The sequence below is a fragment of the Pseudomonas sp. PAMC 26793 genome (genome assembly GCF_000313235.1).
GTDB lineage: Bacteria > Pseudomonadota > Gammaproteobacteria > Pseudomonadales > Pseudomonadaceae > Aquipseudomonas > Aquipseudomonas yamanorum.
Map to the genome: position 1 here is coordinate 1 of NZ_AMXG01000055.1, position 111,801 is coordinate 111,801.

General features: G+C 60.0%; 111 protein-coding genes, 1 tRNA gene and 2 pseudogenes (1 of these 114 only partly in view). 68 read left to right on the forward strand and 46 right to left on the reverse strand.

Going from position 1 to position 111,801, the window contains the following annotated elements:
• Positions 1 to 405: 405 nt before the first annotated feature.
• Positions 406 to 1,176: a MipA/OmpV family protein gene (locus D109_RS0129570; protein WP_017480101.1), complete on the reverse strand. Its 771-nt coding sequence runs from the start codon at positions 1,174 to 1,176 to the stop codon at positions 406 to 408.
• 229 nt (positions 1,177 to 1,405) lie between these two features.
• Between D109_RS0129570 and D109_RS0129575 the strand changes: the two genes are divergently transcribed.
• Genes D109_RS0129575 through D109_RS0129600 form a run of 6 tightly spaced genes read left to right on the forward strand, consistent with a single transcriptional unit; the run spans position 1,406 to position 8,666 of the window.
• On the forward strand, positions 1,406 to 2,110 hold the full coding sequence (locus tag D109_RS0129575) for an MtnX-like HAD-IB family phosphatase (protein WP_026078301.1): 705 nt from the start codon (positions 1,406 to 1,408) through the stop codon (positions 2,108 to 2,110).
• Positions 2,103 to 3,497, forward strand: coding sequence for an aspartate aminotransferase family protein (locus D109_RS0129580; protein ID WP_003216473.1), 1,395 nt, complete (start codon positions 2,103 to 2,105; stop codon positions 3,495 to 3,497). Before D109_RS0129575 ends, D109_RS0129580 begins: the two co-directional genes overlap by 8 nt.
• On the forward strand, positions 3,494 to 4,360 hold the full coding sequence (locus D109_RS0129585) for a carboxylesterase (RefSeq protein WP_017480103.1): 867 nt from the start codon (positions 3,494 to 3,496) through the stop codon (positions 4,358 to 4,360). Before D109_RS0129580 ends, D109_RS0129585 begins: the two co-directional genes overlap by 4 nt.
• Before the next feature lie 16 nt (positions 4,361 to 4,376).
• On the forward strand, positions 4,377 to 5,501 hold the full coding sequence (locus tag D109_RS0129590) for a GNAT family N-acetyltransferase (protein WP_017480104.1): 1,125 nt from the start codon (positions 4,377 to 4,379) through the stop codon (positions 5,499 to 5,501).
• Positions 5,501 to 7,279 carry a HAMP domain-containing sensor histidine kinase gene (locus D109_RS0129595; protein WP_017480105.1) on the forward strand — a complete coding sequence of 593 codons (1,779 nt, stop codon included), beginning with the start codon at positions 5,501 to 5,503 and terminating at the stop codon, positions 7,277 to 7,279. Before D109_RS0129590 ends, D109_RS0129595 begins: the two co-directional genes overlap by 1 nt.
• Positions 7,269 to 8,666, forward strand: coding sequence for a sigma-54 dependent transcriptional regulator (locus D109_RS0129600; protein WP_017480106.1), 1,398 nt, complete (start codon positions 7,269 to 7,271; stop codon positions 8,664 to 8,666). Before D109_RS0129595 ends, D109_RS0129600 begins: the two co-directional genes overlap by 11 nt.
• 144 nt (positions 8,667 to 8,810) lie before the next feature.
• On the opposite strand, the gene D109_RS0129605 is transcribed toward D109_RS0129600, so the two are convergent.
• The 8 genes from D109_RS0129605 to D109_RS0129645 all read right to left on the reverse strand — a co-directional run bounded on the left by D109_RS0129605 (position 8,811) and on the right by D109_RS0129645 (position 18,490).
• Entirely contained in the window at positions 8,811 to 9,140 is a 330-nt protein-coding gene (locus D109_RS0129605) for a GlpM family protein (RefSeq protein ID WP_177325549.1), read from the reverse strand.
• Between the two features lie 18 nt (positions 9,141 to 9,158).
• Complete coding sequence (locus D109_RS0129610) at positions 9,159 to 10,499, reverse strand: sigma-54 dependent transcriptional regulator (RefSeq protein WP_017480108.1); 1,341 nt, start codon at positions 10,497 to 10,499, stop codon at positions 9,159 to 9,161.
• Complete coding sequence (locus D109_RS0129615; RefSeq protein WP_017480109.1) at positions 10,496 to 12,397, reverse strand: sensor histidine kinase; 1,902 nt, start codon at positions 12,395 to 12,397, stop codon at positions 10,496 to 10,498. The genes D109_RS0129610 and D109_RS0129615 overlap by 4 nt, the downstream gene beginning before the upstream one ends.
• A 161-nt stretch (positions 12,398 to 12,558) precedes the next feature.
• A complete protein-coding gene (locus D109_RS0129625) occupies positions 12,559 to 13,293 on the reverse strand; it encodes an amino acid ABC transporter ATP-binding protein (RefSeq protein ID WP_003231449.1) in 735 nt (244 codons plus the stop codon).
• Positions 13,290 to 13,961, reverse strand: coding sequence for an amino acid ABC transporter permease (locus tag D109_RS0129630; protein WP_017480111.1), 672 nt, complete (start codon positions 13,959 to 13,961; stop codon positions 13,290 to 13,292). The genes D109_RS0129625 and D109_RS0129630 overlap by 4 nt, the downstream gene beginning before the upstream one ends.
• Positions 13,961 to 14,707, reverse strand: coding sequence for an amino acid ABC transporter permease (locus tag D109_RS0129635; RefSeq protein ID WP_017480112.1), 747 nt, complete (start codon positions 14,705 to 14,707; stop codon positions 13,961 to 13,963). Before D109_RS0129635 ends, D109_RS0129630 begins: the two co-directional genes overlap by 1 nt.
• 195 nt (positions 14,708 to 14,902) lie before the next feature.
• On the reverse strand, positions 14,903 to 15,829 hold the full coding sequence (locus D109_RS0129640; protein WP_017480113.1) for a glutamate/aspartate ABC transporter substrate-binding protein: 927 nt from the start codon (positions 15,827 to 15,829) through the stop codon (positions 14,903 to 14,905).
• Between the two features lie 336 nt (positions 15,830 to 16,165).
• Entirely contained in the window at positions 16,166 to 18,490 is a 2,325-nt protein-coding gene (locus D109_RS0129645; RefSeq protein ID WP_017480114.1) for a TonB-dependent siderophore receptor, read from the reverse strand.
• 125 nt (positions 18,491 to 18,615) lie between these two features.
• Between D109_RS0129645 and D109_RS0129650 the strand changes: the two genes are divergently transcribed.
• Complete coding sequence (locus tag D109_RS0129650) at positions 18,616 to 19,338, forward strand: tetratricopeptide repeat protein (RefSeq protein ID WP_017480115.1); 723 nt, start codon at positions 18,616 to 18,618, stop codon at positions 19,336 to 19,338.
• 49 nt (positions 19,339 to 19,387) lie between these two features.
• Here the strand turns inward: D109_RS0129650 and glpD are convergent, their stop codons facing one another.
• The 4 genes from glpD to D109_RS0129670 form a co-directional block, all read right to left on the reverse strand.
• Positions 19,388 to 20,926, reverse strand: coding sequence for a glycerol-3-phosphate dehydrogenase (gene glpD / locus D109_RS0129655; protein ID WP_017480116.1), 1,539 nt, complete (start codon positions 20,924 to 20,926; stop codon positions 19,388 to 19,390).
• A 173-nt stretch (positions 20,927 to 21,099) separates the two neighbouring features.
• Positions 21,100 to 21,855 carry a DeoR/GlpR family transcriptional regulator gene (locus D109_RS0129660; protein ID WP_003208723.1) on the reverse strand — a complete coding sequence of 252 codons (756 nt, stop codon included), beginning with the start codon at positions 21,853 to 21,855 and terminating at the stop codon, positions 21,100 to 21,102.
• Between the two features lie 94 nt (positions 21,856 to 21,949).
• Positions 21,950 to 23,455, reverse strand: a complete 1,506-nt coding sequence (gene glpK, locus D109_RS0129665; RefSeq protein WP_017480117.1) for a glycerol kinase GlpK — start codon at positions 23,453 to 23,455, stop codon at positions 21,950 to 21,952.
• Positions 23,456 to 23,536: 81 nt separating this feature from the next.
• Positions 23,537 to 24,391 (reverse strand): MIP/aquaporin family protein, encoded by an 855-nt coding sequence (locus D109_RS0129670; protein ID WP_026078302.1) that lies wholly within the window; start codon positions 24,389 to 24,391, stop codon positions 23,537 to 23,539.
• Positions 24,392 to 24,750: 359 nt separating this feature from the next.
• Here D109_RS0129670 and ybaK point away from each other — a divergent pair, with 359 nt between their 5' ends.
• A complete protein-coding gene (gene ybaK, locus D109_RS0129675) occupies positions 24,751 to 25,221 on the forward strand; it encodes a Cys-tRNA(Pro) deacylase (RefSeq protein WP_017480119.1) in 471 nt (156 codons plus the stop codon).
• A 10-nt stretch (positions 25,222 to 25,231) separates the two neighbouring features.
• Here the strand turns inward: ybaK and D109_RS0129680 are convergent, their stop codons facing one another.
• Complete coding sequence (locus D109_RS0129680; RefSeq protein WP_017480120.1) at positions 25,232 to 26,341, reverse strand: ABC transporter ATP-binding protein; 1,110 nt, start codon at positions 26,339 to 26,341, stop codon at positions 25,232 to 25,234.
• The gene (gene argF, locus D109_RS0129685) at positions 26,338 to 27,258 is read right to left on the reverse strand and encodes an ornithine carbamoyltransferase (RefSeq protein ID WP_026078303.1); all 921 of its coding nucleotides are present in this window, start codon (positions 27,256 to 27,258) and stop codon (positions 26,338 to 26,340) included. Before argF ends, D109_RS0129680 begins: the two co-directional genes overlap by 4 nt.
• Positions 27,259 to 27,702: 444 nt before the next feature.
• On the opposite strand from argF, the gene D109_RS0129690 reads away from it, so the two are divergent.
• Positions 27,703 to 29,799 carry a molybdopterin oxidoreductase family protein gene (locus D109_RS0129690; protein ID WP_017480122.1) on the forward strand — a complete coding sequence of 699 codons (2,097 nt, stop codon included), beginning with the start codon at positions 27,703 to 27,705 and terminating at the stop codon, positions 29,797 to 29,799.
• Between the two features lie 99 nt (positions 29,800 to 29,898).
• Entirely contained in the window at positions 29,899 to 30,237 is a 339-nt protein-coding gene (gene grxD / locus D109_RS0129695) for a Grx4 family monothiol glutaredoxin (protein WP_003208710.1), read from the forward strand.
• Between the two features lie 78 nt (positions 30,238 to 30,315).
• Here grxD and bfr read toward each other — a convergent pair whose 3' ends face one another.
• Together bfr and D109_RS0129705 are read right to left on the reverse strand one after the other, a co-directional pair.
• Positions 30,316 to 30,786, reverse strand: a complete 471-nt coding sequence (bfr, locus tag D109_RS0129700; protein WP_017480123.1) for a bacterioferritin — start codon at positions 30,784 to 30,786, stop codon at positions 30,316 to 30,318.
• 200 nt (positions 30,787 to 30,986) lie between these two features.
• Entirely contained in the window at positions 30,987 to 31,205 is a 219-nt protein-coding gene (locus D109_RS0129705) for a bacterioferritin-associated ferredoxin (protein WP_003208706.1), read from the reverse strand.
• A 244-nt stretch (positions 31,206 to 31,449) separates the two neighbouring features.
• On the opposite strand from D109_RS0129705, the gene D109_RS0129710 reads away from it, so the two are divergent.
• Complete coding sequence (locus tag D109_RS0129710; RefSeq protein WP_003172097.1) at positions 31,450 to 32,052, forward strand: peroxiredoxin; 603 nt, start codon at positions 31,450 to 31,452, stop codon at positions 32,050 to 32,052.
• A 65-nt stretch (positions 32,053 to 32,117) separates the two neighbouring features.
• On the opposite strand, the gene rnt is transcribed toward D109_RS0129710, so the two are convergent.
• Together rnt and pyrC are read right to left on the reverse strand one after the other, a co-directional pair.
• Positions 32,118 to 32,795 (reverse strand): ribonuclease T, encoded by a 678-nt coding sequence (gene rnt / locus D109_RS0129715; protein WP_003208704.1) that lies wholly within the window; start codon positions 32,793 to 32,795, stop codon positions 32,118 to 32,120.
• Positions 32,792 to 33,838 carry a dihydroorotase gene (pyrC, locus tag D109_RS0129720; RefSeq protein ID WP_017480124.1) on the reverse strand — a complete coding sequence of 349 codons (1,047 nt, stop codon included), beginning with the start codon at positions 33,836 to 33,838 and terminating at the stop codon, positions 32,792 to 32,794. The genes rnt and pyrC overlap by 4 nt, the downstream gene beginning before the upstream one ends.
• A gap of 156 nt (positions 33,839 to 33,994) precedes the next feature.
• Here pyrC and D109_RS0129725 point away from each other — a divergent pair, with 156 nt between their 5' ends.
• From D109_RS0129725 to D109_RS0129735, 3 genes are all read left to right on the forward strand, one after another.
• Positions 33,995 to 34,903, forward strand: coding sequence for an OmpA family protein (locus D109_RS0129725; protein ID WP_017480125.1), 909 nt, complete (start codon positions 33,995 to 33,997; stop codon positions 34,901 to 34,903).
• A 129-nt stretch (positions 34,904 to 35,032) separates the two neighbouring features.
• Positions 35,033 to 36,250 (forward strand): argininosuccinate synthase, encoded by a 1,218-nt coding sequence (locus D109_RS0129730; protein ID WP_003208700.1) that lies wholly within the window; start codon positions 35,033 to 35,035, stop codon positions 36,248 to 36,250.
• 657 nt (positions 36,251 to 36,907) lie between these two features.
• Positions 36,908 to 37,540 (forward strand): response regulator transcription factor, encoded by a 633-nt coding sequence (locus D109_RS0129735; RefSeq protein WP_017480126.1) that lies wholly within the window; start codon positions 36,908 to 36,910, stop codon positions 37,538 to 37,540.
• Between the two features lie 71 nt (positions 37,541 to 37,611).
• Here the strand turns inward: D109_RS0129735 and D109_RS0129740 are convergent, their stop codons facing one another.
• From D109_RS0129740 to metG, 4 genes and pseudogenes are all read right to left on the reverse strand, one after another.
• Positions 37,612 to 37,797 carry a PA3496 family putative envelope integrity protein gene (locus D109_RS0129740; protein ID WP_017480127.1) on the reverse strand — a complete coding sequence of 62 codons (186 nt, stop codon included), beginning with the start codon at positions 37,795 to 37,797 and terminating at the stop codon, positions 37,612 to 37,614.
• A 107-nt stretch (positions 37,798 to 37,904) separates the two neighbouring features.
• Complete coding sequence (gene nth / locus D109_RS0129745; RefSeq protein ID WP_017480128.1) at positions 37,905 to 38,543, reverse strand: endonuclease III; 639 nt, start codon at positions 38,541 to 38,543, stop codon at positions 37,905 to 37,907.
• Between the two features lie 141 nt (positions 38,544 to 38,684).
• A pseudogene (gene rsxB / locus D109_RS0129755) lies at positions 38,685 to 39,512 on the reverse strand (electron transport complex subunit RsxB); the annotation flags it as partial.
• Positions 39,513 to 39,636: 124 nt separating this feature from the next.
• Positions 39,637 to 41,688 carry a methionine--tRNA ligase gene (gene metG, locus D109_RS0129760; RefSeq protein WP_017480131.1) on the reverse strand — a complete coding sequence of 684 codons (2,052 nt, stop codon included), beginning with the start codon at positions 41,686 to 41,688 and terminating at the stop codon, positions 39,637 to 39,639.
• Positions 41,689 to 41,860: 172 nt separating this feature from the next.
• Here metG and apbC point away from each other — a divergent pair, with 172 nt between their 5' ends.
• On the forward strand, positions 41,861 to 42,955 hold the full coding sequence (gene apbC / locus D109_RS0129765) for an iron-sulfur cluster carrier protein ApbC (protein ID WP_017480132.1): 1,095 nt from the start codon (positions 41,861 to 41,863) through the stop codon (positions 42,953 to 42,955).
• A gap of 496 nt (positions 42,956 to 43,451) precedes the next feature.
• Here the strand turns inward: apbC and fdxA are convergent, their stop codons facing one another.
• Positions 43,452 to 43,775 (reverse strand): ferredoxin FdxA, encoded by a 324-nt coding sequence (fdxA, locus tag D109_RS0129770; protein ID WP_003208688.1) that lies wholly within the window; start codon positions 43,773 to 43,775, stop codon positions 43,452 to 43,454.
• 142 nt (positions 43,776 to 43,917) lie between these two features.
• Positions 43,918 to 46,509 carry a DNA mismatch repair protein MutS gene (gene mutS / locus D109_RS0129775; protein ID WP_026078304.1) on the reverse strand — a complete coding sequence of 864 codons (2,592 nt, stop codon included), beginning with the start codon at positions 46,507 to 46,509 and terminating at the stop codon, positions 43,918 to 43,920.
• Between the two features lie 197 nt (positions 46,510 to 46,706).
• Here mutS and D109_RS0129780 point away from each other — a divergent pair, with 197 nt between their 5' ends.
• The 38 genes from D109_RS0129780 to recX all read left to right on the forward strand — a co-directional run bounded on the left by D109_RS0129780 (position 46,707) and on the right by recX (position 73,748).
• Entirely contained in the window at positions 46,707 to 47,441 is a 735-nt protein-coding gene (locus tag D109_RS0129780) for an XRE family transcriptional regulator (RefSeq protein WP_026078305.1), read from the forward strand.
• Between the two features lie 595 nt (positions 47,442 to 48,036).
• The gene (locus D109_RS0129790; RefSeq protein ID WP_017480135.1) at positions 48,037 to 48,375 is read left to right on the forward strand and encodes a phage holin family protein; all 339 of its coding nucleotides are present in this window, start codon (positions 48,037 to 48,039) and stop codon (positions 48,373 to 48,375) included.
• A gap of 22 nt (positions 48,376 to 48,397) precedes the next feature.
• Positions 48,398 to 48,913: a hypothetical protein gene (locus D109_RS0129795; protein WP_017480136.1), complete on the forward strand. Its 516-nt coding sequence runs from the start codon at positions 48,398 to 48,400 to the stop codon at positions 48,911 to 48,913.
• Between the two features lie 3 nt (positions 48,914 to 48,916).
• A complete protein-coding gene (locus D109_RS0129800) occupies positions 48,917 to 49,525 on the forward strand; it encodes a phage baseplate assembly protein V (RefSeq protein WP_017480137.1) in 609 nt (202 codons plus the stop codon).
• A gap of 12 nt (positions 49,526 to 49,537) precedes the next feature.
• Positions 49,538 to 49,870 (forward strand): phage baseplate protein, encoded by a 333-nt coding sequence (locus D109_RS0129805; RefSeq protein ID WP_017480138.1) that lies wholly within the window; start codon positions 49,538 to 49,540, stop codon positions 49,868 to 49,870.
• Positions 49,867 to 50,862, forward strand: a complete 996-nt coding sequence (locus D109_RS0129810; RefSeq protein WP_017480139.1) for a baseplate J/gp47 family protein — start codon at positions 49,867 to 49,869, stop codon at positions 50,860 to 50,862. Before D109_RS0129805 ends, D109_RS0129810 begins: the two co-directional genes overlap by 4 nt.
• Positions 50,859 to 51,587, forward strand: coding sequence for a phage tail protein I (locus tag D109_RS0129815; RefSeq protein ID WP_017480140.1), 729 nt, complete (start codon positions 50,859 to 50,861; stop codon positions 51,585 to 51,587). The genes D109_RS0129810 and D109_RS0129815 overlap by 4 nt, the downstream gene beginning before the upstream one ends.
• The gene (locus D109_RS0129820; protein ID WP_017480141.1) at positions 51,584 to 52,126 is read left to right on the forward strand and encodes a hypothetical protein; all 543 of its coding nucleotides are present in this window, start codon (positions 51,584 to 51,586) and stop codon (positions 52,124 to 52,126) included. Before D109_RS0129815 ends, D109_RS0129820 begins: the two co-directional genes overlap by 4 nt.
• Before the next feature lie 70 nt (positions 52,127 to 52,196).
• Positions 52,197 to 52,949, forward strand: a complete 753-nt coding sequence (locus D109_RS0129825; protein WP_017480142.1) for a hypothetical protein — start codon at positions 52,197 to 52,199, stop codon at positions 52,947 to 52,949.
• A gap of 9 nt (positions 52,950 to 52,958) precedes the next feature.
• On the forward strand, positions 52,959 to 53,195 hold the full coding sequence (locus tag D109_RS1000000133490) for a tail fiber assembly protein (protein ID WP_026078306.1): 237 nt from the start codon (positions 52,959 to 52,961) through the stop codon (positions 53,193 to 53,195).
• An 85-nt stretch (positions 53,196 to 53,280) separates the two neighbouring features.
• Positions 53,281 to 53,454: a hypothetical protein gene (locus D109_RS1000000134695; RefSeq protein WP_017480144.1), complete on the forward strand. Its 174-nt coding sequence runs from the start codon at positions 53,281 to 53,283 to the stop codon at positions 53,452 to 53,454.
• Between the two features lie 2 nt (positions 53,455 to 53,456).
• Positions 53,457 to 54,623, forward strand: a complete 1,167-nt coding sequence (locus D109_RS0129840) for a tail protein (protein WP_010170109.1) — start codon at positions 53,457 to 53,459, stop codon at positions 54,621 to 54,623.
• Entirely contained in the window at positions 54,623 to 55,129 is a 507-nt protein-coding gene (locus D109_RS0129845; RefSeq protein WP_017480145.1) for a phage major tail tube protein, read from the forward strand. Before D109_RS0129840 ends, D109_RS0129845 begins: the two co-directional genes overlap by 1 nt.
• A 51-nt stretch (positions 55,130 to 55,180) precedes the next feature.
• Positions 55,181 to 55,762 (forward strand): phage tail assembly protein, encoded by a 582-nt coding sequence (locus D109_RS0129850; RefSeq protein WP_017480146.1) that lies wholly within the window; start codon positions 55,181 to 55,183, stop codon positions 55,760 to 55,762.
• Between the two features lie 128 nt (positions 55,763 to 55,890).
• A complete protein-coding gene (locus tag D109_RS0129860; RefSeq protein ID WP_017480148.1) occupies positions 55,891 to 57,318 on the forward strand; it encodes a hypothetical protein in 1,428 nt (475 codons plus the stop codon).
• Entirely contained in the window at positions 57,318 to 57,701 is a 384-nt protein-coding gene (locus D109_RS0129865) for a phage tail protein (protein WP_017480149.1), read from the forward strand. Before D109_RS0129860 ends, D109_RS0129865 begins: the two co-directional genes overlap by 1 nt.
• A complete protein-coding gene (locus D109_RS0129870) occupies positions 57,694 to 57,906 on the forward strand; it encodes a tail protein X (protein ID WP_017480150.1) in 213 nt (70 codons plus the stop codon). Before D109_RS0129865 ends, D109_RS0129870 begins: the two co-directional genes overlap by 8 nt.
• Before the next feature lie 9 nt (positions 57,907 to 57,915).
• Positions 57,916 to 58,926, forward strand: a complete 1,011-nt coding sequence (locus tag D109_RS0129875; protein WP_017480151.1) for a contractile injection system protein, VgrG/Pvc8 family — start codon at positions 57,916 to 57,918, stop codon at positions 58,924 to 58,926.
• Between the two features lie 59 nt (positions 58,927 to 58,985).
• On the forward strand, positions 58,986 to 59,570 hold the full coding sequence (locus D109_RS0129880) for a hypothetical protein (RefSeq protein ID WP_017480152.1): 585 nt from the start codon (positions 58,986 to 58,988) through the stop codon (positions 59,568 to 59,570).
• Positions 59,567 to 59,749 carry a DUF2635 domain-containing protein gene (locus D109_RS0129885; RefSeq protein ID WP_017480153.1) on the forward strand — a complete coding sequence of 61 codons (183 nt, stop codon included), beginning with the start codon at positions 59,567 to 59,569 and terminating at the stop codon, positions 59,747 to 59,749. Before D109_RS0129880 ends, D109_RS0129885 begins: the two co-directional genes overlap by 4 nt.
• Positions 59,749 to 61,245: a phage tail sheath subtilisin-like domain-containing protein gene (locus D109_RS0129890; protein ID WP_017480154.1), complete on the forward strand. Its 1,497-nt coding sequence runs from the start codon at positions 59,749 to 59,751 to the stop codon at positions 61,243 to 61,245. Before D109_RS0129885 ends, D109_RS0129890 begins: the two co-directional genes overlap by 1 nt.
• Positions 61,246 to 61,309: 64 nt before the next feature.
• Positions 61,310 to 61,657: a phage tail tube protein gene (locus D109_RS0129895; protein ID WP_010170089.1), complete on the forward strand. Its 348-nt coding sequence runs from the start codon at positions 61,310 to 61,312 to the stop codon at positions 61,655 to 61,657.
• Positions 61,654 to 61,950 (forward strand): phage tail assembly protein, encoded by a 297-nt coding sequence (locus D109_RS0129900; protein WP_017480155.1) that lies wholly within the window; start codon positions 61,654 to 61,656, stop codon positions 61,948 to 61,950. Before D109_RS0129895 ends, D109_RS0129900 begins: the two co-directional genes overlap by 4 nt.
• 5 nt (positions 61,951 to 61,955) lie before the next feature.
• Positions 61,956 to 62,081 carry a hypothetical protein gene (locus D109_RS1000000135105; protein ID WP_010170085.1) on the forward strand — a complete coding sequence of 42 codons (126 nt, stop codon included), beginning with the start codon at positions 61,956 to 61,958 and terminating at the stop codon, positions 62,079 to 62,081.
• Positions 62,081 to 63,697, forward strand: coding sequence for a hypothetical protein (locus D109_RS0129910; RefSeq protein WP_017480156.1), 1,617 nt, complete (start codon positions 62,081 to 62,083; stop codon positions 63,695 to 63,697). Before D109_RS1000000135105 ends, D109_RS0129910 begins: the two co-directional genes overlap by 1 nt.
• Positions 63,684 to 64,922 carry a DNA circularization protein gene (locus D109_RS0129915; protein WP_017480157.1) on the forward strand — a complete coding sequence of 413 codons (1,239 nt, stop codon included), beginning with the start codon at positions 63,684 to 63,686 and terminating at the stop codon, positions 64,920 to 64,922. The genes D109_RS0129910 and D109_RS0129915 overlap by 14 nt, the downstream gene beginning before the upstream one ends.
• A 3-nt stretch (positions 64,923 to 64,925) precedes the next feature.
• Complete coding sequence (locus tag D109_RS0129920; RefSeq protein ID WP_017480158.1) at positions 64,926 to 65,963, forward strand: phage baseplate assembly protein; 1,038 nt, start codon at positions 64,926 to 64,928, stop codon at positions 65,961 to 65,963.
• 16 nt (positions 65,964 to 65,979) lie between these two features.
• Positions 65,980 to 66,489 (forward strand): phage baseplate assembly protein V, encoded by a 510-nt coding sequence (locus D109_RS0129925; protein WP_017480159.1) that lies wholly within the window; start codon positions 65,980 to 65,982, stop codon positions 66,487 to 66,489.
• Positions 66,489 to 66,887 carry a phage GP46 family protein gene (locus D109_RS0129930; protein WP_010170074.1) on the forward strand — a complete coding sequence of 133 codons (399 nt, stop codon included), beginning with the start codon at positions 66,489 to 66,491 and terminating at the stop codon, positions 66,885 to 66,887. The genes D109_RS0129925 and D109_RS0129930 overlap by 1 nt, the downstream gene beginning before the upstream one ends.
• The gene (locus D109_RS0129935) at positions 66,877 to 67,917 is read left to right on the forward strand and encodes a baseplate J/gp47 family protein (protein WP_017480160.1); all 1,041 of its coding nucleotides are present in this window, start codon (positions 66,877 to 66,879) and stop codon (positions 67,915 to 67,917) included. Before D109_RS0129930 ends, D109_RS0129935 begins: the two co-directional genes overlap by 11 nt.
• Positions 67,905 to 68,504 (forward strand): YmfQ family protein, encoded by a 600-nt coding sequence (locus D109_RS0129940; RefSeq protein WP_017480161.1) that lies wholly within the window; start codon positions 67,905 to 67,907, stop codon positions 68,502 to 68,504. Before D109_RS0129935 ends, D109_RS0129940 begins: the two co-directional genes overlap by 13 nt.
• 11 nt (positions 68,505 to 68,515) lie before the next feature.
• A complete protein-coding gene (locus D109_RS0129945; protein ID WP_026078307.1) occupies positions 68,516 to 69,862 on the forward strand; it encodes a tail fiber protein in 1,347 nt (448 codons plus the stop codon).
• Positions 69,863 to 69,870: 8 nt separating this feature from the next.
• Positions 69,871 to 70,470, forward strand: a complete 600-nt coding sequence (locus D109_RS0129950) for a hypothetical protein (protein ID WP_017480163.1) — start codon at positions 69,871 to 69,873, stop codon at positions 70,468 to 70,470.
• Positions 70,471 to 70,533: 63 nt separating this feature from the next.
• Positions 70,534 to 71,058 (forward strand): glycoside hydrolase family 19 protein, encoded by a 525-nt coding sequence (locus D109_RS0129955; protein WP_371103600.1) that lies wholly within the window; start codon positions 70,534 to 70,536, stop codon positions 71,056 to 71,058.
• Positions 71,046 to 71,558 (forward strand): lysis system i-spanin subunit Rz, encoded by a 513-nt coding sequence (locus D109_RS0129960; RefSeq protein ID WP_017480165.1) that lies wholly within the window; start codon positions 71,046 to 71,048, stop codon positions 71,556 to 71,558. The genes D109_RS0129955 and D109_RS0129960 overlap by 13 nt, the downstream gene beginning before the upstream one ends.
• 71 nt (positions 71,559 to 71,629) lie before the next feature.
• Entirely contained in the window at positions 71,630 to 72,130 is a 501-nt protein-coding gene (locus D109_RS0129965) for a CinA family protein (protein WP_026078309.1), read from the forward strand.
• A gap of 83 nt (positions 72,131 to 72,213) precedes the next feature.
• The gene (gene recA, locus D109_RS0129970) at positions 72,214 to 73,272 is read left to right on the forward strand and encodes a recombinase RecA (RefSeq protein ID WP_003208645.1); all 1,059 of its coding nucleotides are present in this window, start codon (positions 72,214 to 72,216) and stop codon (positions 73,270 to 73,272) included.
• Positions 73,273 to 73,280: 8 nt separating this feature from the next.
• Positions 73,281 to 73,748, forward strand: a complete 468-nt coding sequence (gene recX, locus D109_RS0129975) for a recombination regulator RecX (RefSeq protein WP_026078310.1) — start codon at positions 73,281 to 73,283, stop codon at positions 73,746 to 73,748.
• A 166-nt stretch (positions 73,749 to 73,914) separates the two neighbouring features.
• On the opposite strand, the gene D109_RS0129980 is transcribed toward recX, so the two are convergent.
• Together D109_RS0129980 and D109_RS0129985 are read right to left on the reverse strand one after the other, a co-directional pair.
• A complete protein-coding gene (locus D109_RS0129980) occupies positions 73,915 to 75,024 on the reverse strand; it encodes a TIGR00730 family Rossman fold protein (RefSeq protein ID WP_017480168.1) in 1,110 nt (369 codons plus the stop codon).
• Positions 75,025 to 75,399: 375 nt separating this feature from the next.
• Complete coding sequence (locus D109_RS0129985; RefSeq protein ID WP_017480169.1) at positions 75,400 to 75,840, reverse strand: PA3611 family quorum-sensing-regulated virulence factor; 441 nt, start codon at positions 75,838 to 75,840, stop codon at positions 75,400 to 75,402.
• A 209-nt stretch (positions 75,841 to 76,049) separates the two neighbouring features.
• Between D109_RS0129985 and D109_RS0129990 the strand changes: the two genes are divergently transcribed.
• From D109_RS0129990 to D109_RS0130000, 3 genes are all read left to right on the forward strand, one after another.
• Positions 76,050 to 76,760 (forward strand): tRNA-uridine aminocarboxypropyltransferase, encoded by a 711-nt coding sequence (locus tag D109_RS0129990; RefSeq protein WP_017480170.1) that lies wholly within the window; start codon positions 76,050 to 76,052, stop codon positions 76,758 to 76,760.
• Positions 76,761 to 77,013: 253 nt separating this feature from the next.
• Complete coding sequence (gene erdR / locus D109_RS0129995) at positions 77,014 to 77,664, forward strand: response regulator transcription factor ErdR (protein WP_003208636.1); 651 nt, start codon at positions 77,014 to 77,016, stop codon at positions 77,662 to 77,664.
• Positions 77,665 to 77,739: 75 nt separating this feature from the next.
• On the forward strand, positions 77,740 to 78,102 hold the full coding sequence (locus D109_RS0130000) for a diacylglycerol kinase (RefSeq protein ID WP_003208635.1): 363 nt from the start codon (positions 77,740 to 77,742) through the stop codon (positions 78,100 to 78,102).
• On the opposite strand, the gene D109_RS0130005 is transcribed toward D109_RS0130000, so the two are convergent.
• Positions 78,099 to 79,025, reverse strand: coding sequence for a LysR family transcriptional regulator (locus D109_RS0130005; RefSeq protein WP_003208633.1), 927 nt, complete (start codon positions 79,023 to 79,025; stop codon positions 78,099 to 78,101). The two genes, D109_RS0130000 and D109_RS0130005, sit on opposite strands and share 4 nt — an antisense overlap.
• 124 nt (positions 79,026 to 79,149) lie before the next feature.
• Between D109_RS0130005 and fpr the strand changes: the two genes are divergently transcribed.
• Positions 79,150 to 79,929, forward strand: a complete 780-nt coding sequence (gene fpr / locus D109_RS0130010) for a ferredoxin-NADP reductase (RefSeq protein ID WP_003189055.1) — start codon at positions 79,150 to 79,152, stop codon at positions 79,927 to 79,929.
• 117 nt (positions 79,930 to 80,046) lie between these two features.
• On the opposite strand, the gene tsaA is transcribed toward fpr, so the two are convergent.
• The 5 genes from tsaA to rimO all read right to left on the reverse strand — a co-directional run bounded on the left by tsaA (position 80,047) and on the right by rimO (position 83,985).
• Positions 80,047 to 80,742 (reverse strand): tRNA (N6-threonylcarbamoyladenosine(37)-N6)-methyltransferase TrmO, encoded by a 696-nt coding sequence (tsaA, locus tag D109_RS0130015; RefSeq protein ID WP_017480171.1) that lies wholly within the window; start codon positions 80,740 to 80,742, stop codon positions 80,047 to 80,049.
• Between the two features lie 4 nt (positions 80,743 to 80,746).
• The gene (locus D109_RS0130020; protein ID WP_017480172.1) at positions 80,747 to 81,208 is read right to left on the reverse strand and encodes a DUF1456 family protein; all 462 of its coding nucleotides are present in this window, start codon (positions 81,206 to 81,208) and stop codon (positions 80,747 to 80,749) included.
• 77 nt (positions 81,209 to 81,285) lie between these two features.
• Entirely contained in the window at positions 81,286 to 81,996 is a 711-nt protein-coding gene (locus D109_RS0130025; RefSeq protein WP_003208627.1) for an rRNA pseudouridine synthase, read from the reverse strand.
• A gap of 71 nt (positions 81,997 to 82,067) precedes the next feature.
• Entirely contained in the window at positions 82,068 to 82,541 is a 474-nt protein-coding gene (locus D109_RS0130030) for a GNAT family N-acetyltransferase (RefSeq protein WP_017480173.1), read from the reverse strand.
• Between the two features lie 103 nt (positions 82,542 to 82,644).
• Positions 82,645 to 83,985 (reverse strand): 30S ribosomal protein S12 methylthiotransferase RimO, encoded by a 1,341-nt coding sequence (gene rimO / locus D109_RS0130035; RefSeq protein WP_017480174.1) that lies wholly within the window; start codon positions 83,983 to 83,985, stop codon positions 82,645 to 82,647.
• A 301-nt stretch (positions 83,986 to 84,286) separates the two neighbouring features.
• Here rimO and D109_RS0130040 point away from each other — a divergent pair, with 301 nt between their 5' ends.
• Complete coding sequence (locus D109_RS0130040) at positions 84,287 to 86,188, forward strand: potassium transporter Kup (protein ID WP_017480175.1); 1,902 nt, start codon at positions 84,287 to 84,289, stop codon at positions 86,186 to 86,188.
• A 54-nt stretch (positions 86,189 to 86,242) separates the two neighbouring features.
• Here D109_RS0130040 and D109_RS0130045 read toward each other — a convergent pair whose 3' ends face one another.
• From D109_RS0130045 to D109_RS0130055, 3 genes are all read right to left on the reverse strand, one after another.
• Positions 86,243 to 87,529, reverse strand: coding sequence for a virulence factor family protein (locus D109_RS0130045; RefSeq protein ID WP_017480176.1), 1,287 nt, complete (start codon positions 87,527 to 87,529; stop codon positions 86,243 to 86,245).
• On the reverse strand, positions 87,529 to 90,171 hold the full coding sequence (mprF, locus tag D109_RS0130050) for a bifunctional lysylphosphatidylglycerol flippase/synthetase MprF (RefSeq protein WP_017480177.1): 2,643 nt from the start codon (positions 90,169 to 90,171) through the stop codon (positions 87,529 to 87,531). Before mprF ends, D109_RS0130045 begins: the two co-directional genes overlap by 1 nt.
• Positions 90,172 to 90,451: 280 nt before the next feature.
• Positions 90,452 to 90,528: transfer RNA gene (locus tag D109_RS0130055), tRNA-Met, on the reverse strand.
• 291 nt (positions 90,529 to 90,819) lie between these two features.
• On the opposite strand from D109_RS0130055, the gene dinB reads away from it, so the two are divergent.
• The gene (gene dinB, locus D109_RS0130060) at positions 90,820 to 91,878 is read left to right on the forward strand and encodes a DNA polymerase IV (RefSeq protein WP_017480178.1); all 1,059 of its coding nucleotides are present in this window, start codon (positions 90,820 to 90,822) and stop codon (positions 91,876 to 91,878) included.
• A gap of 115 nt (positions 91,879 to 91,993) precedes the next feature.
• On the opposite strand, the gene D109_RS0130065 is transcribed toward dinB, so the two are convergent.
• From D109_RS0130065 to D109_RS0130080, 4 genes are all read right to left on the reverse strand, one after another.
• Positions 91,994 to 92,947 (reverse strand): hypothetical protein, encoded by a 954-nt coding sequence (locus tag D109_RS0130065; protein ID WP_017480179.1) that lies wholly within the window; start codon positions 92,945 to 92,947, stop codon positions 91,994 to 91,996.
• Positions 92,948 to 92,967: 20 nt separating this feature from the next.
• Positions 92,968 to 94,683, reverse strand: coding sequence for a proline--tRNA ligase (locus D109_RS0130070; RefSeq protein WP_003208614.1), 1,716 nt, complete (start codon positions 94,681 to 94,683; stop codon positions 92,968 to 92,970).
• Between the two features lie 198 nt (positions 94,684 to 94,881).
• Positions 94,882 to 96,414, reverse strand: a complete 1,533-nt coding sequence (locus D109_RS0130075) for an AmpG family muropeptide MFS transporter (RefSeq protein ID WP_017480180.1) — start codon at positions 96,412 to 96,414, stop codon at positions 94,882 to 94,884.
• A gap of 43 nt (positions 96,415 to 96,457) precedes the next feature.
• On the reverse strand, positions 96,458 to 96,820 hold the full coding sequence (locus D109_RS0130080) for an MGMT family protein (RefSeq protein WP_017480181.1): 363 nt from the start codon (positions 96,818 to 96,820) through the stop codon (positions 96,458 to 96,460).
• A gap of 154 nt (positions 96,821 to 96,974) precedes the next feature.
• On the opposite strand from D109_RS0130080, the gene D109_RS0130085 reads away from it, so the two are divergent.
• Positions 96,975 to 97,982 carry a DUF481 domain-containing protein gene (locus D109_RS0130085; protein WP_017480182.1) on the forward strand — a complete coding sequence of 336 codons (1,008 nt, stop codon included), beginning with the start codon at positions 96,975 to 96,977 and terminating at the stop codon, positions 97,980 to 97,982.
• Here D109_RS0130085 and D109_RS0130090 read toward each other — a convergent pair whose 3' ends face one another.
• Positions 97,983 to 98,741: an SDR family oxidoreductase gene (locus tag D109_RS0130090; protein ID WP_017480183.1), complete on the reverse strand. Its 759-nt coding sequence runs from the start codon at positions 98,739 to 98,741 to the stop codon at positions 97,983 to 97,985.
• A gap of 74 nt (positions 98,742 to 98,815) precedes the next feature.
• Between D109_RS0130090 and D109_RS0130095 the strand changes: the two genes are divergently transcribed.
• The 4 genes from D109_RS0130095 to groL all read left to right on the forward strand — a co-directional run bounded on the left by D109_RS0130095 (position 98,816) and on the right by groL (position 102,329).
• A complete protein-coding gene (locus tag D109_RS0130095) occupies positions 98,816 to 99,547 on the forward strand; it encodes a HugZ family protein (RefSeq protein WP_017480184.1) in 732 nt (243 codons plus the stop codon).
• 66 nt (positions 99,548 to 99,613) lie between these two features.
• Positions 99,614 to 100,090: an FxsA family protein gene (locus D109_RS0130100; RefSeq protein ID WP_008433587.1), complete on the forward strand. Its 477-nt coding sequence runs from the start codon at positions 99,614 to 99,616 to the stop codon at positions 100,088 to 100,090.
• 248 nt (positions 100,091 to 100,338) lie between these two features.
• Positions 100,339 to 100,635 (forward strand): co-chaperone GroES, encoded by a 297-nt coding sequence (gene groES, locus D109_RS0130105; protein ID WP_003208599.1) that lies wholly within the window; start codon positions 100,339 to 100,341, stop codon positions 100,633 to 100,635.
• A gap of 50 nt (positions 100,636 to 100,685) precedes the next feature.
• Positions 100,686 to 102,329 carry a chaperonin GroEL gene (gene groL / locus D109_RS0130110; protein ID WP_003208597.1) on the forward strand — a complete coding sequence of 548 codons (1,644 nt, stop codon included), beginning with the start codon at positions 100,686 to 100,688 and terminating at the stop codon, positions 102,327 to 102,329.
• Between the two features lie 131 nt (positions 102,330 to 102,460).
• Here groL and D109_RS0130115 read toward each other — a convergent pair whose 3' ends face one another.
• The 5 genes and pseudogenes from D109_RS0130115 to D109_RS0130135 form a co-directional block, all read right to left on the reverse strand.
• Positions 102,461 to 103,888 carry a glycosyl hydrolase family 8 gene (locus D109_RS0130115; protein WP_026078312.1) on the reverse strand — a complete coding sequence of 476 codons (1,428 nt, stop codon included), beginning with the start codon at positions 103,886 to 103,888 and terminating at the stop codon, positions 102,461 to 102,463.
• An 85-nt stretch (positions 103,889 to 103,973) separates the two neighbouring features.
• On the reverse strand, positions 103,974 to 105,269 hold the full coding sequence (locus D109_RS0130120) for a HAMP domain-containing sensor histidine kinase (protein WP_017480186.1): 1,296 nt from the start codon (positions 105,267 to 105,269) through the stop codon (positions 103,974 to 103,976).
• Positions 105,259 to 105,957: a response regulator transcription factor gene (locus D109_RS0130125; RefSeq protein ID WP_017480187.1), complete on the reverse strand. Its 699-nt coding sequence runs from the start codon at positions 105,955 to 105,957 to the stop codon at positions 105,259 to 105,261. The genes D109_RS0130120 and D109_RS0130125 overlap by 11 nt, the downstream gene beginning before the upstream one ends.
• A 220-nt stretch (positions 105,958 to 106,177) precedes the next feature.
• Positions 106,178 to 106,297 (reverse strand): annotated as a pseudogene (locus tag D109_RS1000000135400) (phosphoesterase); the annotation flags it as partial.
• Positions 106,298 to 106,360: 63 nt separating this feature from the next.
• Positions 106,361 to 108,310, reverse strand: a complete 1,950-nt coding sequence (locus tag D109_RS0130135) for an LTA synthase family protein (RefSeq protein WP_026078313.1) — start codon at positions 108,308 to 108,310, stop codon at positions 106,361 to 106,363.
• 201 nt (positions 108,311 to 108,511) lie between these two features.
• Between D109_RS0130135 and colR the strand changes: the two genes are divergently transcribed.
• From colR to D109_RS0130155, 4 genes are all read left to right on the forward strand, one after another.
• Complete coding sequence (gene colR / locus D109_RS0130140; protein ID WP_017480190.1) at positions 108,512 to 109,195, forward strand: two-component system response regulator ColR; 684 nt, start codon at positions 108,512 to 108,514, stop codon at positions 109,193 to 109,195.
• Positions 109,185 to 110,465 (forward strand): HAMP domain-containing sensor histidine kinase, encoded by a 1,281-nt coding sequence (locus tag D109_RS0130145; protein WP_017480191.1) that lies wholly within the window; start codon positions 109,185 to 109,187, stop codon positions 110,463 to 110,465. Before colR ends, D109_RS0130145 begins: the two co-directional genes overlap by 11 nt.
• Positions 110,466 to 110,653: 188 nt before the next feature.
• On the forward strand, positions 110,654 to 111,334 hold the full coding sequence (locus D109_RS0130150) for a class I SAM-dependent methyltransferase (RefSeq protein ID WP_017480192.1): 681 nt from the start codon (positions 110,654 to 110,656) through the stop codon (positions 111,332 to 111,334).
• A gap of 4 nt (positions 111,335 to 111,338) precedes the next feature.
• On the forward strand, positions 111,339 to 111,801 hold the 5' portion of the coding sequence (locus D109_RS0130155) for a lipopolysaccharide kinase InaA family protein (RefSeq protein ID WP_026078314.1). Its footprint extends 254 nt past the window's final position; 463 of the gene's 717 nt are visible here — the first part of the coding sequence; it begins with the start codon at positions 111,339 to 111,341; the stop codon falls past the right edge of the window.

Genomic DNA, 111,801 nt, shown 5'->3' on the forward strand with positions numbered 1-111,801 from the left:
GTCATCGTTAACGACCTTCGCGAGCAAGCCCGCTCCCACATTTGGACCGTGACCGCTTTAGATTTTGATTTGGCTCTTCAACACTCAAGCCGGCCGGTAGGCCGCTGTGCTCTTGCTGTTGATCTTGATCTTGATCTTAGGCGCCCCGTTAAACCACGCTGGCCGAACGCAGGCTTTGGAGCGTGGGTAACCCGGCAGGACGCCGGGTTAGCCGTCCTGGGCCAAGGATGGCCCATGACGGCGGCCCACGGTTCAAGGCCGGAGTGGGCACACCGAGCCTAGGCGAGGTGCCGAGTGGTGGGGCAAGAGCGTTTTGCTTACTTTTGCGCTTTTCAAAAGTGAGCCGCTGTAAGAGCGGAACCATAAGAGGCCGTTACCGCAGCAACGGATATGCCCCCCCCCAGCTCAATCAAACTTGTAGCTGATAGCCCCCTGCACCTGCCCCTGATTCACATCCCCGGTCTCCTTGACGATACTGCTATTGGCCGCCGACCCCACCAAGTGAATCCAGCTGGCACTGGTCAACAGCGACCACTTCGCATCCAGGGGAAACTCAAAACTCTGGGTCAACGTCAGGTTCTGAAACCCGGCACTGGCGTTATACGGCCGAAACCCCGAAGCCGCAGCCTCATTGGCATCCACCCCAAAAAACGTCTGTGCCTGCCGAGCATCGGCGAAATGCGCCATCAAGCCCGTGCTGCCAATAATCCCGCCACCCAACGGATACCCCAACTCGCCGCCGAGCTTACCCACCACGCCACTTTGATCATGCCCACCGCCCACGGCCTGACCCACCTGTGCATACACCCGCCAGAACTCGGCCGGAGCGTACTGAATGAACCCCCCGACCTCCGCCATATCCGGGACGTCCCGCAAACCCCGCAACGAACCGTTCGCCGTCCGCCCCGGCAAGTAGTTGATATAAGGCCCGGCAGTAAAGCCATGGGTATTGAGGGCGCTCCAGGTCAGCCCATCGTCGCTACCCAGGCTGACACTTCCCCAATCCAGGTCGAAATAAGGAATCGGCTGCGTCTCGTAGCGGCTGCCCGTCGGATCATGGGGTTGATAGCTGACGCCCACGCCCGCTTCACCGGTAATCCCGTCCGCCAGCGCGGCGCTCGAAACACCCCACAGTCCAAATAAACCGGCAAATACAGCAAAAGTAACCCTGAACATGAAGCCATATCCTTTTGTGAACATGCGCGCATGAACGCGCAAACGCCCTGCCTTAGGCAAGCACTCATCTAGGTTGTAGCAAGCTACAAAAATTGTAGCCGGTTTCGACACAACGACACGTCGATACCCGCCAAACCCTTTGAAAACGGGGGATGGTGGCACTTGGCACACTCCATGCTCTATCCCCTGCAAGCGCAACAGCGCGTTCCTACTTAATAGGTAAATGCAGATGATCCAATGGCATATCGTGTGTGACTTCGACGGGACCATCACTCCCACCGACGTCATCGACAACGTCCTCCAACGCTTCGCCGGCCCAGAGTGGGAAACCATCGAGCAGGAATGGCTGGATGGGCACATCGGTTCGCGCGAATGCCTGAGCCGTCAATTGGCGCTGATCAAGGCGACCCCGGCCGAGTTGCTGGCGTATTTCGACAGTGTCGAGATCGACCCGGACTTCCCGGATTTCGTCGACCACGTCATGGGCCTGGGCGCCTCCATTGAAGTGGTCAGCGATGGCATTGAGCAAGGCATCGCGCGGATTCTGTCGCGCAACTACGTGACCTTGTTGCCGATCCTCGCCAACCGCCTGCGCCAGGTCGACCAGAACAGCTGGCGCATCGACTTCCCGTATTCCAGCGACGCCTGCCGCGCCGCTTCCGGCAACTGCAAGTGCAAGTCCACGCCGCGCAACAAGCGCGTGCTGGTGATCGGCGACGGCAAGTCCGACATGTGTGTGGCCTCCACCGCTGACTTCGTCTTCGCCAAGGCCAGCCTGGCCGACTACTGCGAAACCAACAACATCCCTTACGCGCGGTTCGACACCTTCGCCGAACTGCCGGCATTGCTGGCCAAGCTGCCTCAGGGCATCGCCGCCAACGCCAACGCTTTCAGCACCTCTTCCGACAATCAGGAACTCTTCCACCATGTCTGATATCCGCATCGCTACCGCAGAAGACCAGGTTCTTCTGGATAAAGAAGCCAAGTACTGCTCCTACGGCGATACCGTTCACTACATCGACCCGCCACGTATTTTCAGCCGTTGCGAAGGCTCCTACGTGTGGGACACCGAAGACCAGGCTTACCTCGACCTGCAAATGTGGTACTCGGCCGTTAACTTCGGTTACGCCAACCCGCGCCTGAACAACGCGCTGAAACAGCAGATCGACACCCTGCCGCAAATCGCCAGCCAGTACCTGCACAAAGGCAAGATCGAGCTGTCGGAAATGATCGCAGTCGACGCCAAGAAGAAATTCGGCCTCGACGGTCGCGTGCACTTCAACGTGGGCGGTTCGCAGTCCATCGAAGACTCCCTGAAGGTTGTGCGTAACGCCACCAACGGCAAGAGCCTGATGTTCGCCTTCGAAGGCGGCTACCACGGTCGTACCCTCGGCGCTTCGTCGATCACCTCGAGCTACCGCTACCGTCGTCGCTACGGCCACTTCGGCGAGCGCGCCAACTTCATCCCGTTCCCGTACCACTTCCGTGGCCCGAAAGGCATGACCAAGGAAGAGTACGGCAGCCACTGCGTGCAGCAGTTCGCCCGTCTGTTCGAAACTGAATACAACGGCGTGTGGGACCCGAAAGTCGGCCAGAGCGAATACGCGGCCTTCTACGTCGAGCCGATCCAGGGCACCGGCGGCTACGTGATCCCGCCGATGAACTTCTACAGCGAGCTCAAGCAGGTCCTCGACCAGCACGGCATCCTGATGGTCGTCGACGAAATCCAGATGGGCTTCTGGCGTACCGGCAAGCTGTGGTCGATCGAACACTTCGACGTCAAGCCGGACGTGATCGTCTTCGGCAAGGCACTGACCAACGGCCTGAACCCGCTGGGCGGCATCTGGGCCAAGGAAGAGTTGATCAACCCTAAGATCTTCCCGCCAGGCTCCACCCACTCCACCTTCGCGTCCAACCCGTTGGGCACCGCGGTAGGCCTGGAAATGTTCAAGATGACCAGCGAAGTCGACTACGGCGCGATGGTCATGGCCAAGGGCAAATACTTCCTGGCCGGCCTGCAAGAGCTGCAGAAGCGCTTCCCGATCATCGGCGACGTCGATGGCCTGGGCCTGGCCCTGCGCTGCGAAATCTGCGGCCCGGACGGCTTCACTCCGGACAAGGCGACCCTGGACTACATGGTCGAGGAAGGCATGAAGGGCGACATGGTGGTTGACGGTCAGAAACTCGGCCTGATCCTCGACGTGGGCGGCTACTACAAAAACGTGATCACCCTGGCTCCATCGCTGGAAATCAGCTACCCGGAAATCGACCTGGGCCTGAAGCTGCTCGAGCAACTGCTTGTGCGAGCGACCAAACGGTGATTAGCCACGAGATCGACCTCGGTGAAGGTGATGCCGGCTTCGTTCTCGGTAGCGGTCCGGTCGGGATCCTGTTGATCCACGGCCTGACGGGCACCCCGACGGAACTCCGTCGGGTGGCCCAGGGTTTGGCCAAGGCCGGGAACTGCACGGTGTACGTGCCGACCCTGGCCGGGCACTGCGGGGACAACAGCGACCTGCAAGCCACTGGCTGGCAGGACTGGTACGAAGGCGTGCGCAAGACATTCGTCGGTGTGAAACAGCGCCACGAGCAGGTGTTTGTCGGCGGTCTGTCGATGGGCGCGGTGATGTCGATGTACGTGGCGTCGCAGTTCCCGGGCCAGGTCGACGGCTTGCTGATGTACTCCACCACCTTGAAGTACGACGGCTGGAGCATCAACAAACTGGCGTTCCTGACGCCGTTGCTGATGAAGATTCCGTTTGGCGTACACATTTGCAGCTTTGAGGAAAAACCTCCCTACGGCATCAAGAACGAGCGCCTGCGGGCTATCGTCGAGCGGCAGATGAAGGAAGGGGAGAGCAGCCAGGCGGGTCTCTTGACCATGGAAGGCATCACCGTGCGCGAGTTGCACCGGATGAATGCCGTGGTGAAGAAGCTCATGCCGTCGATCAAGACCCCGGCGTTGGTCCTGCATTCCATCGAGGATGACATCACCAGCCGCTGGAACGCCGATTACGTGGAACGCCACCTCGGCGGCCCCGTGACCAAGATCCTGCTGGACAACTGCTACCACATGATCACCGTCGACCTGCAATACCGCCGGGTGATTGAGTTGAGTGCCGAGTTTATCGGGCAACACGCACATGCCATTGAGGCACCTGAAGATTATCGACAGTTGGCTTGAACCCTAAGGATCAGACGTGATTACCGCCCAAGCCTTTTCGACCATTCGGGCCATCGAACGCAGTGCCTGGAACGACTGTTTTCCCGATGCCCTGGAGGATTGGGACTATTACGTGGCCGTGGAAAATGCCGCTATCGATGATTTTCAGTGGCGCTATCTTGCGGTGTTTGACGATGCAACGTTGGTAGCGGTCGCGCCGGCGTTCATCACGCGTTATCGCCTCGACACGACAGTGTCGGGCGTAGGTAAGCGCTTTACCGAGCGCCTGGAGCGACTGTGGCCGGGTGTTTTGAAGTTGGGCCTGTATGCCATCGGTTCGCCGGTGGCAGAACAGTGCAATGCGGGTATCGCCAGCCACGTTCCCGAATCAGGGCGCGAGGCGTTGCTTGCGCAATTGCTCGCTGCCGCGCGCCAGGATGCCGATACATTGGGTGTTGGGCTGGTGGCGGTCAAGGACGCACCGACCAAGGATGAAGCCTGGTCAAACAGTTGCCTTGGCGCGGGCTTCCAGAGCATGCCCAGCCTGCCAACGGCTTTATTGCCGATCCCTTTTGGTTCAGTGGACGCCTACCTGGGTTCCCTGGACAAAGCCACCCGCAAGGACTTGCGCCGCAAACTGCGTGCGCCAAGCCCTCGCGTTGAGTGGCGACGTAATATCGACGACGTACTGCCGCGTATCATGGCGTTGTATGAGGCCACCCTGGAACGCTCCGACCTGCAGTTCGAGCGACTGCCGGCAGGCTATTTCACCGGTATCCTTGAACAGCTGCAAGAACGTGCGGTCTGTGTGCTTTATTGGGTGGACGAGCAACTGGTAGCGTTCAACCTGATCCTGCTCAACCAGGATCGCCTGATTGACAAGTTTTTCGGCGAAGACAGTGATTACAGCCGCGAATACAACCTGGCTGTGCGCAGTTGGCTAACCAATGTCGAGTACTGCATTCGCAACAATATTGCGTTATATGAATGCGGTCAGGCCGGCTATGCCAGCAAGCTGCTGCTGGGCTGCGAGTTCCAGGGCAACAGCATGTTTTTCCGCCACCGTAACTGGCTGGTCAACCGTGCGCTGTTTGTAGCAAAAGTGTTTCTCCGACCGGATCGATCCGACCCTGCCATGGCTGCTGCGATAAGCGAAACCTGATGATCAACAAGACCCGCCCAAAAGCCCGCCCCTTTGCCATTTCGCGTTGGAGCGTCCAGCGCAAGCTGGTGTTGGCGTTCTGGCTGGTCACCGTGATTCCGACGATGATCGCGGCGGAGCTTGCCGCGACGACGTTGTCGCAGATTTTCGACAGCAACGTGCGTATCTGGCTGCAGGAGTCGACCAAGATCGTCAAGGACGAGATCGGCGACATCCTCCACGACAACGCCCGGGTCGCCCAACTGTTCCTGCGCTACACCAAGCCGCCGTCGTCGCGCCAGGCCGCCAAGCACGACAAGCTGACCGCCGACATTGCCGCCGCCACCGACATCGACGTAGTCGCGTTGATCCGCAGCAGTGACCACAAGATCGTGTTCACCACCGCCGCCGACGACATCGTCAAGCAAATCAACCTGGCGAGTAATGCGGTGTTGCAGACAGTCCAGGTGGCGGGTGTGACCACCGGCGTGGTGGTGTCCACCTTTGAGACCAGCGAGGACGGTGTCGACTATCAGCTGCTGGTGGCCACGTACCTGGACAGCAGTTTTCTGACCAGCGTGGCCGATGTGCATTCCCTCGACCTGCGCCTGTACCTGGCCAACCCTAACGGCTTCTCGGAGATTTTCTCCACCCAGCGCTTCGTCGACCATCCCACCAAAATCCCGTCGAAAATCGAAGCCGCATTGCGCAGTACCAAACAGCCCAGCGAACAGTTCACCAGTAACTACAGCGGTTTGTACTGGCCGATCTTCAATGATGCCGGCGAGCTGCAAGGGGTGATCTTCAGTGGCTTGCTGCGGCATACCAGCCTGGTGGGCCTGGTGAACCAGAGCAATCTGTTCGTGTTGATCTTCCTGCTCAGCTCGGCGTTGTCCCTCGGTGCCGGCATGTTGGTGTCCCAGCGCCTGACTCGGCCGTTGCGGGATCTGTCCGAAGGCGTCAGTGCGGTGATCTCGGGCAACTATCAGCACCGTGTGGCAGTCAGCGGCGGCGACGAACTGGCGCAACTGAGCAGCACCTTCAACCACATGACCGAGCGCCTCGGTGAGTTGCATCACCTGGAAGCGCAGCTGCGCCGCCGTGACCGTTTGCATGCCCTGGGTGAAGTGGCCATGGGCCTGGCCCACGAAATTCGCAACCCGCTGGGCATTATCAAGACCGCCACCCAGTTGCTGCACCGCCGCGCCGATTTGCCGGAAACCGACAAGCGCCACCTCGAATACGTGATCAGTGAGGTCAGCCGGATCAACGACCTGATTACCGAATTCCTCGACTTCGCCAAACCCAGCGCGCCGTTGCGCACGGTGCAAGCGGCACGGCCGGTGGTGGAGGAAATCCTCGGCTTTTGCGGGCCAGAGTTGTCGACCCATAACATCGACGCCCATATCGATGACCAGGCCCCCGGCGCGACGATTTACGCCGATGCCAAGCAGCTCAAGCAGGCGTGCCTCAACCTGATTCTCAACGCCATCGATGCCATGCCCGAAGGCGGCCGCCTGACCTTGGGCATCCGCAGTGTGAGTGGCAACACGGTGATCAGCATCGCCGATACCGGCGAGGGCATTCCGTCGGACATGATCGAGCGGATCTTCACGCCATTCGTCACCACCAAGGCCTCGGGCACCGGCTTGGGTCTGGCCAAAGTCTTCTCGATCATGGAAAGTCATGACGGCAGCATCGAATGTGTCAGCGAGAAAGATGCCGGTGCCACCTTCAGCCTGTACATTCCGGCTCAGGGTGCAGACGACGGCGATGATGAGGATGGTGATGACGCATAACGTATTGGTAGTCGATGACGAACCCAAGCTCTGTGACTTGCTCTCGTCGGCCTTGAGCCAGAGCGGGATCCAGGTGTTTACCGCCGGCAACGGCCTGCACGCGCTCAAGGTGCTGGAGCAGGAAGACATCGACCTGGTGATCAGCGACTGGCGCATGCCCGGCATGGACGGGCCGGCGCTGCTGGCGGAAATCAAGGTGCGTTACCCCCACCTGCCGGTGATCGTGATGACCGCCTACAGCACCGTGAAAAACGCGGTGCAGTCGATGCGCAACGGCGCCTACGACTACATCGCCAAGCCGTTCGACATCGACGAGCTGGACATCACCGTGGCCAAGGCCCTGCAGTTTCGCGACATCATGCGCGACAACGCACGCATGCGTGCCGAGCTGGATGAGCAGGCGCAGTTCGACAGCCTGGTGGGCGACAGCCCGGCGTTTCGCCGCGTGCTGCATGCCGTGGACTCGGTGCGCGACAGCAACGCTACGGTGCTGCTGACCGGCGAAAGCGGCACCGGCAAAGAGATGGTCGCCCGTGCCATCCACAAACACGGCAATCGTGCCGACAAGCCGTTTGTGGCGGTCAATTGCGCGGCGATTCCCGAAGGCTTGCTGGAAAGCGAGATGTTCGGCCACCGTAAGGGTGCCTTCACCGGCGCCGTGGCGGACCGGGTCGGGCGCTTCCAGCAGGCGGACAAGGGCACACTGTTTCTGGATGAAGTGGGTGACATGCCGTTGGCGCTGCAGGCGAAAATCCTGCGGGCCTTGCAGGAGCGGGTGATCGAGCCGGTGGGCGACCCGCGGGAGCGCAAGGTGGACGTGCGGGTGATCGCCGCCACCAACAAAAATTTGCTGGATGCGGTGGCGAACAAAGAGTTTCGTGAAGACCTTTACTACCGCCTCAATGTGTTCCCGATTCCGCTGCCGGCCCTGCGTGAGCGAGTGGAAGACATCGCGCCGCTGGCTCGGCACTTTGCCCAGACCTTGAGTGCTACGGCGGGTAAACGCATCACCGGTTTCAGCCCTGAGGCATTGCAGGCCATGGCGGCGTATTCCTGGCCGGGCAATATTCGCGAGCTGCAGAACTGTGTGGAGCGGGCAACCATCGTTGCGGCGACGCCGGTGATCGAGGACATTGATTTGCCGGCGTATCTGTTTGCTTCGAAGCCAGCTGAAGACGGGGTGGGTGCGATCCTCAGCAACGGGTCGGGTGTGCCGCACGACCTGGATGCGGCGCTGGCGGAGGTGGAGAAGGCTTACATCATGGCGGCGTTGCAGGAGAGCAACGGGGTGCAGGCTGCGGCGGCGCAGAAGATCGGGATTTCCGAGCGCAGTTTTTGGTATCGGTTGAAGAAGCTGGGGATTCAGGTGGACAAGATTGTTCGCTGAGAGTGGTGACACAATCTTCAAGGCAACACCGATCAAATGTGGGAGCGGGCTTGCTCGCGAAAGCGGTGGTTCAGTCAGCACATATATTGACTGGCACGCCGTCTTCGCGAGCAAGCCCGCTCCCACATTTTCGACTGAGGTGTGTCAGGCGTGAATTCTGACCCACACACTCACTAACACCGTAGCCGCCATCAACCACGCCACCGCCGCCACCGCCAGCGAAGCTTCCAGGCGCATCCGGTCGACCATCACATACAACGTCGCCAGGTACACAAAGTACGGAATAATCGACCACATCCCGAACACGATGGTGGTCTTCAGATCCTCCACCGAGCGACCCTTGCCGACGATGTAATGCGCAATCAACGCGAACGTGGGAAACAGCGGCACCAACCCGGCGATGTAGTAGTTCTTGGTCTTGGCCAGCGCCGCCAGAATCAACACCACCCCCGCGCCCAATGCCGCCTTCAGCAATAAATCCACAATGCGCTCCTAGTGGCTCAGCCCGTATTTCTTGACCTTGTCGAACAGCGTGGTCTTGGCCATCCCCAGTTCCTGGCTGGCCTGGGTCAGATTGCCACCGCTGCGCTGCAACGCGTCATTGAGCAGGTTGCGCTCGAAGGCTTCCACTGCCTCGGTGAAGGCCAGACCGTGGTTGCCGCTGCTGGCGCCGCTCTTTTTAAAGGCCGGCAAACCCAGGGCAAACCGCTCGGCGACGTTGCGCAGTTCACGCACGTTGCCCGGCCAGTCATGGCTCATCAGGCTGGACAGGGTCTGGTTGTCGAGGTCCGGCGCGGTGCGGTCGAAACGCAACGACGACTGCTGCAGGAAGTGTTCGAACAATTGCAGGATGTCTTCCCGGCGTTCCCGCAAGGGCGGCAGTTCCAGGGTTACCACGTTGAGGCGGTAGTACAGGTCGCTGCGAAACTGGTTGGCGCGGCTCAGGTCGTCGAGGTCGGACTTGGTGGCGGCGATCACACGGCAATCCACGGCCACGCTCTGGTTCGAGCCCAGGCGTTCCAGGGTGCGTTCCTGCAATACCCGCAGCAGTTTGATCTGCAGGTTCATCGGCATGCTTTCCACTTCATCGAGGAACAGCGTGCCCTCGTGGGCGTGTTCGATCTTGCCGATGCGGCGCTTGCCCGCGCCGGTAAACGCGTTGGCTTCGTGGCCGAAGATTTCGCTTTCGAACAGGTTCTCCGGCAGGCCACCGCAGTTCAAGGCAACGAACTGGTGGGAATGACGCCGGCTGAAATCATGCAGGCAACGGGCGACCAGTTCCTTGCCGGTGCCGGTCTCGCCTTCGATCAGCACGTTGGCCGAAGTGTCGGCGACGTTGGCGATCAACTCCCGCAGGTTTTGCATGGCCGGGGAGCGGCCGATGATTCGGCCTTCGAGGGAGTCGCGCTCGGCCAGTTGCCGACGCAGCGACCAGACTTCCCGGGCCAGCCCGCGTTGCTCCAGGGCGCGACGGGCAACGTCCACCAGACGCTCGGGTGAGAAGGGTTTTTCCATGAAGTCATAGGCGCCGTTGCGCATCGCGCCCACGGCCATGGAAATATCGCCATGGCCGGTGATCAGTACCACCGGCAGGCTTTTATCCAAGGCTTTGAGGCGAGTCAGCAGCTCCAGGCCGTCAATGCCCGGCAGGCGAATATCGCTGATGACGATGCCGGCGAAGTTTTCGCCGACACGGGTCAGGGCTTCTTCGGCACTGGCCACGCCCACGCTGGGAATGTCTTCCAGGGCCAGGGCTTGCTGGCAGCCGAGCAGTACATGGGGGTCGTCTTCGACGATCAGGACTGTCAGGTCGGTATTTTTTTCTGCGTTCATTTCGACTCGACTTGTTGAGGGCTCGCCAGCGGCAAACTCAGGACAAAGGCAGTACCACCGCTGGCCGGGTGCTCGACGGCAAGGTTGCCGCCGGTGGCGGCCGCGAGACTGGCCGACAGCGTCAGGCCCAGGCCCAGGCCTTGTTCGCCGGGTTTGGTGGTAAAGAACGGTTCGAACAAATGCTTGCGGGCTTCGGGATCAATACCGTGGCCGTTATCGCGCACCTGCAGGCGGTATTTGCCGTCGACGATGTCGCCTTCCAGCCACAGCTCGGGGGCCGGTTGCGCCTGCATGGCGTCCAGGGCGTTGCCGATCAGGTTGACCAGGATCTGCTCCAGGCGCGTCTGGTCGATCTGCAATTGCGCGCTGGTGAAGTGGCGGTGCACCGTCAGTGGCAAGGTTTCCAGGCGACTGCCGAGGATCTGGAACGTAGCGTCCACCGCCTTGCCCAGGTTGGCTTCGCCCTGATCATCACCGCGCCGGGCAAAGGAGCGCAGGCTGGCGGTGATGCGGCCCATGCGGTCGATCAGTTCGTTGATGGTCTTGAGGTTGGCACTGGCGGTGTCCAGCGCCCCACGCTCAAGGAAACGCACGGTGTTACCCGACAGGGTGCGCAAGGCGGCCAGTGGCTGGTTCAATTCGTGGGCGATGCTGGTGGACATCTGGCCGATGGCCGCGAGTTTGCCGGCCTGCACCAGTTCGTCCTGGGCGCGGCGCAGGGTTTCCTCGGCCTGGCGCCGCTCGCGAATCTGGCTCTTGAGCCGCTCGTTGCTGGCCCGCAGGTCGGTGGTGCGTTCGGCAATCCGTCGCTCCAGCTGGTTATTGGCTTCCTGCAGGGCTTCCCGGGCGGCGAGGCGGGTGGCGATCACCTTGCGGCGCTCGTTCCAGGCAATCAGCAGGAATGCCACCAGTGCAAAGGCCACTGCCACCAGGATTCCCTGGTTGATGGCGGCCCGGCGCAGATCGTTCAGCGGGGTGAGCAGGGTGAAATTCCAGGGGGTGTCGTTCAGTGGACGGGTCTGCGCCAGGTAGCTGACCTCATGCTCGTCTGCCACCACTTCGCTGTTGGCCGGGAAGGTCAATTTCTCGGTGCCTTCATCGAGACGCTCGCGGGCCAGTGGTTCCAGCTCGTTGAGCGTCGCCCAGTAATATTGCAGGCTGTGGGCGAGGCGGTCCTTGGTGTCATCGCTCAGTGGTCGCACGGACTTGAGGCGACGGGCCGGGTCGCTGGAGAGAATGATGATGCCGTTCTCGTCACTGACGAAGGCCTCCAGGCGCGCCCGCTGCCAGCGCTCTTCGAGCGCCTCCAGGCGTACCTTGACCACGGCAACGCCGATGATCTTGCCGTGTTCTTCCAGGCCATGGGCCAGGTAATAGCCGGGTTCGCCGTTGGTGCTGCCGATACCGTAGAACCGGCCGGGTTGGCCGCGCACGGCATTCTGGAAATAGGCACGGAATGACAGGTCTTCACCTTGGTAACTGTCGGCGTCGCGCCAGTTACTGGTTGCCAGCACGCGGCCGGTGGTGTCCATCACGTAAATCGCCCGGCTGCGACTGCGCCGGTTCAGGCCTTCGAGGTAGTCGTTGACGGTTTTGCGGGTTTCTTGATTCGGGTCGGCCAACAGCTTGGAGACGCTGGATTCCAGCTCCAGGAGACTGGGCAGGTAGGTGTATTTGCTGAGCTCGCTCTCGACGGTGCGAGCGTGCAATTCCAGCTGGCGTTCGCCGGTATCGCTGAGGGTGCGGATCCCATAGAACTCACTGATCCAGAAGCCGACGTAACCCAGTCCGATCATCAGGGCGATAATCAGTGGCGGCAGGAACAACTGGCGAATCAGACGAGGCTTCACGGCAAGTGATGGCGGCGCGGCGCGAAAGAGGTTGGGGTCGCATTTCATCACAGATGCCTTGGGTCAGCTATCGCTCACTTGCCAACTGTAGGAGCGAGCTTGCTCGCGAAAAACGCAAGGGCACCGCGCTCATCCAGGATGATCGCGTTATCGTTGACGTCTTTCGCGAGCAAGCTCGCTCCTACAGAAGAGCAGTGAGCTGCGGCTTTTTAGTGCTGCAGGATTTTCTCAAGGAAGTGCTGCGCACGCTCGGAGCGGGCGCTGATGTCGCCGAAGAATTCCTCTTTCGGGCAGTCTTCGATGATCTTGCCGGCGTCCATGAAGATCACCCGGTCGGCTACCTTGCGGGCGAAACCCATTTCGTGGGTCACGCACATCATGGTCATGCCTTCCTGGGCCAGTTGCACCATCACGTCGAGTACTTCGTTGACCATTTCCGGGTCGAGGGCCGAGGTCGGTTCGTCGAACAGCATGACGATCGGGTCCATCGCCAGCGCACGGGCAATCGCCACACGCTGCTGCTGGCCGCCGGAAAGCTGGCCCGGGTGCTTGTGGGCGTGAGCCGACAGGCCGACGCGCTCCAGCAGTTGCAGGCCCTTCTGGGTGGCTTCTTCCTTGCTGCGGCCCAGCACCTTGATCTGCGCGATGGTCAGGTTTTCGGTGATGGTCAGGTGCGGAAACAGCTCGAAGTGCTGGAACACCATGCCGACGCGCGAGCGCAGTTTCGGCAGGTTGGTCTTCGGGTCGGCGATGGAGGTGCCGTCGACGACCACGTCGCCTTTCTGGAACGGCTCCAGGGCGTTGACGCACTTGATCAGGGTGGATTTGCCCGAGCCGGACGGCCCGCACACCACGATCACTTCGCCTTTTTTAACCTCGGTGCTGCAATCGGTCAGCACCTGGAAGTCGCCATACCACTTGTTGATGTTCTTGATAGAGATCATACGGCAAACCTTTTTTGCAGACGCTTGACCAGCAGCGAGGCGGAAAAGCTGATGATGAAGTAGACGACACCGGCGAAGATCAGGAACTCATTGGAGCGGCCGATGATGTCGCCGTTGGAGCGGGCGGAATTGAGGAAATCCACCAGGCCCACGGTGTAGACCAGCGAGGTGTCCTGGAACAGGATGATCGACTGTTGCAGCAGCAACGGGGTCATCTTGCGGAACGCCTGGGGCAGGATGATCAGGCGCATGGTCTGGCCGTAGGTCATGCCCATGGCCTGCGCGGCGGCCATCTGGCCCTTGGGGATCGACTGCACGCCGGCCCGCACGATTTCGCAGAAGTACGCCGCCTCGAACATCATGAAGGCCACGACGCAGGAGGTGAACGCACCGATGGGCGTGTCTTCGCCGGTGATCCAGCGCAGCACGAACGGTACCGCCAGGTAGAACCAGGTGATCACCAACAGCAGCGGGATCGAGCGGAAGTAGTTCACATAGGCGCCGGCCAGGCGCGACAGCAGCTTGTTGGAAGACAAGCGCATCAGCGCGAGGATGGTGCCGATGATGATGCCGCCGACCACGCCCATGACCATCAACTGCAAGGTCATGACCATACCGTTCCACAGGCCCGGGATGGCGGGGATGATGCCACTGAAATCGAAGTCCATTATTTACCCCCCACGGAGATCAGGCCGGGCACGGCGACTTTCTTCTCGACCACGCGCATCAGCAGCATCAGGCTCATGTTCAGGGTGAAGTAGATCAGCGTGGCCAGGGTGAAGGCCTCAAACAGGTTGGCCGAGAACTCGGCGGTCTGTTTGGTTTGCGCCAGCAACTCCATCAGGCCGATCAAGGACGCCACGGAGGAGTTCTTGAAGACGTTGAGGAATTCCGAGGTAAGCGGCGGAATGATGATCCGGTAGGCCTGGGGCAGCAGCACGTTCCAGTAGATCTGCGGCAGCTTGAAGCCCATGGCGCGCGCGGCGGATTCCTGGCCACGTGGCAACGCCTGGATGCCGGTGCGCACTTGCTCGCATACACGGGCGGCGGTGAACAGGCCCAGGCACACGACAACGCTCAGGTAGGCCGAGGTGGTCGGGTTGAGGTCTTGTTTGTACCAGTCTTGCAGGTTCTGCGGCAGCATGTCGGGTATCAGGAAATACCAGATGAACAGCTGAACCAGCAGCGGCACGTTACGAAACAGTTCCACGTAGCAGGTCGCGATGCCCGATACGATGCGGTTTGGCACGGTGCGCATGACGCCGAGTACGGAGCCCAGCAGCAAGGCGATAATCCATGCCACGACGGCGATGGCGATGGTCCAGCCCAATCCGGAGATGTACCAGTCGAGATAAGTCTCGCTGCCAACGCCGGTGGACTTGAAGAATACGCCCCAGTCCCAGTTGTAATTCATTAGGGTCTCCCCTCGAGATCGATCGATGTACAAGCACCCGCTTGGGGAAGATCCTTTCCCGCCCGACGGTGAACGCCAGGCACACGCGATCGGCTCGAAAACCGCCAGGTCGAGTGTTCCAAAATTAAAGCCAGCAGGTAGTAACAGACGCCTGAGGGAGGTTTGGCCCCCTCAGGACATAAGCTTAGTCAGGTATCAGGTTTTTACGTCAGGCGCTGGCTTGTCGCTTGGGTTGGCGATCAGATCCTTCACCTTGTCGCTCATCGGGAAGTTGAGGTTCAGGCCTTTTGGTGGAATCGGGCTCTCGAACCACTTGCTGTAGATCTTGTTGATCTCGCCGGATTTGTACAGGCCGACGATGGCGTCATCCACGGCCTTCTTGAAGGCTGGGTCGTCTTTGCGAACCATGCACGCGTAGGCTTCGAAGGACTGTGGAGTACCGGTGATGACCCAGTCGTCCGGCTTCTTGGCCTTGGCTTCTTCACCGGCCAGCAGGGCGTCATCCATCATGAAGGCGACGGCGCGGCCGCTTTCCAGCATCTGGAAGGATTCGCCGTGGTCCTTGGCGGAGATGACGTTCATGCCCATCTGCTTGTCGGCGTTCATCGCCTTGATGATGCGCTCGGACGTGGTGCCGGCGGTGGTCACGACGTTCTTGCCTTTCAGGTCGGCGAAATCGCTGTAGGACGGCTTGCCATCCTTGTCTTTCTTGACCAGCAGACGGGTACCGATTTCGAAGATATTGACGGTGAAGTCGACCTGCTGGGCGCGTTCGGCGTTGTTGGTGGTGGAGCCGCACTCGATATCCGCGGTGCCGTTCTGGATCAGCGGGATACGGGTTTGCGAGGTGACCAGGTTGTACTTGGTCTTCAGGTCGGGTTTGTTCAGGTCTTTTTTCAGGGCTTCAACGATAGCCAGCTGAATGTCGTGGGAGTAGCCCACGGGTTTGCCCGAACCATCCGCGATATAGGAAAACGGAATGGAGCTGTCGCGGTGAGCGAGAGTGATCGTGCCGGAGTCGTTGATTTTCTTCAGTGTGCCGGTGAGTTCGGCGGCGAAAACTGGAGTGCTGATCAGAGCAGCAGCGATAGCTGCGCCCAAGATATGGGGAACGATGCGCATCAATACTTCCTCGACATTTGTTTTTTTTATGAGACCGGTTGGTACGGCCACGTTTTTATATAAACAGTGCTGCGAATGCCCATGACGGCTCCTGAGGCGCCTCAGGCAATCGCCTACGAGTGTAGAGCATGAGTCGTGCCAGACCAGTAATAAAAGGTTAACTATATGATTTATATCGAGATTAACTTTGTGTGACGAGGTTTTTGCGCTGCTCTGGTCCGGCAAACCGAATCGGTCGGGGTACGGTGTTCGGAAAACCGAATGGCAGGTTGAGCCTGTATCGCCCATGAAAAAGCCCCGGGCGCGTGGCTCCCGGGGCTTTTTGGTGTGGCTCGGTCAGAACGTATAGTCCGCCGAGACAACCGCTGCGCGGCCATCGCCGGGCACCGCCCAACCGTTGTTACGGATGCGGGTCAGGTACTCCTTGTCGAACAGGTTGTTGATGTTCAACTGCAGGTTCAGCTGTTTGTTGACCTTGTAGCCGAGCATCGCACGTTGCACCGCATAGCCGGGCGAAGTCGGTGCCCCGGCGGCGCTGACCAGGTACTGCTTGGTTTGCGCCGTGATGCCGTAGCCCACCTGGAAGTCGTAAGGCAGGTCGTACACTGTCCAGAGGCTGGCCGCATGTTTGGGGGTGAAGGTCAGCGGCTCACCTTTCTGCACGTCGAGGCCGGTGGTCGCCAGGGTGTAATCGCTGGCGCTGCGCAGCACACGGGTGTTCAGGTAGGTGTAGTTGGCGAAGACCTTCCAGCGGTCAGTCAACTGGCCGCTCAGGCCCAGGGCCACACCGTCGGCGCGTGCCTTGCCGTCGAGGGTTTGCGTGCCACTGAGGTTGCTCGGGTCGTTGTCGGCGACTTTGTAGTTTGTACGGTCATTGCGGAAGATCGCGCCCGTCAGCGACAGGGCATTGTCGAGCAGGTCCCATTTGGTGCCAATCTCATAGCTGACGGCGGTTTCCGGGTCGACGTCGCAGTTGTTGGTGGCGATGCTTGAGCTTTTGGCCGGGGTATAGCAACCACCGTTGACGCTGGCTTGGGACGGGGTCTTGCTGTTGCCGTAGGCAATATAGAAGCTGCCGTTTTCCACTGGTTTGTAGACCAGCGCCAGGCGGTAGGACGTCAGGTCATCGGCCTGGCCGTAGCGAGTGCCGGGCGTTTCAACGCCAGTGCTGGAATAGGCATTGGTCACCGAGCTGCCGGCGTTGTGCTCGTAACGCAGGCCGCCGTTGATTTCCCACTGCGGGTTGAGCTTGAGCGTGTCGAAGGCATAGGCGGCGCGGTTGTTCAGCGCGCCGTCAATGTGGGCGGCCCGGGTGAAGTTGACCGGGCCGGTCCATTCGGAGTTCGGATCGCTGTAGCTGACCGGTGGCGGGACGATTGTGCTGCCGTTGCTGTTGGTCAGCCATTTCCCGGTATCTGCCTCGTATTCTTCGCGGCTGATAGCGATACCGGTCACCAGCGTGTGGTCGATGAATCCGGTGCTGAAGTGGCTGGTGACGTCGGTCTGGTTGGTGAACATTTTGTTTTGGGTGTTGCGCTCGTTGCCCAATGAGCCACCGCTTGGCTGGAAGTAGCCCGGTTGCAGGCCCGCGGTGCAAGGGGCGCCTGTGATCTGGGTACCGCTGGCGAGGCAGCCGGTCAGTGCACCCTCGGGGCCCGAGGCACGCAGGTCCTGGCGAACCCGCTCCACGCGGGTGAAGTTGCGCACGGACACTGCATCGTTGAAGTCGTGTTCGAGCTTCAGGCTGAACGAGTCCGAGGTGATTTGTTGGTCATTGATGTTGTGGTAGCCGTAGTAGTCGCTCCAACCCACCCCCGGCATGGGCTTGCCGTTGTAGATGGGGATGCCGTATTGCGGCGTGTTGTTGTCTTTCTGGTGCTCGAAACTGACGGTGACGCGAGTTGGCGTGCCCATGCCAAAGGCGATAGACGGCGCGATGCCCCAGCGTTCGTAATCTTCATAGTCGCGCCCCGGTACATCGTTACCGTGGGCCATCAGGTTCAGGCGGAACGCCGTGGTGTCGTTGAGCGTCTGGTTGGAGTCCAGGGTGGTGCGTTTGTAGTGATCGGTGCCAATGCCTGCGCTGATGGTGGTCTTGTCGCGCAATTCTGGCTGCTTGCTCACCAGGTTGATGGTGCCACCGACTGCACCGGAACCGGAGTACACCGAGCTCGCCCCGCTGACGACTTCGACCTGTTCCAGGTTGAACGGGTCGGTGCGGCTGTATTGCGCGCTGTCACGCACGCCGTCCACGTAGATGTCGCCGCTGGCGGAAAAGCCGCGCAGGTTGATGCTATCGCCATACCCGCTGCCACCTTCGCCGGCCCCGAACGTGATGCCTGGCACGGTGCTGAGCACGTCGCGCAGGGTCAGCAGGTTCTGGTCATGAATGACTTCCTTGGGCACCACCGTGATGGTCTGCGGCGTGTCGCGCAGGGCCTCGGTGTACTTTGGGGATGAAGGAGCCACAGGGTTGTAGACGCTCTGGCTTGGGGCCTGACCTTCGATGCTGGTCGCGCCTAGCTGAATGACGCCTGTGTTGTCATCTGGTGCGGTATCCGCCGCATAACTGAATCCTCCTTGCGCAGCCACTGCCAAACCCACTGCCGACGCGAGCAAATGCCGCGATGAAAGGGGGGCAGAACTGATCCCGGTAGTCATTGAGTTATCTCTTGTTGGTGTTAGTGAGATTCGATCGTAATTGATAAGTGATCTCAAATGTAATACTTTGTAACCAAATAAATCATGAAACTTTTTGCGGTCCTTGATCGCTACTCGGGGCAGTAATGCAGATTGCGCAGCCAGGCAGCGAGCCGTCCGACATCGGTGAAAATCCGCGCGCCTATGTGCGGTGGGTGATGCATGCCGCGCAACTGGGTGATGCCGATGCACAGGCGACCCTGGCCCAGCTGCTGCTTGACGGCCGGGGCGTGCAGAAGGATGAGGCGCTGGCGCTGAGCTGGTTTCGCATTGCCGCACGGCAGCGCCACCCCATGGCGATCAACATGATCGGACGCTGCCTGGAGAATGGCTGGGGGTGCGAAATTGACGTGGTCGATGCGGCGCAGCATTACCGCAAGGCTGCCGATCTGGGGCTGGATTGGGGCTTGTATAACTATGGCCAGTTGCTGACCCGCGGTCGGGATGTAGGGCAGGATCTTGTCGCGGCGTATGAGTTGTTCTGCCAGGCAGCGGCAAAGGGGCACGCCAAGTCGATGAACTTGCTGGGGCGATTCCACCATGAAGGCGTTGTAGTGCCCAAGGATGTTCAGCTGGCGCGGCATTGGTATCAGCGCTCAGCCGAGGCCGGGGATTTCCGTGGGCAATACAACCACGCCGCGGAGCTGGTGCAAGATGGCGACGAGAAGCAGGCCTGCCTATGGCTGGAGCGGGCACTCGCGACGGCTACACCGGGTTTTCTGCAGGCGGCCTATCCGGTGCTGGTGAGCTCTGCCTTCTCCGGTATTCGTGAAATGGGCCTGCGGTATCAGCGCCATCTCCAGGCATGAAAAAAGCCCCTGTACCTTTCGGTGCAGGGGCTTTTTTACAGCGGGTCGATCAAGCGGCTTCGATTTTGCCGCGATTGTGCTCAACCTTGGACAGGTAACGCTGCACGTTTTCCTGTTCCTCTGGCGTAGTGAACAGGCCCAGCTTGCTGCGGCGCCACAGGATGTCCTGGGGCTGCGTGGCCCATTCTTCAGCGCACAGGTAGTCGACTTCGCGGGTGTACAGGCCGCCACCGAGGTGGTCGCCCATGTCCGCCAGCGATTGCACGCCTTCCAGCAGACGCCAGGTGCGGCTGCCGTAAGTGGTGGACCAACGGCGGGCAATCTCGCTTGGCACCCAGTCGTACTTGCTGCGAATCGCATCGGCCAGGGCTTCTGGCGTGCTCATGTTTTCGCCGCCGGGCAGGGTGGCCGTGGCTGTCCAGCTTGGGCGCATCTGCGTGAAGTACGGTGCCAATTGCGCCATGGCCGATTCAGCCAGTTTGCGGTAGGTGGTCAGCTTGCCGCCGAACACCGAGAGCAACGGCGCCTCACCCGAGGTGCCCGACAGCGCCAGGGTGTAGTCGCGGGTCACGGCCGACGGGTTGTCGGATTCATCGTTGCACAGCGGGCGCACGCCGGAATAGGTGTGGACGATGTCATCGCGGCTCAGCTGCTTCTTGAAGTGCGCGTTGACCACGTTGAGCATGTAGTCGGTTTCACCTTCGGTAATCGCCACTTTCGCCGGGTCGCCGGTGTATTCGCGGTCGGTGGTGCCGATGATGGTCAGGTGATTCAGGTACGGAATGGTGAAGACGATGCGCTGGTCTTCGTTCTGCAGGATGTGCGCGTGGGCGCCTTCATACAGCTTCGGCACGATCAGGTGGCTGCCCTGGATCAGGCGGATGCCGTAAGGCGAATCCAGCTTCAAGTCATCCTTGATGAACTTGGCGACCCATGGGCCGGCTGCGTTCACCAGTGCCCGGGCGCGGATCGAGAACAGGCTGCCGTCGGCGCGTTCCATGTTCATTTCCCACAGGCCTTTGCTGCGTTGCGCGCTGACGCAACGGGTCTGAGTATGGATATGTGCACCCTTTTCCCGCGCGGCCATGGCGTTGAGTAATACGAGGCGGGCGTCGTCGACCCAGCAATCGGAGTATTCGAAGCCCTTGGTGATTTCGCTTTTCAGCGGGCTGTCGGGGCCGAACTTGAGGCTCTTGGAGCCTTCGAGTTTTTCCCGCTTGCCCAGGTGGTCATACAGGAACAGGCCGGCACGAATCATCCACGCCGGACGCAGGTGCGGGCGGTGTGGCAATACAAAGCGCATCTGCTTGACGATGTGCGGGGCCTTGGCCAACAGCACCTCACGTTCAGCCAGGGCTTCGCGCACCAGGCGGAATTCGTAGTGCTCGAGGTAACGCAGGCCACCATGGATCAGCTTGCTGCTGGCGGAGGAGGTGTGGCTGGCCAAGTCGTCCTTTTCGCAAAGGAATACCGACAAACCGCGACCGGCTGCGTCTGCTGCAATGCCGACGCCATTGATCCCGCCACCGATAACGGCGACGTCATAGACTTCGGCAAGCGGTGGGGCAGGCAAGGTAGAAGGGTTCATCGGCTGGCCTCGCAATCTTTTTCGTATTGGAATTCGAACATAAATGTTCATTTGCGAAAATGGTAGCGCATAAACGCAGGCACAGCCACCCCGCTTCGATTGAAAATACTGATCGAAGGGCGAAGAAAAGAAAATTTGTGAACATCAGGGGGCAGGACACCCCCTGTATAGGCTTACACCACTTCCAGCCGAATCTTGTGCTGATTCAGCAACTGCACCAGTGCCGGGACCGGCTGCTGATCGGTGACTAAACAATCAATCAAACTGATCGGTCCCAGGCGAATCATGGCGTTGCGCCCGAATTTGCTGGAGTCCGCCGCCAGAATCACCTTGCGCGCATTGGCAATGATCGCCTGGGAAACCCGTACTTCCTGATAATCGAAGTCCAACAGGCTGCCGTCTTCATCGATACCGCTGATGCCCACCAAGGCAAAATCGACCTTGAACTGGTTGATAAAGTCGACACTGGCCTGGCCTACCACGCCGCCGTCACGGCGCACGTTGCCGCCGGTCAGGAGTACGTCGAAGTCGTCTTTGGCACTCAGCATCATGGCGACGTTGAGGTTATTGGTAATGATTTTCAGGTGGCTGTGGTTAAGCAGCGCCCGGGCAATGGATTCGGTGGTGGTACCGATGTTGATAAACAGCGAGGCGTGATCGGGGATTTGCGCGGCGATGGCTTCGCCGATGCGCTGTTTCTCGTCGCGCATCTGGTCGGCACGCATGGCGTACGCAGTGTTTTCAACGCTGGAATCATAGGCTGCGCCGCCGTGGTAGCGGCGCAACAGATTGGCTTCCGCCAGTTGATTGATATCGCGGCGGATGGTTTGCGGGGTGACAACAAAGAGCTGCGCCATTTCCTCGATACTCACATAGCCGCGTTCGCGAACCAGTTCGAGGATTTGTTGCTGGCGGGGAGGCAGATTCATGGTGCGTCCTTTGGGCTGCCGTAAAAAGTGGCCCATGATGACGCAGGAATCTGCTCCCTGCCAGTTACAACCCTATGTGGGTCCAGCGCTTGGCTTATTCAGCGCCTTCGTGGGGTTCCCAATCGCGGGTGCGGCTGACCGCTTTCTGCCAGCCGGCGTAGAGTTTTTCCTTCGTCGCTTCTTCCAGTTGCGGTTCGAATTGGCGCTCGATCACGGCCTTGCCACGCAATTCGTCCAGGCTGCCCCAGAAGCCGCACGCCAGGCCAGCCAGGTAGGCGGCGCCCAATGCGGTGGTTTCGCGCATTTGCGGGCGCTCAACCTGGGTGCCGAGGATGTCGGCCTGGAACTGCATCAGGAAGTTGTTGGCGACTGCACCACCGTCTACCCGCAGGGATTTGAGGCGTTCGCCGGAATCCTGCTGCATCGCGTCGAGTACGTCGCGGGTTTGATAGGCAATCGACTCCAGGGCGGCACGAATGATGTGATCCACACGTACGCCACGGGTCAGGCCGAACAGCGCGCCACGGGCATACGGGTCCCAGTAGGGCGCGCCCAGGCCGGTGAAGGCCGGTACCAGGTACACGCCGTTGCTGTCCTTGACCTTGCCGGCGAAGTATTCGGTATCGGTAGCGTCGGCGATGATCTTCAGCTCGTCACGCAGCCACTGCACCGTGGACCCACCGTTGAATACGGCACCTTCCAGGGCGTAGGCCACTTCGCCACGGGGGCCGCAAGCAATGGTGGTGAGCATGCCGTGCTTGGACTTCACGGCCTTGTCGCCGGTGTTCATCAGCAGGAAGCAGCCGGTGCCGTAGGTGTTTTTCGCCTGGCCCGGTTCTACGCACATTTGGCCGAACAGCGCCGCCTGCTGGTCACCGGCAATACCGCCGATGGCGATACCGCTTTTGGTGCGACCGTAGATTTCCGAGGAGGACTTCACTTCCGGCAGCATTTCCCGCGGCACGTCGAGAATCTCCAGCATCTTCGAATCCCACTCGAGGGTGTGGATGTTGAAGAGCATGGTGCGCGAGGCGTTGGTGTAATCGGTGACGTGGGTTTTGCCGCCGGTAAATTTCCAGATCAGCCAGCTGTCGATGGTGCCGAACAGCAGCTCGCCGTTACGTGCACGTTCGCGGCTGCCTTCGACGTTGTCGAGGATCCACTTGAGCTTGGTGCCGGAGAAGTACGGGTCGGTGACCAGGCCAGTGGTGTCATTGATGTATTGCTCATGGCCGTCGCGCTTGAGCTGCTGGCAGATCTCGGTGCTGCGGCGGCATTGCCAGACGATCGCGTTGTAGATCGGCCGGCCGGTGACTTTGTCCCAGACCACAGTGGTTTCACGCTGGTTGGTGATACCGATGGCCGCGACCTGGTCATGGTGCAGGCCGGCTTGTGCCAGGGCCTCGACCATCACCGCGCTCTGGGTGGCGAAAATTTCCATCGGGTCATGTTCAACCCAGCCGGCTTGCGGGTAATGCTGGGTGAATTCACGCTGGGCGGTGCAGACCACGTTGGCGTCACGATCAAAGATGATCGCCCGGGAACTGGTGGTGCCCTGATCGAGGGCAATGATGTAGTTCTTATTCTGAATGTCGGTCATGTCGATTGCCTTGGACGGAGAATAGGGGAGTCAAGTAAACAGCCTGGACCGCAAAAGGGCAGTGCGGCCCAGGCTATCGCATCAGGAAGTACGGGTTTTGCCGCTGGCGGCCGCTTCGGTTGCATCAGTTGTAGCAGGTGCTGCGGTGGGCAGATGACGGGCAATCAGCCCGCGATACGCGGCAGCACCGAGGCAGGCACCGACAATCGGTGCAAAGATCGGAATCAGGAAGTAAGGAATGTCGCGCCCGCCGGTGAAGGCCATTTCACCCCAACCGGCGAAAAAGGTCATCAGCTTGGGACCGAAGTCACGGGCCGGGTTCATCGCAAAGCCGGTCAGCGGGCCCATGGCGCTGCCGATCACGGCGATCAGCAAACCAATCAGCAGCGGCGCCAATGGGCCACGGGGCAGGCCGTTGTTGTCATCGGTCAGTGCCATGATCACGCCCATCAGGATCGCGGTGATGACCACTTCCACCAGGAACGCCTGGGCTGTGCCCAGCAGCGGATGTGGGTAGGTGGAGAACACTGACGCCAATTCCAGGCTGGCCTGGGTGCCACGAATCATGTGGTGGGTTTGTTCGTAATCGAAAAACAGGTTGCTGTAGAGCGTGTAAACCAACGCTGCCGAGCAGAAGGCGCCGGCGACCTGGGCGATGATGTAGAACGGCAGTTTGCGCTTTTCGAAATCGGCAAAAATGCACAGGGCGATACTGACGGCTGGATTGAGGTGCGCTCCGGAAATACCGGCGCTCAGGTAGATCGCCATGCTGACGCCGATCCCCCAGATGATACTGATTTCCCACAAGCCAAAGCTGGCGCCCGCGACCTTGAGGGCAGCAACACATCCGGTACCGAAGAAGATCAACAACGCAGTGCCCAGGAATTCGGCCATGCATTGGCTTGAGAGTGAAGGCTGTTGAAGAGCAGTTGTCATGGAAAACCTCTGTTTTTGTTGTTGTCTGGCGTTTTGCCGCAACGGCAAGCTGCGATATTCACCGTGGCGAGGATCCCCATCCTCTTCGCGGCTTACTGCTGCGAATCCGTAGCGCTATTCCTACAGTATTCGTAAACGAAAAAATATAGACAAGAATGACGGCTGTCAAAGGTCGAAAGTGAACGATCGGTCATTTTGTAATTATTGGTGTGGTGAATGATCGCGCCGTGGGCGCGGGGAGTTGCAGGAAAGGAGCGCGCGGACTCGTGGCAGAGGGCTTCGGACTAGAGCCTTTTGCTTGATGTTGGCCTAGAATTGGCCATCTGTTTTTTCACCGTTTTGCCAAGCCTGGAGCCCTCATGACGCCCGCATTGGACCTGTTGAAAAAAGTTCGCGCCGAACATCGAATCCACAGTTACGAACATGACCCCAAGGCAGCCTCTTATGGTCTGGAGGCCGCGGAAAAGTTGGGGCTTGATCCCGCACAGGTGTTCAAGACCTTGCTGGCCAGCAGTGAAAAAGCTGAACTGCTGGTGGCCGTTGTGCCGGTCGTCGGAAGTTTGGATTTAAAGGCGTTGGCACACGCGGCGGGGGTGAAAAAGGTCGAGATGGCGGACCCGGCCGCGGCGCAGCGGGCCACCGGTTACTTGCTGGGCGGCATCAGCCCGCTGGGGCAGAAGAAACGCCTGCGCACCTTTGTCGATGTGACGGCGCAGTCGTTTCCGACAATTTTTATCAGTGCGGGAAGAAGGGGGCTTGAGGTGGAGTTGGCAGCAGCGGTGCTGGCCGAGCACACCCAGGCCAAGTTCGCGGAAATTGGCCGGGTGTGATGCGCTGAGGTCAGGTGGCGGTGCTGTAGCGGCGAACGCCTGATTCGACGTAGGGAATGTGCGCCGCTGTGCTGCCCGAGGCCTGGAACAGAACCAGGTGCTCGGCCGCTACGCGAATACCCACATCGGCACCGACCAAGTGATCGGCGTGGCTGGGGAAGATCGATTCCAGCTGCGCACCTGTAGGCAACTGCAGGCGATACAGGGTCGAAGCCCCGAGGAACGTCTTGCCGACAATCCGCGCTTTCAAAGTGCTGTCCGGCGCATAAACGATGTCGTCCGGGCGCAACAACACATCCACCGCGCCGCCGGTGGGCCAGGTATAGGCACGATTCCCGCGCAATTCGCCCAGTTCGGTGGTGACCGATTCCGGCGTGTTCAACTGCCCGCGAATGAAGTAACCCTGGCCAATAAAGCTGGCGACAAAGGGTGTCAGTGGCTCGTGGTACAGGTTGTAGGGCGTATCCCACTGCTCCAGGCGACCTTCCTTGAACACGCCGACATGGTCACTCACCGCGAAGGCTTCTTCCTGGTCATGGGTCACCAGAATTGCACTGGTGCCCCGGGCCTTGAGAATGTCGCGCACTTCATGGCTGAGCTTGCGCCGCAGTTCGCCGTCGAGGTTGGAGAAGGGTTCGTCCAGCAGCAACAGTTGTGGTTCCGGCGCCAAGGCGCGGGCCAGGGCGACGCGCTGTTGCTGGCCGCCGGAAAGCTCATGGGGGAAGCGCTTGCCGAGGTTCTTCAGGTTCACCAGCTCCAGCAATTCGGCGACCACCCGCTCTTTTTGCGGGTGCTTGCGAATACCGAAGGCGATGTTGTCGGCCACGCTGAGGTGTGGAAACAGCGCGTAGTCCTGGAACACCATGCCGATCCGACGTTTCTCCGGGGCCAGTGTGAAACCGGCGCTGGAGATGACTTCGCCCGCCAGGCTGATCTCACCTTCGTGCACCGGCTCAAAGCCGGCAATCGCTCGCAGGGTGGTGGTCTTGCCGCAGCCCGAGGAGCCCAGCAAGCAACCGATGTCACCGGCGTTGAGGTGCAGGTTAAGGTTCTGCACCACCCGTTGGTCCTGATAACCGCATGCCAGATTGCGTAGGTTCAGCAGTAAAGGCTGGCTCATGCAGGGCGGTACGCCGGCGCAACCAAAAACTCCAGCAGGGCTTTTTGCGCGTGCAGGCGGTTTTCTGCCTGGGCCCAGGCCACCGAACGTGGGTCGTCCAGCAGGTCGAGGCTGATTTCTTCGCCACGGTGGGCCGGTAGGCAGTGCATGAACAGCGCGTCCGGCGCGGCCAGGTCGAGCAGTGCGCGGTTGACCTGGAACGGTGCGAACAGCTTGAGGCGCTTGGCGGTTTCTTCTTCCTGGCCCATGGAGGTCCAGACGTCGGTGCTCACCAGGTGCGCGCCGATGACGGCCTCACGCGGGTCGCGGACGATGGTCACGCGGTCGCCGGCCTGGGCCAGGAATTTTGCGTCCGGCTCATAGCCTTCGGGGCAGGCAACGCGCAATTGGAAGTCGAACTGGATCGCCGCCTCTATATAGCTGTTGCACATGTTGTTGCCATCACCGATCCAGGCCGCGGTCTTGCCTTGGATCGAGCCGCGCTGTTCGAGGAAGGTTTGCATGTCGGCCAGCAACTGGCACGGGTGCAGGTCATCGGACAGGCCGTTGATCACGGGCACACGGGAGTTGGCGGCAAATTCGGTCAGGGTGCTGTGGGCGAAGGTACGGATCATCACCGCATCCAGCATGCTCGACATCACGATCGCGCAGTCGCTGATCGGCTCGCCACGGCCCAGTTGAGTATCGCGAGGTGACAGGAAGATAGCCTGGCCGCCGAGCTGAATCATGCCGGCTTCGAAAGACACACGTGTGCGGGTGGACGACTTCTCGAAAATCATCCCGAGCACGCGGTTTTTCAAAGGCTCGAACAGTACGCCGCGGTTACGCAGGTCTTTAAGCTCAATGCCTCGACGGAGCACGCTGACCAGCTCTTCGGGCGTGCAATCCATCAGGGAGAGAAAGTGCCTTGCGCTCATCATTAACTACCTTTTTGCAACAGACCGCAGATACTCAAAGCCTTGTTTATTTTGAAAACGGGCGAGACCTGCGGCGAAAGCCGCACGGGGCGACGAAATAGGGGAAGGCGCGATCTTATAATTAAATGTCGCGTCTTACCAATAGGGCTACAGTTTTTAGGGGAGTTCAAGGACGCGGGGAGGGCGCTTTTGAAGCCTGTTTCCTGACAGCAGCGGGTCATTTGTACACTGGCGCTGCGCCACATTGCAATGCGAGAAGGCGGGCGCAGGCCGGGGCGCGTCGGTTTCAGAGGGCTGCCGGAGGGCGCTGAAACATTTCATGATGTTTCCTCATGACCCGGCCTGATGCCGTTGGATTCACACGACGAACGTTGCTGGCGCTGCTGCCGGCGGCGGGCCATAGTTTTCGTCCGAAGCGCTCAGCCCACAATAAAGAGACTGGCCATGACCAAGACTCTCCACCACCGTGCCTGCCATCTGTGCGAAGCCATCTGCGGCCTGACACTGGAAACTACCCAGGGTGAAGACGGGAGCCTGGCGATCACTTCGATCAAGGGCGACCCGCTGGACACGTTCAGCCGTGGCCATATCTGCCCCAAGGCCGTGGCCCTGCAGGATATCCAGAACGACCCGGACCGCCTGCACCAGCCCATGTTGCGGGTGGGCAGTGAATGGCAGCCAATCCCGTGGGAAGACGCCTTTACGCTTGTAGCCGAGCGCCTGTCGGGCATCCAGGCACGCCACGGGCAGAATGCGGTGGCGGTGTACCAGGGCAATCCGAGCGTGCACAACTATGGCCTGATGACCCACAGCAATTACTTCCTGGGCCAGCTCAAGACCCGCAATCGCTTTTCCGCCACGTCGGTGGATCAATTGCCCCACCACCTGACCAGTCACCTGATGTATGGGCACGGCCTGTTGCTGCCGATCCCGGACATCGACCATACCGACTTCATGCTGATCCTCGGCGGCAACCCGCTGGCGTCCAACGGCAGCATCATGACCGTGCCGGATGTGGAAAAGCGCCTGAAGGCCATCCAGGCCAGGGGCGGCAAAGTCGTGGTGGTTGATCCGCGGCGCAGCGAGACGGCGGCGATTGCCGACCAACATCTGTTTGTGCGCCCGGGCGGCGATGCGGCGTTGTTGTTCGGTTTGCTTAATACGCTGTTTGCCGAGAACCTGATCCGTGACAGTCATCTGCCGGTCGATGGCCTGGATGAAGTGCGCCAGGCCGTGGCGGGGTTCACCGCCGAAGCGATGAGTCGTCAATGCGCGGTGCCCGCCGAGCAGATCCGCCAGTTGGCGCGGGACTTCGCGGCGGCCGACACAGCGGTGTGTTATGGCCGCATGGGCGTGTCGACCCAGGCGTTTGGCACGCTGTGCCATTGGCTGGTGCAGTTGATCAACCTGGTGACGGGCAATCTGGACCGAGTGGGCGGCGCCTTGTGCACCACGCCGGCAGTCGACCTGGTGGCTTCCACCTCCGGCGGGCACTTCAATCGCTGGCAGAGCCGGGTTTCCGGGCGACCGGAGTACGGTGGCGAGCTGCCGGTGTCGGCACTGGCCGAAGAAATGCTCACCGAGGGCGAAGGACAAATCCGTGCGTTGGTGACTGTGGCAGGGAATCCGGTGCTCTCCACGCCTAACGGCCGGCAGTTGGAACAGGCGCTGGATGGCCTGGAGTTCATGGTCAGCATCGACCTGTATATCAACGAAACCACGCGCTATGCCGACCTGATCCTGCCGTCTACCTCGGCACTGGAAAACGATCACTACGACACCACCTTCAATATGTTCGCGGTGCGCAACGTCACCCGCTTCAATCGCGCCATCCTGCCAAAGCCTGACGGCGCGTTGCATGACTGGGAAATCTTCGTCGGCCTGGCCCAGGCTTTTGCCGCGAAGACGGGTAATGCACTCAAACCGACCATGCCGCCGGCGCAGATGATCGATTTCGGGCTGCGCGCCGGACCTTATGGCGATACCTTGTCCATTGCCGCGCTGGCTGATTATCCCCACGGTCTAGACCTTGGGCCGCTGAAGCCCAACCTGGCGGGCCGCATGAAAACCGCCAACGGCCATTTGCAGGCTGCGCCGCCGGTGATCATCGCAGACTTGGCGCGTTTTGCCGCGCAACCAGTGCCTGGGCTGAATGAGTTGTTGCTGATCGGCCGTCGCCATGTGCGCAGCAACAACTCGTGGATGCATAACTACCATCGGTTGGTGAAGGGCAAGCCCCGTCATCAGTTGCTGATGCATCCCGATGACCTGGCCCATCGCAAGTTGAGTGACGGGCAACGGGTGCGGGTCAGTTCTCGGATCGGCATGATCGAAGTCGAGGTATTGGCCAGTCTCGACATGATGCCCGGCGTGGTCAGCCTGCCCCATGGCTGGGGGCACGGTCGCCCGGGCGTACAGATGACCATCGCCAGCGGGCAGCCGGGAGCGAGTGCGAATGACCTGACGGATGAGCGGCAATTGGATGAGCTGTCGGGCAATGCGGCGTTGAACGGCGTGCCGGTGCAGGTCGAGGCGGCGTAAAGATTGTCTGTCGGGGAGTCCGAGCGTCACGCTAGGCTTTGCGTTACAATGCGCCACCGTGCCGACCCATGAGTCGGAAAGTTCCAGCCGAGGTGTTCCATGGATATCATCGAAACGATCAAAGAGCAGATTGCCAACAACACTATTCTGCTTTACATGAAGGGCGCACCTAACGCGCCTCAGTGTGGCTTCTCCGCAAAGGCTTCCCAGGCAATCATGCAATGTGGCGAGAAGTTCGCCTACGTGGATATCCTGCAGAACCCGGAAATCCGCGCCAACCTGCCGAAGTACGCCAACTGGCCAACTTTCCCACAGCTGTGGGTTGCCGGTGAGCTGGTCGGCGGTAGCGACATCATTACCGAAATGGCGGCTGATGGTTCGTTGCAGGCACTGATCAAAGACGCAGCGGCCAAAGCTGCGGCGAAAACCGAAGCCTGATTTTTTCCAGGCTGCGGCAATAAAAAGCCCCGCTTCTCGAAAGAGAGCGGGGCTTTTTAGTGGCCGGTAATTAAAGGGTTATTCACCCATCTGCGATTGCAGGTAATTCTCGATAGTCACTTTGTCGATCAGGCCGATCTGGGTTTCCAGCCAGTCGATGTGTTCTTCCTGGTCTTCAAGGATATCTTCCAGCAGTTCGCGGCTGCCGAAGTCGCTCTTGATTTCGCAATGAGCAATGGCGGCCTTGAGGTCGGTGTGGCTCTTGCGTTCGAAGTTCAGGTCGCAGTTGATCATTTCCTGGGTGTGCTCGCCGATGTTCAGCTTGCCCAGGTCCTGCACGTTCGGCAGGCCTTCCAGGAACAGGATGCGCTTGATCAGCGCATCGGCGTCCTTCATGGCCTTGATGGATTCTTTGTATTCACGCTTGCCCAGCTTTTCCAGGCCCCAATCGTCATACATGCGTGCATGCAGGAAGTACTGATTGATCGCGACCAGTTCATTGGCAAGGATTTTGTTGAGTTGCTGGATGACTGTAATGTCGCCTTTCATGATTGGGGTCCTGCCCTGTATTAGCTGTATATAAGGCGGAGTTTGAGCTGCGCATTTACTACTGTCAAACCTAAGTTATTGAATAATAAATGAAAATTAATCGGAATAAGAATGTTTGTGTTCCGCGTCTTGGCGCTAACTGTTTGAATTCCGGGCATAAAAAAACCGGACACTAAGTCCGGTTCTTTAAAACACACCCATCAGGCGTGTGTAAATTCTGCTGAGTAGGGGATCGCCGCCTGGGCAGTTTGCAGCTGCGTCAGGGTTTCCCGTACCACTTGCTTGGCGAGGCAGGCGCATTTGCCGCATTGGCTGGCGACGCCGGTGGTTTCACGTACTTCCTTGTAGCTGCAGCAACCTTCATAGATTGCTTCGCGGATTTGTCCGTCGGTGACGCCAGTGCAGAGGCAGACATACATAAGGGAGAACCATCGCGGTTTAAGGCTTAAGTGCGACGGATCTTAATGTTAACGAGAATGATTGTCAAAGTAGTTTCTTGCTTGTTTGAAACAGATTGATCGCCCACTGACGAACGGTTTTTTCCTGAGCCGTGTATGATGGCCGGTCTTCACGAAGCGTGATCCCGTCACAGGGCTGTCGTTTACCCACGGCACACTGGAAGGGATCCTTTTACTTCAAGTCACCACCATCAGGAGATACCCAATGAGCGTACTCGTCGGCAAACAAGCCCCGGATTTCGACGTCCCAGCCGTCCTCGGCAATGGCGAAATCGTAGACAGCTTCAAACTGTCTGAAGCCATCAAAGGCAAATACGGCCTGGTGTTCTTCTACCCGCTGGACTTCACCTTCGTCTGCCCTTCGGAGCTGATCGCCCTGGATCACCGCATGGACGATTTCAAGGCCCGTAACGTAGAAGTGGTAGCCGTTTCCATCGACTCCCATTTCACCCACAACGCCTGGCGCAACACCGCCATCAATGATGGCGGCATCGGCAAAGTCAAATACACCATGGCAGCCGACATGAAGCACGACATCGCCAAGGCCTACGACGTTGAGTCCGAAGGCGGCGTGGCTTTCCGTGGCGCGTTCCTGATCGACGACAAGGGCGTTGTGCGCTCGCAGATCATCAACGACCTGCCGCTGGGCCGTAACATGGAAGAGCTGATCCGTCTGGTCGACGCTCTGCAATTCCACGAAGAGCACGGCGAAGTGTGCCCTGCTAACTGGAAAAAAGGCGACAAAGGCATGAACGCTTCGCCAGAAGGCGTTGCGGCTTACCTGACCGAGAACGCTGGCAAGCTGTAAGCCAGATTCGCGGCACAAAAAAACCGGCCTGAGAAGGCCGGTTTTTTTATGCGCGGGATTCGGCTTCAGTCGCCGAAGTCTTCCCAGCCGCCCATCTGTTTCCAGCGGTTGACGATGCCGCAGAACAGCTCGGCGGTCTTCTCGGTGTCATAGCGGGCCGAGTGGGCCTCACGACCGTCGAAGTCGATACCGGCAGCCTGGCAGGCTTTTGCCAGCACAGTCTGGCCATAGGCCAAGCCAGCAAGGGTCGCAGTGTCGAAACTGGAGAACGGGTGAAACGGGTTGCGCTTCATGTCCAGGCGCGCCACGGCGGCGTTGAGGAAGCCCAGGTCGAAGCTGCTGTTGTGACCCACCAGGATCGCGCGTTTGCAGCCATTGGCCTTCAAGGCCTTGCGCACACCACGGAAGATGTCGGTCAACGCTGCTTCTTCACTGACAGCCATGCGCAACGGGTGATCGAGCTTGATCCCGGTGAACTCCAGGGCAGCCGCTTCGATGTTGGCGCCTTCGAACGGCTCGACGCGGAAGAAGTGGGTGTGTTCCGGGAACACAAAACCCTGTTCGTCCATGCCGATGGTCGTAGCGGCGATTTCCAGCAATGCGTCAGTGGCGCAATTGAAACCGCCGGTTTCTACGTCGATGACAACCGGCAGGTAGCCACGGAAACGCTCGGCCATCGGGTGACGGGAACCGCCACCACCGCCGCCGTGTTCCTGGTCGTCGTCGTAATGGTCTTCACTCACGGGTGTTCCTCCAGCAGGCGCCAGCGCAGTGTTTCACCGGCGCGCAGCGGGATAACGGTCAGCTCGCCAAACGGCAGGCTGGTGGGGGCGGTCCAGTCTTCACGGACCAGGGTAATGCGGTCGGTATTCGCCGGCAGGCCATAGAAACGCGGGCCGTTGAGGCTGGCGAACCCTTCAAGCTTGTCCAGGGCGTTACGTTGTTCGAACGCTTCGGCATACAACTCGATCGCCGCATACGCGGTGTAGCAACCGGCACAACCACACGCGGCTTCCTTAGCGTGTTGAGCGTGAGGCGCGGAGTCGGTACCGAGGAAAAACTTCTCGTTGCCACTGGTGGCGGCATCAAGCAGCGCTACCTGGTGAGTGTTGCGCTTGAGAATCGGCAGGCAATAGAAGTGCGGCCGAATCCCGCCCACCAGCATGTGGTTGCGGTTGTACAGCAGGTGATGCGCGGTGATGGTCGCGCCGACGTTGCCCGAAGCCTCGGTGACGAACTGCACGGCGTCGGCGGTGGTGATGTGTTCGAACACGACCTTCAGGGTCGGGAACAACTCGACCACACGACGCATGTGCTCGTCGATGAAGATCTTTTCACGATCGAATACGTCGACATCGCCACGGGTGACTTCACCGTGGATCAGCAACGGCATGCCCACTTCCGCCATGGCTTCGATGGCCGGCAGGATCTTGTCGATACTGGTGACGCCGGAATCGGAGTTGGTGGTCGCTCCGGCCGGGTACAGCTTGGCGGCGTACACGAAACCACTGGCTTTAGCCTGGCGAATTTCTGCGGGCTGGGTGCGGTCGGTCAGGTACAGCACCATCAACGGTTCGAAGCGGCTGCCGGCCGGTCGTGCAGCGAGGATGCGCTGGCGATAGGCATCGGCTTCCGCGGCGTTACGCACCGGAGGTACCAGGTTAGGCATGATGATGGCGCGGCCAAACGTGCGCGCTACATCAGCCACGGTTTGGGGCAACGCAGCACCATCGCGAAGATGAATATGCCAGTCGTCGGGACGCAGCAGGGTCAGGCGGTCGGACATTGGGGATTCCAGGCGGGTCAATCTGGTGGGAATGCTACCGGAAAAGACTCTTGCAGGCACTCGCTATCAAGTTTTGCAGGATACGACCGATATCCCTGGGTATGCCTTAACGATGTATGACGCCTTGATGTGTTGTAGAAACCAGTGGAGCCTCCCGTGCGCCAGCATTATCTAGCCCTGCTCAGTGTGTTCGCCAGCCTGCCCGCGATGGCCCTCACGTTCCAGACACGTCTGGAGAATATTGAGTGGAAAGTGGAGGGCGATAAATTCGAGTGCCGCTTGAGCCAGCCGATCACCGATTTCGGCTCGGGCGAGTTCGTGCGCCGGGCCGGCGAGCAGGCGACGTTTCGTCTGAAAGCCTTTAATGGTTCGTTGGGTGCCGGTTCCGCAACCCTGCTGGCGGCCGCTGCGCCCTGGCAGCCGGGGCGTGGTGATATCAACCTCGGCGCGGTGCGCGTCGGCAATGGTGATGTGTTGTTTAACAGCTCCCAGGCCCAGGCCGGGCGCTTGTTCACCGGCTTGCTCGAAGGTCGTAGCCCGACGGTGCGGCACTATGGGCGCGAAGGTGGATACTCCGAGATTCGCCTGTTGCCGGTGAAGTTCAACAAGGCCTACAACGACTATCAGTTGTGCACCGCCAAATTGCTGCCGATGAATTTCGAGCAGGTCAAACAGACCGAGGTGGGCTTCCCGGGGGGCGGAATCGAACTGGACGCGGCGGCCAAGAAAAAGCTCTCGGTGATTCTCGAGTTCATGAAAGCCGATCCGACGGTTAACCACATCGAGTTGAACGGCCACTCCGACAACAGTGGCAATCGCCTGACCAATCGTGATGTCTCCCGGCGCCGCGCCTTGGCGGTGATGGACTACTTCAAGGCCAATGGCATCGATGAGTCGCAGATCACCCTGCGTTTTCATGGTGAAAGCTACCCGTTGGCGCCGAACACCAACCCGGCCAACCGGGCGAAAAACCGTCGGGTGAATATTCAACTTGAACGGGTGGCAGCCCCCGAAAAACCGGCGCCCCAAGCCAAAGCGCCAGGTAACGCCGCCGCCACCTCATAAGGTGCGGCGTTTCGTCGCTCGCTCGACATAATCTGTCGCTTTATCTTCATTTGCTGTCGCGCCTCTGTAATTTCACGGTTTTGGTCGGTAGAATCGACGCCTTTCCGTACAACCCCGTGGAGTGATGGCATGGCCGACGTAAACAAGGTCGTTCTCGCGTATTCCGGCGGCCTGGACACTTCGGTGATCCTCAAGTGGCTGCAGGATACTTATAACTGTGAAGTGGTGACCTTCACCGCTGACCTGGGTCAGGGCGAAGAGGTCGAACCTGCACGTGCCAAGGCGCAAGCCATGGGCGTGAAAGAGATCTACATTGACGACCTGCGCGAAGAGTTCGTCCGCGATTTCGTTTTCCCGATGTTTCGCGCCAACACCGTCTACGAAGGCGAGTACCTGCTGGGTACTTCCATCGCACGTCCGCTGATCGCCAAGCGCCTGATCGAAATCGCCAACGAAACCGGCGCTGACGCCATTTCCCATGGCGCCACCGGCAAGGGCAACGACCAAGTGCGTTTCGAACTGGGCGCCTATGCCTTGAAGCCTGGCGTAAAAGTGATTGCTCCGTGGCGTGAATGGGACCTGCTGTCCCGTGAAAAGCTGATGGACTACGCTGAAAAGCACGCCATCCCGATCGAGCGTCACGGCAAGAAGAAGTCCCCGTACTCCATGGACGCCAACTTGCTGCACATCTCCTATGAAGGCGGCGTGCTGGAAGATACGTGGACCGAGCACGAAGAAGACATGTGGAAATGGACCGTCTCCCCGGAGAACGCTCCTGACAAGGCCCAGTATCTGGAATTGACCTACCGCAACGGCGACATCGTCGCGCTGGACGGCGTCGAAATGACGCCGGCCACCGTCTTGGCGACCCTGAACCGTATCGGTGGCGAACACGGTATTGGCCGCCTCGACATCGTCGAGAACCGTTACGTGGGCATGAAGTCCCGTGGTTGCTACGAGACCCCGGGCGGCACCATCATGCTGCGCGCTCACCGCGCCATCGAGTCCATCACCCTGGACCGTGAAGTGGCTCACCTCAAAGACGAGCTGATGCCCAAGTACGCCAGCCTGATCTACACCGGCTACTGGTGGAGCCCGGAGCGTCTGATGCTGCAACAGATGATCGACGCTTCCCAGGTCCACGTGAACGGCGTTGTGCGCCTGAAACTGTACAAGGGCAACGTGATCGTCACCGGTCGCAAGTCCGACGAGTCGCTGTTCGATGCCAATATCGCCACCTTCGAAGAAGATGGCGGCGCCTACAACCAGGCAGACGCGGCAGGCTTCATCAAGCTGAACGCATTGCGCATGCGCATTGCGGCCAACAAAGGTCGCAAGTTGTTCTGAGTGTTTTAAGTTGCAATGAAAAATGGCCCCGTTAGGGGCCATTTTTTTTGGGCTGGAAATACACCTGGAATCCTTAGGGTCGATGCAGTGTTTATTGTTCAGTTCAAAAAAGCCATGTGCCTAAGGCGGTGGTGTGGAGTGTTTATGCTTTTACGGGGGCAATGTTTATTAATTTCGCTCGATAAGTGGTGCATTGTTGAAAGTGGGTTTTTTTCTTGTGTGCAGGAACTATGTACTACAGAAATTTCACTCAGAAATGTACCGCGAACATGTCAGATGCTGACATGCCTGTAGGATTTATGGAGCGTTATTAATTATGTCGAATGGAACTTTTAGAAAGTGCCTTTCAGCCCGTGTTCACAGGTCTTCTCATAAGACACAAGGGGCATTTCCTGAAACTTGTGTGCGGCACGTTTACCCCGCCCCCCCGTAATCCTGGGAATTTTCACTCAAAATATGTTTGTACTCGGAAAGTTCTGAAAGCCTCAACAAAACTGCATACCTCCACACTGGCGTTTTTTTGTAGGTTAAATCCTATGTCTTTGTGGGTTGGGTCTCTGCTTGCTGTTGCTTGGGGGGGAGCGCTATGCCAAGCGGGAAACGACTAGGCTATTGTGCTTGCTCTTAATAATTCGAACAGCGAAATTGGACTTGCCCATGAATAAAGTGCTGATCGTGGATGATCATCCCGTCATTCGTCTTGCTGTGCGTATGCTAATGGAACGTCATAGTTATGAGGTCGTTGCCGAGGCCGATAACGGTGTCGATGCCTTGCAACTTGCACGGGAGCATATGCCGGACATAGTCATACTGGATATTGGAATTCCCAAACTCGATGGCCTGGAAGTTATATGCCGGCTGTCATCTACCAAACAGGCCCATCCCTTCAAGGTGCTGGTGCTGACGTCCCAGGCGCCCGGGCATTTCTCCATGCGGTGCATGCAGGCGGGCGCCGCTGGCTACGTGTGCAAACAGCAGGACCTCACCGAGCTATTGAGCGCGGTCAAGGCGGTGCTGTGTGGGTACAGCTACTTCCCCAATCAGGCGCTGAACTCGGTGCGCTCCACAATGGGGAACGCCAGCGAAGCGGACATGGTCGAGCGCTTGTCCGGCCGGGAGATGATGGTGCTGCAGCAACTGGCCCGCGGTAAAACCAACAAGGAGATCGCCGATGGCATGTTCCTGAGCAATAAAACCGTGAGCACTTACAAGACGCGCTTGCTGCTCAAGCTCAACGCACGCTCCCTGGTGGACTTGATCGAGCTGGCCCAGCGCAACGGGTTGGTGTAGGCCGGCCGCACACTTACATGCAGTCAGAAAAAAGCCTCCGTAAGGGAGGCTTCTGTTTTTCGTTGGGTCGATTAGAGATCGAAGTCGTAATCGGCCAACTGTTTTTGCAGGCGCCGCTCTTCCAGAAGATTGTCGATGGTGCGGCGCTTGCTCAAATTGGTCTTGGCCACCTCTACCGGTGTTTCTGCTGCCTCATCGTCGGATTCAGCGCCAACAACGTCGTCTTCTACATCCAGTTGTTCTTTGCCAGTGCTCATAAGGTTAACTCCAGGCTAAGACTGCCGTTGGCGCTCCTTATAACGATAATCTAGAGCCTGGTAAAAAAGATTTTTTCAATCGACTCATCAATAAAAGCAATGATGGCTCAATCGTCGGAAGTCTTTTCCTTGTATTCACACAGGTCTTCGATGCGGCAACTGCCACAGCGCGGCTTGCGAGCTTGGCAGACATAGCGTCCGTGAAGGATCAGCCAGTGATGTGAATCCAGCAGATAGGGCTTGGGCACAAACTTCATCAATTGTTTTTCCACCTCCACCACGTTCTTTCCGCGGGCAATCCCTGTGCGGTTGCTGACCCGAAAGATGTGTGTGTCCACCGCCATGGTCAGTTGGCGAAATGCCGTGTTGAGCACCACGTTGGCGGTTTTGCGACCTACGCCTGGAAGCGCTTCAAGGGCCTCCCGAGTCTGCGGCACTTCGCTGCCGTGCAACTCCACCAGCAGCCGACAGGTCTCGATGACATTCTTCGCCTTGCTGTTGTACAGGCCGATGGTCTTGATGTACTCAGACAACCCTTCAACCCCGAGCGCGTAGATCGCCTCCGGAGTATTGGCTATGGGATACAACTTGGCAGTGGCCTTGTTGACGCCGACGTCTGTGGACTGGGCCGAAAGAATCACGGCGATCAGCAGCTCGAACGGCGAGGAATAGGCCAGTTCGGTTTTCGGTTCCGGGTTGTCTTCGTGAAGCCGGCGGAAAATTTCCAGGCGTTTTGCGGCGTTCATGGGGCGAGCGGTTCCTTGCAGACAGTCAGTGTGGTTACGAAAAGCGGGCCCAATAACCCGAGCAGGATAAACGCGGCGGGCACCAGCAGTACACGCTTCATCACGTGCGGCCGGTGCTCAAGGTGTTCAAGTGCGGGCATCGGACGCCGCCAAGGCCGCAAGCGCCTGCTCGGCTGTTTCGAAATGCTCTTGCAGGACGATCAACTGCGACTGCTGTTCAAAGGTCGGCGGGTGGCCGAAAGCTTTCAGGGATTTGTGCAATTGGGCACGGCTCATGGCCAGATTGATCTTGGCCTTCTTCAAGGCAGCGTCCATCGCGGCGGCTTTTTGTGCGCGAACCCGCTCAATGGCGGCCTGGACCGGGTTCTCCGAGGCTGCAGTCACCGGGGCGGCGCGCTTGGTGCGTGCCAGGCGTTCGGCGAGTTTCTGTTCCTCTTCGCGTTGCAGCCGCGCGTTGCGCTGTTCAAACCGCCGCCTGGCCCGATCGCGCTTGAGGCTGCGTGCCTGGCGCTCGTGATCACTGGAGGCCAGCCCGCCGACAATCGGCACCACCGTGGTCAATGGACGCATTTCGATACAATCAACCGGGCAAGGTGCCACACACAGGTCGCAGCCCGTGCACTCGTCGATAATCACCGTGTGCATCAATTTGGCAGCACCGACGATGGCGTCCACCGGGCAGGCCTGGATGCATTTGGTACAGCCGATGCACTCCGCTTCACGGATAAACGCGATCTGCGCGGGCGCGTCGCCTCGGGATGTGTCCAGTTCCAGCACCGGGAGCTTCAACAGTTGCGCCAGGCCTGCGATGGTTTCCTGGCCGCCCGGAGGGCACTTGTTGATCGCCTCGCCTTGGGCAATGCCTTCTGCGTAGGGCTTGCAGCCAGGATGCCCACATTTGCCACATTGGGTTTGCGGCAGCAGGGCGTCGATACGTTGAATCAGGCTCATGGTTTGATCATTGCGTTGGAACCCGGAAAAGCCACGGCCGGCAACGGGCCGACAGCAAACAGAATCCGATTATCCGGCAAGCGAGGAGGGGGGACCAGCTGAAACCGCCCCATGGCCGAGACCATGAGGCAGTCAGCCGTTGTTACTTGATGCGCTGACCCGGCTTGGCGCCGCTGTCCGGGCTCAACAGGTAGATCTCTTCACCGCCAGGGCCGGCCGCCATCACCATGCCCTCGGAGATACCGAACTTCATTTTCCGTGGCTTGAGGTTGGCGATCATCATGGTCAGGCGACCATCGAGTTTGGACGGATCCGGATAGGCACTCTTGATCCCGGAGAACACGTTGCGTTGCTCGTCACCGATGTCCAGGGTCAGGCGCAGCAGCTTGTCAGCGCCTTCCACGGCTTCGGCCTTGATGATCAGGGCCACCCGCAGGTCCACCGCAGCGAAGGCGTCGAAGTCGATTTCTGGCGACAGTGGATCTTTCGCCAGCTCACCATTGCCCGCAGGTGCCGCATCGCCGGTATCAGTCTTGCTGGCCTCGAGGTCTTCTTTCGAAGCATCGGTCATGGCCTGGACTTTTACCGGATCGATACGGGTCATCAGCGGCTTGAACTCATTCAACTGATGGTTGCTGAGCAAGGTCGCGTGATCGTTCCAGGTCAGCGGCGGCACGTTGAGGAACGCCTCGGCGTCGGCCGCCAGCAGTGGCAGTACCGGCTTGAGGAATATCACCAACTGGCGGAACAGGTTGACGCCCGTGGCGCAGATGGCCTGGACTTCAGCTTGCTTGCCTTCCTGTTTGTTCAGCGACCACGGCGCCTTGTCGGCGATCCAGGCGTTGGCACGGTCGGCCAGGCCCATGATCTCGCGCATGGCGCGGGCAAAGTCGCGGGCTTCATAGGCGTCGGCGATGCTCGGGGCAGCGGCCAGGAACGCGTCGGTCAGCTCCGGCGCGGCGTTTTCCGCCACCAGCACACCGGCGTTGCCCTTGTGGATAAACCCGGCGCAACGGCTGGCGATGTTGACGACTTTGCCCACCAGATCCGAGTTGACCTTCTGTACGAAGTCTTCCAGGTTCAGGTCCAGGTCGTCGACGCCACGGCCCAGTTTGGACGCGTAGTAGTAGCGCAGGTATTCCGGCGACAGGTGGTCCAGGTAGGTGCGCGCCTTGATAAAGGTGCCACGGGACTTGGACATCTTCTGGCCATTGACCGTCAGGTAGCCGTGAACCGCGATGCCGGTCGGCTTGCGGTAGCCCGAACCTTCGAGCATCGCCGGCCAGAACAGTGCGTGGAAGTTGACGATATCCTTGCCGATGAAGTGATACAGCTCGGCAGTGGAGTCCTTGGCCCAGAACGCGTCGAAGTCCAGCTCCGGCGTGCGGTCGCACAGGTTCTTGAAGCTGGCCATGTAGCCAATCGGCGCGTCCAGCCATACGTAGAAGTACTTGCCTGGCTCACCCGGGATTTCAAAACCGAAGTACGGCGCATCGCGGGAGATGTCCCACTGCTGCAGGCCGGCGTCCAGCCATTCGGCGATCTTGTTCGCCACGGCGTCCTGCAGGGTGCCGCTGCGGGTCCAGGTTTGCAGCATCTGCTGAAAATCCGGGAGCTTGAAGAAGAAGTGCTGGGAATCCTTGAGCACCGGGGTAGCGCCAGAGATGGCCGACTTCGGATCCTTCAGGTCGGTAGGCGCATAGGTGGCGCCGCATTTCTCGCAGTTGTCGCCGTACTGATCCTCAGTGCCGCATTTCGGGCAAGTGCCCTTGATGAAGCGGTCGGCCAGGAACATTTTCTTTTCCGGGTCGAAATACTGGGTGATCGAACGCGTGGCAATGTGCCCGGCGTCCTTGAGGCGCAGGTAGATCTGGCTCGACAGCTCGCGGTTTTCTTCGGAGTGGGTCGAGTGGAAGTTATCGAAGTCCACCAGGAACTCGGCAAAGTCGGCGCTGTGTTCAGCCTGGACATTGGCGATCAGTTGTTCCGGGGTGATCCCTTCCTTCTCGGCGCGCAACATGATGGCCGAACCGTGGGCGTCGTCCGCGCAGACATAAATGCATTGATTGCCGCGATGCTTCTGGAAGCGCACCCACATATCGGTCTGGATGTACTCAAGCATATGGCCAAGGTGGATAGAACCATTGGCATAGGGCAGGGCGCTGGTGACGAGGATCTTGCGTGGCTCGGACATGGGGCTCGGCTACTTGATGAAACGGAGGTCGGCCACTATAAAGCGCCGGGAAATTTATTTCACCCCGTGCAGCTGTTTCAGGAGTTTCCCGACGGCCGAAAGCGTGCCGCTAAGACGCTGGAACGGTTAGGATAGCCGCCTGTTTTAGTCAGTCTTTTTTCGGGAGTAGCCCATGAGCGCCGTCAATCGCGCAGCGGTGGAAGCCGTTCTTCGCCAATACACCGACCCCTACCTGAACCAGGACCCGGTCAGCGCCGGGTGCGTACGCGCCATCGACGTGCAGGGTGACAAGGTTTCGGTCCAGCTTGAGCTGGGCTATGCCGCCGGGCTGTTCAAGAGCGGCTGGGCGCAGATGCTGCAAATGGCCATCGAAGGCCTGGACGGCGTCAGCTCGGCCAAAGTCGATATCCAGTGCTTGATCGCCGCGCACAAGGCCCAGGCGCAGATCCCGGGCCTGGCCAACGTCAAGAACGTGGTGGCCGTGGCCTCCGGCAAGGGCGGCGTGGGCAAATCCACCACCGCCGCCAACCTGGCCCTGGCCCTGGCCCGCGAAGGCGCGCGCGTCGGGATTCTCGACGCTGACATCTATGGCCCGAGCCAGGGTGTGATGTTCGGTATCGCGGAAGGCACCCGGCCGAAGATCAAAGATCAGAAATGGTTCGTGCCGATTGAGTCCCATGGCGTGGAAGTGATGTCCATGGCCTTCCTGACCGACGACAACACGCCGATGGTCTGGCGCGGCCCGATGGTTTCCGGCGCGTTGCTGCAACTGGTCACCCAGACCGACTGGGGCAACCTGGACTACCTGGTGATCGATATGCCACCAGGCACCGGTGATATCCAGCTGACCCTGGCGCAGAAAGTGCCGGTGGCCGGCGCGGTGATCGTCACTACGCCGCAGGACCTGGCGCTGCTGGATGCTCGCAAAGGCGTGGAGATGTTCCGCAAGGTCAATATCCCGGTGCTGGGCGTCGTGGAGAACATGGCGGTGCACATCTGCTCCAACTGCGGCCACGCCGAGCATCTGTTCGGTGAAGGCGGCGGCGAGAAGCTGGCGATCCAGTACGGGGTTGAACTGCTGGCGTCGTTGCCGCTGTCCATGGGGATTCGAGAGCAGGCTGACGGTGGCAAGCCGACCGTGGTTGCCGAGCCCGATGGCCAGATTGCCATGGTCTACCAGGAGCTGGCCCGTCACGTAGGGGCGCGGATCGTACTCCAGGAAGCTGAGGCTCAGGCGATGCCGACCATCACTGTCAGCGACGACTGATCCACCTGACGAGAAAGAAGCCTCGACTGTGTCGGGGCTTTTTCTTGCCTGGCGAACACTCAGGGTTCTCTTGTTACCCTTTTACGTAATTGCTGGTGTAAGCATTCGCTTACTTTTTCGTAAGCGTTTGGGTTTTTTCGCCGGTACGGACGTCTTGAATTGATCGCCTATATTTCTATCTGATTGAAATATAACAATTATTTTTTATTGATCGAGCGTACAACCCTGTGGTTTCGCGATTTGGATCCCGTTGAACTTCCCCGGGAACTCTCTAAGATCAGCCCTGTGTCCACGGATTGACACGGTCATCACGGAACGATGACTCAGGGAACCTCGCAGGATGCGATTCATCAGGATGATGAAAAGGAACACAGGGACTAGGGAAAAAATGTGGGCGGGTCATACCGCCCCTTTTTTTTGCCTGTAGAAAAGTGAAACCCGTCCCGCAGAAATGCAAAAAGGCCCGCAAGGGGCCTTTTTGAGGGCATCGAGGCTATCAGCGCTCGAGGTCTGCAATCTTGCCTTTTTTGCCATCCCACTCCGCCGCATCCGGCATCGGGTCTTTGCGCTCAGTGATATTCGGCCAGATTTCCGCCAGCTCAACGTTCAACTGAATAAATTCCTGCATCTCTGCCGGGACTTCGTCCTCGGAGAAAATCGCGACGGCCGGGCATTCTGGCTCACACAGGGCGCAGTCAATGCACTCGTCCGGGTGGATGACCAGGAAGTTCGGGCCTTCGTAAAAGCAGTCCACCGGACACACTTCTACGCAGTCGGTGTACTTGCACTTGATGCAGTTGTCGGTGACGACGAAGGTCATTTCTAATTTTCTCCTCAGGCGGCGGCAGCGAAACCCTTTGTGGCAGGGCTCGCGAGGTTCGGGAGCGATAGTCTGCAGGCCAGGCTAAAAGCCCGCAGCATCCCAAACCGCGCGAGAGTCTACCAGCTTGCACGCGTCTGCGTTATATCCGAGTCTTCAGTGCATATAACATTTCGAGCGCTTTTCGCGGGGTCAAGTCGTCCACGTCAAGCTTAGCCAGTTCATCCAGCACCGGATGAGGCAGGCTGGCGAACATGTCGCTCTGGTGTGGCGCGCTGGGTTTGCTGCTGGCTTTGGCCGGGCTGGCCACGGGAATCTCGTGGGGCAGGGCGGTTTCTTCCAGGCGGCTCAGGTGTTCGCGGGCACGGGTAATCACCTCGGCGGGTACGCCGGCCAGTTGTGCCACGGCCAGCCCGTAACTCTGGCTTGCCGGGCCGGGCAGCACGTGGTGCAGGAACACGATGCGCTCGTTGTGCTCGGTGGCATTGAGGTGCACGTTGGCCACCAGCGGCTCGTTTTCCGGCAACACCGTCAGCTCGAAATAGTGCGTTGCAAATAGCGTATACGCCCGCAGATGCGCCAATCGCTCGGCCGCCGCCCAGGCCAGGGACAGGCCGTCGAAGGTACTGGTGCCGCGGCCCACTTCGTCCATCAGCACCAGGCTGCGTTCGGTGGCGTTGTGCAGGATGTTGGCGGTTTCGCTCATTTCCACCATAAAGGTCGAACGGCCACCGGCCAGGTCATCGCTGGAGCCGATCCGGGTGAAGATGCGGTCCACCAGGGACAGTTCGCAACTGGCCGCCGGCACGAAGCTGCCGATATGGGCCAGCAGTACGATCAATGCGGTCTGACGCATGTAGGTGGATTTACCGCCCATGTTCGGACCAGTGATCACCAGCATGCGGGTGTCGTCGTCCAGCGACAGATCGTTGGCGACGAACGGCGTGGTCAGAACCTGCTCCACCACCGGGTGGCGACCTTGCACGATGCGCATGCACGGCTCGCTGACAAAACGCGGGCAGTTCAGGTCAAGGTTCAGGGCGCGCTCGGCCAGGTTGCTCAGCACGTCCAGCTCGGCCAGGGCGGCGGCGGTGTCCTGGAGTGGTGCCAGCTTGCCGATCAAGTCTTCGAGCAAGGCCTCGTAGAGCATCTTCTCCCGAGCCAGGGCGCGGCTTTTGGCCGATAGTGCCTTGTCTTCGAACTCTTTAAGTTCCGGGGTAATAAAGCGCTCGGCACCCTTGAGGGTCTGGCGCCGCTGGTAATCGATCGGCGCCTGCTCCGCCTGCTTGCTCGGCAACTCGATAAAGTAGCCGTGCACGCGGTTGTAGCCGACTTTCAGGTTGGCCAGGCCGGTGCGGGCTTTTTCGCGGGCTTCCAGATCGATCAGGAACTGCCCGGCGTTCTCGCTCAGGGATTGCAGTTCGTCCAGCTCGGTGTCGTAACCGGTCTTCAAGACGCCACCGTCACGGATGATCGCGGGCGGATTGTCGATGATGGCTTTTTCCAGCAGCGCCGCCAGGTCCGGGTAGGTGCTGGTGGTGACGGCAAGCTGCTGCAGGTGCGGAGCTTCCAGTTCGGTCATCGCTGCTTGCAGTTGCGGCAGGGCGCCGAGGGCATCCCGCAGGCGTGCCAGGTCGCGGGGCCGCGCGTTGCGCAGGCCGATCCGCGCCAGAATCCGCTCGATATCCCCGATTTCCTTGAGCTGCGGTTGCAGCTTTTCAAAGCGGTATTGATCCAGCAGGCACGTAATAGAGGTTTGACGGGCTTGCAGCACCGTCAAGTCCCGCAGCGGACGGTTCAACCAGCGCGTCAGCAAGCGGCTGCCCATGGCGGTCTGGCAACGGTCGACCACCGATTGCAGGGTGTTGTCGCGACCGCCCGCCAGGTTGGTGTCCAGTTCCAGGTTGCGACGGCTGGCGCCATCGAGCACCACGGTGTCGTCCAGACGTTCATGACGCAGGCTGCGCAAATGCGGCAGGGCCGTGCGTTGGGTTTCCTTGGCATAGCTGAGCAGGCAACCGGCGGCGCCGATAGCGAGGGTCAGGGTTTCGCAGCCAAAACCCTTGAGGTCTTGCACGGAGAATTGCTGGCAAAGGCTTTTCAGCGCCGAATCACGCTCGAAATCCCACGGCGCGCGACGCTTGGTCCCGCGGCGACGTTCCGCCGGCAGATCCTTTGGCCAGTCATCCGGAATCATCAGCTCCACCGGGTTGACGCGCTCCAGCTCCGCCAGCAGGTTTTCCCAGCCCTTGATTTCCAACACCGTGAAATTGCCACTGGTGATGTCCAGCACGGCCAGGCCGAACAGCCGCTCATCCCCCAGCACCGCCGCGATCAGGTTGTCGCGACGCTCATCCAGCAGCGCCTCATCACTCACCGTCCCCGGTGTAATGATGCGCACCACCTGGCGTTCCACCGGGCCCTTGCTGGTGGCCGGGTCGCCGATCTGCTCACAGATCACCACCGACTCGCCCAGCTTCACCAGCTTGACCAGGTAACCTTCCAACGAATGATAAGGAATCCCGCACATCGGAATCGCCTGCCCGGCCGACTGCCCGCGCGCGGTCAGGGTGATGTCCAGCAACTTGGCGGCCTTCTTTGCGTCTTCATAGAAGATCTCGTAGAAGTCGCCCATGCGGTAGAACATCAACTGATCAGGGTGCTGGTTTTTCAGGCGCCAGTACTGCTGCATCATCGGGGTGTGGGAGGACAGATCGGAAGTGTTTTTACTCATTGGATAGTTAGCAAATTCGTTGAAAGTGATGGGGCAAAGGGGGCGCTTGGCCCAGCATTTTTGCAATGGGCGCAAGGTTAACACGCGAGGTCGGGGCTTCGCAGTTCACAAACGGTCAGGTAAATCTTGGTAATCAATGCATTAAATATGCAAATTAGCATTTGCCAAGCATCAAAACTGCCTGCACTATCCGCGTTATGCAAAAACGCAACGTTTCTATCGTCTTAAGAGAGCTGCTGGACCGCGACCGGATCTCCCCCACGGAGCTTCACCGGCGTACCGGCGTGCCTCAATCCACGTTGTCCCGGATCCTCAGCGGCAAGATCGTTGATCCGTCGGACAAGCACATCTCACGCATCGCCGATTACTTTCAGGTCAGCACCGATCAGCTGCGCGGGCGCGCAGGGCTGGTGTCGGCGCGGGCGGACGAGCGTGACCCGATGCATTCGGAACTCAAGGACATAAGCCTGTGGGACGACGACACGCCCGTTAATGATGACGAGGTGTCGATCCCCTTTCTGCGCGAGGTTGAATTGGCTGCTGGATCAGGAAGATTCGTCATCGAGGAAAGCGAGAAGGCCAGCCTGCGATTCGGCAAGCGCAGCCTGCGGCATAACGGGGTGCAGTTCGACCAGGCCAAGTGCGTCACGGTGCGTGGCAACAGTATGTTGCCGGTGCTGCGTGACGGCGCGACCGTCGGCGTCAACGCCGGCAAGTGCGGGATTGGTGACATCGTCGACGGCGACCTGTATGCCATCAATCACAATGGCCAACTGCGGGTGAAACAGCTCTACCGCCTGCCTTCGGGGATTCGCCTGCGCAGCTTCAACCGCGATGAACACCCGGATGAGGACTACAGCTTCCAGGACATCCAGGAAGAGCAGATCAGCATCCTCGGTCACGTCTTCTGGTGGGGCATGTACGCCCGCTAACCTTTCTTCGTAAGACAAAGCCCGCCAATGAGCGGGCTTTTTTTCGTCCGTGCAAAACCACCAAACCCTTTGCCCATAAGGCTGCAAATGCATTCGTGCATATGCTCCGCAAAAATAAATGCATTTATGCATTGACTGTATATGCATACATGCATATTCTTCGTCTCAAGCCAGCCAAGAAGGTCTGGTGGAGGCGGCAAGGATGCTGCCAAGGAAGACAAGGACGTTACGCAACACCGGCAAGGACGCCATCGAAGCGATGGCACGGATGCCAGGCAACACCGGCAAGGATGCCGACGCTCTTTAGTTTCAAACCGCTTCAAGAACAGGCAGCGATGAACCGGCCTTAACGGTTCAGAGGGTTGGCAACTGGCCCGGGTGTGCAGCGTAAAGCACCAGAAGCAGTTATCCGGCAGACAGGGATCGTGGTCGGAAAAACATTGAGGAAAGAACCGTACCGCGCCAGTAGCGCCGAAAGTTCGAGGAAATCATTACTGAAAAGCCCGGGCAACCGGGCTTTTTGGAATGCCTACCTATAAATGGAATTACCCAACACCCGGCACTGCGCCGGTAATGCTCAGCCAGGAGGCGTGACATGACAAACGAGCAGCAAGCGTTAGCGGAAATGCCTATCTGGTTGGTGATCGCACTGGCCCTGATCGGCGGTGTCTCCGGAGAAATGTGGCGCGCCGACAAGGAGGGCGCCCGCGGTTGGTCGCTGGTGCGGCGCCTGGCCCTGCGTTCCGGGGCCTGCATGGTGTGCGGGGTATCCGCCCTGATGCTGTGCTACGCCGCCGGGATGTCGATCTGGACGGCCGGCGCCATTGGCTGCCTGACCGCCATGGCCGGTGCCGACGTGGCCATCGGCCTTTATGAACGCTGGGCGGCCAAGCGCATCGGCGTCAACGAAGGCCCAGGCCGGGACCCGCAGTAACCGTTGCAAGGACGCTACGTAAATGACACTCATCGAAAAACCTTCCCAACTGCCCCAGGCCATCAACGAGGCGTTGCGCGTTGCCTTTCCGAATCTGAAGGTCGGCAATCATCAGGACTTCCAGGGCACCTCGGATAACACCGGCGTGTTGATCACGGTCGAAGGCAATGGCCCGGGCATTCGCTCCCGCGAAGGGCGCAAGGCCCACGCCCTGAGGATTTCACTCAAGGCCATGGTAGCTCCGGGTGCCTTGCCCTTTGATGCCTGCGACCTGGCCAGCCAACTGATGGACCTGGTACTGGATAACCGCTGGAACCTGCCGCAGGAGCAGTGCGACCTGCCGAGCAATATCGTCGCTGCGCCCTCAATAGGCACCACCGCAGAAACGGACTACGACACCTGGACCGTCAGCTTCACCCAAACCCTCTATATCGGACCGCCGCTGCTCAACGATCCCACAGGCCAACCGCTGTTCGCCTGCACTTGGGAAGTCTCGAACATCGACGACCCCGACCAATACAAGCCGCTGGCGGAGTAGCCCATGTTCGACGCGCTGTTACGCATGCAACTGGGACCGATCGTCGAACGACTGGCAGAAATGGAGAGCCAGCTCGAAGACCTGTATCGACGCGCCGAAAGTTTTTGCCGCATCGGCGTGTGCCAGGAGGTCGACGCCGCCAGCAATACCTGCAAGGTCAGCCACGGTGAACTGCTCACGCCGGCGATCCGCTTTTTCAACCCCAGCGCCGGTGCGCAGACGGAAACCCGCATCCCGTCAGTGGGCGAACAATGCTTGCTGCTCAACTACGGCGGCGGGGAGGGCGGGGCACAATCGGTGGCGTTATTCGGCTTGAACAGCGACCGTTTTCCGCCGGTCTCAAGCGTTCCGACACTGACCCGGCGCCGCCATCAAGACGGCACACAAAGCGACTACGACGACGCCAGCCACACCTTCAACTGGGTCAACGGCCCGACTACGTTCATCGGTTCCCGTGAGCAGGTAGACGTCAAGGTCGGCACCGCCAGCCTGACGATGAGCGTCGAGGCCATCACGCTGCAAGTTGGCGGTACAAGCCTGTTGCTGGACGCCGGCGGTGCGCACTTCAGCGGCTCGGTGGTGGACCACCAAGGTCGAGTCATCAGCCCCTGATAAGGACATCCCATGATCGGAATCGATAGAAACACCGGGGCGGCGGTCGATGACTGGCTGCAATTCGTCCAGCGCGCCACCCGAGCGCTGACCACTCCCTTGGGCACTCGCCAGAAGCGTCCGCTGTACGGCTCGATGATCCCGCAACTGCTCGGGCAAAACCTCGGCGATGACCTGCTGATTCTCGCCCAGAGCCATGCCGCCCGGGCGTTCTACAACCCGCAGAACGGCATCGCCGACTTCGAACCGCAAGTCATCGTCGCCAACCGCCAGGGCGCCGGCCTGTTGCTGCGCTTCGCCGGCACCTGGAAAAACCGCAAACAAACCTTCGAGGTGGTGACATGAGCATGCTGATACCTGGCCAGAACCAGTTGGCTGAGCCAGCGATCATTGCCGTCGATGAGTTCGAGCCGCTGTTGGCGGAGTTCAAGGCGTTTGTCGTTGATTACGTCGCCACTCGTGCGCCGGAAAATGCGGCCAAGCTGAAGGTCAGCCTGGAGAACGAAAGCGAACTGCTGACGCTGGCATTGGAGGCATTCTGCGTTCGCCTGCAGACCCACGAGCGTAAATACAACGCCCGCATCAAGCAGATGCTGGCGTGGTGGGCCACCGGCAGCAACCTCGACGCACGCCTTGCCGACATGGGCCTGGAGCGTCAGGTGCTCGACCCTGGTGACCCGGCGGCTTTCCCGCCCGTGCCGCCGACGTTGGAGAGCGACGACGACGCCCGGTTGCGTTATTACCTCGCGCCTCACGCTCCGGCGGCGGGTTCGCGGATGCAGTATCGGCGGGAGGTTTTCACCCTCGGTGAACGTCCATCAGTGAAAGTGCAAAGTGCTACGCCGGGGGTGGTGACGGTCACTTATACCTTCGACCCCGACGGTTACGCGGCGCGGGTCAAGGATGGCAACGGCCGTCGCACTGCGCCCGGTGAAGTGATGGTCACAGTCCTGTCCCGAGACGGGGATGGCACACCTTCTGCTGATCTGCTCGACGGTGTACGCCGGCATTTCGCCCGGCCTGATGTGCGACCGGAAACGGATCTCGTCTCGGTGCAGGGCGCACAAATCCTGCGTTACAAAATCCGCGTGGTGGCAAAGATCAACGCCGGCCCGGACTCCGGGCTCACTCAAGTCGCTGCCCAGAAACTGCTGCAAGACTATGCAGAGTCTTGCCATCGCCTGGAAGGGCGGGTGGACCCGAGCTGGATCGACTACGCCATCCACTCGGCGGGCGCTGCGCAACTGCAAATTCTTGAGCCGCTGGAGCCGATCGTCACCACGGCATTCCAGGCCCCGTATTGCACGGGCGTCGAGGTGGAGGTGCGCACGCTATGAACGAGCCAAAAGGCAGCTTGCTGCCCGCCAACAGTTCGCCGTTGGAGAAGGCACTGGACTTGGGTTTTGGACAGTTACTCGACCGAGTCACACCACCCTTTCCCGCCTTGATGAACCCGCTGCAAACGCCGGTTGAGTTCCTTCCCTACCTGGCCGCTGATCGCGGCGTCAGTGAATGGGACGCCGCTGCCAGCGAGTCGGAGAAGCGCCTCACTGTGGCCTTGTCCTGGCAGATCCAACGTCAGGCCGGTACGCCCAAGGCGCTGAGCTATGCGGTCGAATCGCTGGGGTTCACCCCCAATATCAGCGCCTGGTACCAACAGCGGCCAATTGGTCTGCCTTACACCTTTGATGTGCAGGCAATCATCGGTCGCAGTTGGTCCAGTGGCGATCACAACCGTTTGATCCGCCGCATCAACGCGGCCAAGAGCGAGCGGGACCTGGCCACCATCACCATCGTGCACGAGACCTCCCAGGGTTTACGTGTCGCTGCAGCCGCTGATCCAGGGTTGAGCATCGGCGATGAGAGCCAGCCCGGGGCGTTACCCGAGGTGAAGCTGCACGGGGTACTTGCTTGTAGCAGCGTGGCGCACACACCGCTCAGTGATGGCGAGTTGCAGCTGTGCGGCGTACTGCCTGAATTCGGGCTGGCGGCCCGGCTTAACAGTGCCGGGGTAGCCCGGCACTACACCATTAACGACTACGACCTCAGGGCGCAGCCATGACAGATGAAATTACACGCCTGGTGCGCTTCACCTCCAAGGGATTGGATGAAGTGCTGCAGGCAAAGAACCAGGGCTTGAAAGGCGAAATCACCCACATTGGCGCCGGTACTGGCCGCTACAACCCCGACGGCACCGAAGTGGCCCTGCGTGACGAGCGCCAACGGGTCGCCATTGTGGACTACGAGGACTTGGGCGACCGACAACTCAGGATGGCCGCGCTGTTTGATGGCGAGGCTGAGTATGAGATAGGCGAGTTCGGTTTTTACCTCGCCAGTGGAACCTTGTTGGCGGTGTATTCCGTGGCGGGGAAGTTGCTGACGTATAAAGCGGCTGCGGCTCGGGTGCTGCAGAAGTTCACGTTGGATATTTCGCCGTTGCCGGCGGACAGCGTGACGATTGTGGTGGGGAGTGAAAATCTGAATGTGTTGTTGGTCGATGAGCTGGCGACATTGGCCGCTGCCAGTGTCGATAATATGGCCAGGGGGGTCGGGCTCTTGCTTCGTGTGATGCAACTTGAGAGTAAAGATAGCGCTTTTTAGATGTAAGGTTTATTTGGTTTTGACCAGTGAGGTTTTACTAAGTGATCAAAGAAGATAAGGAGATCGTATTTTGAGTACAGAACAGCAACTTGCTGCAGTCGTCAACGCAGCGAATAGTCTTACCAACGTAGTTACTGGCAAGGTCGGGGAAATTGATAAAGCGATTGCAGAAGCTCGGCGCGCCTATGATGCACAATTGCTGGATCTTAAAAGCCGCTTGCCAAGGCTTGCGGTGACTAAAAATTTCAATTTGTATCCCAGTGCTGACGGAAAGTTGATCGATAATTGGGGGATTCATGGGGAGGTTACGTGCAATAAGCTTCGTTCAATCACCACCGTCTCTCAAGCCACTGGCCGTCCGCAGGCTGATGTAGATTTCATGCTTCAAGTTCAAGCAGACGTGCGTGAGCAGTTTCCGGGCTTTGATATCAGGGCCAGTGAATATTGGCGAACTATTGTAAACGTTTGGCAGTTGAAATGGGCAACCGCAGACGTCAGTCCCTGGCTCGCTTTTCCTTATACGGTTGACACGGCGCTTGCTAATGGCACAGGCGCGGTGCCACTAAATTCATATATCACATTGGGCGCTTTTGTCCGTGTCTTGGAGGGGTCAATTTCCGGTGCATGGAGTGTAGGGGCAGAAAAGGGTAAGTGGCGCTGGTGTTCGACGGTTGTCGCCCCCACTGAACTGTTTGGCGCCTATTATCACCTTCATCCAATGCGCACTTCCGCTTCCGGTATTGTCGAAGTGATGTTGGCAGGTGCGTGCACCGGTGTGGTAACCAGTCCCGGCGACTGGGGAACTATGTTGGCTTTGAGCTAAGGAGAAATCATGAAACCAATTTTTGTGCCTGCTGAACTTCATCCTCTTATTAAGTGGCAAGTAATTCGTAGCGCTCGTGATCAGGATCTATCCGCAAGTGATTATGCGGCTATGCCCGACTATCCAATGTTGGATAAAAATAAAGCGACATTCGTGGCCTACCGCCAAGGGCTGCGAGATATTCCTGATCAAGGGAGCGATCCTGATGCCGTCGTATGGCCCCCTAAACCTGAGTTTCTGAAGTAACCCACCGCGAAAGCGGTTTTTTTTCGCCCGCCCAAAGCCCCTCTCGCAGGGGCTTTTTGCGTTTTTCACCCGGAGAATTCCACTCATGTTTAACCGCCAAACCTACACCGTCCTCATTCCATTCCCCACCGGCAACGGCCACTGGTCTACCGCCGGCCAGGAACTGGAACTGCTGGACGTCGAAGCATCCGCCCTGCGCACCGCTGGCCGTCTGGAACTCACCAGCGTCCTCAACTCCACTCCCAAGAAGGCTGAATAACCATGGCTGAGGTTTTGAACTTCGAGCACAACGGCATCACCGTGAATGCCACCGAATCCCCCGAGGCCATGGGTGGCCTGGGCGATAACGTCATCGGCCTGGTGGGCACTGCCCCCAACGCCCACGCGTCGATCCCGAAAAATGCCCCGTTCCGCATCAACAGCTTCACCACCCAGGCGCTGCTGGACCCTACCGGCGCTGAAACCGGCACGCTGTTCCACGCCGTGTACCAGATCCTCAAAGTGGTCAAGGTGCCGGTCTACGTGGTGATCGTCGACGAGGGCACCACCCCGGCCGACACCCTCAATAACGTAATCGGCGGTGAAGAGCCGGTCACCGGCCGCAAACTGGGCCTCGCCGCCCTGGCCAGCGTCCCCGAAGACCTGACCATCATCGGCGCCCCGGGATTCACCGGCACCAAAGCCGTGGCCGGCGAATTCGCCTCCTTCGGCAAACGCATCAAGGCCCGTGTGGTGCTGGATGGCAAGGACGCAACCGTCGCCGACCAGGTGACCTACAGCGGCGAACTGGGCGGTGCCGACCTCGGTTTCGACCGTTGCCTGCTGGTGCACAACATGCCGTCGGTGTACTCCAAGGCCGCGAAGAAAAATGTGTTCCTGGCCCCGTCGTCCCTGGCCATCGCTGCACTGGCCAAGGTCAAGCAGTGGGAAAGCCCGGGCAATCAGGTGACCTTCGCCGAAGACGTTTCCCGCGTGGTTGAGTACAACATCCTGGACACCTCCACCGAAGGCGACCTGCTCAACCGCTACGGCGTGAGCTACTACGCCCGCACCATCCTCGGTGGTTTCTCGCTGCTGGGTAACCGCTCCATCACCGGCAAGTTCATCAGCTACGTGGGTCTGGAAGATGCGATCAGCCGCAAGCTGGTCAAGGCCGGCCAGAAAGCCATGGCCAAGAACCTCACCAAGTCGTTCATGGACCAGGAGGTCAAGCGCATCAACGACTGGCTGCAAACCCTGGTGGCCGACGAAACCATTCCTGGCGGCAGCGTGTACCTGCACCCGGAATTGAACAGTGTCGAGAAGTACAAGAACGGCACCTGGTTCATCGTCATCGACTACGGCCGCTACGCGCCGAACGAACACATGATTTATCAACTCAACGCCCGCGATGAAATCATCGAGCAGTTCCTGGAGGACGTTCTCTAATGTTTACCAACCGAATCAGACAGGCCATGGCGGCCACCCTCCAAGGCCTGCCGTTGTCGGCGACGGTCACCTCGTTCGCACCGCCGAAGATTGAGTTCGATATGGAGCTCATGACCGGCGGGCGCTTCATCGCCGAAGAAATGGCCAAGGGCGCCAAAGCGCTCAACGCCACATTGGAGCTGCAAGGCGCAGGTCCGGAAATCATGCTTGCTCTGGGCGTGCGCCTGGGCGACGACATTTTGCTGAACGTGCGCGAAGCCGGTCAGGACCAGGACGGCAAGACTTACTTCACCTACCACACCATCGGCGGCAAGTTGAAAACGCTGACCGAGACAACGCTGAAGATGGGCGAAAAACCCGCCATCACCCTGGAGTTCTCCTGCCGCACCTACAACCGCCTGGAAAACGGCATCCCGGTAATCGACATCGACGTGCGCACCCAGAAGTTCGTGCTCAACGGCGTCGACATTCTCGGCGATGCCCGCCGCGCGGTACTGATGCCGTAAGCCCCCGGGAGCGGGTTTTCCCGCTCCCATACTTCATCAAGGAATTGATTCATGGCCTGGATGCCTCCGATGCACATCCTGTTGTCGCCGATCACCGCCGATACCGGCGCGACGGTCGAGCAGATTCAACTCAAACCGTTGTTCTACGCCGCGCAAAAAGACGCGCTGGCCCGGGCTGGTGACGATGAGGACGACCAGTTTTTCGAACTGGCGAAACTCGCCACCGGCCTGTCGGAAAAAGAGCTCGACCAGCTCAAACGCCCGGACTACGTGACCATCGCGCAATACGTGCATGACATGTCGACCCGCCCGGCCTCGTTCTTCCTGGACGAGTCCCGCGAGCCTGGCGACTCCAGCATCACCGAACAGGTGAAGCTGCTGCTGCCGCTGAACGCAGCGGGCCGAACCCTGACCGACGTGACCCTGGAAATGCCTGCCCTGCGCGCCACCAAAGTGATGAAAAAACTCACCACGGCCAAGGAGCGCGCCGAGTTCATCACTGCCCATTGTTCGGGGCTGATGATCCCCGACCTGGCGGGCCTGACCGTGCCCGACTGGACCGAACTGCAGGAGCGCATCGACGATTTTTTAAATCAACCGGCGGCCTTCTTTCGGAGCGCGACATCGAAGTAATCCTCGACGTCGTGCCGCTGGTTTACTCGGTGAACGAAGCGGAAATCCTGGACTGGGAAGTCGGAAAAGCATTGCGCCGCTACGACATCGCGATCACTCGCCTTGGCGTCAAACAGGAGTAGAGCGGGATGCAGATTAACTATGCGCTGGCATTTGCCGGGCAAACGTATGACCGAGGGCTTTCGGGGGACTTGTCACCGGCTGCCGAGGATTTGACCGGGCCTTCCTCCCTGGAAGCGGTGCCTGCCGCACTGATGGATCTTAGCTTGGCGCTGGCCAGTGCCAGCCTCGAAATTAACGGCCTGACTCTGGAGCAGGTGCGGCTGCGCGAGACCCTCGAATCGCTCAACAGCACGTTGTTCATTAACGGCCACTCGCTGGAGACCAAGACGGTCGATGTCGCCGCTGGTGCGCCGAAGAACGAGCAAAAGGACCCAGCAACAGCCTCCGATTCCTGGGTGGACAAGGGGCTCAAGGCCGGGGCCGATATCGGGAAGGATTTGGGTTCGAGCCTGTTGGATACGGTCAAGACCCGAGTGATCGGCAATCTGGTCGATGTGACGTTCGGCAAGATTCCCGGAGTAGGGAAACTGTTCAAGGACGGGGGGCTTGATAAAGACAAGGACAAGGGCGGCGACAAGCAATGTTGCCCTGGCACCGCCGGCCCACTTGAAACGGCGGCCGCACAGCTACCCGAAAGCGTTGGAGAGACGGTCCGCAAGAAAGGCAAAGCTCGCACCCCCGGGAATAGGAAGAAGCAGCGCGTCAAGCTTCCCACACCCGGCCAAACGATTCCGCGTGAATCGAAGGCAACCGTCGATAGCAAAGCCGCGGATCTCAAACCTCTTCATCTTCCCGCCTCGGCAAATGCCGCGCCCCAGCTCAATGCGATGGGCCAGCCGCTTGTTCCGCTCTCTGCCAAACAGGCCGCCCAGGCGTCGACCAACCTACCTGGTAATTCGTTTGCCTCCTACGCGGCGCCGTCGGCAAACCGCCGTGTGGCGCGCGGTGCAGGCAAAGGCCTGGCCGCGAGTTTATCGGGAGCGTTTGCCAGACTGGAATCGGTAGGCACTCGCCGCCTCGGCCCGTTGAAGTACGTCGACACCGCCATGGATGTGGTGCAGGGCGTGCGCAATGGCGACGCAAAAGCGGTCGCCTCCGGCCTCAGCACTGCCGGCGGCGCCTGGGCGGGAGCCTCCGCCGGCGCCGCTATCGGCACCCTGATTTTTCCCGGTGTCGGCACTGCTGTCGGCGGCGCCATCGGTGGTTTGCTGGGCAGCGAGGCGGGAACCTGGCTCGGTGACAAGTTGTTCGGCCCAAGTGATCGTCTGCCATCACCCAACACGGTAAGCAAGGAACTCAGTAGCGCCAGCACCGACAACCTGCAGATCACCATCGCGCCAAGCATTCAGATCACCGGTGTAAGTCTTGCCGACGCCCAACCCATCATCGATGGCGTGATTCAGGCGCTGCAATACCAAACCTTACCGATACTGACCGACGCCTTGAGCGTGCGGCGTAACGCATCGCTGACTGATTTAAGGGGATATGCCTGATGCGACAGCAAATGGTACTGGGGGATTTTATTTTCGGGTTGTCGCGCGGGTTTGCCTATTCCGGTCTCAACCGCCTCACGGACGGTGGCTGGGCGAATCTGGAGATTATTGCCAGCAAGCCGCAGTCGCGGCAGAAAGGGCAAAACCTGGAAAAGCTCACGTTCACAGGTAAAGCCGCGTACGCCGTGGGCATGCAACGACTGGACGAGCTGCGCGCCCTGCAGAACGGTCGGGCGCCGCTGCCATTGGTGGACGGTATCGGTCGTAACTGGGGACTGTGGCGCATCACCTCGGTCACGGAAGATCAGTCCTGTGTGATCGATGACGGCACCGCTCTGGTGATCGGCTGGACACTGGTGCTGGAGGAGTTCGTCAATGCGTAGAGTGCGAAGTATTGCCGGTGACTCGGTCAACCTGCTGCTCTACCGCGAGCTTGGCCGCTGCGATGACAAGGCTGAAGAAAACCTCTGGCGCTTGAACCCCGACCTTGCCGAGCAAGGTCCGGTCTTGCCGGCGGGTGTTTGGGTAATCGTGCCCGAAGTGGAGTCGCGACCGGCTGCGGTGCGTCCGGTGTCGGCCTGGGATTAAGGAGGTTTCATGGCAATGGGATTTACCCCGATCGTCGAGTTCTACGGCGCCAACGCAGCCCTGCTCAACGAGCGAATCATGCAGTGGAGCCATACGGATACCACCGGTATTGAATCTGACCAGTTGGAACTCACCCTCAACATCGAAGGCCTGGAAGGCTTGCCGAGCCTGAGCGGGAAGATCGGTTTTCGGGCGGGCTACCTGGAGACGGGGCTGGTGGAAAAGGGCGAGTTTGTGGTTACCCATCTAACGCCGTTCCTGTTTCCCATGCGCCTGGTGGTGGGAGCCACCGCAGCTCCGTTCAGTGTGCAGGATCAAACCGGCTATCGGCAGCGCCGGTCTGCCAGTTACGGGCCGACGACCCTGGGGGCGCTGTTCCGCCAACTGGTGACCCGCCACGGCTTTTCACCCCGTGTTGCACCGAGCCTGGAGGGTATTTTCATTCCCCATATCGATCAGTCCAATGAAAGCGACATGGCCTTTATCACCCGGCTTGCCGGGAAGTACGGTGGGGTCAGCAAGCCCTTCAACGAGCTGTATGTATTGGCTGACAGCGGGCAGGTTAAAACGCTTTCTGGCCAGATGCTGCCGGAGGTAAAACTCTCCGTGACCCAGAACAACCGCCCCGGCGACCAGGCATTTATCAGCGCCAAGTTTGAGGAGAAAGCCCGCGCCAAATACGCAGGTTGCCAAACCAGTTGGTGGGATGCGGCGGCAGGCAAGCTGCGGGTAGTCCAGGTCGGGGTTGCCCCGTTTACCGTCCTGCGCCAGCGCTATCAGAGCGAAAATGAAGCCCGGGTGGTGGCGGAGCGCGAGTTGGGCCGGGCCAGCCTTAAAGGACGAACGCTAACCATTGATTGCCCAGGTAACCCATTGCTGGCGGCCGAAGGCCTTTTGCTGCTGGACGAGACTTGGCCGACGTACATGCAAGGACGGTGGTCGATCAAAACGGTGACGCATACCGGGGTGCCGAAGACGGGCTATCGCAGTTCGATTGTCGCCAGTGGTTTGACGGTCTAGCCGCTCCCCCTTTAACCAAGCCCGCTCCCGAGCGGGTTTTTTATTGCCCGGTGACCCCCATGAAGATCACCCCGTTACTGACTCACCTGCGTGATCACTGCCCCGGTTTCAACCAACAGGTGCACGCGGGTCTCGATCTCGATGCCCTGCAAACCCTGCCCGGTGCACCCGCTGCGGTCGTTACGCCGATCACTGACGCAGCCACCGCGAACAGTTCGCAAAACACCACCCGGCAAACTATCCGCGAGCATTTTGGCGTGGTGCTGGTACTCGACCTGGTGGACGGCCAACAAGCCCTAACCATGGACCAACTCCACGCCCTGCGCGCCGAAGTCTGGCGCGCCCTAGTGGGATTCAAGCCCGAGCGCTTCTACGAGCCCATCCAATACGAAGGCGGCGACTGGCTGCTGCTGACGAACACCCGCGGGCTCTACCGGCTGCGCTTTTTCGCCGAGTTCCAATTGGGACGCAACCTCAGCACACAGCCAGCGGAAACCTGGCTCGAGCTTGAGCTGGACGCTCTGCCGTCCTTCAACGGGGTGACGGTGCGGGTCGATGCCATCGACCCGGCCGACCCCAATCTGCAACGCCCAGGCCCCGACGGGCGCCTGGAAATGACGTTTTCTGCCGAGGTAAAACCATGAGCAAACGCATCACCGTACTGCCGGTTGCCGGCCGTGCCGTACCTGACCCGGAGGCGGGCGATCTGTTGCCGGCCGAAGGCCGCGAAGTCCCGGACAACGCCTGGTGGCGTCGACGTCTGGCCGATGGCGACATCACAACCAAAGCCGTCAAGGCGGCAAAACCACAGGGAGCCAAATAATGGCGATTGGATTCAGTCATATTCCGGCGGACATTCGTGTGCCGCTGTTCTACGCCGAGATGGACAATTCGGCAGCCAATAGTGCGTCGTCTGCCCTGCGCCGGTTGATCGTGGCCCAAGTCAACGACAACGTCACCAGCCCGGAAATCGGCAGCCTGGTGCTGGTGTCGAGCGCGGCCATGGCCAAGCGTATCGGTGGCCAGGGTTCGATGCTGGCGTCGATGTACGAGACGTTCCGCAAGAGTGACCCGGTGGGCGAGATCTGGTGCCTGCCGCTGCACAGCACCGAAGGCAGCGCGGCCAAGGCCGAGCTCAAGCTGACCGGCACCGCCATCCAAGGTGGCATTCTCAACCTGTACGTCGGTGGCACCCGTGTTCAAGCCACCGTGATCAATGGCGCGACCGCTGCCGTTGCCGCCACCGCCCTGGCACTGAAAATCAACGCCAGTGCCGACCTGCCGGTCAGTGCGGTAGCCGCCGATGGCACCGTCACCTTGACCGCCAAATGGACCGGTGACAGTGGCAACGACATCAGCCTGCAACTCAACCGCCTGGGCCAGAGCAACGGTGAACAACTCCCTGACGGCCTGACCGCTGTCCTCGGCAAAATGGCCGCGGGCGCCGGTGTACCGGACCAACTCGCGGCGCTGGCTGCGCTGGGTGACGAGCCGTTCGAGTTCATCTGCATGCCGTGGGCCGACACCACCAGCCTCAACGCCTGGCAAGCGGTGATGGATGACAACAGCGGTCGCTGGTCCTGGGCCAAGCAACTGTTCGGCCACGTGTACACCGCCAAGCGCGGCACCATCGGCACCCTGGTGGCGGCCGGGCAAGGGCGTAACGACCAGCACGTGACCATCCAGGCCATGGAGCCGGGCGTACCACAACCGTTCTGGCTCCAGGCAGCCGCCTTGGCCGCACGCACGGCGGTATTTATCTCCGCCGATGCCAGCCGTCCGACCCAAAGCGGCAGCCTGCCAGGCCTCGACCCGGCGGACGCCAGCGAGCGCTTCACCCTGACCGAGCGCCAATCGCTGCTCAACTACGGCATCGCCACCGCTTACTACGAAGGCGGTTACGTGCGCATTCAGCGGGCGATCACCACCTACCAGAAGAACGCTTTCGGCCAGGCGGACAACTCCTACCTGGACAGCGAAACCCTGCACCAGTCGGCCTTTATCGTGCGCCGTCTGCAAAGCGTGATCACCAGCAAGTACGGGCGCCACAAACTCGCCGCAGACGGCACGCGTTTTGGCGCCGGCCAGCCGATCGTCACCCCGAGCACTATCCGCGGTGAGCTGATCGCCCAGTACGCCAAGCTGGAACTGGAAGGCCATGTGGAAAACGCCGAGCTGTTCGCCGAGCACCTGATCGTCGAGCGCGACAGCCAGGACCCGAGCCGGGTCAACGTGCTGTTCCCGCCGGATTACGTCAACGGGCTGCGGGTGTTTGCGCTGCTCAACCAGTTCCGCTTGCAGTACGACGCGGCGGTATAAGCCCCGCGCTTTTCGCAACTGATTCCAGCCCGCCGAGTGCGGGCTTATTTTTGGGAGAAACATCATGGGTCAACTGATTGCGGGCACCTGCTACGTCAAAGTGGACGGCGCTCAACTGACCATCAACGGCGGCTGCGAAGCACCGTTGATGGCCGTCAAGCGGGAAACCGTGGTGCCGGGTTTCTACAAGGAAACCGACATCACCCCGTCCTTCAAAGTCACCGCGCTGCACACGCCGGACTTTCCATTGAAGCAACTGATCGCCGGCACCGACATGACCGTCACCTGCGAATTCAACAACGGCAAGGTCTATGTGCTGGCCGGTGCCTACCTGGTGGAAGAGCCGGTGGCCAAGGGCGACGACGCCGTGATCGAGCTGAAATTCGAAGGCATCAAGGGGACCTGGCAATGACCGATACGGTGAAGCTGCAAGTGGCCATCGAGGCCCACGGCGAGCCACTGACCGAACTCACCCTGCGCCGCCCGACGGTGCAGGAGGTACGGGCGATCAAGGCGCTGCCGTACAAGATCGACAAGGGCGAAGACGTGAGTCTCGACCTCGACGTGGCCGCCAAGTACATCGCGGTGTGCGCGGGCATTCCGCCGTCGTCGGTCAACCAGCTCGACCTGGTGGACTTCAACGCGCTGAGCTGGGCCGTCGCCGGTTTTTTCATGAGTGCGGCGCAGGCTCCGTCGCCGAGCTGATTGCGGTGGCCTACGACCTGGCCTGGTTCTGGAAGGTTGACCCCGAACAGATGCTGGCCAGGCCTTTGGATACGCTCCGGGAGTCCCTGGAGCATGCGCAACGGATCAATGCGATGCAGCAGGTGCAGTGATGGCAGAAGCTCAGAAAGTAGAAAGTACCGCCGTGCGCCTGACCGGGATCGACCAGCTGTCGCCCAAGCTCGCTGCGCTTCAGGCCACGGTCGGGCGCTTCAGGCAGAACCTGGAACAGACGGGCCTCGGCAAGCTGGATATCGCCGGTTTGGTGAAGGGCGGCGGGCTGGCGGCACCGTTTGTCAGCGGTATCAAATCGGCGTTGGCGTTCATGGCTGAGGTCGGCGAAGTGAATGCCGCCGTGGGGCAGGGCGTTACCGAAACGGCGGCGCAGGGCCTGAAGGATTTCAACGCCTCGTTGGACAAGGTATCAGTGGCTTTCGGTACCGCGCTGTTACCCGCCGTCACGGCGGTGGTGGTCGGGCTGGAGCCGTTGCTGACCTCGGTGGCCCAAGTGCTTACCGAGAATCCGCAGCTGGTGCAGGGCCTCGCAGCGGGTGCAGTGGCGTTTACCGCCATTCAAGCGGCTGTCACCGGCGTGTCCCAGGCGCTGGGGCTGATGCAACTGGTGCTCAGCGCCAACCCGATAGTGTTGGTGGCCGTGGGCATTGCCGTGGCGGCGGGATTGATCGTCGCCAACTGGAAGCCGATTTCGGCGTTTTTTGTCGGGCTCGGCGAGCGGGTCATGGCGGCGATTGGAACGATGGGCGAGTTTTTTCAGACGGTCTTTGCGTTTCGTCCGCTGGAACAGGTGATGCGCTTGTGGGGGCCGATCACAGGCTTTTTTGCAGGGTTGTGGACGTCGCTGAAGGTGATGGCGCAGCCCCTGGTCGGCTTTTTCACCACACTGTTTTCCTGGTCGCCAATGGGTTTGATCGTCAACAACTGGACGCCGTTGAGCGGCTTTTTTGCGGCCCTCTGGGACTTGCTCAAAGCACTGAGTGTGCCGGTGGTCGAGTTCATGAAAAGCCTGTTCAGTTGGTCACCCCAAGGGCAAATCATTGCCAACTGGGGTGTGATCAGTGAGATGTTTGCGGCGATCTGGAGTGACTTCAAACTCACCGCGCTGGCGGCTTTTACCATCGTCAGCAGTTACTTCGATTGGTCGCCCCTGGACAAGATTTCTGCCGTCTGGGGTAGCGTCAGCGGCGCATTTGCCTCGATCTGGAGTGATCTCAAGTTGCAGGCCCAGGACGCCTTTGTGGTTCTGAGTGGCCTGTTCGACGATTGGCATCCGATGGAGCAACTTGAAGCCATGTGGGCCCCGGTACTGAGTTGGTTCACGGCGCTGTCGGAGAAGCTTGCGGTGATCACCGCGCCGATTCGCAAGTTGTTCAACGGTGGGCTGGGTGAAGTGATCAACCAGGCGACCGGCAGTGTGCTGGAGTTGACCACCGAGCAACAGGAACGCAATGCCGAAAGCGCGCGCAATCCCTCCTGGTTCCGCAAGGGGCCTGGCTTGGTATCACCCTTGGCGTCCAGCTCCAGTTCGCTGCTGCAACAAACCGCTGCCAACAACCGCACGCAGCTCAACGGCGACTTGCGGGTGAGCTTCGACAACGCACCGGCCGGCCTGCGGGTCTACCAGCCCAGAACCAACCAGCCCGGCCTGAGTGTCACCCCACGTGTCGGCTACCGTTCCCTGTCCCTTGGAGGCTCCAATGAGCTGGCGTGATCGTTTGTTGCCGGCGTCGTTTCGTGGCGTCGGGTTTTGGGTCGACCAGGCAAAAGTCCCGGTCGGCAAGAAGGGCCAGTTGCACGAATACCCTCAGCGCGACCTGCCATTTTTTGAAGGGCTGGGCCAACAGTCCAGAGTGCATGAGCTGACGGCATTTATAGTGGGCGAGGACTGTCTCGAGCAACGCGACAAGTTGCTCAAGGCCCTGGAGGAGGGCGCCGGCGAGCTGGTGCACCCGTGGCTTGGCCGGTTGCAGGTCAAGGTCGGCGAATGCGAGATGACCCAAACACGCCAGGACGGCGGGCTGGTGACCTTTGCCCTGAAGTTCTATCCCGACGAACCCTTGAAGTTTCCCACTACGGCGGTCAATACCCGCCAGCTGTTGCTGGTGTCAGCCGACAGTTTGCTGGGGTCGGCGGTGCTGCGTTTTGAGCAGGCCGTCGCACTGGTGAAGCAGGCGAGGGTGGGTATCCAGGCGTTGCGCAATGGCCTGGCAGAGGTTTACCAGGTGATTGAGCAGCAGTTTGCCCCACTGATTCAGTTGTATGGCGACCTGAATGCCTTGGTCAAAGCCATCAAGGAAGTGCCCAAGGAGCTGAGCGCCGAGTTCAAGGGCTTGCTCGGTGATGTGAAGGAGTTGAAGGCATTTGCCCGCAGCGGCTATCGCGGCATGCTGGCCAACCTCTCGCAGCAGGTGGAAGCGGCTCGGAATATCGACGTGCCAAAGCTGACTACCGGTAAGGACAGCGTGGCCGCCGTGCAGGCCACTGCCAACCTGGTACAGGACGCGTTGTGGGTGAAGATCGCCCATTGGCTGGCGGACGTACCGGTGGCGACCAAGGCGGTGACCCTAAGCACCACGCCGTCCCTGGCGCAACAGGCGGCACAGCCGGTGCAGCGCCGCGAAGTGCCGGTGGCTGACGATGTGCTGGTGCTGCGTGACCTTCTGAACGAAGCCATGTGGCAAGCCGCATTGAAGGCCGACGCCGGGCACTACGTTGCGCTGAACGACCTGCGCCAACAGATGTTCACGCATCTGACGGCGGTGGCATCGTCCGGTGTACGGCTGGTCAACCTGACGCCAATGCGCAGCATGCCGGCCTTGCTGTTGGCGTATCAACGTTTCGGTGACGCGACGCGAGTGGGCGAGGTGGTGCAGCGCAATCGGGTGGCCCATCCGGGCTTCCTGCCACCGGCGGACCTGCAAGTGGTCAGGGAGTAACCCATGAATGAGCTGGACAATGCCGTCACCCTGACCGTGGATGGCCTGGATTATGGCGGCTGGAAAAGCGTGGAAATCAGCGCCGACCTGGAGCGTCAATTTCGCACCTTCACCCTCAACGTCACCTGGCAATGGCCCGGGCAAACCCTGACAGCGCCGATCAAGCCCGGCGCCCGTTGCCAGGTGCGCATCGGTTGCGATCTGGTGCTCACTGGCTTTGTGTTCAAGGCCCCCGTCAGTTACGACGGCCAGCAGATCAGCCTGAGTATTCAGGGCGCTTCAGTGACGCAAGACCTGGTGGACTGCGCAGCGATCAACCAGCCCGGCCAGTGGCGCGGGCAAAACTTGCTGAGCATCGTCCGTGCGCTGACGGCCACCTATGGCATCGAGGTGCACAGCGAGATTGCCGAGACCACACGCTTGCATACCCACAGCATCGTGCCCGGGGAGACGGTATTCCAGTCCATCGACCGCTTGCTGACGCTGTATCGGGTGTTTTCTACCGACGATGCGGACGGACGCCTGGTGCTGGCATTGCCCGGTAGTGCAGGGCGTGCGAATGACAGCCTGGAGCTGGGCAAGAACATCCTTTCGGCTAACGCACCGATGGACTATGGCTCGGTGTTTTCCGAGTACCGCGTCATCGGCCAGCACAAGGGCGATGATCAGAAAAGTGCAGCGGCGGTCAGTGAGGTTTCAGGGATTTCCCGGGATGAAAAAGCCGCGCGAAAACGCGTCACGGTGATCAGCGAGCCGACGCAGTTGACCCCCGAGCTGGCCCAGCAACGCGCCGACTGGGAGCGTGCTACCCGTACCGGAAAAGCCCTGACGACTACTTACACCGTGCAAGGCTGGCGGCAGTCCAACGGCGACTTGTGGCGCCACAACCTGTTGGTGCGGGTGATCGATCCGGTGCTGGGATTTGATCAGGACATGTTGATCTCCAAAGTCACCTGGTCGCTCTCCGACCAAGGTTCGATCACCACTTTACAGGTGGCGCCGCCGTCCACCTTTGATGCCAATCCGTTGCCATCCGCTTAACCATCAAGGAATTTCCATGAGCCTACTGACTCGCCTGCTGGCGCGCGGCACTGTCGTGCTCGCCCACTCGGCCACCAAGCTGCAATCGCTGCAAATGCGCCTGACCGCAGGCGAAGTGAACGACGACATGGAGCACTTCGAACCCTACGGTTTTACCAGCAATCCGCTGGCCGGTGCTGAAGGCATCGCCACGTTCCTGGGCGGGGACCGCTCTCATGCCATCGTGCTGGTGGTGGCTGACCGTCGCTATCGCTTGCAGTCCCTGGCGCCGGGCGAAGTAGCGATCTACACCGACGAAGGCGACAAGGTTCACTTCAAGCGCGGGCGGGTGATCGACATTGAAACCGGCACCCTGAATATCCGCGCCAGCCAGGCGGTGAACATTGATACGCCGACCCTGACCCAGAGCGGCAAGATCATCTCCCAGGGCGATCAGATTGCCGGCGGCATCAGCCAGATCCGGCACGTGCATGTGGGCGTACAGCCCGGCAGCGGCCAGACCGGCGCGCCGGCGGGAGGCCAGTGATGTTTGTCTCCGACAACCTGAAAAATGCCCTGACCCGTTCGGTGCTGATCAGCCTGTTCACCTGGCGCCGTGCTGCGCCGGATGACGCCGTTGACGATGACGAGCGCTTTGGCTGGTGGGGCGACAGTTTCCCCAGCGTGGCCGACGACCGTATCGGCTCAAGGCTGTGGTTGCTGCGCCGGGTCAAGCTGACCCGCCAGACGCAACTGGACGCCGAATTCTATGCCCGCGAAGCCTTGCAATGGCTGATCGACGACGGGCATTGCAGCGCCATCGAAGTACTCAGTGAGCGCCTCGACGCCCAGCGTCTCAACTTGCGCACGCAGCTGACCCTGGCCGATGGCGAGCGCCTGGACATCAACCCTGATAACAGTTGGCAGGTGATCTATGCCGTTTGAAACCCCTTCGCTGCCGGTGCTGATCAAGCGCACCCAAAGCGACCTGGCCAGCGATTCGCTGCGCCAGTCCGATGCCCAGGTCCTGGCGCGCACACTCAGTGGTGCGGCGTTCGGCCTGTACGGTTATCTCGATTGGATCGCTGAGCAGATCCTGCCGGATACCGCGGATGAATCCACCCTGGAGCGCATCGCCGCGCTGCGTTTGAACCAGGCGCGCAAGGCGGCGGTGGCCGCCAGTGGCAGCGTGAGTTTTACCGCAGCGGCGGGCGCGGTGCTGGATGTGGATACGGTGCTGCAAGCCAGCGATGGTCGCAGCTTCAAAGTCACCGCTGCGGGCACCACCCATGTCGGCCTCAACACCGCCACGGTACAGGCGATAGATGCCGGCGCCCTGGGCAACGCTGACGCCGGGCTGAGCCTGATCGCGGTGCAACCGCTGCAAGGTATTGGTTCGACCTTTACCGTGCTGGCGCCGGGGCTGACCGGCGGTGTGGCGCGAGAAACCCTGGAGTCGCTGCGGGCGCGGGTGATTCGTTCCTATCGCGTTATCCCCCAGGGCGGTTCAGCACAGGATTACGAGACCTGGTCCCTCGAAGTGCCCGGCATTACCCGCGCGTGGTGTCGCGGCAATTACCTGGGGCCGGGGACGGTGGGGGTGTTCGTGATGCGTGACGACGACCCGCAGCCGATCCCCAATACCGCGCAGCTGGCGCAGGTTCAAGCCCATATCGAGCCGCTGCGGCCCGTCACCGCTGATGTGTATGTGTTGGCGCCCGTGATGAAACCGGTGGCTTACCAACTGCGCCTGACCCCCGACACCAGCGCCGTGCGCGCGGCTGTCGAGGCCCAACTGCGTGACCTGCACAACCGCGAGGCCGGCTTGGGCGACACCTTGTTGCTGACCCATATCGCCGAAGCCATCAGCACTGCGACCGGCGAGACCGATCACACCCTCACAAACCCGTTGGCGGACGTTACAGCGGAGACGAATCAGTTGCTGGTGTTCGGAGGTATCACATGGCTGGAGTAAGAACTGCCGGCCAGTATCAGGAACAACTGATCGCCTTGTTGCCCAGCGGTCCGGCCTGGGACCTGGAGACCGTGCCGCAGTTGGAGACGGTGCTCAAAGGCATCGCCGAAGAACTCACACGCATCGACGCCCGGGCCTGCGACCTGCAAAACGAAATGGACCCCGCGACCGTCAGCGAATTGGTGCCGGAGTGGGAAAGGGTGATGCAACTGCCCGATCCCTGCCTGGGCTTGAGCCCGCTGTACGACGACCGTCGCCTGGCAGTGCGTCGACGCCTGTTGGCGGTGGGCAGCCAGCGCGCCGCGTACTACATCGAAATCGCCCGCAGCCAGGGCTACCCCGACGCCAGTGTCACTGAACATCGCGCCCCGCGCATGGGCCGCTCACGGTTTGGCGCTGCGCATTTTGGCACCTGGCAGGCGCACTTCATGTGGACGCTCAACACCGGCGGGCGCCAGCACCTGGGGCGGCGGTTTGGGGCGAGTTATTGGGGCGAGCGGTTTGGCGTCAATCCGGGCAATGCCCTGGAGTGCCTGATTCATCGCAGCGCACCTGCTCATACGCAGGTGCACATCAATTATGACTAGAGGGTAGAAGCGTGGATTATCCAAAGAGTGTGCCCAGCGTTGGGCTGGTGAATGGCAAGTTTGTGGATGAAAACCCGGTGACCGGGACGCCGGGGAGTTTGATTCCGGCGGCTTGGGGGAATGGGGTTACGCAGGAGATTTTGAATGTGCTGGCGGCGGCGGGGATCGCGCCGGATGAGACGAAGACCGATCAGTTGGCGCAGGCGCTTAGCGTTTTGAGTGATTGGTTGAAGTTGAAGAACAAGCCGACGACGTTGGCGGGGTATGGGATTACGGATGCCATGCCTGCGGGGGCGGGCGGACTTCTTACTATTCCTGCCGTGGTGAAAGGAAACTCCTCAGAATTAACTTCCACGCAGTTCGTGACACTCGCCGACGCTACGACGGATCGGCCCGATGCGGTCAGATACGGCGCTGGGCTGCATATAAAGTATCCCGATGGTAAGTATGGGTTTGATCTCCTTGCGGGGATTACAGGCGAATGGTTCGGAGTACGTCGAGTTGCAGATGATGGCAAGGGAACTTGGCGCATGTTGTGGCATGACGGGAACTTCAATCCGGCAGCCAAAGCAGATAAAGCAACATCGCTGGCCGGATATGGAATCACCGATGCACTCAAAATCGGTCAGTACGGCTTGGGTTCCAATGTTGCACCGGCCATTGCTATTGATAGCGTGGGCTTGCCGGGTGGTTTCTACTTCTTTGGCGAAGGCAATACCAGTTTTGGCCAGTATGTAGGCTTGGTGAACATTCCTTATGGCAGCGGCAACTATGCTGGGCAATTAGGCTTTCAACAGGGCAGTGGTGAGACAGTCATCCTCGTTCGCGGGTGCGATAACTCCGGCAAATGGAACCCCACACGTACCCTGTGGCATGACGGCAACCTCAAATCGAGCGATTTTTTGCCGGTCGGCACTTCGATCCAGTATGCAGGCCCTGATGTGCCAACTGGTTTCCTGAAAGAAAACGGCGCAGAAGTTTCGCGTACTGCGTATGCCAAGTTGTTTGCGGCCATTGGCACTTTTTACGGCGCGGGAGATGGCAGTACTACCTTTAACCTGCCCGATAGCCGTGGCGAGTTTATTCGCGGTTTTGATGATGGGCGTGGTGTTGATCCACAGCGCACGCTCGGTTCTTTGCAACTCGACTCGATGCAGGGCCACTGGCACGGGCCGCGACCTGGTACATCCTTGAACGGCAGCCCAGGTAACTGGAACGGTGTGGGGGGCGGTTCCAACGCGACATTCAATATCGGCAGCACCGGTGACCCCGTTACCAACGGCGTTAATGGCGTACCTAGAACCAGCAATGAAACGCGTCCGCGCAACACTTCCCGTCTCATGTGCATCAAGTATTGAGGTCAATCATGACTACTTCTGCCCCTGTTATTTATCAGGCACACCCGGTAACGGGCGAATACATCGGAACTGCTTTTGCTGACCCCGATCCACTTGTCGAGGGGGGCTGGCTTATCCCCTCCATGGCTTTCAGTGAAGCCCCGCCTGTAACTGAGCCCGGCTTTGCTGCGGTTCACGTTAAAGATGCTCAAGCTATCTGGAGCCTGGTTCCGGACCTGCGCGGCCTTGTGTATCGAACGGATACCGGCGAGGAGATCCAATGGCAGCAGTTAGGTGAGTTGCCGTTGGAACTTACCTCGCTGAAACGCCCCGGGTCAGATCACGTTTGGGATGGCTCGTCCTGGCATCTCGATGAAAAACTGAGGAGCACGAACGAATGTGAATCCGAACGACTCTGGCGGGCTTCGGAAATCGACAGTATCAAGTGGCTTCGCGAGCGCCATCGGGATGAGTCCGACCTGAAGCGAGATACCACGCTGACAGAAGGACAATTTGCGCAACTGCTGGCTTATTTCCAACTGTTGCGTGATTGGCCGCAGCACTCGAAGTTTCCAGTCTCCGAATTTCGACCGGTTAAACCGGACTGGATGGTTGGCCTTGTACAATAGTGTGGTGCTCGTGAGTTCGGAGGTTTTTTCATGCCGATAACCCAGAATGATCTTGTGCAAATCATGCCCAACGCCCGCGCCCTAGCGGGCGTTTTCGTATCTGCGCTGAACACAGCTATGTCCAATCGGCAAATCACCACCCCCAAACGCATCGCCGCCTTCCTCGCCCAAATCGGCCACGAATCCGGCGAACTGCGCTACGTACGTGAACTGGGCAGTGATCAATACCTGAGCAAATACGACACCGGCACCCTGGCCGCCCGCCTCGGCAACACCCCCGAAGCCGATGGCGATGGCAAGAAATACCGTGGCCGTGGCCTGATCCAGATCACCGGCCGACGCAACTACCTGGCGTGCAGCCAGGCGTTGTTCGGCGATGAGCGTCTGTTGCAGCAACCGGAGTTGCTGGAGCAACCGCAATGGGCCTGCGAATCCGCCGCGTGGTTCTGGCAGAGCAATGGCTTGAACGAACTGGCTGACAAGGACCAGTTCACCACTATCACCCGGCGTATCAATGGCGGCCTCAACGGTCTGGAGAACCGCACGCAGTTGTGGGCCCGGGCGAAGGCGGTGTTATGGGCCTCCTGACGTCGTATCGCCTGCTTGGCTTTTTCCTGTTGGTGGTGGTCTCGGCGGGTATTGCCTGGCAGGTACAGGCTTGGCGGTATGGCATCCAACTTGAGCGCCTGGAGGCGCTGCATGCCGAAGCGCTGAGCCAACAAAGCCTGTCGGCTCAACGTCAACAACAGGTGGAACAGGACAAACGGCTGGCACTGGAACAACAACTCAGCGCCAGCGACCAACAACACACCCGGGAGCTTTCCGATGCACAGCGCGATCAGGCTCACCTGCGGGATCGCCTGGCCACTGCTGATGTGCGGTTGTCAGTCCTTCTCGACGCCAGCGACTCAGCCAGCGGCTGCCCAATGCCAGCCACCGCCACCCCCGGCGGCGTGGTTCATGGCGCCCCGCGAGCCCGACTTGACCCGGCGCATGCTCAACGAATTATCGGCATCACCGACGACGGCGATAACGCCATGATCGCCTTGCGCGCCTGCCAGGCGTATGTCCGGGCCGTCGCGCGTTAGTCTCTTGTAACTTGCATGGCCCATGGGCTCCTGTAGGGTAGGCAAACGCCCGTCCACTCCAGGAGATGACCGTGAAGGAAATTACTCAACTCGCCGCTGAACTTGGTCGACGCTTGCAGGTTCTCAATGCCCACGTCACAACGGCCGAGTCGTGCACCGGCGGCGGCATCGCCGAGGCGATCACGCGGATTCCCGGGAGTTCGGCCTGGTTCGAGGCGGGCTATGTCACGTATTCCAATCGCCAGAAGACCCGGCAGTTGAATGTGCCGGAAGCGCTGTTCCCCAAGGTCGGGGCCGTCAGTCGCGAAGTGGTGGAGGCGATGGTCCGGGGTGCCCAGGAGAAAAGCCTGGCGCGTTTTGCCGTGGCAGTCAGCGGCGTGGCCGGCCCCGATGGCGGTTCGCCGGACAAGCCGGTGGGCACCGTATGGCTGGCCTGGGGCGTGGGCGATGAGGTTACCACCGAGCTTGAACACTTCCCTGGGAACCGTGACGAGGTCCGCCGACAAACGGTAAAGGCCGCGCTAGAGGGCTTGTTGCGACGAGCTGCAGCAGAAATAGAAAATCAGGGGTAGGCGATCACGGATCTTTGTGGAACAATACTGTCTACTTATACAGGTGTTGGCCGCCAGGCCTTATTGATTACGTGAGGACTTTAATGGACGACAACAAGAAGAAAGCCTTGGCTGCGGCCCTGGGTCAGATCGAACGTCAATTCGGCAAGGGTGCCGTAATGCGTATGGGCGATCACGACCGTCAGGCGATCCCGGCTATCTCTACTGGCTCTCTGGGTCTGGACATCGCGCTCGGCATTGGCGGCCTGCCAAAAGGCCGTATCGTTGAAATCTACGGTCCTGAATCTTCCGGTAAAACCACCCTGACTCTGTCGGTGATTGCCCAGGCACAAAAGATGGGCGCCACTTGTGCGTTCGTCGATGCCGAGCACGCCCTGGATCCTGAATACGCTGGCAAGCTGGGCGTCAACGTTGACGACCTGCTGGTTTCGCAACCGGACACCGGTGAGCAAGCGCTGGAAATCACCGACATGCTGGTGCGCTCCAACGCCATCGACGTGATCGTGGTCGACTCCGTGGCAGCCCTGGTACCGAAGGCTGAAATCGAAGGCGAAATGGGCGACATGCACGTGGGCCTGCAAGCCCGCCTGATGTCCCAGGCCCTGCGTAAAATCACCGGTAACATCAAGAACGCCAACTGCCTGGTGATCTTCATCAACCAGATCCGGATGAAGATCGGCGTGATGTTCGGCAGCCCGGAAACCACCACCGGTGGTAACGCGCTGAAGTTCTACGCTTCGGTCCGTTTGGACATCCGCCGTACTGGCGCGGTGAAGGAAGGTGACGAGGTTGTCGGTAGCGAAACCCGCGTTAAAGTCGTGAAGAACAAGGTAGCTCCGCCGTTCCGCCAGGCCGAGTTCCAGATTCTCTACGGCAAGGGTATCTACTTGAACGGCGAGATGATCGACCTGGGCGTGCTGCACGGCTTCGTCGAGAAGTCCGGTGCCTGGTATGCCTACAACGGCAGCAAGATCGGCCAGGGCAAGGCCAACTCGGCCAAGTTCCTTGCGGATAACCCGGATGTTGCCGCTACGCTCGAGAAGCAGATCCGCGACAAGCTGTTGACCCCGGCACCCGACGTCAAGGCCGCCGCCAACCGCGAACCGGTTGAAGAAGTAGAAGAAGTCGACACTGACATCTGAAGCAAACGATGAGTGTTGTCCTGGATACACCCGTCGCCGTAAGGCGCACTGCAATGGACCTGCTCGCACGTCGCGAGCACGGTCGAGTCGAGCTGACGCGTAAACTGCGTCAGCGCGGCGCAGATCCTGAGATGATCGACGCAGCCCTGGACCGCTTGACGGAAGAAGGACTGCTGTCGGAATCCCGTTACCTCGAAAGTTTTGTGTCTTACCGAGCCCGATCCGGCTATGGCCCTGCGCGAATTCGTGAAGAGCTAAGTCAGCGTGGCCTGCAGCGTGCTGATGTCGAGCTCGCCTTACGTGAGTGCGGTATCAACTGGCAGGCACAATTGGAAGATACCTGGCGGCGCAAGTTTGCCGGCCATCTGCCTATTGATGCGCGGGAGCGGGCTAAGCAAGGTCGCTTCCTGAGTTATCGGGGGTTTTCGATGGAGATGATCAGCCGCCTGTTGAGCGGTCGAGATATGGATGACTGAAGGCTGCGCCTGTAAATGGTTGCTCTGATTATTGCGGGGCTTGGTGTGGCGAGGGAGCTTGCTCCCGCTGGGCTGCGCAGCGGCCAAACCTGCGCATCGTTCTACCTGACACAACCCAAAAGGCCCGCTATGAAAATAGCGGGCCTTTTTGCGTTTCGGGGGCAAATCACGCCGTCTCCGTCACCCGCTGCTGCGTTTTTCCCTGAGCCTGGGCCCAGTTTTCTGGCAAGTTGATGTAGTCCACCAACTCCCGCAACCGTCCCTGGTCACGCCCGTTGAAATTGAATACCAGGCGTGTCAGATGGCTGAAGCTTGGTTCGTCATGCTCCTCGCCGGTGTACGCAATTTGCTGGAAGTCGCCACTGAGGCGAAGACTGGCAAATGCCTCCTGCAGGTGGGCCAGTGCACGGTCACTCAATGGATGATTCATGCGAATCACAAATTGGCGCTTCAGCCAGCGGGTGGAATGGAAGTTGGCGTAGAACTGATTGATCTCTTCCACCGCCTCCTCAGCGCTGTACACCAGGCGCACCAACTTGAGGTCAGTGGGCAAGATGTAGCGATTGGCTTCAAGCTGGCTGCGCATAAAGTCCAGGGCGCCTTGCCAGAAGTTGCCGCCCGGTGCATCCAGCAGTACCACTGGGACCAGCGGGCTTTTGCCGGTCTGGATCAGGGTCAGCACTTCCAGCGCTTCATCCAGGGTGCCGAAACCGCCTGGGCACAGGATCAAGGCGTCGGCCTCCTTGACGAAGAACAGCTTGCGGGTAAAGAAGAAGTGGAAGGACAGCAGGTTCTCGGTGCCATCGATGGTCGGGTTGGCGTGCTGTTCAAACGGCAGGGTGATGTTGAACCCCAGGCTATGTTGCAACCCAGCCCCTTCGTGGGCCGCCGCCATGATGCCGCCGCCACCGCCGGTAATCACCATCAGGTCCGAGCGGGCCAGGACCGCGCCCACTTCCCGGGCCAAGGCATACAGCGGGCTTTCCACCGGCGTGCGCGCCGAACCGAACACCGTGACTTTGCGTCGGCCCTTGAACTGTTCGAGTACCCGGAAGGCGTGGTCCAGTTCGTGGATTGCCTGCAAGGTGATCTTGGCGTTCCAGCGGCTGCGGTCGTCCTGGGCCATGCGCAACACGGTGAAGATCATGTCGCGATATAGGGGGATGTTCGGGCTGTTGGGCGCAATCAGGTGGAGTTGCGCGTCGACCTGCTGCGTGAGGTCAGTGCCGTTTTCTTGAAATTGACGGATCAGGAGTTCATTCGGTTCGTAAGGCATTCAACTTCTCCTTCTTCACAGAACCCTGGGTGCCGACGAGAAATTCGTCGGCACCACGACACTGCATGTGTCGTTGCCTCTGATTAACGAGGTGGGCGAAACCGGTTCTGTATATTCCTTATGTTTAAAAACCTTTGCACTGCACGCTCAGGAGGGCAAACCTCTTTTGCCCTGAAAATGTTACAGAACGGTGTGAAAACCCGATGTTCCAGGCTTTCAGGATGAATTGATCATGAGCCTAGAAAGTCTTGGCTGGCAACCGCTTATTGATCACTTGTGAGGGAGTTTAGACGGTGCCGCGAACGGGCAATGGCGCAGGCTGCAGAGGGGCATATTGCGCGCCGCTGATCAGCGGCGCGCGACAGGAGGCATCGCTTACTTTTTCTTCTTCGCCGCCGCTGGCGCCGGGCAGTCTGCTTCCTGGAACTTCACCGACGCCACCGGGCGGTTGGTTTTGTTCTCGGTGATCTCGTAGCGCATGATCGCGCCCTTGGCCATCAGCTCGCGATAACCCGTGTTCAGGCACACGCTTTGACCCAGTTGGAAGTACACGGCCTTGGGATTGGCGCGCATTTGCTCGGCGCGGTCTGGCAGTACGCTGAGATGATCAATCAGTTGCAGGCCTTCAACGGTGTAGGCCACTTCCAGGGTTTTATCGTCAATTTCCCGAGGCAAGTTCTTGTTGCTTTCCTCTGCGACGCTTTGCAGCTTCCTGTTCAGTTGAGCCTCCAGCAACGAGGCCGCTTGGGCACCCAGGGGCAACACCAACGCAAGGGCGACGGACGGAACTACAAGGCGTGGCATAAGACGCAGCATGAAACTCTCCTGATTCGGTTACTGGTGCATAGACCAGCCACTGCGCTGTGCGTTCAGTGGCGCGGGATTATAGGTGACCGCCTGCCACTACGGCCAGCCTATTGCCGGGAAGTGCAGGTAGGCGAGGGCGCCTCTGGTAAACTGCGGTAACTTTTGCCTTCCCGAGTTCTATCCGTGTCGATTTCCACGTTCATGCAGCGGCGCGCCCGATGAGCCATGCCGTCTCCCGTCTGCGCACCCAGCGCCTGGCCCGCGCCGTTAAACCGTTTGTTGCGCGGGGCTCCCGGGCCGAGCGCTGCCCTGACTGCCGGGTGATTCCCGAATATTGCCTGTGTGCCTGGCGGCCCAAGGTCCAGGCCAAATCCGGCATGTGCCTGCTGATGCATGACGTAGAGCCGATGAAGCCCAGCAACACCGGCTGGCTGATTGCCGATGTGATCAACGACACCACCGCATTCCCCTGGTCACGGACTGAAGTCGAGCCTGAGTTGCTCGCCTTGTTGGCCGACCCGCAGTGGCAGCCTTATATCGTCTTTCCCGGCGAATTTGTGGCGCCGGAGCGGGTGGTCAACCAGGTCAGTCTGGAAGAGGGCAAGCGCCCGCTGTTCATTCTGCTGGACGGTACCTGGAGTGAGGCGCGCAAGATGTTCCGCAAGAGCCCGTACCTGGAGCACTTGCCGGTGCTGAGCCTGGCTCCCGAGCAACTCTCGCGCTACAAACTGCGCCGCTCCAAGCGTGATGATCATTTCTGCACCGCCGAAGTGGCGGCCCTGTGCCTGGAGCTCGCTGAGGATCAGGCGGCCAGCGAAGTGCTCGACGCCTATCTGGACGTGTTCAGCACCCACTACCTGGCCGCCAAGTTTCAGTTGGCGCTGGACCCGGCCGATGTCGTCCATACTCGTCTGGCACCTTATCTATAGGGGTCATGGCCAGCCGACCTTTGCATGATGGCCGCGCAAACACGCAGCCCGCTAAAATAGCCACGGGCGTAGCGCTTGACCACCCAGGCTGCGCTGGGCATGCTTGGCGCCGATTGGGGCGCTGTCACAGATTGGATACGTCGTCTTTTGACGTTGAGCGCGCCCTTTGGTGACTGCTGGCCTGGCAGCCACCTTGCGCGTTGGCGAGCACTGAACCCATCAGTGCCCCCATAAAAACAGGATCATTTAATCAATGGCCACATACGAAATCCTGATTGCCGATGACCACCCGCTGTTTCGCAGCGCGCTGCACCAGGCGGTCACGCTGGGCCTGGGGCCGGATGTACGCCTCGTCGAAGTCGCCAGCATTGCCGAGCTGGAAACCCGCCTCACCGAAAAATCCGACTGGGACCTGGTCCTGCTGGACCTGAACATGCCGGGTGCCTACGGCTTTTCCGGGTTGGTGCTGCTGCGCGGGCAATACCCGCAAATTCCAGTGGTGATGGTCTCGGCGCAGGAGGAGGCGTCAGTGGTGGTGCGCTCCAAGGAGTTCGGTGCCAGTGGTTTCATTCCCAAGTCCAGCTCCATGGAAGATATCCAGAAAGCTGTGCGCACGGTGTTGGATGGCGATGTCTCCTGGCCGCCCCAAGCCTTTGAAGAGATTAATGTCTCCGACGAAGCCAAGGCCGCCCGTGATGGCCTGGCCAGCCTGACGCCCCAGCAGTTCCGCGTGCTGACCATGGTCTGCGAAGGCCTGTTGAACAAGCAGATTGCCTACGAGTTGAGCGTGTCGGAAGCGACCATCAAGGCCCATGTCACGGCGATTTTCCGCAAACTGGGTGTGCGTACGCGAACCCAGGCTGCATTGCTGCTGCAACAACTTGAGTCAATTTCGCAGCACTAAGATGCTGTTCATTCACGTTTTTTTGACTTTGCTTGCTCTAGTTTCCCCACACCTTTTTGCTCAGTTGCCTACTCTATGTCGCCTTTCAAAGGTCAAACCGGTATCAAACGTATCTTCAACGCGGGGGGCTATTCCCTGGATGGCCTGCGTGCGGCCTTCACCGGCGAGGCGGCTTTTCGTCAGTTGGTGTTGCTAAACGTCATCCTTATTCCGTTGAGTTTCTTCCTGAACGTCAGCCGGGTAGAGCGGGCGCTGCTGATTGCCGTGTGCCTGCTGGCGTTGATCGTCGAATTGCTCAACTCCGCCGTGGAAGCGGCGATTGACCGGATTTCCCTGGACCTGCATCCCTTGTCGAAAAACGCCAAGGACATGGGCAGCGCCGCACAGTTTGTCGCGCTGACCATGATTACCCTGGTGTGGGCCGTGATCCTGATCTAGGCAATGGTTGGCAGCACAATCTCGTCGCTGCGCTGCACCCCGGCAGTGAAGGAACGGCACAGCTCGAGGAATTCGCGCATGGCCGAGGTCTGGTACTTTTGCTTGTGCCAGATGAAGTAGAACTGCCGGGCCAGGTCCAGGTCCGGGGTTTCCACCGGTACCAGGCTGCCGCGCCGGAAGGCGTCGCGCAGCGCCAGCCGGGAAATGCAGCCAATCCCCAAGCCTGATTCCACCGCGCGTTTGATCGCCTCGGTGTGTTCCAGCTCCAGGCGAATGTTCAGCGCGCTGCGGTGATGCCGCATGGCCTGGTCAAAGGTCAGGCGGGTGCCGGAGCCTTGTTCCCGCAGGATCCACGCCTCATGGGTCAACTCTTCCATGGTGGCCTGGCCGCGTTTGGCCAGATGATGCTGGGGCGCACAAAACACCACCAACTCGTCTTCCACCCAGGTTTGCACCTCGATGTCCGGGTGGCTGCAGTCACCTTCGATTAGACCCAGATCAATTTCGTAGTGCGCCACCTGATGCACGATATGCGCAGTGTTCTGCACATGCAGCTTCACCTGGCTCTCGGGATGTTGTTGCATGAAGCTACCGATCAGCAGCGTGGCCAGGTAATTGCCAATGGTCAGGGTGGCGCCGACGGCCAGGGAGCCGAAGCCCGACTTGCCGTTGAGCAAGTCCTCGATCTCCTTGGCCTGGTCCAGCAGTGCCACCGCCTGGGGCAAGAGCTGGTGGCCCAGGGCGTTGAGGCTCAGGCGTTTACCCGCGCGGTCGAATAATTGGCAGCTGGATTGGCGCTCCAGCTCGGTAATCGAGGTGCTGGCGGCGGATTGAGATAAGGCCAGAAGGCCAGCAGCGCGCGAGACGCTTTCCTGCTGGGCGACGGCGACGAAGACTTGCAGTTGACGTAGAGTAAATCGCATATCGATATAACCGATAACCCTTATCTTAATAATCCAGTTAACAGATATTGTCGCCGCCATTAGAATGCTGTGCAATTGCGCATCCATCATTTGGCGCAGACCCATTTCCAGGAGTCCCCCGTACATGAGCAACATGAACCACGAGCGTGTCCTCAGTGTTCATCACTGGAACGACACTCTGTTCAGCTTCAAGTGCACCCGCGATCCGGGCCTGCGCTTCGAGAACGGTCAGTTCGTGATGATCGGCCTGCAACAGCCTAATGGCCGCCCGCTCATGCGCGCTTACTCCATTGCCAGCCCGAACTGGGAAGAGCATCTGGAGTTCTTCAGCATCAAGGTGCCTGATGGCCCGCTGACTTCCCAATTGCAGCACTTGAAGGAAGGAGACGAGATCATCATCAGCAAAAAACCGACGGGCACCCTGGTGCTCGACGATTTGAAGCCGGGCAAACACCTGTACCTGCTTAGCACTGGTACCGGCCTGGCGCCGTTCATGAGCGTGATCCAGGACCCGGAAACCTACGAGCGTTTCGAAAAAGTGATCCTGTGCCACGGTGTGCGTTACGTCAACGAAGTCGCCTACCGCGAATTCATCACCGAGCACCTGCCGCAGAACGAGTTCTTCGGCGAGGCCCTGCGTGACAAGTTGATCTACTACCCGACCGTGACCCGTGAGCCGTTCGAAAACGAAGGCCGCCTGACCGACCTGATGCGCAGCGGCAAGCTGTTCAGTGATATCGGCCTGCCGCCGATCAATCCTGAAGACGACCGCGCCATGCTGTGCGGCAGCCCGAGCATGCTGGATGAAACCAGTGAAGTGCTGAACAGCTTCGGTCTGAAGGTTTCCCCGCGTATGCGTGAACCGGGTGACTACTTGATCGAGCGTGCGTTCGTCGAGAAATAAGGGCGACGCAAAGAAAGTGGGAGCGGGCTTGCTCGCGAAGGCGGTGTAACAGTCACCAGATGTATTGACTGATTCTCCGCCTTCGCGAGCAAGCCCGCTCCCACATTTGTTTCCGGTTTATCCAGCCGACACCACTTCCAGCACACAAATCATTCCGGCTTCAGGATAGTGCCACCGCACGTCCACGTCCCAGAACTGCGCCCCGTATTCCCGCTCCGGCCCCGGCGTTTGGTACGCCGGCCGTGGATCCTGCGCCAGGCACTGTTCGATCAACGCCACCAACGGCTCGTCAAGGCGCTGAGCGTGGCCTTCTGCCTGTTGCAGCGCCGTCTTCAGCCACTGCACGGGAATCAGCTGTGGCGCAGCGCTGGCGATGCTGTTGGTCGCGGTGTCAACGATGTCTGCGTACGGCACGTACGGCTTGATGTCGAGAATCGGCGTGCCATCCAGCAGGTCGATGCCGGATATCCACAGGCGGCCGTCTTCTACCTTGTCCAGCTTGACCACCGATTGGCCAATGCCATTCGGCCGGTGGGTCGCGCGGGTGGCGAACACGCCCATGGACGTGTTGCCACCGAGGCGAGGCGGGCGCACTTTCAGCCGGGGCTTGTCTTCCAGCGCCTGGTGGAACAGGAACAGCAACCACACATGGCTGACCTGCTCCAGCCCCTGCACCGCCTCACCCTGGTCGAACGGCGCCACCAGCTCCAGCACGCCCCGGGCGGCAGGCGCCAGTTGTGGCTGGCGCGGGATGGCGAACTTCTCCTTGAAGCAGGAGCGGACAAAGCCGATGGGCGAGACGCTGTAGCTCACGGGCTTAGGCGCGAACGCGCAGGGTCAGGCCCTTGAGGAAGTTGCGCAGCAACTGGTCACCGCAGGTGCGGTAGTTGGTGTGGCCGAACTTGCGGAACAGCGCGCTCAGCTCTGGCTTGGACACCGGGAACTCGGAAGCCTTGAGGATCGCGTGCATGTCGTCTTCTTTCAGTTCGAAGGCCACCCGCAGTTTCTTCAGGACGATGTTGTTGGTCACCGGCAGTTCGATTGGCTGCGGTGGACGGCTTTCGTCCTTGCCGCGCTTGAAGATCACCAGGCCATCGAGGAAATGCGCCATGACGTCGTCCGGGCAGAACACGAAGCCTTCTTCCTCGTCTTTCTTGAGGTAGGTCAGCAAGTCTTCCTTGGTGACTTCCATGCCGCCGAGCTTGATGATCTCGACCATCTTGTTGTCACTGATGTCGAGCATGTAGCGCACGCTGCGCAGTACGTCATTGTGAATCATGGTGGTCAATCCTGGTCATTCAACTGTGGACACCGCCCAGGCAGGCGGTGTCGAGAGATTCGGCGGCGAAAAAAGTCTTAGAACTTTTCTTTGCCGGACAGATAGCGCCATTGGCCTACCGGCACTTTGCCGATGGAGACTCCGCCAATGCGGATGCGTCGAATGGCGACGACTTTCAGGCCAACGGCTTCGCAGAACAAGGCAATCACACCCGGTTGCGGGTTTTTCAACGCAAAGCGCAGGCGGTTCTCGTTCTGCCAGCTGGCTTTCACCGCTGGCAATTCCTTACCTTTGTAGGTCAGGCCGTGGTTGAGGCGGTTCAGGCCGTGGGCGACCATGTCGCCGGACACTTCCACCACGTATTCCTGTTCGATCTTGTTCGCGTCAGCGGTCAGCTTGCGCAGGATCTTCCAGTCCTGGGTGAACACCAGCAGGCCGCTGGCCTTGGCTTGCAGGTCACTGCTGGCGGTCAGGCGCAGGAAGTGGCCTTTGAGCGGGCGCTTGCTGAAGCGGTGTTCTTCCGACAGGGTCTCGGCGTTGATCGACGCCATGGCCGTCTCGGCATCCACACCGGCGGGGGCGTGGAACAGGATGGTCACCGGCTCCGGCGCAGTGGCCTTGGCCTCAGGGTCAAGCTCGACCTTCTGGGTGGTGACCTTGAACTGCGGCTCGTCGATCACTTCGCCGTCCACCGTGACCCAGCCGCCTTCGATGAACAGCTCGGCCTCCCGACGGGAGCAACCGACCAGTTCGATGAGGCGTTTGGAGAGGCGTAGGGGTTCAGTCATGACAAGGGCCGAAACAAAAGGGGGCGGCTATTGTACCTGTGTGGCGCCGGTTAATCCCGGCTCCATTTCATTTAGCCGCGGCGGGCCTGTTGCTGGGCCTGGCGCAAACGCATGTGCAGCAACGGATAAGGTTGGCCCATGCCGTCGTGGTCCGTACGTCCGATCACCTCAAAGCCCTGCTTGAAGTAAAAGCCCAGTGCCTGCGGGTTCTGTTCGTTGACGTCCAGTTGGTCGGCGTTCATGGATTCGACGGCATAGCGCAGCAATTGTCGGCCCAGGCCCTGGCCACGGTGTTCGGGGTCGATAAACAGCATCTCGACCTTGCCCGCTGCTACTCCGGCAAACCCGGTAATGCGCTGGCGCGAGTCCTTGGTGCAGATCAACATCACGGCGTCGAGGTAGCGGGTCAGCACCAGGTTTTTCAGCAACTCGATGTAACTGTCCGGCAGGAAGTCATGGGTGGCCCGCACCGAAGCCTCCCAGATGCGGGTCAGTTCCTGATAGTCGCTGGATTTGGGTGTATGGATAACCGAATGCTGGCGCATGCCCGCTGACCCTTGCTGATGTTTGGCACTGATGGGCAAAACGATAGACCTAAAAAAGCCCCGCATCTTGTCCAGAAGCAGGGCTTTTTCAATTCTTTACACCTTATGCGCGCTTTTCAGCCCACAGGTCGTACTCGTCGGCGTCGGTCACGGTGCACCAGACCTTGTCTCCGGGCTTCAGGCCGCTGGCGTCGTCGATGAACACGTTGCCGTCGATTTCCGGCGCATCGAAGAAGCAGCGGCCAACCGCGCCTTGTTCGTCGACTTCGTCGATCAGGACTTCGATCTCACGGCCGATGCGCAGTTGCAGGCGTGCCGAGCTGATGGCCTGCTGGTGCGCCATGAAGCGCTCCCAACGGTCCTGCTTGATGTCGTCTGGAACGATGGCAGCGTCCAGCAGGTTGGCCGGAGCACCTTCCACCGGCGAGTACTGGAAGCAGCCGACGCGGTCCAGTTGGGCCTCGGTCAGCCAGTCCAGCAGGTACTGGAAGTCTTCTTCGGTCTCGCCGGGGAAGCCGACGATGAAGGTGGAACGGATGATCAGGTCCGGGCAGATCTCGCGCCAGTTCTTGATGCGTGCCAGGGTCTTGTCTTCGAAGGCCGGGCGTTTCATGGCCTTGAGGATTTTCGGGCTGGCGTGCTGGAACGGGATGTCCAGGTACGGCAGGATCTTGCCGGCGGCCATCAGCGGGATCAGCTCGTCGACATGCGGGTACGGGTAAACGTAGTGCAGGCGCACCCACACGCCGAGGCTGCTCAGGGCTTCGCAGAGTTCGGTCATGCGGGTTTTCACCGGCGCGCCGTTCCAGAAACCGGTGCGGTACTTGACGTCGACGCCATAGGCGCTGGTGTCCTGGGAGATCACCAGCAGCTCTTTCACGCCGGATTTGACCAGGCGCTGGGCCTCGTCCAGTACGTCGCCCACCGGGCGGCTCACCAGCTTGCCGCGCATCGACGGGATGATGCAGAAGCTGCAGCTGTGGTTGCAGCCTTCGGAAATCTTCAGGTAGGCGTAGTGGCGCGGCGTCAGCTTGATGCCTTGCGGCGGCACCAGGTCGATCAACGGGTTGTGGTCCTGGCGCGGCGGCACTACGTCGTGCACGGCGTTGACCACTTGCTCGTACTGCTGCGGGCCGGTCACGGCCAGCACGCTCGGGTGCACGTTGCGGATGGCGCCTTCTTCCACACCCATGCAGCCGGTGACGATCACCTTGCCGTTTTCCTTGATGGCTTCGCCGATCACTTCCAGGGACTCTGCCTTGGCCGAGTCGATGAAGCCACAGGTGTTGACCACCACCACGTCCGCGTCCTGGTAGGTGGACACGACGTCATAGCCTTCCATGCGCAGTTGCGTAAGGATGCGTTCGGAGTCGACCAGAGCCTTTGGGCAACCCAGGGATACAAAGCCGACCTTGGGGTTGGCTTTTGCGATGGTGGTGGACATGTCTAACCTCGGTATTGAATGACGCCGCCCGTCGTGCACGAAAGGCTGCGGATGGGCGCTTAGTGCGCCTCTGATCAAAAAGTGCGCAATTCTAGCGACGGGAATCGCTCTTGACCAGCTTTATGCAGGGAAATACGACGAGTGCTGCGCTATGCTTCGCGCCGTTGCATCTGAGTGAATTTCCTCGGTCAATAAATCGTCTGTAACGAGAAGTAAAACAGCGCATGCTGTGGACAGCATAGGCGCCCGCAGCAGGCGCGCTGTTTATAAAAGACCGCAGGTCAAAGGGCAGGAGTGGTTGATGGGTCAGGCAAGTAGTCAGGCAGCAGGTGCCGAGCATTCCAACGCAAAGCCGATCGGCATGCTGGTGGCGGCAGTGGGGGTGGTTTACGGCGATATCGGCACCAGCCCGCTCTACACCCTTAAAGAGGTGTTTACCGGTGGGTATGGGGTTCCGGTCAATCATGATGGGGTCTTCGGGATCCTGGCACTGATTTTCTGGTCGTTGGTCTGGGTCGTTTCGATCAAGTACGTGCTGTTTATCCTGCGCGCCGACAACCAGGGCGAGGGTGGCATCATGGCCCTGACGGCACTGGCCCGGCGGGCGGCGTCGCCTTATCCCAAGTTGCGTTCGGTGCTGGTGATTCTCGGCCTGATCGGTGCGGCGCTGTTTTACGGCGACAGCATGATCACCCCGGCAATCTCGGTATTGTCGGCGGTGGAAGGCCTGGAGTTGGCCTTTGATGGCCTTGAGCGCTGGGTCGTGCCGCTTTCGCTGGTGGTGCTGGTCGGGCTGTTCCTGATCCAGAAACACGGCACTGACCGTATCGGCAAATTGTTCGGGCCGGTGATGGTGGTGTGGTTCCTGGTGCTGGGCGGCTTGGGTGTGCACGGCATCAGCCAGCACCCTGAAGTGCTCAATGCGCTGAATCCGGTGTGGGGCGTGCGCTTCTTCACCGCTCATCCTGGCATGGGCGTGGCGATTCTCGGCGCGGTGGTGCTGGCACTGACCGGTGCTGAAGCGCTCTACGCCGACATGGGCCACTTCGGGCGCAAGCCGATTGCCCGTGCCTGGTTCGCCCTGGTGCTGCCGGCGTTGGTGCTCAACTACTTTGGCCAGGGTGCGCTGCTGCTGGAAAATCCAGAGGCGGCCCGTAACCCGTTCTACCTGCTGGCACCGGATTGGGCGTTGATCCCGCTGGTGGCGCTGTCGACGTTGGCCACCGTGATCGCCTCCCAGGCGGTGATCTCCGGGGCGTTCTCCCTGACCCGCCAGGCGATACAGCTCGGTTACATCCCGCGCATGCATATCCAGCACACTTCCAGCGCCGAACAAGGCCAGATCTACATTGGCGCAGTGAACTGGTCGCTGATGGTGGGCGTGATCCTGCTGGTGCTGGGTTTTGAATCTTCCAACGCCCTGGCCTCGGCCTACGGTGTGGCAGTGACCGGCACCATGTTGATCACCAGCATTCTGGTGTCGGCGGTGATGCTGTTGCTGTGGAAATGGCCTCCGGTGCTGGCGATCCCCGTGTTGATCGGTTTCCTGCTGGTGGATGGGCTGTTCTTCGCCGCCAACGTGCCCAAGATCGTGCAGGGCGGTGCCTTTCCGGTATTGGCGGGGATTGTGTTGTTTATCCTCATGACCACCTGGAAGCGCGGCAAGGAGCTGCTGGTGGACCGGCTGGACGAAGGTGGGCTGCCGTTGCCGATCTTTATCAGCAGTATCCGTGTGCAGCCGCCTCATCGCGTCCAAGGCACGGCAGTGTTCCTGACCGCGCGCCCGGATGCCGTGCCTCACGCCTTGTTGCATAACCTGCTGCATAACCAGGTGTTGCATGAACAGGTGGTGTTGTTGACGGTGGTCTACGAAGATATCCCCCGTGTACCCGCCCAGCGTCGGTTCGAAGTTGATTCCTATGGCGAGGGTTTCTTCCGGGTGATCCTGCACTTCGGTTTCGTCGACGAGCCGGACGTGCCCGAGGCGCTGAAGCTGTGCCATCTGGACGACCTGGACTTCAGCCCGATGCGCACCACCTACTTCCTCAGCCGCGAAACCGTGATCGCCTCCCGCATCAAGGGCATGGCGCGCTGGCGTGAAGGGTTGTTCGCCTTCATGCTCAAGAACGCCAACGGCAACCTGCGCTTCTTCAAGCTGCCGGTTAACCGGGTGATCGAGCTCGGCACTCAAGTAGAAATGTAAGCCCAACAAAAAGCCCCCGGTGCCTTGCGGCAGCGGGGGCTTTTTTGTGGGCGCTTATTCGGCCGGGGTCTTGCCCTGGCGCTTCTCGATGATATCGACCAAACGCTTGGCCAGCGCCGGGTAGTTCTCGTCGAAGTGATGGCCGCCAGGCAGCTTCACGGCTTCGCCGACTGCGGTCTTATCGGTGCAGCCGCTCTCGTCGACTTCCTCGGCACCGTAGATGCACACAACCTTGGCAGGCGGCAGCTTGGCCATTTCCGGGCCAGTAGCGGCTTCTTTACCGGCGTTGCCCAACCAGCCTTCCACTTCGATCTCGAAGCTGCCGGTGCGGGCAAAGGCCAGCAGGATGATCGCGTCTACACGCTGCTGCTCGTTTTCCGGCAGGCGGTTGTAGATGGCCGGCAACACGTCGGCGCCGAACGAGTAACCGGTCAGCACAAAGCGCTTGGTGCCCCATTTCTGCCGGTAGTGCTGCATCAGCTCGGTGAGGTCTTTGGCGCTTTGTTCCGGGGTCTTGTGCTGCCAGTAGTAGCGCAGGGTGTCGATGCCGACCACCGGGTAGCCGATCTTGGCCATTTCACCGGCCACGTCGCGGTCCAGGTCACGCCAGCCGCCGTCGCCGGAGAGGAACAGGGTGACGGTGTCCTTGGCCTGGCCAGCCGGCACTTCGACCACCGGGATCGCCAGGCCGCCGTTGTCCGAACCCACCAGTTGCTTGCGCAGTTCGTTGTTCAGCACTTGCGGGTAGTGAACGTCGTAGTCGCTGATGCTGGTGGTGGCGCGCGGCGTGTCGCGTACGAAACTGGCGGCATCATCGTCAGGGTTATCGTTCCAGGCCACCAGCCAGCTACCGTGGGCCGAGGTTTTCGGCAGCGGGTCGTTGCAGCCTGGCTGCGCCAGCGCGAAGCCGACGGAGATGGCATTGGCCTTGTCGTCGTTCTGTGCGGCCAGCCAGCGCCAGGCCAGCGATGCGCCAGGGCCGATGCCGCTCACCAGGGTCGCCGGGCCGGCAAGCTGGCCCAGGGCGGTTTGCAGGGCCTGTTCCTGCAGCTTGCAGTCGTCCTTGGGCAAGATCACTTGAACGATCTGCGCCGCGCCGCCCTGGCTGAGGGCGATCAACTGGCTGTCGGTCAGGGTTTCGTCGGCCAGCACGGCCACGGCCACCCGGGCTTTAGGTGCGGTGCCTGGGGTTACACGGGTCAGGACCGTGCCATCGGCCTGGGGCAGTTGTTCCAGAGTCGGTTGCGGTGCAGGGCGGTTCCAGTACCAGTAACCGCCACCGAGGATCAGTGCCAGTACCACCAAGATTGCCAATACATACCGCCAGGAGCGTCGAATCATCAGCGTTTCACCAATCCAGTCAAGCCACCCGCAATCAGGGCGGCGGTGTCGGCCAGTGCCACCAGCGGATCAAGTCCTGCGGGCACGGCCATATAACGGGGTTCCCAGTCAGGCTGGAACTTGTCTTTGAAGCGGCGCAAGCCTTGGAAGTTATACAGTTGCTCGCCACGGCGGAACACCATCGAGCCCAGGCGCTGGGTCAGCGGGGCGCCGCGTCGTGGTTGCAGGCCCGACAACGGCACCATGCCGAGGCTGAAGCGGGCGTAGCCATGGTTCTTATAATGTTGAATCAGGCCGACCATCATGAATTCCATGGTCAGTTTCGGCGCGTCCGGGTGCGCACGCATCAGGTCGAGACTGGCCAGGTCGTGGCTGTAGGTCTCAAGCAGGTTCGCAAACGCTACCGGGTGTCCTTCGAAGCGAATGATCGCAATACGAAAGTGCTTGAGGTAGTCGTCGCTGAATCGTCCGAGGGAAAAGCCTTTTTCCCGCACGTTCTTGCCGGTCAGCCACGCGTCGGAGATGACTCTCAGCTCCTCCATCGGGGCCTGGCCGGGTTCGTGGATCTCCAGGGACAAGCCATCACGGGTCCCGCGGTTCCAGGTGTAGCGCAGGTCCTTCATCTCTTTGCCCTTGGCTTCCAGGTCAAAGCGTTTCAGGTCGACCCGTGCTTCTTCACCCAGCTTGATCGCGGTCAGGCCGATGTCCATGTAATACGGCAGGTTCTCGGCGCGCACCTGGTAGAACACCGGGCGGGCATGGTGAATGTCGCACAGGTCGCGGAACTGCCAGATCATTTCGGCCCGTTGCAGGGTCGGGCCGATCGGATCGTACAAGGCCACCAGGCTGCGACCGCGACGAGCGTACATCAGGAACGCCTCGTCGTTGGGGTGAAACAGCAGGGCTTTGTCGCCGGTCAGTGCCAGCCCGCCATCGGGTTGCGCCGAGTTCATCAGGATCTTGGTGGCGCGCTCCAGTTCCTCAGGCGTTGGCAGGTGGATGATCGGGCGCGCGGTACGCAGCAGCCAGGTCAGCGACACCACCACCAGCACCACGGCGGCGCCCAGCAGCGAGCGCAGGCCGCGCGGGGCGTTGGCGTCGAGGGTGAACTGCCACCACAGCTGATGGCTATAGGGCACGTCCTGGTAGGCGAACAGCAGCAGCCAGATCGACGCACCGAGCACGCATACGCTGGCCACCAGGTACAGCGGCGAGAACGGCAGTTCGGTCAGGCGGCTGGCGCGATAGAACGAGCGCCGAAAGATCGCCAGCAGCACCGCAGTCATGGTCATCAGGCTGGCTTCTTCCCAGTCGAAACCCTTGAGCAAGGAGAGCAGGGCGCCCGTCAGCAGCAGCACCATGGTCAGCATCCACGCGGCGGACAACCGGCGACGCAGCCCCTGGGCCAACAGAAGGCAGAGCACGCCGATCAGGCTGGCACCAAAGTGCGAAGCGTCAATCAGGCGATGAGGAATCAGGAAGCCGATGTTTTCCAGGCGTGAGTCGATTTCCGGGGTTGCGCCGGAAAACAGCAAGACCACGCCTGACAAAAAAACCAGTACGGCCAGGATGGGTGCAGCAAGGCCCGAGGCCGCCCGCAGGCTCTGTTGCGTATGGAACAGGCGCTGGGCTTCATTGACCAGCAGGAACACACAGGCGATCAACAGCGGCAGTACCACATAGATCATCCGGTACAGCAGCAGTGCGGCGGCCAGTGGCGCGGCGCCGAGCTTGTCGGCAAAGGCGGCCAGCAGGATTGCTTCGAACACGCCGACGCCGCCCGGTACATGGCTGAGCACGCCGGCGGCCAGGGCCAGCAGGTACACCAGCAGGAATGGGCCAAAGGGTGGCGCTTCCGGCAGCAGCATATACAGCACGGTGGCGGCCGCGGCGACGTCGAGGGCGGTGATGATCAGTTGCAGGAAGGTCAGGCGACGGCCCGGCAAGCGCAAGGTGCGGCGCCCGGCCTTGACCAGCAGGTTGTCCGGATAAGGTTGTTCCGGCAGGCGGCGGCGATAAATGCCGATGCACAGTGCCGCCGTCAACAGCAATACAGCGCCGGCGATACCGCCGAGCAAGCTCGCGGGCAAATGCAGCGCGTTGGATGCAGCGGGCAGGTTGCTCAGGGTGGCCAGCGCAGCCAGTGGCGGCAGTGCACAACCCAGGGCCAGGCTGGCAAACACGGTCATGCGGGCCACTTCCGAAGCGCCGATGCCATACCGTGCATAGAGACGGTAGCGCACCGAACCGCCCGAGAGCATCGACAGACCAATCGCGTTGCCGATGGCGAAAGCGGTAAAGCCGCCGTAGGCCAGGGTCTTGGCAGGCAGTTTCACGCCAGCATAACGAGCGCCGGAAAATTCATAGCCCAACAGAATGATGAAACCGGCGACAGCGGCACCGAAGGCGCCGAGCAGTGCAGGCTTCGGCACTTCCAGGATCGAATCGTGGAGCGCGTACAAGTCCAGCTCAAGCAGCAGGTGACGACAGGCAATAAGGGCGATTGCGAACAGCAGCAAGGTGACGGCCAGCCCAATGGGTTGGCGGTATTTGCTCAACAGATCCAGCCAGCGTAAGCGGGTGGGAGTGATCGGTTGTGTCGCTGTGACAGGGTCTTGTGGTTCAGACGAGTTGGCGCGCATCAATCACCTCGTGGATTGTGCGCGACAGGATGGAGGTATCCAGCCAAGTTACCAATCCCTATGTACAAAATAATTACAAATATTAACGCGTATCGCGCGGTGCGGCGACAGCGCCCAATGGTCGTAGAAGGACAGTGCTTGAAGACTTAGCATAGCTTGCAATGAGATGGACTCTATAAACCGTGTACGGTTTCATGAAAGATGCCATGCCATTGTTTCAAAAGGACTTTTTCGTCAGATACAAAAAAGGCCACTCTTTCGAGCAGCCTTTTTTGATGTTTGGTTGCGGGAGCCGGATTTGAACCGACGACCTTCGGGTTATGAGCCCGACGAGCTACCAGACTGCTCCATCCCGCGTCTGTGTGTCGGCATTCTACAGAGGAACGGGAGTGTGTCAACCGCTGATTCAAAGAAAAGCGCTTGTGGTTCAATCGGTTAGCTCTCCAAGGTGGCACCTTGATCGGGCTCGGGGCCAGTCTGGCCGAGGCTTTCAGCTCTATTGGGGGGTGTGTTTCGATTGAGAAAATGAATTCATCGAAGAATTTTCCTACCGCTTAGGCGGAAGAATCAAACTACTGGTGCTATATACAGGTGTGAGTGAGATACTGCCCGCCTGTTCGTTTTCTGCCCAGAACCACCGCCTTATATATGACGCAGCGCAAAATCATCCACGTTGACTGTGATTGCTTCTACGCCGCCATCGAGATGCGCGACGACCCGACCCTGGCGCAAAAGCCCCTGGCGGTTGGTGGCTCGGCAGACCGTCGCGGCGTGATCGCCACCTGCAACTATGAAGCACGGGCCTACGGTGTGCGTTCGGCCATGTCGTCCCGGCACGCCTTGAAGCTGTGCCCGGACCTGACCATCGTCAAGCCGCGCATGGATGCCTATAAAGAAGCCTCCAAGGAAATCCAGACAATCTTTCGCGACTACACCGACCTGATCGAGCCGTTGTCCCTGGATGAAGCCTACCTGGACGTCTCCGACAGCCCGCATTTCGGCGGCAGCGCCACGCGCATTGCCCAGGACATTCGCCGGCGGGTCTCCAACCAATTGCACATCACCGTTTCCGCGGGCGTGGCGCCGAACAAGTTTCTCGCCAAAATCGCCAGCGACTGGAAAAAGCCCAACGGACTGTTTGTGATCACCCCCGATCAGGTGGAAGACTTTGTCTCGGCGCTGCCGGTGAAAAAGCTCCATGGCGTGGGCAAGGTAACGGCCGACAAGCTGACGCGGCTGGGGATCGAAGACTGCCTGCAACTGCGAGAGTGGAACAAGCTGGCGCTGGTGCGTGAATTTGGCAGCTTCGGCGAGCGGCTTTGGAGCCTGGCCCGTGGGATTGATGACCGTGTGGTGCAGAACGACAGCCGCCGGCAATCCATCAGCGTTGAAAACACCTACGATGTCGACCTGCCGGACTTGCCCAGTTGCCTGGAAAAACTGCCTGAGCTGATGGACACTCTGGCCGGGCGCATGGCGCGCATCGACAGCAGCTACCGGGCGGGCAAGCCGTTCGTCAAAGTGAAGTTTCACGACTTTACCCAGACCACGCTGGAGCAGGCCGGGGCAGGGCGGGATCTGGAGAGTTACCGGCAGTTGCTGACCCAGGCGTTCAATCGCGGCGGCAAGCCGGTGCGATTGCTGGGAATAGGGGTGCGCTTGCTGGATTTGAGCGACGGCAACGAGCAGCTCCAATTTCCCTGGTAGAAACCGGAAACCAAATGTGGGAGCGGGCTTGCTCGCGAATGCGGCGTGTCAGCCAGCACATGCATCAGCTGGCACACCGCATTCGCGAGCAAGCCCGTTCCCACATTTAACGGCTTCAGCGTGCCTCAGGGTCCGCCACCAGGCGACCTGCATCCTTGGTCAAGGCCTGCAAGAATTCCTGCTGCAACTCGGGATCATTGCGGGTCAGTTCGATCAGGCTTTGTTCCAGCTCGCTGGCTTCTTCTTCCAAACCCAGCTCCGACAGACGCTTGACCCGGTGTACCCACTCGTTGACTTCGTCGTCTTCCAGGTCGTCGTAGATCAAGGCGTGGGCTTCGAGCAGTTTGCTGCGCAGCGTGCCGCTGACGGCCAGGGATGAGTCCGAGTGCACATCGTCCTGGGCATCTTCCACACTGATCTTCAGAGTGCTGATGCGGTTCAGGTCCTGCTCGGCAAACGGGCTGTCCAACAGGTTCAGGCGCAGCACGCCGTTGCGGTCGGTGGTCAGCTCATGGGTTTGCTTGCCGGCGGTCACCTGCACCGGGCGTTCTCTCCAGGGCAGGCTTGAATACTCCACGCGCTTGTCGCGCTGGACTTCATCGATACCCGCCAGGTTCTGTTGCGCCCGACCGTTGGATTGCACGTTCATGAACGGGTTGATCCCGTCCACGCCGTAGGTGAGCCAATCGCGGGTCATGCTGGAAGGCAGGTTGCCCAGGGCAAAGACATTCACCACGTTAGCGCCGACGCCCGCCACAAGCGCGACCGCGCCAAAGGGCATCTCGTAGAGTTTGCGCCAAGGCTGGTAGGGCGTGTAGCGGTCGTAACGACGGGTGACTTCGAATTCGGTGACCTCAAAGGTCTTTTGCTCGTGAATGCGAACCCGGCGTTGCGGCAGCTCCAGCACCTTGGGTTCGCCCACGTCGATCTGCAGGCTGTGATCGAGCAATTTGCGCTCGATACGTTCCTCGTGTTCGCTGCGTTGCGACATTTGGTTGGCGCAGCCGCTGACCAGCAGGGCGCCACATAACGTGGCGCCCCCCAGGGCTATGGTGTTTCGCTTGAACATGACGACTCTTGATCTGGTTTTCAGCGACGAATACGCGCCTGAAGGAAAGACAGCACGTCAGCCACCGGCAACGGTTGGGCTTCGGCTTCGGTCCGGCTCTTGTATTCCAGGTTGCCATCGGCCAGGCCGCGATCACTGACCACGATCCGGTGTGGGATGCCAATCAGTTCCATGTCGGCGAACTTGATGCCCGGGCTGGTTTTCTTGTCCCGATCATCCAGCAGCACCTCAAAACCGGCCGCCGTGAGTTCGGCATACAGTTTGTCGGTGGCTTCGCGTACTTGCTCGGTTTCGTAGCGCAGGGGTACCAGGGCAACCTGGAAGGGCGCCAGGGCGTCGCTCCAGATGATGCCTTTCTCGTCGTTGTTCTGCTCGATGGCAGCCGCAACCACGCGGGAAACACCAATGCCGTAGCAGCCCATTTCCAGGGTGATCGGCTTGCCGTTCTCGCCCAGCACTTCGCACTTCATCGCCTTGCTGTACTTGTTGCCCAGCTGGAAGATGTGCCCGACTTCGATGCCGCGCTTGATTTCCAGGGTGCCCTTGCCGTCCGGGCTCGGGTCGCCGGCCACCACGTTGCGCAGGTCGGCCACGGTTGGAACCGGCAGGTCACGTTCCCAGTTCACGCCGAAGTAGTGCTTGTCATCGATGTTCGCACCGATGCCGAAGTCGCTCATCAGCTCAACCGAACGGTCGATGATGATTGGCAACGGCAGGTTCAGCGGGCCCAGGGAACCCGCACCGGCGCCAATGGCGTCGCGTAGCTCGGAGTCGGTGGCCATGACCAGCGGGCTGGCAACGCCAGGCTGCTGGGCAGCTTTGATTTCGTTGAGCTCGTGGTCGCCGCGGATTACCAGGGCAATCAGCTTGCCTTCTTCCTCGGCGCGCACGATCAGGGTCTTGATGGTCTTTTCAATCGGCAGATTGAATTTCTCCACCAGGGCCGCGATGGTCTTGGTCTCAGGTGTGTCCACCAGGCGCAGCTCTTCGCTTGGCGCAGGGCGCGACGTTTCCCGTGGCACGGCTTCGGCTTTCTCGATGTTCGCCGCGTAGTCGGAACCGTTGCTGAACACGATGTCGTCTTCACCGGATTCGGCCAGCACGTGGAATTCGTGGGAGCCGGCACCGCCGATGGAGCCGTTGTCCGCTTCAACCGGGCGGAATTTCAGGCCCAGGCGGGTGAACACGTTGCAGTAGGCGGTGTGCATGCGGTCGTAGGTGACCTGCAGGGACGCCTGGTCAGCGTGGAACGAATAGGCGTCCTTCATGATGAATTCGCGGCCACGCATCAAACCGAAGCGTGGGCGGATTTCGTCACGGAATTTGGTCTGGATCTGATACAGGTTGAGGGGCAGCTGCTTGTAGCTGCTCAACTCGTTGCGCATCAGGTCGGTGATCACTTCTTCATGGGTCGGGCCGGCGCAGAAATCGCGGCCATGACGATCCTTGAAGCGCAGCAATTCAGGGCCGTACTCTTCCCAGCGCCCGGATTCCTGCCACAGCTCAGCCGGTTGGGTGCTCGGCATCAACACTTCCAGAGAGCCGGCAGCGTTCATTTCTTCACGAACGATGGCTTCGACCTTGCGCATCACCTTCAAGCCCATGGGCAGCCAGGTGTACAGGCCCGAGGCCAGTTTGCGGATCATGCCGGCGCGCAGCATCAGCTGGTGGCTGATCACGACCGCGTCGGAAGGCGTTTCTTTCTGTGTGGCGAGCAAATATTGACTGGTGCGCATGGTAGGCCGTTGTCGGTTGCTTGGACTTGAAATGACTTGGGATTGTACGGGCGCTTGCCGCTGACGTACAGGCATCTGGTTGCTGGAGCAGGGCTTCTGTGGGAGCGGGCTTGCCTGCGATGCAGGCAACACGGTGTGTCAGTTACACCGCGGTGATGCAATCGCAGGCAAGCCCGCTCCCACATTGACCGCGTGTTTTCAGTCTTCTTTGGTTGGATTCAGCCGAATCCGCCGGCTTTCCTGGAACCAGTGCAAGGCGATCAGGATCAGCGTCGGCACACCCAGCAGGCAGGTGATCATGAAGAAGTTGTGGTAACCGAACTTCTCGACCATCACTCCCGAATACCCGCCGATCAAGCGCGGCAGCAGCAACATGATCGAACTGAGCAGTGCGTATTGGGTGGCGGAGAACTTCAGGTTGGTCAGGCTCGACAGGTACGCGACAAACGCCGAGGTCGCCATGCCGGAACTGAAGTTATCCAGGGAAATGGTGAAAATCAGCATCTGCAGGTCCGGGCCCATGTCGGCGAGCATCACGAACAGCAGGTTGGTGCCGGCCGATGCAATGCCGCCGATAAACAGGATCGGCAGGATCCCGAAGCGCACGATCAGCAGGCCGCCCATGCCGGCACCCAGCAGGGTCATGATCAGGCCGAAGACCTTGCTGACGCCGGCGATCTGGTCCTTGGTGAAACCCTGGTCGATATAGAACACGTTGGCCATGACGCCCATTACCGTGTCCGACATGCGATAGGTGGCAATCAGCCCCAACAGCAGCAGGGCCTGCCAGCGGTAGCGCAGGATAAAGTCGTTGACCGGTGTGAGCACCGGCGCCAGGCCCCGGCGGCCCATGGTCGACAGGCACAGGGTGGTGAGGATGATATAGAGGATGGCCCGCAGGAATGCGCGGTCTTCCAGCAGCAGATCCAGCAGGCTCACGCCCTGGAACAGCACGCTGGCGAAGTCAGTGTTGTACAGCTGGGTGAACATCGCCGGTACCGAGACCAGCAGCACGATCAATACGAACACCGAGACTAACTGGTGAGCAAAGCTGTAGCGCCCGGCCTGCAGTTGGGTGCGCAATGGCACATTGGGCTCGCGCATGAACAGGGTGGTCAGCAGCGCGGGCACCATCAGCACACCAAACAGCACGTAAGTGCCGGTCCATGCCGAGTGCTTGTAATTGAACCCGGTGGAGCCGAAGCCTTCAGCAAAAAACAGGGCGCCTGCGGTGGCCAGCAGGGCGGCCACGCGATAACCGGACATATAGCTGGCGGCGAGCGCGGCCTGCTGGCTGTCGTCGGCGATTTCCAGGCGGTAGGCGTCTACCGCGATATCTTGGGTGGCGGAAGCGAAGGCGACGATAACCGCGATAGCGATCAGCCAGGACAGGTGTTTTTGCGGATCGCAGAACCCCATGCCGATCAATCCGAGGATAACCAGCGTCTGGGACAAGACTAACCAGGATCGACGACGTCCGAGCTTGCCGAGCAGTGGCAGGCGCCATTGGTCGAGCAAGGGCGACCAGACCCACTTGAAGGCATAGGCCAGGCCGATCAGGCTCGCGTAACCGATGGTTTCGCGGGCCACACCGGCCTCACGCAACCACACCGAGAGCGTCGAGAACACCAACATGTAAGGCAAGCCGGCAGCAAAGCCGAGCAACAGCAGCACTAACGTCGAGGGGCTGGCATAGGCGGCGAGCGCGGCGCGCCAGGTTTTACGGGGCATGGGCTGGAGTCTGCCTCAGAATTACGCAAATAAAGCGCGCACTCTAACCGCTGTGCTCTACCGGGCGCCAGCCATGACGCTGAATATCAACGCGATTGTTCAGGATACTGACACCTTCAGCGCGTAAACGCGCACGTTGCTCGTCCCCTGAGGCGCTGCCCACCGGCAGACTTATCCGACCACCGGCACCCAACACGCGGTGCCAGGGCAATTTGGTGTCCTCGGGCAGTTGGCTCAGAGTGCGCCCTACCCAGCGTGCGGCACGACCCAAACCGGCGAGGTGCGCCAGCTCCCCGTAACTGATTACGCAGCCTTCAGGTACTTGGGCAAGGGTCAGGTACAGCACGGTGCGGCGCATTTCGGCCGGGCTTTGCGGGGCGTCGGTCGTTGTGTTCACGGTGGGCATATCCGATGAAAATATCCGTCTATTCGTGGGAAATGTCTGCAAATGTAAGGCTGGGAACGGAACTCGATACAAATACCCGAGTCAGTCCTTGCTAAGAAGTTATCCAACCCGATAATGCCCGTTTTTTCCGCCAAACTTGAGCCTGTATTCGCTTATGTTGTCCAGAACCCTGCTATGCCTTGCTGTTTTCAGCGCCTCCACCCCGCTGCTCGCCGATACCGTCTGGTTGAAAAATGGTGACCGCCTGACCGGCAAGATAAAGGTTTTCGACGGCGGCAAGCTGCTGATCCAGACTGATTATGCCGGTGCCATCCCGGTGGACTGGAAGCAGGTTAAAACCCTGGAAAGTGATCAGGAGCTGCTGGTCAAACAGGACGCCTACATCGGCGAGAAAGCCAAATCCCTGAAGGCGGCCGATGACGGCAAGGTCACCCTGGCCAATGGTGAGGCGCCCAAGACTGTCGAACTGGCGAGCATCCAGCAGATCATCAAGCCCAAGCCTGTGATCGAAGACTTGGTGTGGAAGGGCAATGTCGACATGGCGCTGGACTACAAGCGCGCAGAAAAAGACACCAACGACTACGACATCGACTTCAAGACCACCGCCCGCCATGGCCAGTGGCGCCATACCGCCCAGGGCGAATACAACCGCGAATTCCAGGACGACGTGACCACCACCGACAACTGGGGGCTGGAGTACGACCTGGACCGCTTTTTCACCGAACACTGGTTCTGGCAGGGGCGCTTGACCTACAAGCGCGACAAAGTCGAAGACCTGTCTCGCCAGCGCACCGTGGGTACCGGCCCGGGCTACCAATTTTGGGATGACGAACTGGGCGCGTTCTCCCTCGGTTCGTTGGTCAACCGCACCGACTATGAATACCAGGATGGCGGCAAGGACAACTTCTACTCGCTGGCGATGAAGTGGAACTACAACCGCTACCTGGTGGGCAAGTCCGTCGAGTTCTTCACCAATGGCGAGCTGGGCAAGCCGCTGGCAGGGCCATCCGACTATTCCCTGGATGCCGAAATGGGCTTGCGCTACAAAGTCACCGAGTGGGCTTCCCTCAACCTCAAGGCCGAGCGCGACATTATTAGTGGCGACTCGGAAAGCGCGCTGAGCAAGACCCGCTATACCGCAGGGTTCGGCGTCACCTGGTAATTAAAGGCGCAACCCGCCGTCCATTTCCAGGATCCGCCCGGTGTAGTAGTCATTCTCGAAGATATACGCCGCTGAATGGGCAATCTCCTCGGGCCGCCCCATGCGCTTGAGGGGAATGCCCGACGTCATCTTCTCCAGGGCCTCTGGCTTCATGCCCAGGGTCATCTCCGTCTCGATAAACCCCGGTGCAATGCCCGCCACGCGAATGCCGTAGCGCGCCAGCTCCTTGGCCCAGGTCACGGTGGCGGCTGCTACACCGGCCTTGGCGGCGGAGTAATTGGTCTGGTCGACGTTACCGGCCCGGGAGATCGACGAGATATTGATAATGGTGCCCTGGTTCTTCAGCTCCACCATTTTTGCCGCCACTTCGCGGGTGCACAGGAACACGCCGGTGAGGTTCACGTCGATCACCGCCTGCCACTGGGCCAGGCTCATCTTGGTCATCTCGCCATCCTTGACCTTGAGCAGCAGCCCGTCGCGCAAAATTCCTGCGTTGTTGATCAAGCCGTTGATCGCGCCGAAGTCTTCGGCGATCTGGGCCACGGTCTGGGTCACCTGCTCTTCATTCGCTACGTTGCACAGATAGGCTCGAGCCTTCACGCCATGGGCCTGGCAGGCGGCCACCGCCTGGTCGAGTTTTTCCTGATTGAGGTCCACCAGCGCCAGATGCGCGCCCTTGGCCGCAAAATACTCGGCCATGGAACGGCCCAAACCCTGGCAACCGCCGGTGATAATGATTACTTTGTCGTTGAGATCCATTCGCAAGTCCTGTGGGCAGAATTAAGCGGCTATCCAAGTTTGTTTTTGACGGAATTTATCAAAGGAGTCATAAGTTGAGCGCGCACGTTGCCAAGAATGCCCGAGAACTACTGCTCAAGGAATACCGTGGGGCACTCGCCACCTTGTCCAAGGCCATGCCCGGTTTTCCGTTTGGCTCAGTGGTGCCGTACTGCCTGGACCCTGACGGCCGGCCGCTGATCCTGATCAGCCGCATTGCCCAGCACACCCATAACTTGCAGAAAGACCCCAAGTGCTCACTGCTGGTAGGGGAGCGTGAGGCGGACGACGTTCAAGCGGTAGGGCGCCTGACCTACCTGGCCGAGGCCGAAAAGCTCGAAGACAGCGCTGAGATTGAAGCCGCAGCGGAGCGTTATTACCGCTATTTCCCGGATTCGGCCAACTACCACAAGGCCCATGATTTTGACTTCTGGGTGCTCAAGCCGGTGCGCCACCGTTATATCGGCGGGTTTGGCGCGATCCACTGGGTCGACCAACTGACCCTGGCCAATCCGTTCGCTGGCAAGGCCGAACTGAGCATGATCGAACACATGAACAGCGACCATGCCAAGGCCATTGCCCATTACGTCGAACTGGCCGGCTTGCCGACCACCGAGCCTGCGCAACTGGCGGGCATCGACAGTGAAGGCATGCACCTGCGCATTGGCCAGGCACTCTACTGGCTGCCCTTTGCCGAGCCTTGCAACACGCCGACACAAGTACGCGAAGCCTTGGTTTTCCTGGCTCACGCCGAGGTGTGGCCGAAAAAAGCAGCCGCTGAAGCTTGAATTCACGAAACGGCGACGTCATCTAAGGTGAAGTAGCAAGGCATTCTTGCGTTGAGGAACCATTTGATGCGCCCTTTTTTGTTGCTCTTTTTGTTGTTTCCGGTGCTGGAGCTGTTCGTATTTGTACAAGTCAGCGGGGCCATCGGGTTTTTCCCGGCGCTGCTGCTGATCATTCTCGGCTCGATGCTCGGCGTTCTGGTGCTGCGCGTCGCCGGCCTGGCCACGGCGCTGCGTGCCCGTGAAAGCCTGAATCGCGGCGAACTGCCGGCCCAGACCATGCTTGAAGGCTTGATGATGGCGTTGGCTGGTGGCCTGTTGATCCTGCCGGGCTTCATCAGCGATGTGGTCGGCCTGGTGATGCTGCTGCCGTTCACTCGCAAGCTGCTGGCGGGCAAGATGCGCCAGCGGGCCGAAGAGGCTGCCATTCGCCAGCGCGCCTTTGCCGACGACCTGCAACCCCGTGGCGGCCCGGCCCCGCGCCAGCCCCTGGGGCGTGAAGGTGACGTGATCGAAGGCGAGTTCGAACACCGCGATCCCAAGTAATCCCCTCACTGGCACGGCACCTGCGGGTGCCGTGCGGCTTTTGAAGCCTCCCCCGACACAAAAAATTTCATCTTGGCACCCTTGTAATAAGCTTATGCGCCCTTATGTAACGGTCACCGCAAGGTTTCTGGTGGCGACACCAGACAGACTTCCGCGTTTCGCGCCGCGAACCGCGACCGGCACCGCCGGAATTTAACCTGCCGGAATTGACACCGGCTGATGAAAAACACAATTAGGAGAGATCGACAATGAGCAAGCTTCGTCCTCTGCATGACCGCGTCGTCATCCGTCGCAGTGAAGAAGAAAAGAAAACCGCTGGCGGTATCGTGCTGCCAGGTTCGGCTGCTGAAAAAGCCAACCACGGTGTGATTCTCGCTGCTGGCCCAGGCAAGACCCTGGAAAACGGTGAAGTACGTGCGCTGGCTGTGAAAGTGGGTGACAAGGTTGTTTTCGGCCCTTACTCCGGCAGCAACACTGTGAAAATCGACGGCGAAGACCTGCTGGTAATGGCTGAGAACGAGATTCTCGCTGTTCTGGAAGGCTGATTTCCCCGCTCATCTTCCCGTTACTACAAAGTATTTAAGGAATATCGATCATGGCTGCTAAAGAAGTTAAATTCGGCGATTCCGCCCGTAAGAAAATGCTCGCCGGTGTCAACGTCCTGGCTGACGCAGTAAAAGCGACCCTGGGCCCTAAAGGCCGTAACGTGATCATCGAGAAGAGCTTCGGCGCTCCGACCATCACCAAGGACGGCGTGTCCGTCGCCAAAGAAATCGAGCTGAAAGATCGCTTCGAAAACATGGGCGCGCAGCTGGTCAAAGACGTTGCCTCCCGTGCCAACGATGACGCAGGCGATGGCACCACCACCGCTACCGTTCTGGCTCAGTCGATCGTCAACGAAGGCCTGAAAGCCGTCGCTGCCGGCATGAACCCGATGGACCTGAAACGCGGCATCGACAAGGCGACCATCGCCATTGTCAAAGAGCTGAAGTCCCTGTCCAAGCCATGCGCTGACACCAAGGCAATCGCTCAGGTCGGCACCATCTCGGCCAACTCCGACAGCTCCATCGGCGACATCATTGCCGAAGCCATGGAAAAAGTCGGTAAAGAAGGCGTGATCACCGTTGAAGAAGGCTCGGGCCTGGAAAACGAACTGTCGGTTGTTGAAGGCATGCAGTTCGACCGTGGCTACTTGTCCCCGTACTTCGTCAACAAGCCAGACACCATGACCGCCGAGCTCGACGGCCCGCTGATCCTGCTGGTTGACAAAAAGATCTCCAACATCCGTGAACTGCTGCCAGTTCTGGAAGCTGTTGCCAAGGCCGGCCGCCCACTGCTGATCGTTTCCGAAGACGTTGAAGGCGAAGCCCTGGCGACTCTGGTTGTGAACAACATGCGCGGTATCGTGAAAGTGGTTGCTGTCAAGGCACCTGGTTTCGGCGATCGTCGCAAGGCCATGCTGCAGGACATCGCTGTTCTGACTGGCGGTACCGTTATCTCCGAAGAGATCGGCCTGAGCCTGGAAAGCGCTACCCTGGAACACCTGGGTAATGCCAAGCGCGTCACCGTGACCAAGGAAAACACCACCGTGATCGACGGTGCTGGTGTTGAAGCTGACATCCAGGCACGTGTTACCCAGATCCGCGCTCAAGTGGCTGATACCACTTCCGACTATGACCGTGAAAAACTGCAAGAGCGTCTGGCCAAGCTGTCCGGCGGCGTTGCAGTGATCAAGGTTGGCGCGGGTTCCGAAGTTGAAATGAAAGAGAAGAAAGCCCGCGTTGAAGACGCCCTGCACGCTACCCGTGCAGCCGTTGAAGAAGGCGTGGTACCTGGCGGTGGCGTGGCACTGGTTCGCGCTCTGCAGGCTATCTCCGAGCTGAAAGGCGACAACGCTGACCAAGACGTCGGTATCGCTCTGCTGCGTCGTGCGGTTGAAGCACCTCTGCGCCAGATCGTTGCCAACTCCGGCGATGAGCCAAGCGTAGTGGTCGACAAGGTCAAGCAGGGTTCGGGTAACTTCGGTTACAACGCTGCTACCGGCGAATACGGCGACATGATCGAAATGGGCATCCTGGACCCGGCTAAAGTGACTCGTTCGGCTCTGCAAGCGGCTTCGTCGATTGCCAGCCTGATGATCACCACTGAAGCAATGATCGCCGAGATCAAAGAAGATGCTCCAGCTGGCGGCGGTATGCCAGACATGGGCGGTATGGGCGGCATGGGCGGCATGATGTAAGCCAGCCTTACCCCGATACTGAAAAACCCCGCCTGCAGCGATGCAGGCGGGGTTTTTTTATGCTGATCGTTCCCACGCTCTGCGTGGGAATGCCGCCAGGGACGCTCCGCGTCCCGCTTTATGCGCACGCTTCAACTGACGCCGCGACGCCCCAGGAGCTTCTTGAACATAAAGCCACGAGCTAGCATCAGCTGCGAGGCAGCCGGCAAAGATGCCACGGGTCCCGGTGCCGCAGTGCCGGATGACGGATGGACAGGCACGTTTGCGGTTTTTTTGAGTGGCGCCGGTTGGGGCCGCTCCCAGTGGCCGGACATGACGACCATGCCCAGCAGTTTGAGGGTGTTGCCGTAGTAATCATGGTCCCGGATGGACCGGCGTTGCAGGTTGTCCCAAATGTTATTGAGCCACAGCTGATTGTCGGGGTTGATCATTGCGCTGACCCCCAGTGCCGCCACAAAGGCCGGCTCATTGTGCGCTTGCTCGATGGCACTGCCGTCGATTCGGTAACCGCTGTTGAAGTTGCCCGGCTCATCGTGGGTGGTGGCGCGTGCCCAGCGGTTGAAGGTGGTCAAGGTGTACAGCGCACGAGGGTCACCGTACATCAGGTAATCCAGGCCGATGCGCCATGGGTAACGGGCCGCGTTCCACGAGTAGCCGCCGTCGTATTGACCTTCCACCAGTTCAGGCCGTGCAGGTGTGAGCGAAGTGTCCAAGTGGCTGATGAAGTCCGGCACCAAAGCACTTTTGGCACTGTAGCGCTGGGTAAAGTCGCTGATGATTGAATAGGTCTTGTCGCGCACCGCCTGCCAGCGTTTATCCCCGGTCATGGCGAAAAAGCTGTAGAGGTGCGACTGCATGAAATCCGAGCTGCGGGTGGTGTACTCAAGCTCCGCGTCGCCGTCGGTGCCGGCCCAGTCGCCGAGCATCAGGTGCTGGGTCCTGGGGTGCACCTCGTGTTTCAAGATCGCCGCCATCACCGTGTTGGCCTCGCTGCGATAGTCAATGGTGCCCTCGCTGCCCCATTTCTGGTCGGCCAGCAGCAGGGCGTAGGCGATGTCCAGGTCGCCGTCGGTGGCACTGACGTCGCCACGGAAAGGGTCGGTGGAGTCGCCGCAACCTTCTATCTGGTTCCAGGCCATCAAGCCGGGATCGGAGGCTGCCGGGTGATCCTGGAAGTAGCGCACCATGCCGTCGAAGAGGGTTTGGGCATCTTCATCGTAGTCCGCCATCATCACCGTGAGCAGCATGCCGTAGCCATGGGCCTCGGACACCGTGATGGTGTTGGGCGCGGCGCCACCGCCCACGGGTTTGTGGTCGGCGTTGACCTTGACGAAATACCGGCCGCTGCCGCATTCCCCCGAGAGATACACCGCCTTCCAGTCCTTGTAGAAGGTGACCAACTGCTGATCCATGATCGCCTGGGGCTGGCGATTGGGCAGGATGGTGCCGGGGTAGTAGGGTGCGTGAGCACTCTGGGCTGCGCTGCTGACTGACCATGAGCTGGCGGCCATGCACAGTGATAACAGCAGCGTGGGCAGATGCCATCTAGGGTGACGCATGAACTGACTCTCCAACCTGATCCAAAGGGCAAGGTCGCGAGGTTAGCGGCAGCGCGGACGTTCCACTGTCACAGGCTGTAACAGCCTAACCCGGGCGCAGCGCCAGGGTCAGGGTCAGGCGTGCGCCGCCCAATGGGCTGCGGGTGATCGACAGCTCACCACGGTGCCAATGGGTGGCGCGCTTGGCCAGCGCCAGGCCCAGGCCAAACCCGCTGGGCTCGTCGCCGCCCATGGCCAGGCGCACGAAGGGTTCGAAGATCTTTTCGCGGTTTTCCGGCAGCACGCCCGGGCCGTCATCATCTACATGCAGCACCAGGTGCTGGTCCTGGCACGCAGCGCTGACGTTCACCCGTTCGCGGGCGTAAGTGATGGCGTTGCTCAGCAGGTTGCGCACGATCAGATGCAGCAGGGCGCGGTCGCCGATCAGTTCGAGGTCGGCGGGGTCGGTGTCCAGGGTCAGCAGGCGATGGTGCCCATCCAGCAGGGCAAACTCCTGCTGTAGCCAGTCATGGATATTGATCGGCTCATGCTGCAGGTCGCTGGGTGCATCGGCCAGCCGGGCAAAGGCGAGGCTGGCGCGAACCAGCGACTCCAGCTCTTCGATGTCGGTTTGCAGGCGCTCTTGCAGGCGGGTGCGGGTGTCGGGGTCGGCGCTTTTACTCAGCAGCGCCAGGGCAAAGCGCATCCGGGCCAATGGCGTGCGCAGTTCGTGGGACACCGCTTGGGAAACTTCCCGGTGGCGCTCGCCCATCGAGGTGATGTCCTGGGCATGCTTGCGCAAGGTCTGCAGCAGCGGCGCCCATTCCTGGCTCATCGCCGGCAGCAGCGTGTTGGGTGTGCGGGCGAGGGCAGTGAGACTGGCGTTGAGGGTGTTGAGGTCGTGGGTGTATTTGCGTCGGGCACGCAGGGCGATCCAGAGAAACAGCAATACCGGTAGGCCGGCGACACAGGCGGTCACCCAATACACCGGATATTGCAGCAGGTCCTTCACTTCGGCGGTTCCCCACAAGGGGCCGAATTGAATCACCGTGTCATCGTCCAGGGGGAAGTAGGTGATGTCCTCGTCACTGTTCTGCGCCGGTTGATGGTGGTCGAGCATGACAATGGCTTCCGGCGGCAGCTCGATATCGTCCTTTTTCACCAGGCTTACCGGGTATTGAAAGCGCGCTTGCAGCGACTCGATGCGCGCCTCCCGTTGTTCGGCGGGCAAGGCCTTGAGTTGCTCGGCAACCAGATACCCCGGCCCGGCCATCAGACGCAGAAAGCTATAGTCGCCGATAAACACCGCAGCGTTCGTGCACATCCACAACAGGTAAAGGGTGAGGACGGCCCAACTGGTGCCGGCCGCGATGGCCATCCAGGGGCGCACTTTAGACAGCATGTTGACCCCCGCTCGGGATTTCGACGAACAGGTATCCCTGCGCCGTGATGGTCTGGATGGTCACGGGGCATTCAAGGCTCATCAGTTTCTTGCGCAAGCGCGACACCCGCATATCAATCGAACGGTTCAGGCCGTCGTACTCCAGGCCCCGCAGGCGCTGGAGCAGTTTTTCCCGGGTGAGCAACACGCCGCAGTGACGGGCGAAGATGGCGAGCAACTCGAACTCGGCCACCGAAAACTGCAAGGGCGCCTCGCCAAGCCAGGCGAAGTGGTTGTTCAGGTCCAGGCGAAAAGCGCCCCACTGATAGAAATGGCGGGGCGCCTGGGGATGGCGGCGCAGCAGTGAGCGGATCCTCGCGAGCAACAGTTGCGGGTCGATCGGCTTGACCACGTAGTCGTCAGCCCCGGCGGCAAACCCCACCAATTGTTCGGCGTTCTCGTCCAGGGCCGTCATCATCAGGATCAGCCCGGGGTAGTGGTCGCGAATCTGTCGGCACAGGGTAAAGCCGTCGATGCCCGGCAGCATCACATCGAGGATCAACAGCGCGGGCTGTTCATCACGGATGCGTTGGGCGGCGCGGTCGCCTCGGTGTTCCACGGCCACGGTAAACCCTTCGGCACGCAGGAACTCGGCGGTGAGTGCCGCCAGGGGCAGGTCGTCTTCGATCAGCAGCAGGGTTTCGGACATGGCTCAGCGGGATCGTTGCCAAAAAAGTGCGCAGAGTGTTGCGCCCTTCCCCCCGGCGAGGCAAGGGCTGTTCATCAAGGCGTTGCGGGCTGCTTCTGGAAGGCGGGCTGCGGTGCTTTCACCGGCTGGTACAGCAAGAAGTAATAGGCGCCAAAACAAATCAGCCAGCTGAAAATCGCCGTCCACACGTTATTGGAAAGAAAGTGCGCCCCTTGCCCGCCCGGCCCACAAAGCCGCCTTCGCAGGCGTTGTAAAACAGCTTGGCGATGTCCATGTCCAGGGACGTCAGCTCCAGCAACGGCATGGCCACCGCCAGCACGGCAGGCACACCGAGGCACAGCCAGAAGTTGAGGGGTTGGGATCCTAAAAAAAGCCCCGGCCAGACCTGGCCGGGGCATGTTGGTTAGCGCGTACTCACTTTGGGAGCCTCGTCCTTGGGAATCCTCCAGCTCAGCAACTGTTGTTTGTAGCCATAACTGGCGCCCTGGTAGTAAGTAATGGCTCGCTGAATCAACGGGTCATCGCTGCCCACACGGGATTCGTGGCTGTCGCCCAGTGCCTGGTCATGGCGGCGCAGGCCTTGGCGTGGGCTGAGAATCGCCAGATCATTGCCGTCGAACAACCCCAGGTACTGGTAATTGCCCACCACGACCCGTGGCGGCAACGGGTTGTCTTGCAGCAGGTTGCGGCCGAAAAACGTCGACTCGTAGCTCAGGTTCAGCAAGCCCAGCAGTGTTGGAGCCAGGTCGATCTGGCTGGCCAGCTTCGCGTTCTCGCCGGCGTCCACCAGCTTGGGGGCGTAGATGAACAGCGGGATCTGGTAGTTCACCATCGGCAGGTCTTCCTTGCCCGCGCTGCCGGCTGTGTGGTCGGCGACGAAGATAAAGATTGTGTTGTCGAACCATGGCTTCTGGCGGGCCGCCTCCAGGAACTGGCCGATGGCGTGATCGGTGTACTTCACCGCACCGTCGCGACCGTCGCCGGATTTGATATCAATGCGGCCTGCCGGGTAGGTATACGGGCGGTGGTTGGAGGTGGTCATCAGTTGCAGCAGGAACGGTTGCTGCTTGGCGTAGTCGGCATCTGCCAGTTTCAGCGTCTGTTTATAGAGGTCTTCGTCGGCCATGCCCCAGGCGTTTTTGAAGCTGATTTCCGCTTCAGGCACGCTGCTTTGGTCGACCACGCGGTAGCCGTTGCCACTGAAGAACGCGTTCATGTTGTCAAAGTAGCCACGGCCGCCGTAGACAAACACGCTGTCATAGCCGATGGCATTGAGCTGTTGGCCCAGGCTGCCGAAACCGCTTTCCCGGCCGATGCGCTTGACGATGGAGCGCCCGGGCGTTGGTGGGATAGCCAGGGTGATAGCTTCCAGGCCACGGTCGGTGCGGGTGCCGGTGGCGTAGAAGTTATTGAAGTACAGGCTCTGTTTGCGCAGCGCGTCGAGGTTGGGTGTCAGGTTATTCGGGTCGCCGTTGCTGCCCATGTATTTGGCACTGAAGCTTTCGATGGTCACCAGTACGATATTGGGTTTGCGCAGCGTGCCCGGGTTGGTAATGGCGCGACGGATATCCAGCGGGTCCGTGCCGATAAACCGTGCGTTGGGTTCGCTGAGTTCGGCGCGCAACTGCTTGGCGACGACATCGGTTGGCAGGCTCTTGTAGAACTGGTTGTAGTCTAATTCGTTATTACGGAAGGCGGCGAAGAACTGATAAGGACCGTTGCTGGCCAGTTCGTTGTTGTAGGCGTTACCGCCCTGGCTGCGCGGGCTGTCCTGATTGATCAGTTGCAGGCTCAGGCCGGCCACCACCAACAAGCCAAGGGCGTTGAGCAGCCGTTTGCGCATTGCCGGCAACGGTGAATTCATCGCTGCGTTGAACGGTTTACGCAACGCCAGGCTCAAGACTATCGCCAAGACTGCCAGCAGGCTCAGCAGCTTGCCGATCGGATAAGACTCCAGCAGGTTGTTCAGCACCTCTTTGGAGTAAACCAGGTAATCCACGGCAATAAAGTTGAAGCGCACGCCGAACTCGTCCCAGAACAACCATTCGGCCACGCTGGTGAAGAGCATGGCGAACAGGCTGACGGTCAGTACCCCTTGCAGGAACCAGCGATGGCCGCGGCGACGCCACAACCCTGGCGGGCACAGCAGCAAATATAGGCCCAAGGGCAGGGCGGCGTAGGCGAGGAAACCGAGGTCATAAAGCAGGCCCACGCCGAACACCGGCAGCAGGTTACCGCTCACTTCATCCAGATGGGTTACCAGCAGCAGAATGCGGGTTAGTAGAAAAACAACCAGCCACGCACCGGTCACCAACAGCAAATAGCGCATTGGCGCCGTTTTTGGGAAACCCATGTCAATGTTCCTTATTTTCGATGGGCGCGATCTTCGCGCTGACACTGTAGTCAGGTTGTGAACCTATAGTGAAAAACTCGTTAAGTCTCGCAATCGGTTGAAAAGAGTAATGGACACGGCCCTCAGGCCTAGCCCTGAGTCCTACTTGGCCTTAAGCTGCGCGAGCCAACACGGCCGTTACCGCGTACGGAGACACTGCCCATGCGAATTTTATTGGTTGAAGACAACCGCGATATTCTGGCCAACCTGGCCGATTACCTGGGGCTGAAGGGCTACACCGTGGATTGCGCGCAGGACGGCTTGTCAGGCCTGCACTTGGCTGCCACCGAACATTACGACCTGATCGTGCTCGACATCATGCTGCCCGGCATCGACGGCTACACCCTGTGCAAACGCCTGCGCGAAGACGCCCGCCGCGACACGCCGGTGATCATGCTCACCGCCCGCGACCAACTGGATGACCGGCTGCAGGGCTTCAAGTCCGGCGCCGATGACTACCTGCTCAAGCCGTTTGCCCTGTCGGAATTGGCCGCGCGTATCGAAGCGGTGCTGCGCCGTGCCCAGGGCGGCGGTCGCCGGACCTTGCAGGTCGGTGATCTGAATTACGACCTCGACACCCTGGAAGTCACCCGCGAAGGGCGCCTGCTCAAGCTCAACCCGGTTGGCCTGAAGCTGCTGGCGGTGCTGATGCAAAAGAGCCCTCACGTATTGCGCCGTGAAATTCTCGAAGAAGCCCTGTGGGGCGATGACTGCCCGGACAGCGACAGCTTGCGCAGCCATGTCCATCAACTGCGTCAGGTGATTGATAAACCCTTCGCCAAACCGTTGCTGCAAACGGTGCATGGTGTGGGTTATCGCCTGGCCGAGGGTCGTGATGGAGTTTAAGCAAAGCCTTGCCCAGCGGATCATCATCGCCTTCGCCTTGATGAGCGCGTTGGTGGCGGGGGCCTTCGCCATGGGCATCGTCGCTACCGTGCACCTGGTGGAAGAAAAGCTCATTTCGGCAGGCCTGGGCGGTGACTTGCAGCGCCTGCTGCTGATGGACAGCGTCGAGGACTGGAACCACCGTCCCGAGCCAGACCAGTTGTTCTACTTCAGCGGCGGCCCCGGCGATTTCGAGCTGCCCAAGGACTTGCGCCATCTCGACGCCGGTTTCCATGAGGTATTTCGCGAGCAGCTTTCCTACCACGCGATGGTCGAAATCGTCGACGGTCGCCGCTATGTGCTGCTGCAAGACCAGAGCGACTTCGAAGAGCGCGAGCGCGTGCTGTTCGCCGTGGTGCTGGTGGGGTTTGTGCTCAGCCTGGCGTTGGCGGTATTCCTCGGCTGGGTACTGGCGCGCAAGGTCATGGCCCCGGTGGTCCGCCTGGCCCGCCAAGTGCGTCATCGCGACCAGTTACTCGGCCTGGCGCCGCCCCTGGCCCCGGATTACGCGGCGGATGAGGTCGGTGAACTGGCCGTGGCCTTCGACGCGACCCTGGGCCGCTTGCGCCAGGCGTTGTCCCGGGAGCAGCTGTTTACCAGTGACGTCAGCCACGAGTTGCGCACCCCGCTGATGGTGCTCGCCAGTTCCTGCGAACTGTTGCTGGAGAACCCGGCGATTGACCAGCGCGGCCGTAACCAGGTCGAACGCATTGCACGGGCCTGTGAAGAAATGCGCGAACTGGTACAGACCTTCCTGATGCTGGCCCGTGCCCAGCGCGAGGAGGCGGGCATGTCGCCCCAAGCCAACCTGGCCCAGGTGGCCGACGATCTGCTGGGGATCTGGCGTGAGCCGATCGAGCGCAAAGGCCTTGAGCTGATTTATCAGCCCGGCGCGCCCTTGGATACCCGTTACAACGCGACCTTCCTGCACGCGGTGATGGGCAATCTGCTGCGCAACGCACTGCATTACACCGAACATGGCTTTATTCGCCTCACCCTGGAGCCGAGCGGCTTTGTGGTGGAGGACTCCGGTGTCGGGATACCTGAAGACAAGCGCGAAGCGATGTTCGAGCCGTTTGTACGCGGCAGCGAGAAACGTGGCGAAGGCCTGGGGTTGGGGTTGTCCCTGGTTCAGCGTATCTGCGAGAACCAAGGCTGGAGCGTCAGCCTCAGTACCATGGAGCCCAATGGCTGCCGCTTTCATGTTGAGTTGAGTCAGGTCAAAGCCTGATGCCTGCCCTGCCGCTAACCTGCGGCAGACTCCCTCATTTTCGCCGAAGATGGCAACATGCCACGACTTGTGTCTGCAAAGTTTTGTAATGTATACGATTCGACAGGACAAGTTTTTCACAATGTGTTGACCTGTTGATCACGGGACGCTTCTTAAGGTTGTAGGCATCAGTAACTGGAGACCCGGTGATGCCTACCCCGATCAAGCTCGAATTTTCCGAAAAGTACGACGATCAGCACGCGCAGAATTATTTACTCAAACATCAGGACAATCTGGCTCGCCGGTTGTCCCACAAACGCGACGAGCAATTGGCGCGTGGTGCGTTAGCCATGGCGGGCGAGCCTGGCCTGGTGCTGGACTTGCCATGTGGGGCTGGGCGTTTCTGGCCTTTGCTGGCAGAAAAGCCCAACCGCGTGATCATCGGGGCGGACAATTCAGAGTCGATGCTGAAGATCGCCACGGTCGCCCAACCGGCGGATGTGGTGAAACGGGTACGCCCCTTGCAAACGTCGGCGTTTGATATCGATTTGCCGGATAACGCGGTCGACAGCATTTTCTGCATGCGCTTGATGCACCACATCGGTGATCCCGAGCACAGGCTGGCAATACTGCGCGAATTTCAGCGTGTTACCCGTGACAGCGTGATTATCTCGTTGTGGGTGGACGGCAACTTCAAGGCCTGGAAACGCAAGCGTGCCGAAGTGCGGCGTCGCAACAAAGGTGAGCAACAAGGTTACCAAAATCGGTTCGTGTTACCGGCTGCTACTGTTGAGGCAGAGTTTGAACAAGCCGGTTTCCGTGTTCAGGAATCTCTGGACTTCATACCGCTCTACGCCATGTGGCGAGTGTATGTATTGCGCAAGAGGTAACAGGATGGCTGTCGAGTGTTTAGCAGGTAGTGAAGTAGCTCCCGAGGAGCGATTTGATTATTTCTGGCGCCAGCAGGGCGAGTGGGTCGAAGAGCCCAATCGTCGTCGCGGCGGTGAAAGTGGTGTGCAACGGGTGATGGGTACCAATGGTCGTTTGCTCTATAGCAAGCGCCAGACGGGCCATATCTACCGCAGTTGGCTCCATCCTTTTGGACGCCCCACTGTGTTACGTGAACGTGATGCCCTCAAGGGCCTGCGTTTGCTGGATGTACGCGTGCCGGAACTGGTGTTCTGCGAAGCCCGTCGTGACCCTGAGCACCAATGGAAGGCCTTATTGGTAACGGCGTCGCTGGACGGTTTCGACGAGATCGAAAACTGGTACGCCGCTGGAGGTCGTGAGCAGTATGGCGAGTTGGTGCACGAGCGCCTGCTCAAGGAACTCGCTGGCACCCTGGCGCGGATGCACA

What these genes read in the sequence shown, in the direction of transcription:
- colR (WP_017480190.1), top strand. Translation starts at nt 108,512, where the DNA reads ATGCGAATTTTATTGGTTGAAGACAACCGCGATATTCTGGCCAACCTG.
- D109_RS0129930 (WP_010170074.1), top strand. Translation starts at nt 66,489, where the DNA reads ATGTTTGTCTCCGACAACCTGAAAAATGCCCTGACCCGTTCGGTGCTG.
- D109_RS0130080 (WP_017480181.1), bottom strand. Translation starts at nt 96,820, where the DNA reads ATGCCCACCGTGAACACAACGACCGACGCCCCGCAAAGCCCGGCCGAA.
- D109_RS0129950 (WP_017480163.1), top strand. Translation starts at nt 69,871, where the DNA reads ATGACTACTTCTGCCCCTGTTATTTATCAGGCACACCCGGTAACGGGC.
- apbC (WP_017480132.1), top strand. Translation starts at nt 41,861, where the DNA reads ATGAGCGCCGTCAATCGCGCAGCGGTGGAAGCCGTTCTTCGCCAATAC.
- D109_RS0129670 (WP_026078302.1), bottom strand. Translation starts at nt 24,391, where the DNA reads ATGACAACTGCTCTTCAACAGCCTTCACTCTCAAGCCAATGCATGGCC.
- D109_RS0130025 (WP_003208627.1), bottom strand. Translation starts at nt 81,996, where the DNA reads ATGACTGAACCCCTACGCCTCTCCAAACGCCTCATCGAACTGGTCGGT.
- D109_RS0130085 (WP_017480182.1), top strand. Translation starts at nt 96,975, where the DNA reads ATGTTGTCCAGAACCCTGCTATGCCTTGCTGTTTTCAGCGCCTCCACC.
- recA (WP_003208645.1), top strand. Translation starts at nt 72,214, where the DNA reads ATGGACGACAACAAGAAGAAAGCCTTGGCTGCGGCCCTGGGTCAGATC.
- mutS (WP_026078304.1), bottom strand. Translation starts at nt 46,509, where the DNA reads ATGAGTAAAAACACTTCCGATCTGTCCTCCCACACCCCGATGATGCAG.
- D109_RS0129990 (WP_017480170.1), top strand. Translation starts at nt 76,050, where the DNA reads ATGAGCCATGCCGTCTCCCGTCTGCGCACCCAGCGCCTGGCCCGCGCC.
- D109_RS0129925 (WP_017480159.1), top strand. Translation starts at nt 65,980, where the DNA reads ATGAGCCTACTGACTCGCCTGCTGGCGCGCGGCACTGTCGTGCTCGCC.
- D109_RS0130070 (WP_003208614.1), bottom strand. Translation starts at nt 94,683, where the DNA reads ATGCGCACCAGTCAATATTTGCTCGCCACACAGAAAGAAACGCCTTCC.
- D109_RS0129615 (WP_017480109.1), bottom strand. Translation starts at nt 12,397, where the DNA reads ATGAAATGCGACCCCAACCTCTTTCGCGCCGCGCCGCCATCACTTGCC.
- D109_RS0129860 (WP_017480148.1), top strand. Translation starts at nt 55,891, where the DNA reads ATGCAGATTAACTATGCGCTGGCATTTGCCGGGCAAACGTATGACCGA.
- D109_RS0129790 (WP_017480135.1), top strand. Translation starts at nt 48,037, where the DNA reads ATGACAAACGAGCAGCAAGCGTTAGCGGAAATGCCTATCTGGTTGGTG.
- groL (WP_003208597.1), top strand. Translation starts at nt 100,686, where the DNA reads ATGGCTGCTAAAGAAGTTAAATTCGGCGATTCCGCCCGTAAGAAAATG.
- fdxA (WP_003208688.1), bottom strand. Translation starts at nt 43,775, where the DNA reads ATGACCTTCGTCGTCACCGACAACTGCATCAAGTGCAAGTACACCGAC.
- D109_RS0129840 (WP_010170109.1), top strand. Translation starts at nt 53,457, where the DNA reads ATGGCTGAGGTTTTGAACTTCGAGCACAACGGCATCACCGTGAATGCC.
- D109_RS0130005 (WP_003208633.1), bottom strand. Translation starts at nt 79,025, where the DNA reads ATGCGATTTACTCTACGTCAACTGCAAGTCTTCGTCGCCGTCGCCCAG.
- D109_RS0129940 (WP_017480161.1), top strand. Translation starts at nt 67,905, where the DNA reads ATGGCTGGAGTAAGAACTGCCGGCCAGTATCAGGAACAACTGATCGCC.
- D109_RS0129635 (WP_017480112.1), bottom strand. Translation starts at nt 14,707, where the DNA reads ATGAATTACAACTGGGACTGGGGCGTATTCTTCAAGTCCACCGGCGTT.
- recX (WP_026078310.1), top strand. Translation starts at nt 73,281, where the DNA reads ATGAGTGTTGTCCTGGATACACCCGTCGCCGTAAGGCGCACTGCAATG.
- D109_RS0129800 (WP_017480137.1), top strand. Translation starts at nt 48,917, where the DNA reads ATGTTCGACGCGCTGTTACGCATGCAACTGGGACCGATCGTCGAACGA.
- D109_RS1000000133490 (WP_026078306.1), top strand. Translation starts at nt 52,959, where the DNA reads ATGAAACCAATTTTTGTGCCTGCTGAACTTCATCCTCTTATTAAGTGG.
- pyrC (WP_017480124.1), bottom strand. Translation starts at nt 33,838, where the DNA reads ATGTCCGACCGCCTGACCCTGCTGCGTCCCGACGACTGGCATATTCAT.
- rimO (WP_017480174.1), bottom strand. Translation starts at nt 83,985, where the DNA reads ATGTCCACCACCATCGCAAAAGCCAACCCCAAGGTCGGCTTTGTATCC.
- ybaK (WP_017480119.1), top strand. Translation starts at nt 24,751, where the DNA reads ATGACGCCCGCATTGGACCTGTTGAAAAAAGTTCGCGCCGAACATCGA.
- D109_RS0129810 (WP_017480139.1), top strand. Translation starts at nt 49,867, where the DNA reads ATGAGCATGCTGATACCTGGCCAGAACCAGTTGGCTGAGCCAGCGATC.
- D109_RS0129645 (WP_017480114.1), bottom strand. Translation starts at nt 18,490, where the DNA reads ATGACTACCGGGATCAGTTCTGCCCCCCTTTCATCGCGGCATTTGCTC.
- D109_RS0130120 (WP_017480186.1), bottom strand. Translation starts at nt 105,269, where the DNA reads ATGCTGTCTAAAGTGCGCCCCTGGATGGCCATCGCGGCCGGCACCAGT.
- erdR (WP_003208636.1), top strand. Translation starts at nt 77,014, where the DNA reads ATGGCCACATACGAAATCCTGATTGCCGATGACCACCCGCTGTTTCGC.
- D109_RS0129570 (WP_017480101.1), bottom strand. Translation starts at nt 1,176, where the DNA reads ATGTTCAGGGTTACTTTTGCTGTATTTGCCGGTTTATTTGGACTGTGG.
- D109_RS0129980 (WP_017480168.1), bottom strand. Translation starts at nt 75,024, where the DNA reads ATGCCTTACGAACCGAATGAACTCCTGATCCGTCAATTTCAAGAAAAC.
- glpD (WP_017480116.1), bottom strand. Translation starts at nt 20,926, where the DNA reads ATGAACCCTTCTACCTTGCCTGCCCCACCGCTTGCCGAAGTCTATGAC.
- D109_RS0130115 (WP_026078312.1), bottom strand. Translation starts at nt 103,888, where the DNA reads ATGCGTCACCCTAGATGGCATCTGCCCACGCTGCTGTTATCACTGTGC.
- D109_RS0129870 (WP_017480150.1), top strand. Translation starts at nt 57,694, where the DNA reads ATGCGTAGAGTGCGAAGTATTGCCGGTGACTCGGTCAACCTGCTGCTC.
- D109_RS0129805 (WP_017480138.1), top strand. Translation starts at nt 49,538, where the DNA reads ATGATCGGAATCGATAGAAACACCGGGGCGGCGGTCGATGACTGGCTG.
- D109_RS0129815 (WP_017480140.1), top strand. Translation starts at nt 50,859, where the DNA reads ATGAACGAGCCAAAAGGCAGCTTGCTGCCCGCCAACAGTTCGCCGTTG.
- D109_RS0130145 (WP_017480191.1), top strand. Translation starts at nt 109,185, where the DNA reads ATGGAGTTTAAGCAAAGCCTTGCCCAGCGGATCATCATCGCCTTCGCC.
- D109_RS0129900 (WP_017480155.1), top strand. Translation starts at nt 61,654, where the DNA reads ATGACCGATACGGTGAAGCTGCAAGTGGCCATCGAGGCCCACGGCGAG.
- D109_RS0130125 (WP_017480187.1), bottom strand. Translation starts at nt 105,957, where the DNA reads ATGTCCGAAACCCTGCTGCTGATCGAAGACGACCTGCCCCTGGCGGCA.
- groES (WP_003208599.1), top strand. Translation starts at nt 100,339, where the DNA reads ATGAGCAAGCTTCGTCCTCTGCATGACCGCGTCGTCATCCGTCGCAGT.
- D109_RS0129780 (WP_026078305.1), top strand. Translation starts at nt 46,707, where the DNA reads ATGCAAAAACGCAACGTTTCTATCGTCTTAAGAGAGCTGCTGGACCGC.
- D109_RS0129740 (WP_017480127.1), bottom strand. Translation starts at nt 37,797, where the DNA reads ATGAGCACTGGCAAAGAACAACTGGATGTAGAAGACGACGTTGTTGGC.
- D109_RS1000000134695 (WP_017480144.1), top strand. Translation starts at nt 53,281, where the DNA reads ATGTTTAACCGCCAAACCTACACCGTCCTCATTCCATTCCCCACCGGC.
- D109_RS0129660 (WP_003208723.1), bottom strand. Translation starts at nt 21,855, where the DNA reads ATGAATCTGCCTCCCCGCCAGCAACAAATCCTCGAACTGGTTCGCGAA.
- D109_RS0130020 (WP_017480172.1), bottom strand. Translation starts at nt 81,208, where the DNA reads ATGATTCACAATGACGTACTGCGCAGCGTGCGCTACATGCTCGACATC.
- D109_RS0129610 (WP_017480108.1), bottom strand. Translation starts at nt 10,499, where the DNA reads ATGAACGCAGAAAAAAATACCGACCTGACAGTCCTGATCGTCGAAGAC.
- D109_RS0129575 (WP_026078301.1), top strand. Translation starts at nt 1,406, where the DNA reads ATGATCCAATGGCATATCGTGTGTGACTTCGACGGGACCATCACTCCC.
- dinB (WP_017480178.1), top strand. Translation starts at nt 90,820, where the DNA reads ATGACGCAGCGCAAAATCATCCACGTTGACTGTGATTGCTTCTACGCC.
- D109_RS0129625 (WP_003231449.1), bottom strand. Translation starts at nt 13,293, where the DNA reads ATGATCTCTATCAAGAACATCAACAAGTGGTATGGCGACTTCCAGGTG.
- nth (WP_017480128.1), bottom strand. Translation starts at nt 38,543, where the DNA reads ATGAACGCCGCAAAACGCCTGGAAATTTTCCGCCGGCTTCACGAAGAC.
- D109_RS0129820 (WP_017480141.1), top strand. Translation starts at nt 51,584, where the DNA reads ATGACAGATGAAATTACACGCCTGGTGCGCTTCACCTCCAAGGGATTG.
- D109_RS0129580 (WP_003216473.1), top strand. Translation starts at nt 2,103, where the DNA reads ATGTCTGATATCCGCATCGCTACCGCAGAAGACCAGGTTCTTCTGGAT.
- D109_RS0129795 (WP_017480136.1), top strand. Translation starts at nt 48,398, where the DNA reads ATGACACTCATCGAAAAACCTTCCCAACTGCCCCAGGCCATCAACGAG.
- D109_RS0129650 (WP_017480115.1), top strand. Translation starts at nt 18,616, where the DNA reads ATGCAGATTGCGCAGCCAGGCAGCGAGCCGTCCGACATCGGTGAAAAT.
- D109_RS0129705 (WP_003208706.1), bottom strand. Translation starts at nt 31,205, where the DNA reads ATGTATGTCTGCCTCTGCACTGGCGTCACCGACGGACAAATCCGCGAA.
- fpr (WP_003189055.1), top strand. Translation starts at nt 79,150, where the DNA reads ATGAGCAACATGAACCACGAGCGTGTCCTCAGTGTTCATCACTGGAAC.
- D109_RS0129875 (WP_017480151.1), top strand. Translation starts at nt 57,916, where the DNA reads ATGGCAATGGGATTTACCCCGATCGTCGAGTTCTACGGCGCCAACGCA.
- D109_RS0129935 (WP_017480160.1), top strand. Translation starts at nt 66,877, where the DNA reads ATGCCGTTTGAAACCCCTTCGCTGCCGGTGCTGATCAAGCGCACCCAA.
- D109_RS0129630 (WP_017480111.1), bottom strand. Translation starts at nt 13,961, where the DNA reads ATGGACTTCGATTTCAGTGGCATCATCCCCGCCATCCCGGGCCTGTGG.
- D109_RS0129865 (WP_017480149.1), top strand. Translation starts at nt 57,318, where the DNA reads ATGCGACAGCAAATGGTACTGGGGGATTTTATTTTCGGGTTGTCGCGC.
- D109_RS0129690 (WP_017480122.1), top strand. Translation starts at nt 27,703, where the DNA reads ATGACCAAGACTCTCCACCACCGTGCCTGCCATCTGTGCGAAGCCATC.
- D109_RS0130065 (WP_017480179.1), bottom strand. Translation starts at nt 92,947, where the DNA reads ATGTTCAAGCGAAACACCATAGCCCTGGGGGGCGCCACGTTATGTGGC.
- D109_RS0129885 (WP_017480153.1), top strand. Translation starts at nt 59,567, where the DNA reads ATGAGCAAACGCATCACCGTACTGCCGGTTGCCGGCCGTGCCGTACCT.
- D109_RS0130100 (WP_008433587.1), top strand. Translation starts at nt 99,614, where the DNA reads ATGCGCCCTTTTTTGTTGCTCTTTTTGTTGTTTCCGGTGCTGGAGCTG.
- D109_RS0129595 (WP_017480105.1), top strand. Translation starts at nt 5,501, where the DNA reads ATGATCAACAAGACCCGCCCAAAAGCCCGCCCCTTTGCCATTTCGCGT.
- D109_RS0129985 (WP_017480169.1), bottom strand. Translation starts at nt 75,840, where the DNA reads ATGCTGCGTCTTATGCCACGCCTTGTAGTTCCGTCCGTCGCCCTTGCG.
- D109_RS0130135 (WP_026078313.1), bottom strand. Translation starts at nt 108,310, where the DNA reads ATGGGTTTCCCAAAAACGGCGCCAATGCGCTATTTGCTGTTGGTGACC.
- D109_RS0129850 (WP_017480146.1), top strand. Translation starts at nt 55,181, where the DNA reads ATGGCCTGGATGCCTCCGATGCACATCCTGTTGTCGCCGATCACCGCC.
- D109_RS0129710 (WP_003172097.1), top strand. Translation starts at nt 31,450, where the DNA reads ATGAGCGTACTCGTCGGCAAACAAGCCCCGGATTTCGACGTCCCAGCC.
- D109_RS0130090 (WP_017480183.1), bottom strand. Translation starts at nt 98,741, where the DNA reads ATGGATCTCAACGACAAAGTAATCATTATCACCGGCGGTTGCCAGGGT.
- D109_RS0129680 (WP_017480120.1), bottom strand. Translation starts at nt 26,341, where the DNA reads ATGAGCCAGCCTTTACTGCTGAACCTACGCAATCTGGCATGCGGTTAT.
- argF (WP_026078303.1), bottom strand. Translation starts at nt 27,258, where the DNA reads ATGAGCGCAAGGCACTTTCTCTCCCTGATGGATTGCACGCCCGAAGAG.
- D109_RS0129960 (WP_017480165.1), top strand. Translation starts at nt 71,046, where the DNA reads ATGGGCCTCCTGACGTCGTATCGCCTGCTTGGCTTTTTCCTGTTGGTG.
- D109_RS0130030 (WP_017480173.1), bottom strand. Translation starts at nt 82,541, where the DNA reads ATGCGCCAGCATTCGGTTATCCATACACCCAAATCCAGCGACTATCAG.
- D109_RS0129640 (WP_017480113.1), bottom strand. Translation starts at nt 15,829, where the DNA reads ATGCGCATCGTTCCCCATATCTTGGGCGCAGCTATCGCTGCTGCTCTG.
- D109_RS0129955 (WP_371103600.1), top strand. Translation starts at nt 70,534, where the DNA reads ATGCCCAACGCCCGCGCCCTAGCGGGCGTTTTCGTATCTGCGCTGAAC.
- D109_RS0130045 (WP_017480176.1), bottom strand. Translation starts at nt 87,529, where the DNA reads ATGATTCGACGCTCCTGGCGGTATGTATTGGCAATCTTGGTGGTACTG.
- D109_RS0129735 (WP_017480126.1), top strand. Translation starts at nt 36,908, where the DNA reads ATGAATAAAGTGCTGATCGTGGATGATCATCCCGTCATTCGTCTTGCT.
- D109_RS0129730 (WP_003208700.1), top strand. Translation starts at nt 35,033, where the DNA reads ATGGCCGACGTAAACAAGGTCGTTCTCGCGTATTCCGGCGGCCTGGAC.
- D109_RS0130075 (WP_017480180.1), bottom strand. Translation starts at nt 96,414, where the DNA reads ATGCCCCGTAAAACCTGGCGCGCCGCGCTCGCCGCCTATGCCAGCCCC.
- D109_RS0129600 (WP_017480106.1), top strand. Translation starts at nt 7,269, where the DNA reads ATGACGCATAACGTATTGGTAGTCGATGACGAACCCAAGCTCTGTGAC.
- D109_RS0129880 (WP_017480152.1), top strand. Translation starts at nt 58,986, where the DNA reads ATGAAGATCACCCCGTTACTGACTCACCTGCGTGATCACTGCCCCGGT.
- D109_RS0129845 (WP_017480145.1), top strand. Translation starts at nt 54,623, where the DNA reads ATGTTTACCAACCGAATCAGACAGGCCATGGCGGCCACCCTCCAAGGC.
- D109_RS0129890 (WP_017480154.1), top strand. Translation starts at nt 59,749, where the DNA reads ATGGCGATTGGATTCAGTCATATTCCGGCGGACATTCGTGTGCCGCTG.
- bfr (WP_017480123.1), bottom strand. Translation starts at nt 30,786, where the DNA reads ATGAAAGGCGACATTACAGTCATCCAGCAACTCAACAAAATCCTTGCC.
- D109_RS0129895 (WP_010170089.1), top strand. Translation starts at nt 61,310, where the DNA reads ATGGGTCAACTGATTGCGGGCACCTGCTACGTCAAAGTGGACGGCGCT.
- D109_RS0129910 (WP_017480156.1), top strand. Translation starts at nt 62,081, where the DNA reads ATGGCAGAAGCTCAGAAAGTAGAAAGTACCGCCGTGCGCCTGACCGGG.
- D109_RS0130150 (WP_017480192.1), top strand. Translation starts at nt 110,654, where the DNA reads ATGCCTACCCCGATCAAGCTCGAATTTTCCGAAAAGTACGACGATCAG.
- D109_RS0129920 (WP_017480158.1), top strand. Translation starts at nt 64,926, where the DNA reads ATGAATGAGCTGGACAATGCCGTCACCCTGACCGTGGATGGCCTGGAT.
- glpK (WP_017480117.1), bottom strand. Translation starts at nt 23,455, where the DNA reads ATGACCGACATTCAGAATAAGAACTACATCATTGCCCTCGATCAGGGC.
- mprF (WP_017480177.1), bottom strand. Translation starts at nt 90,171, where the DNA reads ATGCGCGCCAACTCGTCTGAACCACAAGACCCTGTCACAGCGACACAA.
- metG (WP_017480131.1), bottom strand. Translation starts at nt 41,688, where the DNA reads ATGTCCGAGCCACGCAAGATCCTCGTCACCAGCGCCCTGCCCTATGCC.
- D109_RS0130040 (WP_017480175.1), top strand. Translation starts at nt 84,287, where the DNA reads ATGGGTCAGGCAAGTAGTCAGGCAGCAGGTGCCGAGCATTCCAACGCA.
- D109_RS0130000 (WP_003208635.1), top strand. Translation starts at nt 77,740, where the DNA reads ATGTCGCCTTTCAAAGGTCAAACCGGTATCAAACGTATCTTCAACGCG.
- grxD (WP_003208710.1), top strand. Translation starts at nt 29,899, where the DNA reads ATGGATATCATCGAAACGATCAAAGAGCAGATTGCCAACAACACTATT.
- D109_RS0129915 (WP_017480157.1), top strand. Translation starts at nt 63,684, where the DNA reads ATGAGCTGGCGTGATCGTTTGTTGCCGGCGTCGTTTCGTGGCGTCGGG.